This is a genomic window from Bacillus sp. FSL L8-0199 (genome assembly GCF_038005705.1).
In the GTDB taxonomy this organism is placed as follows: Bacteria; Bacillota; Bacilli; order Bacillales; family Bacillaceae_G; genus Bacillus_A; species Bacillus_A cereus.
On sequence record NZ_JBBOTS010000001.1, the window covers coordinates 3888428 to 4003770 of the forward strand.

Below are 115343 nucleotides of genomic sequence, written 5' to 3' on the forward strand. Positions count from 1 at the left end.
TACGAAACCGTGGCTTAGTACGCCTTTATATGGAGCTTTACCTGTTACAGCAACTGCTGTTGATAATGAAGAGTTAAACCAACCACGATACTGGTCAGATCCTTCTAAATATAAATCAGCTGGACGCTGTAAATCTTCGCGCTCTTCTAATACCGCTTGGTGAGAAGAACCTGAATCGAACCATACATCCATGATGTCTGTTTCTTTACGGAATTCGCCATTTGGGCTACCTGGATGTGTAAATCCTTCTGGTAATAGATCTTTCGCTTCACGCTCGAACCATACGTTAGAACCGTGTTCACGGAATAAATCTGCTACATGGTTAATTGTTTCATCCGTAATAATTGGATCACCATTCTCAGCATAGAATACCGGAATTGGCACACCCCATGCACGCTGACGAGAAATACACCAGTCACCACGGTCACGAACCATATTATGAAGACGAGTTTCTCCCCATGCTGGTACCCATTTTGTTTCTGCTACAGCTTCTATTAATTCTTTACGGAATGCTTCAATAGATGCAAACCACTGTGCTGTCGCACGGAAAATAATTGGTTTTTTCGTTCTCCAATCATGTGGGTATGAATGTGTAATGAATGTTAGTTTCAGTAACGCGCCTACTTCTTCTAATTTTTCTGTAATTGGTTTGTTAGCTTTATCATAGAATAAGCCTTCAAATCCAGGTGCCTCATTTGTTAATACACCTTTATCATCGACTGGGCAAAGTACTTCTAATCCATACTTTTTACCAACAACGAAGTCATCTTCCCCGTGTCCTGGTGCTGTATGAACACAACCTGTACCTGCATCTGTTGTTACGTGATCTCCTAGCATAACTAATGAATCACGATTGTAGAATGGATGTTTTGCAACTGTATACTCAAGTTCGCTACCTTTTACTGTTTTCACAACTTCAGCATTTTCCCACTCTAACGTTTTTGCAACTGTCTCAAACAGCTCAGAAGCAATGATATATTTCTCATCATTTACTTTTACAATGCTATATTCAAGCTCTGGATGAACAGAAATACCTAAGTTTGCAGGTAATGTCCAAGGTGTTGTTGTCCAAATGATGTACTTTTCATCACCTTCTAATACGTTCTTTCCATCTTTTACAGGGAATGCTACGTAAATAGATGCTGATTTTTTATCTTGATATTCAATTTCAGCTTCCGCTAAAGCAGATTCACTCGTTGGAGACCAGTAAACTGGTTTTTGACCTTTATAGATATAACCTTTTTTCGCCATGTCACCAAACACTTTAATTTGTTGTGCTTCATAAGCTGGCTCTAAAGTAATATATGGATTATCCCAATCTGCACGTACACCTAGACGCTTAAATTGTTCACGTTGACGTTCTACTTGTTCATATGCATACTCTGCACATAACTTACGGAACTCAGCAACTGTCATTTCTTTACGTTTTACACCTTTATTTGTTAAAGCTTGTTCAATTGGTAAACCGTGCGTATCCCATCCTGGAACATATGGCGCACTAAAACCACTCATTGATTTATAACGAACAATAAAGTCTTTTAATACTTTATTTAATGCATGTCCCATATGAATGTCACCATTCGCATATGGAGGTCCATCATGCAATACAAATAAAGGACGACCTTTTGTATGTTCTTGTACTTTTTCGTAAATATTCATTTCAGCCCATTTTTCTTGCATTGCAGGCTCACGTTTTGGTAAATTCCCACGCATTGGGAACTCAGTTTTTGGCATCAGTAATGTATTTTTGTACTCCATGCTCAATTCCTCCTTACATGTATAAAAGAAATACTTAAAAAACGGAATAAAAAAGAGACCTTCTCATCCCAAAAAGGGACGAGAAAGTCTCCCGCGGTACCACCCTAGTAGATCATATACATATGTATAGAATCCTCTTTATATTCTTAACGCGAATACACGCCTACGCTTACTCTATTTGTTCAGCGCGGAACTCCAGGGTGATATTCCCACTATCTCCTTATCCTGAGCTTACACCATCCTCAGTTCGCTATATAAGGTTTGAAAAGGTACTTATCCCTATCTTCGTTTTTCTTAATAAATATGTTGTTTAAAATTATATGTAATAATGAGAAAAACGTCAAGCTTACACTGTTTCTTCTTTTTTCAACAGTTCATCTACTTCGTCTTCTAATTCAATTAGTTTATCCCAATCATCGTTGTTTAACATCTCAAGCTGTGTTTCTAATAACATACGGAAACGAGTTCGGAATACTTTCGCTTGTTTCTTTAGCTCTTCAATATCAAAAGCAACTTTTCTTGATTTTACTAATGCTTCGTTAATAATACGATCAGCATTCTTTTCAGCTTCACGCACAATTAATTTCGCTTCTTTTTGCGCATTACGTTTTACTTCTTCCGCTGCTTCTTGTGCAACAACGATAGATTTGTTTAACGTATCTTCAATATTAGAGAAATGATCTAACTTCCCTTCTAACTGCGCAACTTTTTCTTCTAAAGCTTTTTTCTCACGAATGACCAATTCATAATCTTTGATAATTTGATCAAGAAACTCATTTACTTGATCTTCATCATAGCCACGGAATCCGCGACCAAATTCTTTGTTATGAATATCTAATGGTGTTAACGGCACAACGCCACCTCCAAGTAGTTATCTAAATTTCCTCTTTCAATTATATCTTTTCTTCGACAAAATAGGAGGATTTCCTTCTAAAAAACCAATCATTTTAGTATACCATACAAAATTCTCCATTTGTCGCGTTTTGTTCTACCTTCTACAGAAAATAATTTACTTCGGCCATATCCTCTAACAGAAAAAACATCTCCTGGATAACATTCATAAGAAGTTTGCTCCACTGTTTTCCAATTGACTTTTACTAAACCATTTTTTATGAAAGGTTGTACTTTCTGTCTAGATAAATGTAACATTTCAGCTAACATAACATCTAAACGAAGTGAAGAAACCGTTCCAGATTTCTCTCCCCACGTTTCATGTATCTGTAGAATTTGTTCTCCATGCACTGACGCTAAAGAGACTTTTACTTTCCCTATTGATTGTAAGTTCATCTCAATATACGATACAATTTCTTTCGCAACTACAATTTGGGCACGATTTTCTTGCAGCAAAATATCACCACATTTTTCTCTTGTTAAACCAAGAGACATAAATGTACCTAATATTTGCCTATGTTCTAGCGTATAAAACTTGGAAGGATAGTCAATTTCTAATACTTCTACTTGAAATTCTTCTTCATTTAATTCTAGATAGTCTGGATAAATAAGTGCTCTTTTACGCTCTGCATTAGGCGTTGCACCACCAAATTGCACAGCAACATCACCTTGTCCTATTACCATAGAAACAATTTGTTGTTGCCTAGGATCGAGAAAATCCGTTAACTTCACTTGATGGTACTCCGCCGCTCGCTTCCACTCTAGCACTTTATCCACAAAGACCTCCTCATCAGGCCTAAAATGTTCGTAGATGCTCATGTATTTACCTTCTTACTATAAGAAATAGCTTAATAAACTGAACAAACCAGTTTTAGCAAGTTTCAACGCAAAGATCGCAACGATTGGAGAAATATCAATCATTCCAAGCGGCGGAATAAAGCGGCGGAACGGTTCTAAATACGGTTCACAAATACGTGCCAGGAACTCTCCAAAAGATGATTCCTTCGCACCAGGAAACCATGATAGGAGAATGTAAATAATAAGTGCCCACGAGTAAATCTCGATAGCATAACTTAACACTATAAAAACTGTTGTCATGGCGTATTACCACCTCTTTATATTTGTTTCTTCTTCTTCACCGAATAACTCTGAAATCGCACCAACAATATCTACATTTTCAGGTGTACACATAAATGTTTTCGGCCCTATTTTTTGAATGTCCCCGCCTATAGCGTATACAGTACCACTTAAAAAGTCAACGATACGTACCGCTTGATCAGTAGACATTCTCTGCAAATTAATTACAACAGCTCGTCTACCTTTTAAGTGGTCCGCAATCCCTTGTGCTTCCGAATATGTGCGTGGTTCTAATAAAACAACTTTTGAAGATTGTTTTGCTGTTTCAATACTCACAACATTTTGCTTCGGTTGCGCTTTCGGAAACGTAACGTCTTGTTGTTCTGGTGGATCTTGCTGCTTTTTCATGTCTGTTTGCTCCTTTTCATAACCATATTGAGCTGCTTCTTTTTCTTCCGGTGTATCAAAAAAGAAGTATTTTACTTTTGACCAACTCATAATAAGATTCTCCTTCCTTTTACGCTTTTCCTACTAAAATCGTTCCCAAACGAATATATGTAGCCCCTTCTTCAATTGCAATCTTGTAATCGTTGGACATTCCCATTGATAATTCTTTACATGGCGCATGTAATAACTCTAGCTCCTGCACCTCTGTTTGCAGCATACGTAATTCCTTAAAACAGCGTCTGATTTCTTCCTCTTCTTCTGTAAATGGAGCCATCGTCATTAGTCCAACCACTTCAATTTTATCGAATTCTTGCAAACTTTGAATAAAAGAAACAACCTCTTCTATTGCCAATCCTTGCTTCGATTCTTCAGATGAGGTTTTCACTTGAATAAAGCATTTCACTTTCTTATCAGCACGTTTCTGAATTTCTTTCGCCAGTGAAAGACGATCTAACGAATGTAAATAATCAATTTCATTAATGATTTCTTTTACTTTTCTCGTTTGTAATGAGCCAATAAAGTGCCAATTAACTTTTGAACCGAAATGCTCGTATTTCTGTAAGAAACCTTCATTTCTATTTTCACCTAAATCGATAACTCCAGCTTCAATTACTTCGTTTGTTTTTTCAATCCCTACAGTTTTTGTAACTGCAACAAGTTTAATATCTTGCAACGAACGTCCAGCTCGAGCGCAAGATTCTTTAATAGCTTCGTTTACAATTACTAAATTTTCTTGTACTGTCACTTGCTTTCTTCCTCCTTAAAACCTATGAAACTCAACATTCTTCCTGTCTTACCTTGATCACGACGATGAGAGAAAAATAGTTGCTCTTCACAGCTTGTACAAAGAGATGACATTACAATATGCTCTTCTTTTATGCCTGCTTGTACACATAATATACGATTAATTTCTTTTAAATTAATTGCGTACTGCCCGTCAGAAATTTTTTGATGAGGAACAGCACCCCTAACTACTTCCTGTGCTGCTGTTAATACACGATCATCCACAACATAACAACAAGATCCGATCGACGGCCCAATTGCAACATGAATTTCATCACTTGAAATACCTTCTGCATTCCACTTTTGAATCATTTCCTTTGCAATCTCTTGTACAGTACCTTTCCATCCAGCATGCGCAAGTCCTATCATACCATGTGATGGTGCATAAAAATAGAGCGGAACACAATCCGCGTAACAAGACGTTAACAGAACATCTTCATTGCTCGTATAAATGCCATCTGTTTTTGAAATGCCGTCCTCATATGAATAGACACCACTTCCCTTTTCCTGTTGCCCTACTTTTTCAACATGATGAGCATGAACTTGTTCAGAGCAAATCCAGTTTTCTAATGGTTTTTGTAACTTATTTGCTAAAATGCGTCTGTTTTCATGAACGTTCTCCACGATATCATTCACATGTAATCCTAAATTCATCGCATGAAAGGAGCCCGTACTTATCCCACCATCTTTTGTCGTAAATCCAGCAGTAATGTTTCCAAGTTCTTTCCACGCTTGTAAATACAGTATACCGTCCACATATTTAAATGGTTCTCTCATAATAAAGCGGCTCCTTTTAATTAAAATAACAGAAAAAAGCATGGTACTTCCTGTCTATTTTACCATACTTTTATTTTTTCATAATCCTAACAGAAAAAAAAGAGGAATTTGTAATATTCTTTATGAAATTGTCGGTGTTTGTATTGATTCTGTTACAGAATTAACAGGATTTACTCTTACAAGTATGACATCTTCCCCAATTTTCACAATTTCCTTCCAAGGAATTACAATCTCAACATCTTTTCCAAAAATACCTAGCATACGTGTCTGTTTGGAAATAATAACAGAACAAATTTTCCCTGTGTTCATATCAATTTCAATATCTCCAATATTCCCAATCCTTTTTCCATCTGAAATATTTATAACATCCTTCATCTGTAACTCTGAAATTCGTATCACCATTTTCATCCTCTCCCTTATATGACAAATTGGAAACTGTTTCTCATATTTACAGGAAGCCACCTATACGAAATTATATGAACACTAATCCCCTACTATGAGCACAAACCATATTACATATAAAAAGGTCTCACCATAATTGGTGAGACCTTATCCTTGAATCGTTTTATTCATTTGTTTAATGGCTGACTTCTCTAAACGTGATACTTGCGCTTGGGAAATCCCAATTTCTTCTGCAACTTCCATCTGTGTCTTTCCTTGGAAGAAACGTTTTCTAATAATCATTTTCTCTCTATCATTTAAACGCTTCATTCCTTCTTTCAATGCTAATTCTTCAACCCACTGCTCGTCCTTTTGTTTTTCATCACTTAACTGATCCATAACAAAGATAGGATCTCCCCCATCATTATAAATCGGTTCAAATAATGAGACTGGATCTTGAATTGCATCTAAAGCAAATACTATCTCTTCATGAGTTACTTCTAGCACTTTTGCAATATCCATTGCTGTTGGTTCTTTTGAATTTTCTGCAATCAACTTTTCTCTTACTTGCAAAGCTTTATACGCAATATCTCGCAATGAGCGCGATACGCGAATCGGATTATTATCACGCAAATATCTGCGTATTTCCCCAATAATCATCGGCACAGCATACGTTGAAAATTTTACATTTTGGCCTAAATCAAAATTATCAATTGATTTCATAAGTCCGATGCAACCAACTTGAAATAAATCGTCAACATATTCTCCTCTGTTATTAAATCTTTGGATGACGCTCAGTACAAGACGTAAGTTTCCATTCACTAATTTTTCTCTTGCGCTTATCTCTCCACTTTGCATTTCACGAAATAATTTACGCATCTCTTCATTTTTTAATACTGGAAGTTTAGCTGTATCAACACCGCAAATTTCTACTTTGTTTCTCGTCAAAGTGTTCCCTCCTATCGGGAGTTGCTGTACAGTGTAAAGTATTTCCTTTGAAGGGGATTTTATGCATGTGGTTTTTTCACGATTTGTTATTTAAATTATCTTTCCTAATACAACTAAATAGAATAAGACCAGCCTACATAACGGCTGGTCTTATTCTTTACACCATTTTATTAAATTCTTTTCGTAATCTTTTTATAATTCTTTTTTCTAAACGCGAAATGTATGACTGTGAAATCCCAAGCATATCAGCCACATCTTTTTGCGTCTTTTCCTCTCCTCCAGCAAGCCCAAACCGAAGTTCCATAATTTGTTTTTCACGATCATTTAATTGGTGTAATGCTTTCATTAAAAGGTGACGATCTACAGTAGCTTCTAAATCTTTTGTAATAATATCATCATCTGTACCTAACACGTCAGACAATAACAGTTCATTCCCATCCCAATCAATGTTTAGTGGTTCATCAAAAGAAACTTCCGAACGATTTTTGTTATTTCGACGTAAATGCATTAAAATTTCATTTTCTATACAACGCGATGCATATGTTGCTAATTTTATTTTCTTTTCTGGATTAAATGTATTTACCGCTTTAATAAGGCCGATTGTTCCGATACTAATCAAATCTTCAATATTTATCCCTGTATTTTCAAACTTTCTTGCTATATATACAACGAGCCTTAAGTTACGTTCAATAAGTAATGACCTTGCTGCCTGATCTCCTTTTGGCAATTTATTCAAAAGAACTTCCTCTTCTTCTTTTGTTAACGGTGGTGGCAACGCTTCACTTCCACCAATATAATAAATTTCATCGGTCTTAATTCCTAATTTCAGCAATACTTTATACCAAAGGTATACTAAATAAAATTTTAATTTCATCATATTATCCCGCCTCTCATTATTAAGCGATTACCATTTTTTGCGAAATTAATATTTTTGGATGCACAATACATTGATACTCCCCATTAGTAGACAGCTGTTGTGTATTTAATCCAATTAATACTTTGTTTACAACAATAGAACTACCTTCATGGTCAACTTGCACACTGTCAGGCTTAATTGCCCACAAAAATTGACTCTCTACTCCTACTGCACGGAAAGGAATTAAGCGTAATTTTGTCGCCCAACCAGAATCATTTTCTGGTATTTGAGGAATTTCTGTTTTGGAATAAATTTGTTCTGTTAACCAAGATGGTAAGCAATGTTCTAATGATGAAACATGCATAATCATAACGGGTGTTTTTGTTAATGGGTCATAAAGTTGGTTCCCACTGTCAATAAGACCTGCCAGTTCTAGTTCTTCTTCTGCTAATTGAATTTTTACTTTCACAATTTGATCATAGTGTATTTTCGTGACCTCTACGCTTTCAATACGCTTTTTAGAAAAATAATAAATTACTGGAAAACCAAAAATAACAAATAACCAACTAATTGGATCACCGTAAGAAATTGACTGAGATTGAACCAATCCATTTACCATTTCATTCGTTTGCAAAAAGAAATGAGTTCCAATTAATCCTCCGCCAACCATAAAGGTTACAAAGTAAAAAGTAAAAACAGTTTGTGCATAATTTCTAAATGTTGTAAACCCAAATGCTGTATACACAATAAGTAATGAGTACAGTAGTTTCATAATTGGATGTGTCATCATAGAAGCAAAAGGAGTAAAGGCAAAAATAACAATAGTTGAACCTATAAATGCCCCTAACACAAGCCTCCATTTTTTGATTTTCTTTTTTAACACGGTAGCTGTTAATAAAAGCAAAAGAAAATCAATGCAGGCGTTTAACAACCAAACAACGTCGGCGTAAACAACCAAACAATTCACCTCTTTTTTCAAGTTGAGACTAGTATAATGCATATCCAATAGGAAAGTGTGTCAATTTGCGGAGGTGTTTTTTTGTTATTTTGTGATTTCTAGACATAATCTGTCGGTAAAAAATAAAAGTACAAATTCATAGAATGATATACTCTTATTTTCACCAACAAAATATACCAAATAAAAAAAAGACCTGCTTAGCAGGTCTTTTCCATTTAAAAAACAAAAAAGGAGCATGAAAGCTCCTTTTTTTATCGTCTACGACGGTTACGTAAAAATGCTGGAATATCGATATCATCTGAATCTGAATGACGCTCATGTACAACTGGCTCTTCACGCTTCATTTCACGTTTTACTTCACGTTGTTTTGAAGGTTGAGCTACTGGTTGTTGCTGTTGTTGCGTGTGGTTCGCATTCGGACGAATAATTGGTTTTGGTGGTTGAGTTGCAATGCTATCATCAAAACCAGTTGCAATTACAGTTACAACGATATCATCTTTTAATCCTTCGTTAATAACAGAACCGAAGATCATATTTACTTCTGGATCTGAAGCTGAAGCTACAATATCTGCCGCTTCTTGTACTTCATATAAGCTTAAGTTAGCGCCACCCGTAATGTTCATGATAACACCTTGAGCTCCATCAATAGATGTTTCTAGTAATGGACTAGAAATCGCTTTTTTCGCAGCTTCTGCAGCACGATTTTCCCCGTTACCAGAACCAATACCCATTAAAGCAGAACCTCTATTAGACATAATTGTCTTTACGTCTGCAAAGTCTAAGTTAATTAAACCTGGCGTTGCAATTAAATCCGAAATACCTTGAACACCTTGACGTAATACGTTATCAGCTTCACGGAATGCTTCTAACATTGGCGTATTTTTATCAACAATCTCTAATAAGCGATCGTTTGGAATTACAATAAGAGTATCTACATTTTCTTTAAATGCTGCAATACCAGATGCTGCTTGCGTCGCACGCTTACGTCCTTCAAAAGTAAATGGACGTGTTACAACACCAACTGTTAAAGCACCTAATTCTTTTGCAACTTGAGCAACAACTGGAGCTGCACCAGTTCCAGTTCCACCGCCCATACCGGCAGTTACGAAGACCATATCCGCACCACGAAGTGCTTCTTGGATCTGTTCTTTACTTTCTTCTGCAGCTTTTTTCCCTACTTCAGGGTTTGCGCCTGCACCAAGTCCACGCGTTAATTTTCCACCAATTTGCATTTTTGTTTCAGCTTTTGATAGATTTAATGCTTGTGCATCAGTGTTCACAGCGATAAAGTCTACACCTTGTACACCGTGTTCAATCATACGGTTTACAGCATTGTTTCCGCCACCGCCGACACCGATAACTTTTATATTCGCTAATTGATCTTGAGTAGTATCAAACTCTAACATGTCGAAATCCCCCTAGAACCTCATTTTTCGTGTCCAATTTTAATCCCATAAATAACGGAATACACGTTTTACTTTTGACATCATGCGGTCATCATTTTGATTATTATTGTTTTGATTACGAGTTTTTTGTTTCGCGGGTTGCTGTTGTACCGGCGTTGGTGCTGGTGCTGGTACTGGTTCAAAATGCTCTTGCTTTTCCTGCACATTTTTCCCACGTAATTTAGCTTTTTGATAAGAATGTTTAATTAATCCAACTCCACTTGTATATTGAGGCTCACGCACACCAATATAATCAGGAGTTGCTACACGAACATTTTCATGTAAAATATCATATGCAAGATCAAGAACACCTGGCATAGAAGCAATTCCGCCAGTTAGTACATAACCAGAAGCCACTTGCTTTACTCCTAACTTACGCACTTCATCTTGAACAAACATTAAAATTTCCTCTACACGAGCCTCTATTATATCCGATAATTCCAACTGAGAATATTGTTCTGTTTGATCACTTCCCATAATAGGAACCGTAAACATCTCTTCTTCAGATGCTGTATCATAAAAAGCATGTCCATATTTCAACTTAATTTGATCTGCATTTTCTGTTGAAGTTTTCAACCCAATCGCAATATCTTTCGTTATATGGTCTCCACCTAATGGTAATACGCTCGTCGCTTGTAACTCTCCATCTTTAAAAATAGATAAAGTTGTAGATCCTCCCCCCATATCAACAAGGGCTACTCCTCTATTTTTTTCATCTGAAGATATAGCAACTGTTGCAGCCGCTAAAGGTTGAAGACAAATATCAACAATTTCAAGACCTGCTTTTTCTACACAACGAAGTAGGTTATGTAGTAAAGTTCTCGAGCCTGTAATAAGTGTACCTTCCATTTCTAATCTTACACCGATCATCCCGCGTGGATCGTTAATCTCGTCAAGACCGTCTACGATGAACTGTCGAGGTACCACATCAATAAACTCACGTTCTGGAGCAATTGACACAACTTGTGCTGCATCTAGAACGCGTAAGACATCTTCATTCCCGATTTCACGATCTTCATTTGAAACAGCGACTACTCCGTGACAAGGAAGTAGCTGTACCTGGTTTGCATTGACACCTACTACAACTTGCTCAATGTGGATTCCCACCATGCGCTCAGCTTGTTCAATTGCTTTTTTAATTGATCGAACAGTCTCGTCTATATCAACTATCGATCCCTTCTTTAAACCATTTGATTTTACATTTCCAACACCAATAATGTTTAAGCTGTCATTAACCATTTCACCAATGATGACTTTAACATTGGATGTACCGATGTCAAGACTAACATATATTTCATTGCTGTTCATTCTTTGGCACCTCCTTCTTTATTTATACCATACAACTCAATATATGGAACAACAATCGCAACTTTACTATTTATAAGAAAAATATTCAACGTCTTTATACGTTTCCCTTTTTTAACCCTATATTTTTCTTATTTTTATTTAGCATTCAATTAAGAATATCGCAGTAAACTATGAATAACTGCTTATCTTGAAATAATTCTATTTCGAGTGTAAAGTTTACCGCCAAGTATAAGTCTACACTAAGATGTACTCATAGAAAAGTGAAACTTGTACCAATACTAGTATGAATCTAAGAATTTTTACATATTTTTCATCAAATGAACCATTCTTCTAAATTCGTATACATATAATAGAACATTCGTTTCGTTTTTTCTGCTATAAGCAACGAAAACTACCATTCTATTCTTTTTTTTCTTCCGCACCTAATTCTTTCGTATATGCACCTACTTCTAAGTCAATTAATACCTTCTTACCTGGCTCAATTGTTTTTAAAATAAGTGGATAGGCTTCCATACGTTTTGCGAAATTTTGAATCGTAGTGCTCACTTCATAACCTTCATTCATATATAAAGTAAGATGATCTTCATTCGCATTCGTTGGTGAATAGCGAATCTCCGAAATAGATTTTAAAATAGCTGGTGTTAATTTTTCTAGTTCAGCGATTAACTCCTTCATTTTCTCTTCTTTAAAAGGTTCAAAAATCGGTGCTGCAACAGGAAGTTTTCCATTAGGTAGTACATCAAGCGTTTTTCCATTTTCTAATAACGGTTGTAATTTTCCCTCTTTATTTATATAACCAATCGTTAAATATTCTTCGATATGAATATCAATCTTGTTTGGAAAACGTTTTTTTACATTTACTGCTTTAATTTCTTTTCGCTTCGTTAAGTTTTCTTCAGCTTTATGTGCTGTCACTCGGAAATAACTTGTATCATATGTCACGCCTGAATCCTTCATTACTTGCTCATCCGTCATATAGTGATTTCCAAACACACTAATCTTTTTTATATTACTAAGCGGAGACCGAAAATAAATTAAAAAGAGCACTAATAAAAATAAAATTGATATGTATAAAATCAATCGATGATTAACATTTTTTTTGTTTTTTTTCTTTTGATTTTTCAATTTTGGTACACGATCTTGTAGTTTAATCACTTTACTATTATTCATGTACGATCCCCCTATGTAACATAAAGAACGGCATGTTCCTCATGCCGTTCTTATCTTCTTATTATAACATAAATGATAATGAGCGGAACGAATAACCGTTATCTTCCAATGATTTCTACTTCTGTGTGCATATCTACATCAAATTTATCCTTAATTGTATGTTTTATTAATTCAATTAAAGACAATACATCTTGCGCTGAAGCTCCCCCGGTATTAACAATAAAATTGCCATGCATTTCAGAAATTTGAGCTCCACCAATCCTATAACCACGAAGCCCTGCTTTTTCTACTAAATCTCCTGCAAAATGTGGGATTGGATTCCGAAATACACTTCCTGCACACGGGTGATTCCATGGTTGCGTTTCACGGCGGTAATCTTTATTATTTTGCATACTACGTACAATTTCTTCACGTTTTCCCGCCTGTAATTGAAACACCGCCTCTAAAACAATACCAGGACGTTTCGTTTGCAATACAGATGCCCGATAAGAAAACTCCAGTTCTTTATTCGTTAACCAGTCAATTGTACCGTCTTCAAACAGAATGAGAGCCTTCGATAATACACTCGATATATCCGATTTATGTGCACCTGCATTCATGTATACTGCACCACCGACACTTCCTGGAATACCGCTCGCAAACTCCAATCCAGCTAACCCTTGACGACTAAGTAAAGTTGACAATTTAATAAGAGGATATCCACTACCAACTCTTACCTTATGTTTTTCGACCTCTAAGTGATCTAATCCTTCTCCTAAACGAATAACAACACCTTCTATGCCTTGATCAGATACAAGAAGGTTTGAACCGCGACCAATTACAGTCCACTTCGTTTTGTATTGCTTTACTAACTGTAATGTTTTTTCAATACCGGCTACATGCTTTGGCACAATTAAAATATCCGCTGGTCCACCTATTTTCATAGTTGTATAACGTGCTAACGGCTCGTTAACTAAAACACGACCAACGTCTGCTTCTATAAGCTCATTTACTAATTGTTCCATAGACAATCTCCCCCATATTAAGTCTCCTTATGACAATAATATGCAGGGCGTTCACCTAACGTTATCCCTCTATTTACGGGCAGTACAGCTCCTAAATCAAAATTCGGCGATAACAAAGAAATTAGGCGGAATCAGGATGTCAGTAAACATCCTATTAGTGAAAGATAATAATCAAAGAGAGAGAATCACTCTCCACTGATTAAAGCCTCACTTTATTTTTTTACAAGCTTATTCATCACTTCATACAGCTTATTTGCTGCATCTGGAATACCTAGTTGCTTAGCCGCTAGCTTCATATTTTGTAATGTTTGTGCATTCAATAAAATCTCATCAATATCACGAATAAGCGTTTCAGCTGTTAAATCTTTTTCAAGTAACATTTTTGCCGCTCCTTTATCAACAACTGAACGTGCATTCTTTTCCTGATGATTATTTGTTACATACGGACTCGGTATTAACACACTTGGTTTTCCTAACGCTGTTAATTCTGCAAGTGTTGTTGCCCCAGCCCTTGAAACAACAAGGTCTACACCAGTTAGTACTTCTGGCATATTATGAATGAACGGCTTAATAATAACATTGCTTGGGTTCCCTTTTTGCTTCACGGCTTCCATCACTTTATCATAATGTACTTCACCCGTTACATATAGTATTTCGTAGCTTTTGTTCCCAAACTGTTCAATTGCTTCAACGAAGGCATCGTTAATCGGTCTAGCCCCACGACTTCCACCAAATATAAGTACAGACTTTTTAGGAAGAGAAAGCCCAACTGAACGTTTCCCCTTCATTCCATTTTGATCCATTACCTCTGATGCTCGTGGATTACCTGTCATTACCACTTTTGACTCTGGAAAATGCTCTATAGCTGCTTCAAAACAAACAGCAACTTTATCAACATAACGGCTTAAAAACTTGTTCGTTACACCTGGTACACTATTTTGTTCATGTACAATAGTTGGAATACCTAGTTTGGCTGCAGCGTATACAACTGGTCCACATACATATCCACCCGTTCCAATTACGATATCCGGATTAAAACGACGAATGTATCGTTTACTATCCTGTACACCTTTTAGAAAACGCATTACTGTTTTCACATTATCTAATGATATTTTTCGTTTAAATCCACTTATAACAATAGATTGAAATGGTATACCTGCTTTTGGAACGATTGTACTCTCTAGTCCATTTTCCGTACCAATATATAAAAATCTCGCTTCTGGATTTAACTTTTTTATTTCTCTAATTAAAGCAAGAGCTGGATAAATATGACCACCAGTACCCCCACCACTCACTAATACACGCACTACTAACTCCTCCGCTTCTCTTTTCTTATTTCCATTATACTTATTTCTATATACATATTGCATTTTTACACACATACGAAAAACCCTGTCTTATAAACAGGGTTTAGTAGCGAGAATGGCGACTTATATTTAATAATACACCTACTGCCATTAACATTAATGTCAAACTTGATCCACCATAACTTAAAAACGGCAAGGTAATACCCGTAACAGGCATCAGTCCTGTTACAACACCAACATTAATCATTACTTGAATCGCAATCATCGCCACAATACCTACTGCTAAAAACGTACCATATAAATCTGGCGCTCCTAATGCGATACGAATCCCGCGCCATAATAATAGACTAAATAATAATAACACAAATGAACCACCAATAAAACCTAATTCCTCGGATAAGATCGCAAATATAAAGTCAGTTTGCGGTTCAGGTAAATAAAGAAATTTTTGTCTACTTTGTCCAAGTCCAAGCCCAAATAATCCACCAGGTCCAATTGCAAGTAATGATTGGATAATTTGAAATCCACTCCCGAGCGGATCTGACCACGGATCTAAATATGATGTAATGCGTTTCATTCGATACGGTGCTGATGCAATTAACCCTACAAATCCTGCTACACCAATCAAACCAAACATTGCAAAGTGAAAGACTCTCGCTCCCGAAATGAATATCATAATGATACATGTCCCAACCATTACCGTTCCTGTTCCAAGGTCTGGCTGTAACATAATCATCCCAAAAGCAAGAAAAACAAAACTAAGAGCCGGTAATAAACCACGTTTAAAAGATGTAATCAATTTTTGCCGTTCTGCTAAAAACTTTGCCAAGAAAATAATCATCGCAAACTTCATAAATTCTGACGGTTGAATCGAAAATGCTCCGATTCCAATCCAACTTCGTGCTCCTCCTCGAACAAGACCTACTCCAGGAATAAGAACGAGAATAAGAAGAATGAAGCAAACTAGCAAAATCACTTTTGAATACGTACGCCACACCCAATAATCAATTTTCATAATAAAAAACATAGCTACTACACCAAGACCCGCAAACAGTAATTGTCTTTTTGCAAAAAAGAATGAGTCCCCCATTTTATAAGAGGCCCAAACTGCACTCGCACTATAAACCATAATCATTCCGATTGTCAACAATGAAAGTGTTACGATGATGAGAATAAAATCAGGCGTTTTCTTCATTACCCACAAACACCACCTCTTTAGGCAGAACCTTTTGCCCTATGTAACAAAACATCAGTAGGTGTTAGCCTACTGATGTTTTGATTTACTTTATATAAGTTTATGCACAGCTTGTATAAAAATGTCTCCTCTTTCTTCAAATGTTTTAAATTGATCCCAGCTTGCACACGCTGGAGAAAGAAGAACAACATCGCCATCTTTAGAATGAGCATAAGCCTTCACCACTGCTTCATCCAAAGTATCGACACTTTCAATTATATCTAATCCCGCTTTTTCTGCCGCTCTTACTAGTTTAGGAGCTGTTTGTCCAAATGTTACAATCGCTTTTACATTTTTGAAATACGGAATTAAATCATCGAATTCATTTCCGCGATCAAGCCCACCTGCTAGTAACACAATCGGTTGTGTAAACGCAGATAGTGCTTTCTCAGTCGCTAACATATTCGTTGCTTTTGAATCATTATAAAACTTACGGTTGTTAATCGTTGTTACATATTCTAAACGATGTTTTACACCCGTAAAACGTTTTAACACGACCGTAATTGCTTCATTAGAAGTACCTAATAATTTCGCAATACTCATCGCAACTAAAATATTTTCTAAATTATGTTGACCAGGTAAAACGATATCGCTTACTTCAACAACTTTTTCACCTTTGAAATAAAGAGCGTTATCTTTTATACACGCGCCATCTTCAATTTCTTTCGTTGTCGAAAACAGGATTTTTTGACCTTTAGAATACGCAGACAAAGCCATCACATCTGCATCATCCGCATTTATTACACTATAATCATTTTCTGTTTGGTTTTTAAAAATATTTGCTTTCGCTAAACCATATTCTTTCTTCGTCCCATGATAATCTAAGTGGGCCTCAAATAAATTTAAAAACGCAGCAATTTTAGGTTGGAACAATTCTACTCCCATCAATTGAAACGATGAAAGTTCTGTAACTACAACTTCATTTTCTTTTGCACCCTGTGCTACTTCACACGCTACAGTTCCAATGTTCCCTGCAATTACAGGATGCTTTTGTCCTTCTTTTAGCATTTCAAATGTCAGCATTGTCGTCGTCGTTTTACCGTTAGACCCCGTAATCCCAACAAATGGTGCTTCTGAAATACGATATGCTAATTCAACTTCCGTAACAATTGGAATTTGCTTTTCTTTCGCAGCAACTAATATTGGATTAGAATACGGGATTCCTGGATTTTTTACTACAAGAGAAATATTTCTCTCTAATAATTCTAAAGGATGACCACCGCATACAACGTCCATTCCTTTTGCTTGTAATTCTGCAGCAAGTACATTCTCTGCTAAAGGCTTTCCGTCATTTACAATAACATTTGCCCCTAACTTTTGTAACAATGTAGCTGCTGCATAACCACTTTTTGCAATGCCTAATACAAGAATATTCTTATTTTGAAATTCAGTTACAGTTTTCAATTACATCCACACCCCGATATAAATTCCTAACACAGCTAATAAAAATCCTGCAGACCAAAACGTCACAACAACACGCCACTCTGACCAACCACATAATTCATAATGATGGTGTAATGGACTCATTTTAAAGACACGTTTTCCTGTTGTTTTAAATGAAATGACCTGAATGATAACCGATAAAGTTTCCATTACGAATACTCCGCCAATAATTACAAGTAGCAATTCTTGTTTTAATAAAATCGCTACAGCTGCAATGGCTCCACCTAAAGCTAATGAACCTGTATCTCCCATAAACACTTTTGCTGGATTCGCATTGAATACTAAAAATCCAAGTACAGCTCCTACAACTGCCATACAAAATATCGCTACTCCAAATTGCTCTTGTGCCACAGCAATAATACTAAATGCTCCAAATGCAATAGCAGCTGTTCCTGATAATAAACCATCTAAACCGTCAGTTAAGTTAACTGCATTTGATCCACCAATAAGCATAAATAGTACAAGTACAAAATACGCCCAACCTAATTCAAACTTAACATCCGTTCCCGGAATCATGATGTATGTGTGGAACGCTTGCCCTTTTCCAATTAAAAAGAATGCAATAGCAATAACAAGCTGACCTACTAATTTTTGTTTTGATGTTAAACCAAGATTTCTCTTCTTAACTACCTTTATGTAGTCATCTAAAAATCCAATCAATCCGTAACCAAACGTCACTAATAGTAATAACGAAACCTCTGCACCTAAATAATTAAACTTAATCGCCATAATAAGTGAAGTTACCATCATAGATACGTATATGACGATACCACCCATTGTTGGTGTCCCTGATTTTTTTTGATGTGACTTTGGTCCTTCATCACGAATACTCTGTCCGAACTTTAATTTTCTTAAAAATGGAATAAACAATGGCGAAAGGGCAACAGAAATTAAGAATGCTACCCCAGCCGTTACTAATAAACCTTGCTCAAGCACATGTAGTCCTCCTCTCACGTTGTTACTCTTCGTTGCTTAAACGCCCTTTAATTGCTTCTTTAGCAACTTCACGATCATCAAAATGATGAACTTCTTTACCAATAATTTGATACGTTTCATGACCCTTACCAGCAATAATAATGATATCATCTGCTTTCGCTTTAGTGATTGCATGGTGTATCGCTTCTTTTCTATCAATAATCACTTCATAATTTTTCCCACTTGCACCATGTACCATATCATCTAAAATAGCCGCTGGATCTTCACTTCTTGGATTATCTGATGTGTAAATTGCATGAGTTGCATATTTTGTTGCAACACTTGCCATTATCGGTCTCTTCGTTCGGTCCCTATCGCCGCCACAACCAACGATACAATACACATCACCTTTTGCAAATTGTTTTGCAGTTTTTAATACATTTTCTAAACTATCCGGCGTATGTGCGTAATCAACAATAACTGTATAATTTTGTCCTCCATCAACAACTTCAAAACGCCCTGGAACCCCAGCTAGTTCTTTTATAACAGCAATGATTGTTTCTAATTTCACACCCGAAACAAGTCCTGCTGCTGTTGCTGCAAGTACGTTATATACATTAAATTTACCTATTAATTTCATCGTAACATTTACACTTTCATATGGTGTGACAAGCGTAAATGTAGTCCCGCCACTCGTCATAACGATATTTTTTGCCATAATGTCACTTGTTGTATCAATACCATATGTTACAACTGTTGCTGCAGTACTTCTCATATACTCTTCTGTTACATTATCATCGCTATTCAGCACAGCGTACTTTTCGCCATTATGATTATAACTATTGCCAAGCTGTGCAAATAGTAACCCTTTTGCATGTTTATATTCTTCCATCGTTTGATGATAGTCTAAATGATCTTGTGTTAAATTCGTAAATACCGCTACATCGTAATCACATCCGTGTACACGACCAAGATCTAACGCATGTGACGAAACTTCCATTACCGTGCTGTCCACACCTTGTTCAACCATTTTTGAAAACGTCTGTTGAAGTGTTAGTGCATCTGGTGTTGTATTTTTCACCTCAAATGTTTCATCACCGATTTTCATATTAATCGTTCCAATTAGCCCTGTTTTATGACCATGTGCTCGCATAATCTCATCCATAATATGCGATGTTGTTGTCTTTCCATTTGTACCTGTAATTCCGATTAAATGTAACTTGTGTGTCGGTTGACCATAAAAATAATCAGCTAAAACCGCTAACGAACGAAAAGTATTTTTCACAAGTACAACTGGAACGTCAACATCAATTGGTCTTTCCGCAACAATAGCAGCCGCTCCTTGTGCCGCTGCTTGCTTAGCAAAATCATGGCTATCAACCGTATATCCTTTCATACATACAAATAAGCTTCCCTCTTTCACTTTACGTGAATCAGCTTCTATAGATGTGATTTCTGGATTTTCTTTTGGAACAACTGGAAAATCATGCAAACATGATACAAGTGTATGCAACTTCATTTCACTAAACCCTCTCTACATTGTTTATTTATCTTTTTTTAGTAAGCAACACATTACCTCCTATATAAGGAGGTAAGTGCTACTGACCTATTTATGAATGAGACACTTACTGTCTCAAATTAAGTAACTGTTCTATAAAGAACTCACTTCCACCAATTGTACCATAAAACGTACTATGTTACCTTTAATTCCCGAAGTAAATTCTAATTTTTGAGCCTTCTTTTACTTTAGCTCCCGCTTCTGGTGATTGTTTAATTACTTTCTCTCCATCTCCACTTATATCAAGCTTCAAATCGACGAGTTGTGTTTGTAAGTCTTTCTTTTTCATTCCAATTAAATTCGGAACTTCCACAGTTGGTGTATCGCCCCATTTATATTCTTTCTCAACTTGTTCTTTTCTCGGTTTCACTCCCATAACAGGAAGCGCATCTCGAAGAATATTCCCGACAATTGGAGCTGCTACCACTCCACCAAACTGTGTAACCCCTTTTGGATTATCAACAGCAACATACACAACAATCTCTGGATCATCCGCTGGAGCAAATCCGATAAAAGATACTATATAATTATTCTCTAAATATTTACCATCTTTCACCTTTTGAGCAGTACCCGTTTTTCCACCTACACGATATCCATCAATATAAGCACCTTTACCAGAACCTTTCGCTACAACATTCTCTAATGCATAACGAACTTTTTCTGAAGTTTCCTTGGAAATAACTTTTCTTTTCTCAACAGGTGTCTTTTTACTAACAACTTGATTATTTTTCGGATCAATAAACTCCTTAGCTATATACGGCTGATACAATGTTCCACCATTTACAGCCGCCGCTACAGCTGCTACTTGTTGAATCGGTGTAACAGAAACCCCTTGGCCGAATGAAGTTGTTGCTTGCTCTACTGGACCAACTTTATCTAAATTAAATAAAATCCCACTGCCTTCACCTTGCAAGTCAATTCCAGTCTTCTGCCCAAAACCAAAATTACGAATGTATTTAAATAATCGGTCTTTACCAAGGCGATCACCAAGTTCAATAAATCCCGGGTTACATGAGTTTTGAACGACTTCTAAAAACGTTTGACTGCCATGACCTCCTGCTTTCCAGCATTTCAATCTAGCTCCACCTACTTCAGCTGCTCCATCATCATAAAACGTATCCTTCTCTAAGTCTACTAAATTTTCATTCAATGCTGCAGCTAATGTAATGATCTTAAATGTTGAACCAGGCTCATACGTACTCCATACAGGTAGATTTCTGTTATACACTTCTGGAGAGACACTTTGAAAATCCGCTGGGTCAAAACTCGGTCGACTAGACATCCCTAAAACTTCACCATTTTTAGGGTTCATCGCAATCGCAATCATACCGTCAGGATTATAAGTTGACTCCGCAATATTCATTTCTCTTTCCATAATCCTTGTAATACGCGCATCGATTGTTAATCCTAAATTTAAACCGGCTTCTGGCTTTTTGAAATCATCACCAACATTAGGCATCCTTTGTCCTTTCGCATCTGCAAAAAAACGCACATGACCTTTGTCCCCATTTAGCTCTTTATCATAATATTTTTCTAGTCCCATAAGACCTTGGTTATCGCTACCTGCAAAACCTAATACATGTGATAAAAAGTTTCCAAATGGATAGTACCGGATAGAATCCTCTGCGATATACACGCCCTTCAGACTTAATCCTCGTACTTCTTTCGCTTTGTCATGTGATATTTTCCTTCCGCCTTTATCTAACCTTACAATCGATTCTTTTTTTGTAATCCTTTTATAAATCTCATCTTTTTCCACACCTAATACTGCAGCTAACTTCTCTGCAGTCTCTGCTGGTTTTTCAATTTGCCTCGGTACAACAAAGACAGTTGGAGCACTTTTATTCGTGGCAAGTTCCACACCATTTCGGTCTAAAATTTTCCCACGTTCGGGTTCAAAAGTAATATTACGACTCCATGAATCTTTCGCACGATCCGTTAACATATTCCCAAGAAAAAATTGCACATATCCAAGACGAATATCGATAATCGTGAAAATAAGTATACCTGATATAAGTATAAAAATAAGTCGTTTTCTAACTGTTACATTTGATACACGCATATCGGAACAAGCCTCCCTTACGCCTAGCTTGTTCCAATATATGCTTGTACTTATTTAATTAGAACTTATTCTCTATTTACCATTACGGCTTTTCTGCTTCTTGCTGTGGTTCGAGTGGCGGTACGAGTGTGACACCTAATTCTGTACCAGGTTGTAATAATGTTCCTTCCGCCACACTTTGTTCTGTTACGTATCCTGTACCAGAAGGTTTCAAGTTAAGCTGTAATGTCTTCGCTAAATTCATAACATCACGCAGTGCCCATCCTTGTATATTTGGCATTGTAGGCTTATCTCCTACCAAGAAGACTCGGTCGCCTTTTAATGTTTGTTCAGTCGCTTTTGGTACTTGTTGCTGTACTTTCCCTTCACCTAGTACGATTGGACGAAGTTTTGCTTTATCAATCGCTTTCCCCGCTTCAGCCATCGTTTTACCATTTACATCCGGAACAGTAGTTTGTTGTTCTTTCAGATGTTTTTTCGGATCTTTCACTTCATTTGGCTTAATCTTTAAATACTCTAAACTATTTTTTGTTACATATTTAAAAATATCAGCTAACGGTTGTGCACCGTTCTCATCATCTTTTAATTTCGGCTGTTTAACAGCTACATACACAACAAGTTGTGGATCGTCCATTGGTGCCATACCTAAGAATGAGAATATATAATTCTGTCTCCCTGTCATATAGCCGCCTTTTCCATCCGGAATTTGCGCTGTACCTGTTTTACCACCAACTGAATATCCATCAATTTTATAAGCTGTCCCTGTACCTTTCGGAGATGTAACAACACGTTCTAATAATTGTCTTACTTGCGCTGCTGTTTCCTTTGTAACAGGTTTTCCTACTTCTTCTGGCTTATGTTCTAATTTTACTTTGTCTGTTATCGGATCTACAATTTTATCAATTGCATAAGGTTTCATCATTTTCCCATCATTTGCAATGGCCGTTGCAGCTTGTACAAGCTGAATTGGTGTTACAGTGGAACCTTGTCCAAAAGCTGTTGTCACTTGTTGTATTTGCTGATCAAATAAAATTGTATTCGATCCTTCACCTGATAAATCAATGTTCGTTTTTTCATCTAATCCAAAACTATGAATATATTTTCGGAAACGTTCTGGACCAAGTTTTTGATCTCCTAAAATTGCAAACGCTACGTTTGAAGAACGCTCTACCCCTTCATCAAACGTGATAGAGCCCCAACCAGCACCACCGTTATGATCTTTTATTTTCCTATTTCCGACTTGATATGTCCCGGACTGATAATAATCTTGCCCTTTGTACACACCTTCATTAATGGCTGCCGCTAACGTGAAAATTTTCATTGTTGATCCAGGTTCAAATGCATTGGCAATTGCATCATTGAAGAAATATTTAATTTGACGATCATTAGGGTCATAACTAGGTTTAGTAGACATCGCTAATATTTTCCCAGTTTTCGGATCTGCAACAATCCCTATTAAACTTTCTGGCTCATATTGCTTACTTGCTGCTTTCATCGCGTCTTCTAAATAACTTTGGACACGTTGATCAATTGTTAAATACGCGTTATCTCCATTTTTAGGTGCCTTTACATTAACTTTTCCACCATCAAGGGACACACCTTTACGATCACCTGTATACGCTACTTCTCCGTTCGAAGCACTTAAGTATTTATCCAAGCTTTTCTCTATGCCAAATTGACCTACCGAGGTTCCATTCTCATTTGGTTTTGCATGACCTATAACGTAAGATGCAAAATCACCGTTTGGATACACCCTTGCATTTTCTGTAATAAAAGATATTCCCGGCAACTTCAACGCTTCTATTTGTTCCTTCTTTTCTTTCGTCAAATCCTTGCCTAACGTTCCAAATTCGACTTGACTTCTACCTTCCTTATTTAAAGAAGCTAAAATATCCTCTTCGCCTTTTCCAAGTACTCCTGCAATTTTCTTTGCAGTATCTTCTTTATTCTCAACTGAGTTAGCACCTTTTAGTGCAGCTACCATTTTGTAAGAGTTTGCATCTTGCGCTAACACATGACCGTTTTGATCATAAATGGTTCCTCGGTTCGCTTCAAGAACTCCTTTTTTACTATGCTTTTGTTTAGCAAGTGCATCTAAATCCTGATTATGAACTGTTCCTGTTGATTGTATGTAAAAAAATCGGGCTAATAACAGCAAAAAGAGCAGGAGGAAAAATATCATAAAATAACCTGCTCCCTTATTGGTATGAAATTTAGTCATATTCTTCTTCATCGTTCCTTCACACCTATTGCCTTATTTGAGGCCTTTCACATTATTCGCATTAATTTCTAGCCCGTGTTTTTTTGCAACTTCAGCGATTCGTTCATAGCGACTTAACTTCTCTACTTCAGCTTGTAATTCTTGATTTTCTTTTTGCTGCTGTACAATTTTTTCTTCTATCGTCGCTGCTTCTACATTAACTTGATAAAGGCCTGCTTTATTTCCAATAAACGCGACACAGGCATACAATAAAAAGCCAATAAACGCTACATACAACAGTTTTTCGATTCTTGTAATTTTTGCTTTAACCTTCGGCTTAGCCATCTGCTGTGGGGGCGTTTGAATTTGCACCTCTTCTTGCGCTTGTTGTTTGTACTTTACAGCTAAATTAGTCATACCTCTCTCTCCCTTTTATCGTTTTTCAGCGATTCTCAACTTCGCAGAACGCGCACGATTATTTTCTTCTAGCTCTATATCAGAAGGTAAAATCGGTTTTCTTGTAATAAGCTTTAATTTCGGCTTAAATTCATCAGGAATAATCGGTAATCCTGGCGGCAATTGTGGCGTTGTACTATTTCGCTTAAACGTTGTTTTACAAATACGATCTTCTAATGAATGGAATGTTATAACACTAACCCTTCCACCTGGCTTAACCATCTCAATAGCAGATTCCAATGCTTCTTCAAATACTTTTAATTCATCATTTACAGCTATACGAATTGCCTGAAACACTCGCTTAGCAGGATGCCCACCCGTTCTACGAGCTGGAGCCGGAATACCTTCTTTAATTAGCTCTACTAATTCTCCTGTCGTTTCAATAGCTTTATTCTCACGATAAGCTTCAATTTTTCTTGCAATTTGTTTTGAAAATTTCTCTTCACCGTATTGGAAGAAAATCCTTACAAGTTGTTCATATGACCAGCTATTTACAACATCATACGCTGTTAATGGGGCATCTTGATCCATCCGCATATCTAGCGGTGCATCATGATGATAACTAAAGCCTCGTTCTGGTGTATCTAATTGTGGGGATGAAACACCTAAATCAAATAAAATGCCATCTACTTCTGTTATACCTATTTCCTGCAGTTTTTCAGCTAAATAACGGAAGTTACTCTTTACTGTTATAAACTGTTCACCGTATGAAGAGAACTTTTCTTTCGCGTTTTGAATCGCTATCTCATCTTGATCAAACGCTATTAATTTTCCACCTTCAGTTAATTGGGATAATAAATAAGAACTATGTCCTCCTCCCCCCAGTGTACAATCTACATATGTACCATCTGGCTTTATATCTAAGCCGTCTACTGTTTCCTTTAAAAGCACTGTTACGTGTTTAAACATTGTTGCACCTACTCTTTTTCCAATTAATTATGTTGAATGTATCCCTTCCTCTAAACACATATTTCACGCTTAGAGAATGAAATAATACGAAAGAACGACTCATTTAACTTACCAACAAAGGCAACATACTATACAAATCGCTATTTTCTTTTATTATATACTAAATTTTATCATCTTTTGCGGGAATTTAAATAAAAAACTGTCGAAAAAGCGAATAATACGTTTACATTTTGTGCTATTTTGTCATATATTTAAGTATCCAACACAATTTCCATATCTAACATTTTTTGATTGATAATTCAGAAAAAAAAACACTTCACAGTAAATTCAACGGAATAAAAATAAAATCCTGCTCCAAAGAGCAAGATTTTATAGTTTTATAACATGATGTTTTCCGTCCCAAGAAAAAGGGTTTTCCATTACACGATCAACGAAATCCAAACCAAACTGATTTAAATAATAACATACATTCCACACACGTTCTTGCGGTGCACCTAATGGACGAAGTGCGAATTGTATACGGCGAAATTTATTTAGCTGAACCTCATACTTTTTCTCAACATTTCTTTTCAACATTCTTTCCAACAGTTCAATTTGTTCATTAATTTTCAATTCGTTTTTCCCTGCAAACGCACCTAACCCTGGCTCTATTTTCTTTACAAATTGCTGTAAAGATGTATGAATATCGGCAATTTCTTTTTTCGCCTTTTCAAAATGATCATCAATCGGTTCCTCTATTTGATTAGACAACCAGTTTTCACGCAGTTTATCGACATCATTTAAAAACGGATCAATTTCTCTCAATTGCAGATCGAATAAATCTGTCGCTATATCTCTCTCCACATAAGTAATTGTAAGACGAGGAACGACAGGTGGCATTTGAAAACCGACAGTATGGAATACTTGTTGTAATTCACTCCAATAAGCTAATTCCCCTGGACCTCCAATAAATGCGAGCGTAGGAAATACATACTCTTGCATAAGAGGACGTGTTACAACATTATTACTAAAACGTGCCGGATTTCTCTCCATCTCTTCAATCAACTCTTCGTATGAAAAGGAATGCGCCCCATCCTTTCCAACAAACTTCCCTTGATGCTCTTCAAGCAATACTCGTTCATTATCTATTTCCATGAATATATGCACTGCATGAGACTTCGTTTCAATAATCGGTTTGTATCCTAGTTCTTTAATTACTTCCTGCTGATTACGAAGGCCCTTTTGTACCTCTTTATACTTACTTATAATTCGCTTAAAAAATGGAATTTCTAACTTTCTTAATTCAGGATGATGTGAATCAACAAGGATTAAACCAGAATTAGCAAAGATTTTCGTAATAAGATGAGCAAAGAAATCTACATACGTATTCGATTTTTTCAAAGCATCATCAACAAATTTTAATACATCTTTTGTAAAATTTGTTTCTGGGTATGTTTTAAAAATCTCTTCAATCCAATTTCTACAATCTTCAACAGAAAGTTCAGACTCAGAAGCACTTGCCTTTTTCGGATTACGGTCATAAAAAATAGTTTTTTTCATCTTTTTATTTTTCGCTACAAAAGTATGATTAATCTCATCCATATCATGGTCTTCACCCGCAATCCAGAAGACAGGGACAACTTTAACTCCTAAACTTTCTTCCTTTTCCTTTGCAAGCTGTAAAATTGAAATAACTTTATGAATTGTATAAAGCGGTCCAGTTAATAACCCCGCTTGTTGTCCAGCTATAACAACATATGTATTTTCATCTCCAAGCGCTTTTACATTTTGAAGTGTAGATTCTCCCGCTTGTAATTTTGTATTATATTCTAATAAATGCGCTACTAAATCTTGGCGGAAAAACTCCCTTTCACGCAAATCATGTAAACGTTGTTTAAAAGCATCTTCTGTTAACATATAATCAAAACATGACTGTATCTCTTTTTTACCGTTCATATAGTCCGCTACAATACCTTGTTGCGGAACAGAGATTTCTTTTATCTCCATATAATTCTTCCTTTCGTATCCAGTTCTCTCACCAATCCACATTGTAGTCAATGTTTCACGTAAAAGCAAAGAATAACACTTATACTCTTGTTTCTAAACCTTTTATTGCATCGAACAAAAATTGAAGTGTCGGAACTGGTCGTTGCTGTTTCTTAGCTTCTTCTAATACATATCCAACAATCGCATTAATTTCCGTCTGTCTACTCGCTCTTACATCCGCTAGCATAGAAGATGTATTACGAGACGTTCCTTCACACACATTTCGTACCATTTGCCATACCATTTCTTTTTCTCCTCTAATAAGAAATGCTGCCTCCTGAAACACTTGCTCCATCATTTGATAAAAAAAACGATTCGTGATTAATTCACCATTCTTAACTCCCAATAGTGCTGTCAACGGATTGATACATACATTTACTACTAATTTTTTATGCATAATCTCTTCCCAATCCGTTTCTATTTGAACTGGAAAATAAGCAACAGGAAAATAATTGAATATTTTTTTAAAATGTATAGATTGACCACAAACCACTCCAAATTTTGTTACCCCTATCCCAGTATGATGAACGATATGCCCTCCCTCTTTTTTCGCACCATGTTCTACAATACCAACAGCTATATTTTTACTCCCTATGTTCAGCATCTTTTGAAGATGCGACATTCCGTTTTGCAAAAAGATTAATGATGATGCCCCTTCCACAAACGGTAGTACGTCATCTATATGATATTGCTTCACAGCAATAAATATATAATCTAAATTTTGCGCTACCATACTTTCTATCGGTAAAACAGATGGATATACTGTTTCACATCTTCCATCTCTAATACAAGTTACACCTATTTCATTTAATTCTTCAGCTTGCTTAGCTGTTCTTGTAAACAACGTAACATCTTGGTTATTTTTTTGTAAATAAAATGTATACAATAGACCAATAGCACCTGGTCCGACAATTCCAATTTTCATTTTCACACAAGGAATTCACACTAAGTGCCCTTGCCTTCCCCCCTTTATATCTTTTTAAAGCACCTGAGCACGCCCTATAATTCCGCTGTCCTCTGCCCAACAAATATACTCTCATTTTTCACTATGTATGTACCACCTATTAATACGCTTCTACTCTTAGTTTAGCAAATCCTCAAAAAAAATAAAAAAAGAAATATACTATCTTCTTCATAAAAATAAAAAAATGAGTTATACTATTATTATAAATATTTTTACTTTTCTGCATTCAACGAGACAAGAAAAGGATGTGATGTAATGGGATTCCCAAAAGTTGAGCGCTTGCTCATCAATTATAAAACGTTAGATGAATTCAAAAAATTTAAAGGGTGCGGAGCCCAGGAACTATCTATGCTGGAAGAATTGCAAGCAAACATTATTGAAAACGACAGTGAATCTCCATTTTACGGTATTTATTATGGCGGATCACTAATCGCACGTATGAGTCTATATATGAAAAGAAACGGCGGAGAACCATTCGAAATTACAGGTCCCTACCTAGAACTTTATAAACTTGAAGTATTACCAACTTTTCAAAAACAAGGATTCGGGCAAATGCTTGTAAATCATGCGAAACAAATGCAATTTCCTATTAAAACGATAGCACGTATTCATTCAGCTGGTTTTTGGGATAAATTAAATTTCAACCCCGTATCAGTAACTGATGGAGATTTTTATATTTGGCAGCCAGAAGCAAATTTGAATGCGGTTACAAACGAAGAATCGGCTTAAGAAATAAAAAAACAGCTGTATAACAGCTGTTTTTTATTTCTTAAGCTTCTCTAACTTCTCATTCGAGCGAGCATTGTTTCTTTCCGCTACCATTACACTTCTTTTTTGATCGATATAATCAAGTAGTGTTCTATACTCTTCTTCATATACTGATAATCGCTCCAGAAGACGCTCTCTTTCTGTTTGTAATGATTCAACTTGTTGTTGCAACACTGTTAAAGAGTTTTCATCTTTATAATTTTGCAAGAAATCAATAACATCATTCAACGTAATTGACGTAGGTTCTAACACCTTTGTCTCTTTCACTTCATAATTTTCTACTTTACGAAGTTGCTTTGCTTCCTCAATACGTTCTTTATATTGCTTTCTTACGTAAGAATTCCATCTAAACCCACATGCTGCTGGTGTACGAGATAAATTTTTCCCCACTTCCTTAAAGGCAGAAAGTTGTGTTCCACCTTCTCGAATATGCCGGAGTACTACTTCTGCCAGAAGCAAATCTTCATCATCAGTCCAAGCATCTTGTCTTGTTGTCGCCATCTCTCTAGTCCTCCCTATGCATTTTTTATTAAGCATATGCAGTTACTAGAAAAGATAGAATACAACAACTAAAGATTAAGACAAAAAAAATAAACGCAGAAGATATCTTCTGCGTTTATTTTCCCGCAATTACTTGCTGATTACTTCTTTACCTTTGTAAGTACCGCATGCTTTACATACACGGTGAGCTAATTTCGCTTCACCACAGCTTGGGCACTCTACCATACCAGGTACTGATAATTTGAAATGCGTACGACGCTTTCTTTTTACTGTTTTAGAAGTTCTTCTAAAAGGTACAGCCATTCTTCCCACCTCCTTAAAAGAAATAGTTATTTTCATATGAAGGCCTGAACCAGTCTTCCGATTATTTGTCAAAAAACTTTGCAAGTCCTGCCAATCTTGGATCAACAGTCTTTTCTTTGTCTTCTTCCGAAATCACTTGCCAGTCTTGACCTTGCGTCGGTGCTCCACCAGAAACATCATCACTGAAAATTTGCATTGGAATCTCCAAAAGTATATTTTCCTTGATTACGGGCAGTAAGTCAAGTACTTCTCCTTCTAAAGAATGAATTTCAGCTTCAGTTTCAAATTCTTCTTGTGAAGTTTGGAACACCTCAGTTGTTTTAATGTCAAATGGTAATGTCACATCTACTAAAGAGCGAGAACATGGTAAAACCATGCTTCCAGTTATATGTAGATGAAACGTAAACTTACCGGAGCCAAAATCAACTCTTCCCGTTACATGAACAGGATTAATTTCACGAATATCTTTCTCGACCTCTTTTAGCTCACTTACATCTACCATCTCATCCAATGTCAATCCTTTATTTCTCAATTTATTCAATTGATGGATGGACCATTTCATATCATATCACCTCAAGGCAACAAACAAAATTATAGCTAGCCATTTTATATTTGTCAATGTTTTTTCTTTACACTATAATGAAGTCATCATAGTAAATAATATATAGAGTATCACGTTTTTCAAAAAGATGCTACATCGAAAGGAGAGATTACCATAAAAGCTGGTGGTATTGTTGTTGAATATAACCCTTTTCATAACGGTCATCTTTATCATGTGCAACAGACAAAAAAGTTAACACAATCTGATATAATAATTGCCGTTATGAGTGGTCCTTTTTTACAGCGTGGTGAGCCCGCACTCATTTCCAAATGGTATCGCACTAAAATGGCCTTAGCAAACGGCGTAGACCTTGTTGTAGAGCTTCCATACGTCTTTGCAACACAAAAGGCTGAAACCTTCGCAAATGGTGCTATTTCCATTTTAAATGCCCTACGTGTTTCTGAAATTTGTTTCGGTAGTGAGGATGGACAAATCGAAAATTTTTATAATACCATCTCCGTACAAAAAAACGAAGAAGAGACTTTTAACTACCTTGTAAAACAATTCATGGACGCTGGTAATAGTTATGCAAAAGCAACATCGGATGCTTTCTCACACATTTTAACATCTGAAAAAAACATAGATATGTCACAACCAAATAATATTTTAGGCTTCCAATATATGAAAGCAATTCTGTCACAAAATAGCTCTATACAAACTCAAACTATAAAAAGATTTGCCTCTCATTATCATGATGAAACATTTAATGACCAACATATTGCAAGCGCAACAAGCATCCGAAAACAACTCTTTAGCGAAGAAGGATCATTTACAACAATTAAACCTTTTCTCCCACAGGCAACCACTTCGCTTTTAGCAAATTACAAACAAAACTACGGGATATTACATAATTGGGAACAATACTTTTCATTTTTTAAATATAGACTCATGACGATGTCTCCAGGGGACTTACGACATATATATGAAATAGAAGAAGGTTTAGAGCATCGTATTTTATCAAAAATACAAAACAGTTCCTCCTTCTATTCATTCATGGAAGCATTAAAAACAAAACGTTATACATGGACTAGATTACAAAGAGCTTGTACACACATTTTAACAAACACAACAAAAGAGGAAATACGTAGCGCAAATATAGAACAACACGCACCATATATTCGCCTGCTAGGCATGTCACAAAAAGGACAAACTTACCTTTCAAAAAACAAGAAAAAAATCGAACTTCCAATCCTTACTCATACAAAAACATTCGACCATGCCGCTTTAGATATAGAGAAAAAAGCAAACTCTGTATATTTCTCCATCATGCACGAACCGTTACGCACACAACTATTAAAACAGGATATAACACACCATCCTATTCGCTATGATGAAACAACTACAAAATTCCTATAAAAAACCTCTCTATTTCAGAGAGGTTTTTTCCTTATCCATCTTTTCTAAATATGTTAACGCATCATCCAGAGTATCTACTGGTACAATTTTCATTTTTGTTTTAATATCCTTTGCAGTCTCAAGTGCATCTTTATAGTTCGATTTCTCCGCACCTTTTTCATTTGGCGCAAAGAACACTTCAGCCCCGGCATCGCTAGCAGCCACCACTTTTTGATTTATACCACCAATCGGGCCCACTTCTCCTTTTTCATTAATTGTACCTGTTCCAGCTATTTCATGTCCTTTCGTTAAGTCTTCTTCCACAAGTTGATTATATATTTCTAATGTGAACATTAAACCTGCGGATGGTCCACCAATTTCATGAGAATTAATTTTCACTTTCGGATCGACCACTAATTCTCTTTCCGTAACGATAGAAACACCTATACCGACACGTCCATTCCCATTAGGAATCGTCTTTACATTTAAATTCTCTTTCAATTGTTTTCCATTTCTCATGTACTCAATACTTACAGCATCGTTTTCTTTTTTCCCTGTCATATATTCAATAAATTGCTCCGTCTTTTCAAATGTTTTTCCGTCAACAGCTATAATAACATCACCAAGCTTAAGCTTTCCTTCTGACGGCATTCCTTTTGCCACACCAGCAACTAATACACCTTTATTTTCAAAAGATACTGAGCGATTTGCACGTTTATATGCATTATAAATTGCTGCATTTTGCGAATCTTTCATCGCATAATTTTGGCGAAATTGATATTCTTCATCACTCTCACCTTTTTGCAATATTTCTTCCGCTTTCGAAATATGTGTATATTTATTAAACTGTGCCGCTATTAAATTCACCACATTTGCTGGTCCCATTGAAACCGTAACAAGCATAAAATCACCAGATTCTTTCGTTCCACCCTCAACTTGAACATAAGGCTCTAATTTGGCAGCCATTCCTGGTTTTGTTACATAATACGGTAAACGTACGTAAACAAGTAACATCGCCAATATAACCCCTATTAAGATTGCATATATAAACCGAAAACGCTTAAACATTATGTTTCTCCTTCCACTGCTCAATTAATAAATAAATATTTGAAACATGTTTTTCTGCTTCTACTTCTCCAACTCGAATAATGTCTTCAATGTTTGTAAAAGCACGTGAACTAAATTGCTCTACAGCTGGTCGCATCATTAAATCCGATGCAATTTGCCGATTCATTACAAGCTCATGCTGCATAATTTCAATACTTTGCATAATTACGTCATAAATGGACGTAACATCGCCATTCACCTTAATTGGAGATACATCAACAGCGATAACAATATCGGCCCCTAACTCTTTCACAACCGATACTGGGATGCGATCAATGACTCCACCATCCACTAATAATCTTCCATCTATTTTTTCTGGTACAAACACTCCAGGAACAGATATGCTAGCCCTCACCGCATCTGCAACTGGCCCACTTGTAAAAACCACTTTTTCCCCCTTCAATATGTCAGTAGCCACAACAGCCGTCGGGATATCTAACTCTTCTAAATTTTTATTATATGTAAACATTTTAATCATATCTTTGACACGTTTTCCAGCAATAAATCCCATTTTCGGTACCGTGAAATCTAAATAATACTTCCGCTTAAAAACAGATGCCAATTTATACAATCTTTCAACGTTACTACTTGCCGCATAAAACGTACCTATTAGCGCCCCCATACTACTTCCTGCAATCATGTGAATAGGGATACCCGCTTCCCTTAAAACCTTTATTACACCAATATGAGCAAACCCTTTCGCTCCTCCAGACCCAAGTGCTAAACCAATCTTTGGTTCTTTCATTTTTCTCACCCTTTAATTTTTTTCATTCCTTTTTCATACTTATGGTCTAAATTCACTACGTATCCACGTATACTGAAATGAACGTTTTTTGGGACAAAGGGGGATTTACTTACATGTATGAAAAATGGAAAACCGCTTTCCTTACCATATCAACGCTATTTTTAACCTTTTCTCTTGTACTCCACCCCCAAGCCGCTTTGCAAGCTTCTATTCGCGGGTTAAATATATGGTGGGAAGTTGTATTCCCTTCACTACTACCGTTTTTCATCATTGCGGAACTTCTAATTAGTATCGGTGTTGTAAAATTTATTGGCGTTATATTAGAACCACTCATGCGCCCACTTTTTCGCGTTCCAGGGATAGGCGGATTTGTTTGGGCGATGGGAATGGCTTCTGGTTTCCCTGCAGGCGCCAAATTAAGCGCTAGACTACGAAAAAGCAATCTTTTAACTCAGATTGAAGCGGAGCGCCTCGTTTCTTTCACAAATTCTTCCAATCCACTTTTTATTTTCGGTGCTGTGTCTATCGGTTTTTTTAATAATCCGAAATTAGGAATTATATTAGCCGCTGCCCATTATTTCAGTAACTTTGCTGTCGGATTAATTATGCGTTTTTACGGCGATAATACCGCTTACAAAAATAATACACACACTACAAAAAAACGTCGCTTTCAAAACCCTTTTTTAATTCTTCACGAGACACGCTTACAAGAAAAAAGACCAATTGGTAAATTACTTGGGGATGCCATTGTTTCTTCTATTCAAACATTACTTATGATTGGCGGATTTATTATTTTATTCTCTGTGTTAAATAAAATGATTACTGTATTCCACATTACAGCAGCTCTTTCTTTTATTATGCAACATATTTTATCATTCTTCCAACTAAGTACAGATTTTAGTATACCTATATTATCAGGTATTTTCGAAATGACACTCGGAAGCCAAATGATTAGTCAAATAAATGAAACACCACTCTTACAACAAGCTATGGTAACAAGCTTCATTTTAGCATTTAGCGGTCTTTCTATTCAGGCACAAGTTGCTAGCATATTAGCTGAAACAGATATCCGATTTAAACCCTATTTTTTCGCACGAATTATTCAAAGTATTCTTGCCCCTATTTTTACATTTGTATTTTGGACACCATTTTATGAGAAAGTGAGTTCTTTCTCATCTATGCCAAAAGATATTCCTGTATTTTTATCCGAGCATCCTTCTATACTACATGAACTTTGGACATCTTTTATACATTATGGACCAATTTTTACATTATTTTGTCTATACTTATATGTTATTTTATTATTTTTGCGCACATATAAAGAAAAACCCCGTTCACTTTAACGGGGTTTGAAACTTTTCTTTTAAAGCACGCTCTACAATAGGAGGTACAAGATCTACTACACTTCCTCCATACCTCGCAACTTCTTTTACAATACTCGAGCTTAAAAATGAATATTGGTTGTTTGTCATAATAAAAAATGTTTCAATATTTTCATCTAATTTTCGATTCATAGAAGTAATTTGCATCTCATATTCAAAATCAGAAACTGCTCGTAAACCACGTAATATTGCATTTGCATTACGCATTTTTGCATACTCTACTAATAGCCCACTATGCGAATCTACCTTTACATTCGGGATATCCTTTGTCGCTTCTCGAATTAGTTCTAATCGCTCTTCAACTGAAAAGAATGGTTTTTTTGATGAATTGTTTAAAACGACTACGTACACCTCATCAAATACTTTTGCTCCCCTTTTAATAATATCCAGATGCCCAAGGGTAATTGGATCAAAACTTCCTGAAGAAATAGCTATACTTGTCATTCTGTCCCCTCACCTTCATACTTATAAATCGATATTGCAGTAATCCCATAATTCTCAGCTCGTACTTTTACAAGCCTTCCTATTGAATTAGGTAAAACTACATCATTACCATGCTCTGCCATAATTAATCCATCACTATGTAGCAATCCATGTTGATCCATTACACTAATTAAAGATACAATTTTTTGCTCTTTATATGGAGGATCTATTAATATAAGATCGAATGACATTTCACGTTTTATTAACGCCTTTACTGCACGTTCAGCATCATTTCGATATACTTCAGCTTGTTCCTGTACTCTACAACTTTCTAAATTTTGATGAATTACTTTTATTGCTTTACTATCCCGATCAACAAAAATTACTTTATCGATCCCTCTGCTCAAAGCCTCAATTCCAAGACCACCACTACCACCAAATAAATCAAGGGCGATACCACCATCAAAATAAGGACCTATCATATTAAAAATAGATTCTTTTACTTTATCTGTCGTTGGACGTGTTGTATTACCAGGAACCGCTTTAAGTGGGTGTCCTTTACATTTTCCTGAAACTACTCTCATCTGTTGTCACTACCTTTATTTCAATCTATCGAGCGATTATAGAAAGCCATTCCCACTTCGGTAACAGTTAACAAACCACATTCACCTAACTATAGAAAAACTCGGCCTCAAATAACCTCTCGTTATTTTTATGTATTCATCTCATCATTCACTAATATGAACCCAATATGTATATTAGTTCCACTTTATCTTTTTTATCCTATCACAAAATAAAAAAAAGAAAAATAAAAAGCCCAACATAAAATTTAATTTCATTATGTATATCTTCATTTAGATTGGACATAAATAATTATAACAACATCACCTTCGATGTTGTTGCCAACCGCGGAGAAGACTTACGTTTCCCCATAAGTTCTTCCTCCGGTTTCTCCTCTCCCTTTGCCTTCTTACTAGTACATGCTAGTATAAGAAGGGCCCTGCTATGCAGGGTTTTTTTTCTTTGTGTGCTTTTCATTTAAAAAGTGAAATGGTACAGTAAAAGAAAGAGGAGGAAAAGATATGATTCAACGCTTTATAGAACTTGGAGAAGGCTACTCTGATTTATATGAATTACTTGAAATTGCCAAAACAAATCAAGAACGTATAGCACATATGTTACAATTTGAAACGATAAAAAACGATAAAAAAGTGTGTTCGCTTGTTGTAATATTAAAACCAACTACTACTGGTGATTTCCAACCATTATACATATGTCGTGAAGGCATTCCTGTATTTGAAAATAAAAAAAGTAAACGTGTCATTTTATTTGAAGAAACGGCAGAACAACTCGGAAAAAAAGTGGCTACCTTTACTGTAAAACCATCTACAACTTTCCCAGAAAAAGAACTATTTTTTAATCATTTAATTGGTATTTTACGAATGAACAATTTCATTCCTCCGATGAAATAACGTGTTATTTCAAGTGAAAAATCCCCGGCTAAATTTAGCAGGGGATTTTTTCTATTAGCTATAATCGTATTCTTTTGCTCGATCAGGACGGGAATTTTCAAATTCCGTTTTTAAATACGGGCGATACGACTGTTCTATCTTTTTCACAAAAGGAAGTTTGTTCAACTTATGCATCATATGCTCAATTTGTTCCATATCACAATATACTACAGCATATTTTAATCGTTTTGATATGTAATGTATGTTACCATATTTCCTTAAAATCTTGGCATGTTTCAATGAATGTAAATAAACAATCATACTTTGTCGTTGCCCGAACATAATCTTCTCCATCTTCTCCTTTTAAAAACATATATTTTATATTCTATGAAAACCAATCAGAAATTTATAACATTACAGGACAAACTCTGTATACGTTTTCTTCCAACTTCTAAAAAACGGGGTACATCACCCCGTTTTTTTACAACCACAACCTCCGCCAGTACCACAACCTCCACCACAGCCACCAGCATCAAAGAATGGATTTCCTGTTGGCACTTTAATGGAAGAAGACACTTCCGAACCGATTGCTACACTAACTTCGTCTAATAACTTCTGCAAAGCAGTTTCTGCTCTTTTAAAAGCTGCAACCTTATCATGTAAGTCCACAGAACGCTTTAATTCTCTCATTTTCATCGACACGGTAGTATAGTCAGGATGGTATTTTCCAAAACGCTGTACTTCCTCATACCGTTCTTTCATCGCTGTAAATTGCTGAATTAGCGTCTGAAGTTCCATATCTTCATGTAATTCTCTATAATACTTACGATAATCTTCTGCTATATCTGAACAGATAATCGCTTTTGCAAGCTGCTCTGCCTTATCTAATATTAATACGCTTTCTAGCGTCGCTACAATCATGAGAGACACCTCCGAGTATCCATCATACCACATTTAGATTAGAACTACTAATTGAAGTGACTTACTCAAAAGAAAGATATAACGTAACTATTTTTACACTATATCCGTACACACTTATACATTAATATGTTCCGCTATATTATATTTAAGAACATCCCATTTTCCACTATTTTGTTTCACATAACTAATACACGCATTTTTTAATGGTGTCTTAAATGTAATTTCATCTGGTTCAATGGCATGTAAAATCGCTTTTATCGCGTGTGAGTGAGCAACAATAATAATACGTTTGCCAAAATGAGTTGTCGCAACATCTTCTAAAGCAGCAAAGCAACGAGCTACAATCTCTTCATCTCGCTCCATACCTTCTACTTTACCCTCAGCAATCAACTCTCTAACAGCCGCAACCGGCTTCCCTGAAGCTTCTCCAAAATTCCGTTCAACAAATCGCTCATCTAATAAAATCGATTGTAATCCAACTGCCGTTGCGATTTCATTAGCCGTTTCTTGCGCTCTAATTAACGGGCTACTTATAATGATATCCCACGTTTCTTCTTGTAAAGCAGCTGCACTTTGACTCGCTTGCTTCTTACCAACTTCATTAAGCGGAATATCTTCTCGCCCCTGAATAATTTCTTGAAAATTCCAATCAGTTTGTCCATGTCGTACTAAACAAATTTCCGTCATGCTGCAACTCCTTTTTAAATAATCAACTTCTATTGTAACAAAAGTTCTGCATGACGGACATATTTTTCACTTCCAATTAGGTTGCATTTTGTTGCTTCATATACTGAAACATATCAATCATGATCGAAGCAACGGCCAATTGATTTTGAAACTTTTCCACTTTATCTGGTATCGTTTTTTTGAAATGTTGCATCGCCGCTAACTCAAAAGCCTCTTTTTCTTCAGGATTTCGTGTTAATTTTCTATACCAGTACGGTTGCTCTCTAATATAGCGAGATAAATCCTCATCAGCCTTTATAAACTCCATAATTTCTGCTCTCATCATCTTTCCCCCTAATCCTTTTGAAAGAAAAACGGGTTATTTTCTGAAGTACTTTGCTCTTGCTGCGTACGGTTACCTTGAAATTGCTGAATAACTTGTTGCACGCTCCCAATTGCACTCGTCACATTGGCTAAATGGTTCTGCATTTGTTCCACGTCCAACTTTTTAAAAAAAGAAAGCATTTGCCCCATCACATCAGCAGTTTTTTCCTCTTCAGTTCGATTATCTTTTTCTTTTTTATTTTCTTTTACCGAAGAAAACGCAGGCGCTCCATCCGGTCTATAAGTTGCCCATATTGGATCTTCTTCACCAAGTAAGTACCATTCTTCATAAAATTGTTGCCATGTTTTATGACCACTTCTAACCTCATGAACCATTTTAGGGTGATGGTTTACAAATTCTTTAAACTGTTGAATCGATGGATGTAACGGTCCTTTTGTTGTTGGCATAATCCTCACCTCTCCATGTATATCTACTATATAGTAAGAAAAAAAAGGCGCATGGTTCGCCTATTTTTAGACGATTCATGCACCTTTTTTTCTGCTATTTGCATACGGTCAGATTCCCACCTACAATTCAGTGAATACGAAGTAACTAATTTGGTAATGTGACACCCCACCGCTTACAGTTTCGCTTTATTTTCGAATAAAGTTTTGTGTATAAAATTTATCGTATACACCAACACCTAATCCTGTAAATTGTTCATTTAATAAATTCTTTCTATGCCCCTCACTATTTAACCAACCTTGCACTGCCGCAATTCCATCACTATGTTGCGCCGCTATGTTCTCACCAGCAAGTTGAAATCCTACTTTCCCGCGCTGCAAACGATCTCCTAGTGTACCTAATGTAGGTGAGTCATGAGAAAAATAATTATTGTCTTTCATATCTTTACTGTGACCAACAGCAACATCTGCTGTTTCCTGATCCCATGTTAATAACGGTAATTTATGACGACTTCGAATGATATTTGTTAAATCAAAAATTTGTTGCATATTCCCATTTTCTACTTGTTTTATTTTTTCTGGAGTCAATGGTTGTTCTGCTATTAATTCACCTGAATAAACGAGCTGATACGGTCTTTGGCGTAATAAAGTTTCATCATCCATATAACGAACACCAACAAGCTCATGTGTAAATTGATCAAAATACAATTGCGCCCATCCATCTTCTACAGGTATTAACGGTTGTTCCATGACTTCGGTATCAGATAGCTCAAATTGATAACTATTTTTCCCTCTTTTTAATGAAATTTCATGCGAAAGCGGACTTTTTTTATATACTTCTTCATATTTTTCATTTATATAATAAGGTGGAACCTTAACTTGTTCACCAGCTGCGTATGCCGTTACAACTTTACGTTCAGAAACTCCAAATTGAACATACTGAGTTAAATCCTGGTTGTATACCCACCATTCATATCCGTATGCAGATGGCTCTATTCGAGAGGGTTCTCCCCACTTCGCTAATAAGTTTTCAGAGTCTTCACCAATCATATTTAAAACAGTGTCTGAGGAGTCTTCCTTAATTTGCTTTTTCTTTTTCACAATTTTATTTTCTTGCTTTGATTGAGATGGGGTTAATATATATTGTGAAACGAGTAATTTCCCGTATAAATCAACAGCTAAAATTAAAAATGTAATCATTACGATACGCAATAATTTCTTCAAACGATATACCTCCTGAACAAAACATAAAATTGAGATATACACAAATCCTTTTCTTTCTTTTTGTGTGTACCGTACTCTTTTCACTATATCATATTTTTGTGAAAAAAGTCTGGATTATCCCTTTTCTCTCAATATGAATTGCACTTTCTTATTATTCATACTATTATAAAAATAATGGTGTAACATTAAAAAAGGAGGTATTATATGCAATTTACAAATACGAAATTTAATGGAGCCGTCGTTGAATTAACTCTTTTAACTGAAATCATGGAAAACAACCACTTCGTACTTGCCGGACAGTGGGATTATGAACGAGTTACATACGATTATAAATTTGAAATATTAAAGGATGTTTATTATTTACGAGTGCAAGGAGTTGCTGTTGAAGGTGACATCGGCAGTAGACACGCTGAAGTAAAACTACTTCCCCCCTTATTAGGAAAACATTATTATCCTCACGGCGTTGAATATGGTGATGATGAGACTTTCCCAACGAATGTACTTCAAAAAAGCGAACAACTCCTACAAAATGTCGAAAAAGAGTTAAAAGAATTTCAAATTATTGATTAACAAAAACAAGCGCATCAATATGATGCGCTTGTTTTATTTCCCTTCCCTAAGAATGAATCGTTTTTTTTACTGGATATCCATAAATAGATCCATCTTTTACTTTAATCTCATCTTCCCAAGGAACCTTATATTTACCTTCAGCTAAATCTTTTACAAACGTATATGGATTTTCTTTCACCCCACCAGGAGTTGCTACATATCCTCTTGAACCTAGATTATATATATTATTTTCCAATCCCCATCCTAATCTAGCCTGATCTGCTAGTTCTGGATATACTTCAGCAGTAACAATCTCCCACGGATTTCGATGACCCTGTACTAAAGTAGTCCCATCAAAGTTACATACTTGTCCTTCACCAAAGTAATAAAATACACCATCATAACCCGCTAAGTTTACCGACAATGTATACATTAAATTTTGCCATGCATTTGAGCGATTGGTTAGCATCCATTGTTCACTAACTTGTGTACTATATCCAGAAATACGAATTAAGACATTTGCACCTTTATAGGCCGCTTCACGAGCTACTTCAGGGAACATGCCATCATGACAAATACAAACAGCTAATTTACTTCCTCCAGGTCCATCACAAACAGGTAAGCCTAAATCTCCAGCTTTCCAAGGCTCGACTGGCACCCAAGGATTTAGCTTACGATACTTCAAAATCATTTCACCTTGTGGATCAATAATAACTGCTGTATTATATGGCTCTCCACCATCCGGATTTTTCTCCATTATTGAAAAAACACCATATACTTTAGATTCTTTACATGCCTCAGCAAATAAGTCTGTTTCTGGCCCAGGCACTGTGCATAAAAATTCTTCTGTAGTCCATTTTTTTGTATTGAGCCCTTGTGTACTATATTCAGGAAATACTATCAATTCTAAACCAGGGTAACCTGATTTGGTCGAATGAATTGTTTTTATGATTTGTTGAATTTGTTTATCAATGTCTGCACGCGATTCTACTACTGGTACTGGATATTGAATTAGTGCTGTCAAAAAACCACTAATCGGCTTTACCATACTTCCACTACTACCCATTTAAACTCCCCCTTAAAATAGTTCGTGTTTATTAAAGATAACAATATATATTTGTAACTCTCTAAAAAACTTGCACTACATATGGAATTATTACGCATGAAAGCTAGTAGTAAATTTTATCTCCACTTTTAGTACACGCCTACACTAACTTAACATAAAAAGTTAGAAAATTCAATCTTTTTAAAGGTAGCTAAAACTAAAAAAGAAAAAGCGCATGGAATCCCATACACTTTTTTACTTAGTCTGTAAATACGGCGGCAATTGTTGCAACTGCTCCTTATCCTTTTCACGTTCTCTACGTGCCCATCTAAAGAATACATAGCCTATAATTGTACCGTATACTATTTCCTGGACAATTTTCATTATAATACCACCAGTTTGCTGGTCTTGTACGACTGGCATCCAGTGCAAAAATTCTGGTCCCGTTATATTCAAATCTGATAAAGTGTCCGCTGGTACACATAGTTCCATCGCTTTCATCCAAGCAGCTGGATCCGTATACGTTGCAAATAACGGCGCTGTCGCAAAAATGATTAACGCACAGGCAGGCGTTAATAATATGCCGTTAGCAAACATATAACCAAGTTTCTTTATATCACTTAACGTTTGATATTCTGGTAATGGATTTAACATCGGCCACCACATCATGATTGCTGTAAAAAACAATATAGCGAGACAAATAGGATGAGCTATTTGACTTTGTTTTACTGTATCAAAAACAACTGGTAAATGATAAAAAGAAAACAGGCCGTTAAATACAAACAACGCAATAAGTGGTTTAGCAAATGCCTTTAATATAATTTGAACGAACTTAAAAGAAGTAATGTAACGATATAACCAAATTGGTATACCAAGCAACAGTAACGGTGGAACTGCAATATACATGACTGCCATTTCAAACATATGAGCACTAAATATAATATGGCCAATTAAATCAATAGGTCCTCCCTTTACAAAATACAAAAGAACAATACCAGTCGTAAAATAAAAAATTTGCTTCTTACTTACCTTCGTCGCATTTTCAAATCGCATTCTATATGGCCCAATAATTAAGAAGTACCCAATAAGAATTGAAAGCATAAATAATAAAAAGATTGGACTCCATAAAGCCTGAAAACCAAATATCCACAAGTTACTCATTTTCACACCTACCTTCGTAAGGTTATCTCATAATATGAAGAGGGAGCTGTGACAACACAAGCTCCCTTATTTTTCACTTTTCAAATCCACACGATTGTCATAAAAGCTAAAATTGTAATTAATCCTATTAGCAGACCAGAGTAAAGAAAGAAACTTGCTGCTTCATGTCCTTTATGACTCATATGCATAAAATAATACAATTGAAAAATTACTTGTACCACTGCTAATAGTAAAATAAACGGTACAGAGAAAATCGGACTAAAAGTTTTTGGATACGCCACTGCTACAAATGCAACTAATGTTAAAAAAATCATTAATGCAAACGTAATAACTTGATGCCTCATTTCCTCCGCACTTTTTCTCTTCCGATAAACAAGATCAACTTTAGGATTATTCGTTTGCTTTATCGCCATTGTTTATCCCACCATTCCCATTAAATATACTACAGTGAAAATAAACACCCAAACTACGTCAATAAAGTGCCAATAAATCGATGCAACATAAAACTTCGGTGCATTGTATAAATTTAGACCTCTCTTCGCATTTCTAAAGATTAATGTTAAAATCCAACATAACCCAAACAATACGTGGAGTCCATGTGTACCAACAAGAGCATAAAACGCAGAGCCAAACGCACTACTTCTCATAGTATGCTTAAATTCATGTGTATAATGATAAAACTCATATATCTCAAATCCTAAAAACCCTAAACCTAGCAATACTGTTACTAGTAACCAAAGCTGCATTTTCTTAAAGTTAAAGTTTTTCATGTGATACATCGCATATACACTCGTTAAGCTACTCGTTAATAAAAGCATCGTCATAATAAAAACGAGTGGCATTTGGAACATCTCTTGAGATGTTGGTCCACCATTTGTAGAATTCTTTAACGCTAAATATGTGCCGAATAAGGAAGCGAACAGCACTGTTTCGCCTCCAAGAAATAACCAAAAACCGACAAACTTATTTTTCCCTTCAAGGGTTGCTTTTTCAGGCTCTGCTGGAAATGTTTCATTCGTTAATTTTTCATCTACATGCATTATGCCTTGCCCCCCTTATCCTCTAAATCTTCTTTATGAATATGATACCCATGATCATCAATTACTGAACGTAGGAACATTGCGCCAAATGTAATGATTAAACCAATAATTGCTACTAATAACCAGAACTTATCTTTTCCGCCCTGCATATACATCGCACCGAATGCCGCTATAAACAATCCGAAAGAAATGACAAATGGTGAAAACGAAGGATTTGGCATATGAATATCACCAACTGGTTCCGCTGCTGTCATCTCTTTATTACCTTCACGTTTTTCAATCCAAAACGGATCTAATCCGCGAACAAATGGTAATTGTTTAAAGTTATATTCTGGTGTCGGTGCTGGCATTGTCCATTCTAATGTACGTGCATCCCACGGATCACGACCAGCTTTTTCTTTTGATACTGTCGTTTTAATTACATTGAATAGAAGAACAATCGTTCCAAGAGCCATAAACACCGCTCCGATAGAACTAATCATATTCCCCATTTCCAACCCTTGCCCTTCAAGATATGTGTAGTAACGGCGTGGCATACCAATCAAGCCAAGGAAATGCTGAATAAAGAACGTTAAATGGAAACCGATAAAGAATAGCCAAAACGTTATCTTTCCTAATGTTTCATTTAATACTTTATTGAACATCAGTGGCCAATAATAATGGGCTCCTGCAAGTAAACCAAATACAACACCGCCAACGATTACATAATGAAAATGCGCTACTACGAAATAGTTATCATGAAATTGATAATCAGCTGGTGCAGATGCTAGCATAACCCCTGTAACTCCACCCATTACGAATGATGGAATGAAAGCTACTGCCCACATCATTGGTGTCGTAAAACGAATACTTCCACCCCACATTGTAAAGAGCCAGTTGAATATTTTGATACCAGTCGGAACCGCAATCGCCATTGTTGCAACTGAGAAAATAGCATTAGCAACTGGACCAAGTCCAACAGTAAACATATGGTGCGCCCATACCATAAATCCTAAAAATCCAATTAATACCGTCGCAAACACCATCGATGAATAGCCAAACAATCGTTTTTTCGAAAATGTCGCGAAGATTTCCGAGAATATTCCGAAAGCTGGGAGTATAAGAATGTATACTTCTGGATGACCGAAAATCCAGAATAAATGCTCCCATATAATTGTATTCCCGCCCAATGCCGGATCAAAGAAACTTGTTCCAAATAAACGATCTAACATTAAAAGTCCTAATCCTACAGTTAACGGCGGAAAAGCGAATAATATAAGCGAAGATGTTACAAATGTTGTCCATGTAAACATCGGCATACGCATATACGTCATTCCTGGCGCGCGCATATTAATAATGGTTACAAGGAAGTTAATTCCTCCAATTAATGTACCAATACCTGAGATTTGCAAGCCGAGTACATAGAAATCAACACCATGACCTTTAGAGGCTAAAGCTAAAGATGCATAAGATGTCCATCCTGCATCAGGTGCTCCACCTAAAAACCAACTTAAATTTAAAAATACTCCACCAAAGAAAAATAACCAAAATCCGAGTGAATTCAAAAACGGGAACGCTACATCACGTGCACCAATTTGAAGTGGTACAGCGGCGTTCATAAATGCAAACACGAGTGGCATAGCTGCGAGGAAAATCATTGTTGTACCGTGCATCGTTAATACTTGATTATAAGCATCCCCAACAAGAAAAGCGTTGTTAGGAATTGCTAATTGAAGGCGAATAAATAGAGCTTCTATTCCGCCTATTACAAAAAACAATCCACCTGCAATTAAATAGAGAATGGCAATCTTTTTATGGTCTACTGTCGTTAAATAATCCCATATGACAGCACCCATCCCCTGTTTTTTTGCTACAGAACTCACGTTTTCAACCTCCCCTTCGCGAATAATCCCTCTTTACTTTTCAACTTTTAACGTTTGTAAGTATGCATTTAATGCATCAATTTGATCATCCGTTAAGTTGCCATATTTGCCAGTCATTTTGTTTCCTGGCTTCATATTTTCAGGATCCTTCAGCCATTTTTTTAAGTTTTCTTCATTGTTTTCGGCAATACCGGCAACCATATCGCGATCCGCAAAGTTTGCTAAGTTTGGTGCGATACGAGCGGAAGGTGGTCTACTATCATTAGATCCAACTGCGTGACAACCAATACAGCTTTTATTAAATATTTCTTGGCCCTCTTGCGCCTTTGTTGAAGCTACTTCTTTTTTTCCATCAATCTTCTTCATATCAGCAAGCCATTTTTTGTACTCGCTTTCATCTAAAGCTTTCACTTTAAATTGCATTAAAGAATGTGATGGACCGCAAAATTCTGTACAAAAACCATTATAAGTGCCCGATTTATCTGCCTTTAACCACATTTTGTTCACATTGTCTGTATTTGTATCCATTTTCCCTGCTAAAGATGGAACCCAAAATGAGTGTTTAATATCGGCACCCTTCAAATTTAAATACACTTTCTTACCTGTGGGGATGACCAAATCTTGCGAAATTACTATCTTTTCTGATTTATAAGAAAATTCCCACCAATAAAGATTCGCTGTTACATCAACAACGATAGTATCTTTATCAATATTCTTTTTCTCCATCGCACTTACATCAGCAAGTTTGAATGTATATGTAACCGTTGGAACAGCTAAGATTAGTAAAAGAATAATCGGAATAACTGTCCATATAATTTCTAGCTTGTGATTCCCTTCAACTTGCTCTGGAATATAATCTTCCTGACCTTTCTTTTGTCGGAAACGCACAATTACATACAAGAAAATAATAGTAACTACTAGTACTACTCCTACCATGATTGCACTAGCCAGTAGAAGTAAATCATATTGCATTTTTGCTACTTCTCCTTGCGGAATTAAAGTAGATTGAAAGGCTTTACCGCATCCCCCTAACAGTAAAGCCAGCAGTGAAACGAACGAAAGCAGTCGCCACTGTTTCTTCATACAAACAACCCCCACTTTCCTTGTGAATTAGATTGTACTTTATAGTTAAGTAAAGTAAATCTCAACGTAAAGAAATCCAATTATGTCGTTGTCTTAGAAGAATGTAACTACAATCATTGATACAAATAAGATTGTTAAATAATTTAGGGAATAAACAAACATTTGCACGGACCATTTGATGTCATCTTTCTTACGGAAGCCATAAAATCCTAAAACGATCCATCCGATGTTAAGCAGTGTTGCAATTACCATAAATGTTATCCCTAGTCCACTCATATAAAATGGGAGTGGTAATAAACATACTGTCCAAATCATAATTTGGCGTTTCGTAATTTCAAATCCATGAACTACAGGAAGCATTGGAACTCCTGCATTTCGATATTCATCAACACGTTTCATCGCTAATGCAAGGAAATGTGGGATTTGCCAAATAAACATAATTAAAAATAACATCCAAGCAATTGGATGACCTAAAGATGGATCGATTGCTGCCCATCCAATTAAAGGTGGAACTGCTCCAGATATACTACCTACAACAGTATTTAGTGTATACTTTCTCTTTGTCCATAAAGTATATAGGACAACATATGTGAAAGCACCAATAAATCCCATTAAAACTGCCATTGGTGTTGTTAATAATAAGAATACAAATCCAAGAAGTAATATAACTAGTCCAAATGTAAGTGCAAATCCTGGTTTATACTTTCCAGTAACCGTTGGACGAGTCTTTGTTCTTTCCATTAACGGATCGATGTCTCTATCGATGTAGTTATTTAAACAACATACCCCCGCCATAATTAATCCTGAACCAACGATTGTAAAAAATAGCTTATCCAGATTGTCCATCACACTTAATCCATTAAAGTGTAACGCCAACCAAAATCCTGTAAATACAGTAAGTGTATTTGAGTTTACAATCCCCATTTTAACGAGTGCTGATAAATCTTGTAACCGAGTTGTTTCCGGTACACTTGTAACAGCGGACTCATCATGCAGCTCACTTGTTGCATGGTTCATCACTCTAACCCCCTCTTAAAACTTTCATCTTTCTTTTTGCGCTTATTTCAAATGAAATAATTCGCTTCTATATAGCAATATTATTACAGTAGAAACATTGTTAACCCATTCTACTACTAATCTACGCCCATACTCCAATATATTAAATCATATTTCCCGAACATTTTGTGAAGAAAACATGAACTTTTTGTGTCGGATATAAAAAACTTCATTCTGACTTGTCCTTATCATAACATGATGTTACCTTCTATAATAAACTATTTTGTCCTATTTAACACGTATTCTCCCCATTTCTTTTCAAAACAGCCTATTTTTCACCTAATTTTTTCCTTTCAAACCCTGTTTTTACACCTATTTTCTCTCCCTTTCCTTCCCCCTCCATTTCTTTGCTATTTTATTATTTTTTATATATCATAGGAACTAGCGCGTTTTATTCTATACATAATGGAATGAAAATATTTCGCAATAACTTCATAGCAGAAAGATGGTGAAAGAGATTGCAACGCTTTATTAAATGGTTAGCAGTCATTACAAGCATTGATTTATTAATAGTTTTATTAGGAGGCGCTTTAGTTACAAAAACAGGTTCTGGTCAAGGTTGTGGTAAATCATGGCCACTTTGTAACGGTGAATTTGTTCCATCTAATTTATCAATGGAAACTATTATTGAACTTAGCCACCGATTAACATCAGGATCAGCTGGAATTCTTGTCACTCTCCTTTGTATTTTGTCCTGGAAATATTATAAACATGTGCGTGAAACAAAAACGTTAGCAATTTTATCCTTCGTATTTTTAGTTGCACAAGCATTAATGGGAGCAGCAGCAGTTGTTTGGGGACAAATGCCAGCTGTACTTGCTATCCATTTCGGTATTTCCTTAATTTCATTTGCTTCTGTCATTTTATTAACGTGTCTTATCTTTGAAATTGACCAAAAATTTGATGCACGTTCACTTATTATGGACAAAAAAATGAAATTTCATATTTATGGTGTAACAATTTACAGTTATATTGTCGTCTACACAGGTGCTTTAGTACGTCACGAACGAGCTAGCTTAGCCTGTCCAGACTTTCCTTTATGTAGCAAAAACAGACCTATGCCAACTCAACTACATGAATGGGTTCAAATGGGCCATAGAGTTGCAGCGATGTTAATTTTCGCTTGGATACTATACGCCATGATTCTCGCTATTCGCCATTACAAGCAGCAACCTGTAGTATATTGGGGATGGATCATTTCATTTATCCTCGTTACACTTCAAGCTGTAGTAGGAGTTTTAGTTGTATTTACAAACGCTAGTTTAGCGATGGCATTGTTACATTCTCTATTCATTTCTTGCTTGTTTGCCGTACTATGCTATTTAGTTATGTTAGGAACAAGAAGTAAAGTGAATGCCAAAGAAGCCGAATCAACTTCTAAACAAACAAAATAATTTAAAACTAAAATCCCTTGCCAATTCGGCAAGGGATTTTTTGCAATAAAAAAGAGCTGTATTTACACAGCTCTTTTCTTATTTTAGTGATCTAATTCAATAAGTAAATCACCCGTTTGAATTGCATCACCATCGTTAACATATACTTTCTTCACTTTACCATTGAACGGCGCTTGAACTGTCGTTTCCATTTTCATCGCTTCTGTAATTGCCATAGAATCGCCTTTTTTCACTTCTTCGCCTTCTTTTACAACTACTTTAATTACCGTTCCTGGCATCGTTGCACTAATATGATTTGGATTCTCACGGTTTCCTTTCACACGTTGTGCAACTGTTGCTTTTACACTCTCGTCTTTCACGATAATTTCACGTGGTTGACCGTTAAATTCCAAGTAAAGAACACGATTTCCATCCGGCTGAGGTTCTCCAATTGATACTAGTTTAACCATCAATGTTTTACCCTGTTCAATTTCTACATCAATTTCTTCACCTAGTCTCATACCATAGAAGAACGTCGGTGTATCAAGTACAGATACATTTCCATAAAGCTCAGCAACTTTTTCATAATCCATAAATACTTTTGGATATAAAGCATATGCTACTACATCAAAAATCGTTACTTCGCGTCCAAGTTTATGGAATAATTCTTCTTTTAACGCTTCGAAATCTACTGGCTCTAGTAATTCACCTGGTCTTACTGTTAATGGCTCTTTCCCTTTTAAAATAATCTTTTGTAATTCTTTCGGGAAACCACCGTACGGTTGACCTAAATCACCAGAGAACATTTCAACAACAGACCCTGGGAAGTCCATCGCATGTCCACGCTCTAAAACATCTTGTTCTGTCAGATGGTTTTGAACCATAAATAATGCCATATCACCAACAACTTTTGATGATGGTGTTACTTTTACAATATCTCCAAACATGTCATTCACACGGCGGTACATTACTTTCACTTCATCGAAGCGATCTCCTAAACCAACCGCCTTCGCTTGTTGCTGAAGATTACTATACTGCCCACCCGGCATTTCATGCATATATACCTCTGTATGAGGCGCATTCATACCACTTTCAAATGGTGCATAGTATTTGCGTACATCTTCCCAATAGTGAGATAGTTTTTCTAAAGAATCTATATTAACATCTGGTTGTCTTTCGTTTCCGCCTAACGCATAGTATAGCGTGTTCGCACTTGGTTGTGACGTTTGACCAGCCATAGAACTCACTGCTACATCGACGATATCAACACCTGCTTCAATTGCCTTCGTATACGTTAATATACCATTTCCACTCGTATCGTGCGTGTGCAGATGAATTGGAATCGACACTGTCTCTTTTAATGCAGAAACTAAATCATATGCTGCATTTGGTTTTAGTAAGCCCGCCATATCTTTAATACCTAAAATGTGAGCTCCTGATGCTTCTAACTCTTTTGCTAAATTTTTATAATAATTTAAATCATATTTACTACGCAGTGGATCATGAATATCCCCTGTGTAGCACATTGTTGCTTCTGCAATTTTACCAGTGTCTCGTACAGCGTCAATTGCAACTCTCATGCCTTCCACCCAGTTTAAACTATCAAAAATACGGAATACATCAATGCCTGCTTGAGCAGAACATTCCACAAATTTTTGAATTAAATTATCTGGATAGTTTTTGTATCCAACTGCGTTTGAAGAACGAAGTAACATTTGGAATAACACATTCGGCATTTTTTCACGAAGATCTAGTAATCGTTCCCATGGATCTTCTTTTAAGAAACGATACGCAACATCAAACGTTGCACCGCCCCACATTTCTGCTGAGAATAGGTTCGGTAACATTCTCGCTGTTGGCTCCGCAATTTGATGTAAATCTTTTGTACGAATACGAGTTGCAAGTAATGACTGGTGTGCATCACGGAATGTTGTATCCGTTAAAAGTACACGTTTTTGATCCTGTACCCATTTTACTAATCCGTCCGCTCCACGCTCGTCCAAAATTTGTTTCGTTCCATTTTGGATTGGCTCTGAATGTTTTAAACATGGAATACGAGCATCTGGGAATATTGGTTTTTCTTTTTTCCCTACTCCTGGGAAACCATTTACTATTACTGTACCAATGTAATTTAACATTTTCGTTCCACGGTCTTTACGTTTCGGGAACAAGAACAATTCAGGTGACGCATCGATAAATGAAGTATCATATTCTCCTGATAAGAAGTTTTTATGCTTTACTACATTCTCTAGGAATGGAATATTTGTTTTAATACCACGAATACGGAATTCTTTTAAGTTACGTTCCATTTTTGCAGCAGCTTGCTCAAAAGTAAGTGCCCAAGTTGTAACTTTTACAAGTAAAGAATCGTAGTACGGTGTAATAACTGCACCTTGGAAGCTATTTCCTGTATCAAGACGCACACCAAAACCACCACCTGATCGATACGCCATAATTTTTCCTGTATCCGGCATAAAATTATTTAGCGGATCTTCAGTTGTTACACGAGATTGAATTGCAAATCCATGTACAACTACTTCCTCTTGCTTCGGAACACCTACCATTTTGCTATGTAATGAATGTCCATCCGCTATTAAAATTTGTGATTGAACAATATCTACTCCCGTAATCATTTCTGTAATCGTATGTTCTACTTGAACACGTGGATTTACTTCAATAAAGTAAAACTCATCATCTTTTACAAGGAATTCTACTGTTCCTGCATTTAAATAGTTTACATTTTTCGTTAACTTCACAGCAGCATCACAAATACGCTGACGCAGATCATCTGAAAGTGATACACTCGGTGCAATTTCTACAACTTTTTGATGACGACGTTGTACAGAACAGTCACGCTCGTATAAATGAACAACATTGCCTTCTTCATCTGCTAAAATTTGTACTTCTATATGTTTAGGTTTTTCAACAAATTTTTCGACGTAAACTTCATCATTACCAAAAGCTGCTTTCGCTTCTGATTTCGCTCGATTATATGATTCTCCTAATTCCTCACTAGTACGCACAATACGCATACCACGACCGCCACCCCCAAGGGATGCTTTAATAATAATCGGGTAATCATACTTTTCAGCAAATTTTTCGACTTCTTCTAATGAATTTACTGGACCATCACTACCAGGTATAACTGGAATTTGTGCTAGCTGCGCTTGTGTTCTTGCTTTCACTTTATCTCCAAACATATCTAAATGCTTACTTTTCGGACCGATAAAGATAATTCCTTCTTCTTCACAACGTTTAGCGAATTGAATATTTTCTGACAAGAAACCATATCCAGGGTGGATTGCATCTACATGATTACTTTTTGCAATCTCAATAATGCCTTCAATATCTAGATAAGCATCAATTGGTTTTTTTCCTTCCCCAACTAAATAGGACTCATCGGCTTTATAGCGATGATAAGAACCACTATCCTCTTTAGAATAGATTGCAACTGTTTTTAATCCAAGTTCCGAACAAGCTCGAAACACACGAATTGCAATCTCTCCACGGTTAGCTACCAATACTTTTTGAATACGTTGCAGCTTTGTCATGATTTTCCCCCTCTACTTTCCTACCACTCTAGAGATAAAATATATACACACCTTAAAAAGCGTGAAGTTCTTCACTTTCCACATTATATTATACTTAGAAAGCTTCACTTTATTTTTATCCATCATACCTTATTTTCTAACAAATGATAAGTTTTCTGTGCAATTTGTTTCACAAAAATAGTATAGCATACCTCTTCCTTTTCTAACAACTTAATTGTATATCACATTTAACTTAATGTGATATATCTTTTAACTGAAAAAGAAATTAGTACATCATATTTGGAACTACTTAAAAATAAAAAACACATCATGCTCTAAAGCACAATGTGTTTTTATTTTACAACTACAAGATGTGGTCCATTTTGTTCTCTTTCTTTCATTACACCATTCTGTTGTTTCTCTTGTCGTTTCACGTGACTAGCAATATTGAGTAGTATTCCCATTGCAAGTAGATTAGCTATTAAGGAACTTCCACCATAACTAATAAACGGTAAAGGCACTCCCGTAAGCGGTATTAATCCAGACATACCACCAACATTAACAAAAGTTTGTACTCCTATTAAACTTGCAATTCCGATTGCAATTAAACTTCCAAAAGGATCGTTACATTTTTGAGCAATCCTGAATGAACGAATAATAATAAGTAGCAAGCAAATTAAAATAATAGCTACACCAATAAAACCTAATTCTTCAGATATAATAGCCATAATAAAATCGGTTTGCGGTTCTGGTAAATACCCATATTTTTGCACACTATTTCCTAATCCTCGACCATTTAGCCCTCCTGAAGCAATTCCAATAAAAGAATTTACTAATTGGAATCCATCATTCTGAGGATCATTGAATGGATCAAGAAAAACTGAAAAACGTGCCTTTTGATATCCACTTAATTTATAATTAGCCAAAAAATATAGAGCTGGAATCCATACTATAGAAGTTAAAACAATTCGTTTAATCCATAAATTAATCCTTACTCCTGAACAAAGAAACATAATCCCTACTGTTCCTGCAATTAACAAATCGGTACCTAAATCATTTTGCTTTAAAATTAAAAACATTGCCATTCCAACAAAACCAAGTGTAAGTCCCGACCCTTTAAAAACAGGTGTATTTGTTTCTTGTCTCCTTGCAAAAAAGCGAGCTAATATAATAATAATCGATAATTTAACAAATTCAGCGGGCTGTATACCTAATATCCAACCTTTTGCACCATTTATTTCCTTACCAAAAATCAAGGCTGCTGCTAGTAAAGCAATACTCCCTAGCCCCATCGCCGATAAAATTATTCGTTTTCTCCAAAACTTATAAGGTAACGAAGCTACAATTACTAACAATACCGTTCCAATAGCTAAAGTTATTAATTGTTTTTTAAAAAAGTAATTTGCCGGCCAGTTATGCCTCGAAATCGCAACAATGGAACTAGAACTATATACCATTATTACTCCCAGCACACATAAGATAACAAGAGGAAGTAATAATGAATAATCCATTGATTTCCATACTTTTTTCATTTCATTTCCTCTTTCTGTTTCAATTTAATTATTGTTGTATTCCATATGTACATTGATTCTTCCTGCTTTATTATACAAATAAAAAGCTCAAACTAATTTAGTTTGAGCCCCCTTATTTGAACCCGTTATTGTTGTTTGTTTGTAAATGCTTCATGAAGTGCAGATAACTCACGTTCGAGCTCACCTAACATTGCTTTCCCTTGTTCTTCTGCAATAAGACCAAGGCGAACTGCAAAATCGACCTCGCGGGATAGTCCAAACATTTGTGTGTCTAACACTTCTTCATATAATGGACATTGCGGCATTGTAAGATGGTCCATTTGCACCTTAATAAGTCTTAAAATCTTCTCTGCATCCGCTTGTAGAAGGGCTAGTGCCTTTTCCTGATGATTTGCTACTGTCTCAGACGCCAAATTGATTCCCTCCGTTTCCGTCCTACTCTCCTCTATCCTATCTATTAATATTAGCGATAGTTTTAATAAATTGCAATAGAAACATTTTTTGTGACAACAGTGTCTAATACTATTATACTGAAAAGTGGGAGTATAACACAAATGGGGGAACAACAATGAGCGAAATTTTATTTATTAACGGAAAAGTACGTTTTCCAATCACTATTGATCCAACTGTTTGGATCTTTGATGATCGAAAAGTAGATTTGACAACTTACTTTGATGAAACTAGAGAAAACACGTCTGAACTAGAAACTTATTTAAAAAACACTTCAGAACATTGGGATCGCGAAATCCGTGATGGTGCCGCTTTTCCTCCAATACAACAAAGTGTGAAGAAATATAAAAAAGAACAGCTGATTACTGGAACATTTGGTATACCATTTCATCCATTTCTTGCTAACGCTGAAATTTTAGAGGACGCTACGCAAGTTGAAATTGAAACGGTAGATCATACAATGACACTTCCATTAGAAACTGTCAAAAATGCTATACTAGGCTTTTCAAAAGAAGGAAAACCATTAAAAGAAGACGGACCTGTTCATCTCTATTTCAATGATGGATCTAATCAACAAAATCCAATCCGTAACATCCGTAAATTTACAATTATTTAAAGAAAAGGAGTGAGCTTAAGCTCACTCCTTTTTACAATAAATCTGCTGCTAGTTGAGCTAAATTAGATCGCTCCCCTTTAACAAACTTCACATGACCACTAATACGCTGTTCTTTAAACTTCTCTACAACATATGTTAAGCCATTATTATATTCATCTAAATATGGGTGATCAATTTGCTGAGGATCTCCCATCAATACAATCTTACTCTTTTCCCCTACCCTAGTTAATATCGTCTTCACTTCATGCTTTGTTAAATTTTGTGCTTCGTCAATGATAATGAACTGATCTGGAATACTTCTCCCGCGTATATAAGTAAGGGCTTCTACTTCAATCGAACCCATTCCAGCTAAAATAGCATCTAACTCTCCTGGCTTTTTCGTATTAAATAAATACTCTAGGTTATCAAAAATTGGCTGCATCCATGGTCTTAACTTTTCTTCTTTTTCTCCTGGTAAATAACCGATATCTTTTCCGACTGGAACAATTGGTCTTGCCACAAGTAATTTTTTATATAACCCTAAGTCTTCTGTTTGCATAAGTCCCGAAGCTAACGCAAGTAACGTTTTTCCTGTGCCGGCTTTCCCCGTTAAGGTTACAAGCGGAATATCTTCACGAAGCAACAATTCTAATCCCATAATTTGCTGCACGTTTCGTGGTCGTATCCCCCACACTTGTTCATTGTGAAAAATAAGTTTCTTTACCTTCTTACCTAAGTGATCCACAATGCCAAGAGCAGAACTAGAGCCCCCTAATGCATCTTTCATCACTACAAATTGATTTGGGTAAAAAGGATGATTCGCAATTTCAGATAGAGGCAATTCACCTTTCTCATAAAAATAATCCAATTGTTCTTTTGATATATATCCTTCTAAAAAACCAGAATATATATTTTCTACTTCAATTACGCGATCACTTAAATAATCTTCAGCCTTCAAACCAATTGCATCAGCTTTTACTCTTACGAGTACATCTTTACTTACTAAAATAACAGACTTCCCGTCCTCTTTTTCCTGTTCTTCTAAAGATAGATTTTTTGCTACAGCTAAAATTCGATTATCATTTGTTTTTTCTACAAAAATATCTTGTAGTTGCACAAATGAACGATGGTTCAATTCAATACGAAATGTTCCGCCGTTTTCTAGCGGGATACTTTCATGCAGCTTTCCTATTTCACGAAATTTATCTATTAACTTAGATACATAACGAGCGTTTCGTCCTACTTCATCCATATAACGTTTTTTCGAATCAACCTCTTCTAATACAACTGCTGGAATCACTACTTCATTGGTTTCAAATGAAAAAATAGATAAAGGATCCTGCAAAAGTACATTCGTATCTAACACATAAATTTTATCCAACCTGTTACCCCCTGACTCCACTTTTAAATTTGTAGAACAAGGGTTTCATCCATAAAATATGGACGAACCATTGTTATAATTATATGTACCGTGTAAACGAGGTAGAATCGAAAATCATAGTCATTAAACCTTTTATTTATTCTTTATTCATTTCTATTCAATATATTACTTTTTATTATAATTATTAACGTTAAATCACAATAACCGATTACAAAAGTGAATAAACAAATTTCCTATTTAGCATCTTTATAATTCTCTTATCCCTACTAACACTTCATTATCCAGCTTTTTCGCTGCCCGAAGATCATATGTTTTTTCATATGTTGGTTCAATTGCAAGTTTCGCTCCATAAAACATAACATCACGCACTTCTTGCACATTTACTTCTATTACAGTTAATTTTAGAGAAATACCTTCCATTCTATCTGTCAAAATTTCACCTGCACCACTTATAGAAAATACGGATTCATTCGCCATTATAGTCAATACCACACCTGTATTATGCTGTATATTTTCCACAATACGTGAACGTTGATCTACTGCAAATCGAATACTAGTTTTACTCACTGCATACACCCAAGAAATAGCACTTACGTTAGGAACTTGTTTTTCGAAATCTGTCGTTGCTATCATAACGATACATTCTTTACGCAACGTTTGTACTAAATCCTCTGTTAAGGTAGGCTCTACTACATTCGCCATATTTTCACCTCCAAACATACTTGGTATATCCTTATCATAACTTATTTTTTGAATTGCGAAAATATTATTTTTTCCCGCTATTATTCAAAAACATTATACTTCCATGATATACTTATACTGATAGAATTCGTATTGAGGTGACGAAATGAGAGTCAAATGTATGATTTGTGATAAAAAAGATATGTTAGATGATGAAAATCCTATGGCAAAAAAACTGCGTAATCGCCCTATTCATACATATATGTGCATGGAATGTTCGGAACGAATTGCAGAGCGTACAATGGAACGTCATGCAAGTGGTAATTTCCGATTATATCGTGATAAAAAAATCGAAGATGATTGGTAAAATGTAAATAAGTCCTTACTCATATAGATAAGGACTTATTTATATTTTTCTGGTTCACGATTCATCTGATCCAAAAAACAATCAATGGCTTCTAACGGAAACCTTGCAGATTTCCGTTCTCCATTCATTTCATATGTAATTGAATACATTTCCTCGTTCTTTTCGACTTCCACATTTCTTAATTTATGTTCTTCATATATCATATTTTGAAATAACAAATATGTTTCTTTTGCAGCACTATCATCTGGACGTGCTTCCGCAACTGTTTTAATTGTTAACCAATTATATAGTGCATCTTGTACTGAACGCATGAAAACTCCCCTTCCTTATCCTGCTTTTTGTTGTTTCGCTTGACGCAAACGCAATCTATAAATTCCAAGTACAATTGCCGCTACAACAAGTCCTTCTCCAACAGGTAAAAACACAGCAAAAAAGGTTAATACTGTGCATCCAATTGCTAATGATATGTATATCACAATATTTTTTAGTACAGACAACTTTCTAGCAAATCCTAAATTATAAACGAGAGCACTTAATATAATAATCGTCCCATAAAGTAACCACATTCCTAACTCTGGATTTTCATCTACCTTACACAATTTTGCAAAAAAAGACATCCTTTCTAACACACTCTTCCCCCCTAGCAGTAAAATGCAATTTTCTTTATACACTTAATACAAGAGTAACTCGCAAAAAAAATACTGTCCACAAAAATGAGTAAATATTCTAAAAAATAAACAAAATAAAAAAACAACGCCCTTTATAAAGGGCGTTGTTTTTTTATTTTTACGCTTCAACAGATTTCTTTTTCTTAGCAGCTCTTTCGCGCTCACTCTTATCAAGAATCTTTTTACGTAGACGAATTGATTCTGGAGTTACTTCACAGAACTCGTCATCGTTTAAGTACTCTAATGATTCTTCTAAAGTCATTAGGCGTGGTTTCTTCATTGTTGAAGTTTGATCTTTCGTCGCAGAACGAATGTTAGTTTGTTGTTTCATTTTCACAACGTTAACTGTTAAGTCGTTCTCACGAGTGTGTTCTCCTACAATCATACCAGCATATACTTCTGTACCTGGTTCAACGAAGATTACACCACGGTCTTCAACTTGCATAATACCGTATTGTGATGCTTTTCCTGTTTCAAGTGAAACTAGAACACCTTGACGACGTCCACCAACTTGTCCAGCGTGTACTGGTTGGTAGCAATCGAATGTATGGTTTAAAATACCGTAACCACGAGTTAATGTTAAGAATTCTGTTGTGTAACCAATTAAACCACGTGCTGGAACCATGAAAGTAAGGCGAACTTGACCGTTTCCGTTATTCACCATATCTAACATTTCACCTTTACGTGCACCCATAGATTCCATAATAGAACCAGTGTATTCTTCAGGTACATCGATTTGTACACGCTCTACAGGCTCACATCTTACGCCATCAACTTCTTTAATGATTACTTCTGGCTTAGATACTTGTAATTCATAACCTTCACGACGCATGTTTTCAATTAAGATAGATAAATGTAGTTCCCCACGTCCAGATACGATCCACGCATCAGGAGAATCTGTATTATCTACACGTAAACTTACATCTGTTTCTAATTGTGAACGAAGACGCTCTTCAATTTTACGAGATGTAATGTATTTACCTTCACGACCTGCAAATGGGCTGTTATTTACAAGGAACGTCATTTGTAGTGTTGGCTCATCAATACGTAATAATGGTAACGCATCTTCATGCTCAACTGGACATACTGTTTCACCAACGTTGATGTCTTCCATACCAGAAACAGCTACTAAGTCACCAGCTTTTGCTTCTTCAATTTCTTGACGTTTTAATCCAATGTAACCAAATAATTTTGTTACACGGAATTGTTTTACACTTCCATCAACTTTCATTAAAGCAACTTGTTGTCCTACTTTCATTGTACCGCGGAATACACGACCAACTCCAATACGTCCAACGTAGTCGTTGTAATCAAGAAGTGCTACTTGGAATTGAAGTGGCTCTTCGCTGTTATCAATTGGTGCTGGAATATGTTCGATAATTGTATCGAATAATGATTTCATATTCTCTTCTTGATTTGCTGGGTTTGAATCTAAGCTTGCTGTTCCGTTCATTGCTGATGCAAATACAACTGGGAACTCTAATTGATCTTCGTTTGCACCAAGCTCAATGAATAAGTCGATTACTTCATCAACTACTTCATCTGGACGAGCGAAGTCACGGTCAATTTTGTTTACAACTACGATTGGAGTTAAGTTTTGCTCAAGAGCTTTCTTTAAAACAAATCGTGTTTGTGGCATACAACCTTCATATGCATCAACAACAAGTAAAACACCATCAACCATTTTCATGATACGTTCTACTTCTCCACCGAAGTCAGCGTGACCAGGTGTATCTAAAATGTTAATTCTTTTATCTTCATAGTGAATCGCTGTATTTTTCGCTAAAATTGTAATACCGCGTTCTCTTTCTAGATCATTTGAATCCATTGCGCGTTCTTCAACGTGTTCGTTCGCACGGAAAGTCCCCGCTTGACGTAATAACTGGTCAACAAGTGTTGTTTTACCATGGTCAACGTGGGCAATAATTGCTATATTACGTAAATCTTGTCGTTTTTTCAACATGTCCAACTCCTAATGTCTTTTTAATCCTTCTCTATTATAAGAGCGAAGGGGATACAATAGCAATTAAAATAAAAGCAAGAATGAAAATATAGTTGTATTCTTACTTTTGTGAAAGTAAAATGAGATTGGAGGGTGAAGAAATGGAACACATTCAATATCGCTTTTTATTAACTGCAATTATCGGTGTTATTTTCTTAATCGGTATCGGCATTATGATTGCTGAAAATAGTCCAATCGGTATTATTATTTGCATTATCGGCACATTTGTTACAGTTGGATACGGTTTTGTAACAAAAAGAAAAATGCGCAAATCACAATAACGCTAAAAAGTAAGAAGCTTATACACAGCCTCTTACTTTTTTTGTTGCTCTCATATAAACGATAACACTTCTTCATACACTCCTGGTTTTGCAACTAACACACTGCTCTTCTCTATGATAGAAAGTGGCGCTCCAGAGAATGTCGTCACCTTACCTCCAACTTCTTCTACAATTATCTGTCCTCCGCCAAAATCCCATGGTGATAATCTCGGCGTTACATATGCATCTATTCTTCCTGTTGCAACGTATACCATCTCTAACGCTGCACAGCCATATGATCTTGTGCCCCTTGCTTTCTTAACAAGTGCCATCATACTTTCCATATTAAGCAATGGATTATCTGTAAGCCATATCGCATTTAAAGCTACAATACCTTGCTCTACAGTTCCTTTTTTCAATGGAGGAATTGATATATCATTACAAAAAGCTCCAGATCCCTTGACTGCATGATATAGTTCATCATGCACTGGATCATATATAAGTCCAATCTTTCCGATACCGTTCTCATAAATCCCAATTGAAATCGCAAAATTTCTTTTTTGATGAACAAAGTTCATCGTGCCGTCAATTGGATCAATTAACCAAACAACCCCGTCAGAAGACGTTATCTCGTCTCCATAACCCTCTTCTCCTAAAATATTATGATTCGGGAATGTTTCTTTAATTTTCCCAATTAAAAACTGTTCTATCTCTCGGTCCATATTTGTAACTAAGTCAGCTGCATTTGATTTTGTTTCTATAATAAGTGCTTTTTTCATTGATGCCATTAAATGCTCTCCTGCATCCCGAATCCACCGTTTGGCGTGTGCATCAATGTCTTTCCATACTTCTTGCATGTTTAAACACTCCGATCTATACTGTTCACAGAAAAAACGAACCCTTTATAAGGTTCGCACCAACTAATTTTTTATACATATACTATTATTACGCTTCTAAACGAATCATTTCAAGTCTTAACACTTCTAACTTTTGTACACACTCTTCTTTTTTCTGTTTATCATCTTCCATCATCGCATCATATAAAGTTGCTAATTCATAATCTAGCTCCAAACGTAGCACCGGTATTCTCTTTTCAGCATCTGTTCTCTTTAACGCATTAATCACCTGTCTCATATTATTTGCCTCCTCCCAATATTCGTCTGCCCTCGGACTAGAATTAATTCAATTTTCTGATTTTTTGTTTTATACTATACTATGTTGGATAAATCATCTATGCAACAAAATTATATTTTTTTATTTAAATTTTTTTGTGCTGTTTTTTTTATGAATAGTACAAGCTATGCTAAAATAAAAGCAAAATAGGAGTTGGAGGAACAATCATGACAATACAAACATTCAAGTCAACTGATTTTGATGTCTTTACAGTTGATGGTCTCGAAGAACGAATGAGTGCAATTAAAACGAACATTCATCCTAAGCTAGAAGCTTTAGGGGAACACTTTGCAGAATACTTATCCAAACAAACTGATGAGAACTTTTTTTATCATGTTGCAAAACACGCACGCCGCAAAGTCAATCCACCAAACGATACTTGGGTTGCTTTTTCAACAAATAAACGAGGATATAAAATGCTACCGCATTTCCAAATCGGCTTATGGGGTACTCATGCCTTCATATACTTTGGTTTAATCTATGAGTGTCCACAAAAAGTTGAGACGGCTCATGCCTTCTTAGAACATTTAAATGATTTAAAAACAAATATTCCAAATGACTTCGTTTGGTCCATTGACCATACTAAACCAAGTGTGAAATTACATAAAACACTTGAAACCGAAGACTTACAAAAGATGATTGAACGATTAGCTACTGTAAAAAAGGCAGAATTATTAGTTGGTATTCATATATCACCAGAGGAGTTTTCAGCAATGACCAACGAACAATTCCTTGCTAAGATTGAATCTACGATGCAATCACTCCTTCCTTTATATGCACTTTGTAATCGATAGTAGAAAACGGACAATTTATATTGTCCGTTTTTAGTTGTTATCACATTATATCACTTCAGTTTTTATTTTTCAAAATATTTTTTACATTTTTACAAGCTTTTGTTCTTCGACTTCTTTTGCCCTTTGAATAGCACGATATATAGAGTATCCACTTACTTCTTCAAATTCTTTATCAATTTTCTTTTCTTCTGCTTTCGATGGAACAATCTCTTTAAAACGACGATATAAACCCATTAATTCTTCTCTTATAATCCCTTTTTCATAAGCTTTCTCAATCGCTTCATAAAACTTAACAATTTTAACCATTTCCTCATTTGACCAATCATAATCTAACGGATATTGATATTCCATTTCGCACCTCATTTATCATTTCTTCTTGTTTCATTATGCTATCTTAAAGAGAATATTTTATTCTTCATTATAGCCACTCTGCATTATACACTATTTATTCATTTTAATGGAATTGTCTTCCTCTATTCATTAGTTGAGGCTAACTATTAAACATACTCACCTTAAAAACATTTTTTTCTATACATCTATAATTATTGGTGATATAATGCTTTTGTTTTATAGAAAATAAAGTGAAGCTACCATCTCAAAAACGATTTTTTGAATGGCAGAAAAACAAGCCTTATTCTAAAAAAGACTAAACTTTTTTAGAGCAGGATTATATAAAACAAATTACACTAAATATTATGAAGAAGAAGGGGTGTATAGATTGTCCCAATACGAAACACCATTGTTTACCGCTTTAGTTGAGCACAGTAAGCGAAATCCAATTCAATTCCATATTCCTGGTCATAAAAAAGGACAGGGCATGGATCCTACATTTCGCGAATTTATTGGGCATAATGCATTAGCAATTGATTTAATTAATATTGCGCCACTCGATGATTTACATCATCCCAAAGGTATGATTAAAGAAGCACAGGATTTAGCAGCCGCTGCATTCGGTGCAGATCATACTTTCTTTTCTATTCAAGGTACAAGTGGTGCTATTATGACAATGGTGATGAGCGTTTGCGGTCCTGGTGACAAAATCCTAGTACCACGAAACGTGCATAAGTCAGTAATGTCAGCTATTATTTTCTCAGGCGCAAAACCGATTTTCATGCATCCTGAAATCGATCCGAAGCTCGGTATTTCTCATGGAATCACAATTCGATCTGTCAAAAAAGCACTTGAAGAGCACTCAGATGCAAAGGGCTTACTTGTTATTAACCCAACGTACTTTGGGTTTGCTGCAGACTTAGAACAGATTGTACAATTAGCACATTCTTATGACATCCCTGTACTAGTCGACGAGGCTCATGGTGTTCATATTCATTTTCACGATGAATTACCCATGTCAGCGATGCAAGCTGGTGCAGATATGGCAGCAACAAGTGTTCACAAATTAGGAGGCTCTTTAACTCAAAGTTCTATTCTTAATGTGAAAGAAGGCTTAGTGAATGTAAAGCATGTCCAATCTATTATTAGCATGCTTACGACTACATCAACTTCTTACATCTTGTTAGCATCCCTTGATGTTGCGAGAAAACGTCTTGCTACAGAAGGAACAGCACTCATAGAACAAACAATACAATTAGCTGAACATGTTCGTGATGCTATAAATTCTATTGAGCATCTTTACTGTCCTGGAAAAGAAATGTTAGGTACAGATGCTACCTTTAACTATGATCCTACAAAGATAATTGTATCTGTAAAAGATTTAGGTATTACCGGCCACCAAGCTGAAGTATGGCTTAGAGAGCAATATAACATTGAAGTAGAACTCTCAGATCTATACAACATACTATGTCTTATCACTTTGGGAGATACAGAAAGTGATACAAATACACTTATTGCAGCTTTACACGATTTAGCAGCAACATTTAGAAATAGGGCAGATAAAGGTGTTCAAGTACAAGTAGAGATTCCAGAAATTCCAGTGCTAGCACTTTCTCCTCGAGATGCTTTTTATTCGGAAACAGAAGTCATTCCATTTGAAAATGCAGCGGGTCGTATTATAGCTGATTTTGTTATGGTTTATCCGCCAGGGATTCCAATCTTTACTCCGGGGGAAATTATTACACAAGAAAACTTAGAGTATATTCGTAAAAACTTAGAAGCAGGTTTACCTGTACAAGGTCCTGAAGATATGACATTACAAACATTACGTGTTATTAAAGAGTACAAGCCTATCAGTTGATAGGCTTTTTTTTTCACCTTTTTTCCTTTTCTTCATACGATACTTAAGAATGTAACGTATAGGTGGGGATACTATTATGATTGTAATAGGCCGTTCTATTGTACATCCTTATATTACAAATGAATATGAGCCATTTGCAGCAGAGAAACAACAAATTTTATCAATAATGGCAGGAAATCAAGAAGTTTATTCCTTCCGAACAGCTGATGAACTCAGCTTTGATCTCAATTTACGAGTTAATATTATTATCTCTGCACTAGAGCTTTTTCAAAGTGGATTTCAGTTTCGTACATTTCAACAATCCTTTTGCAACCCCCAGTATTGGAAAAGAACGTCTCTTGGAGGATTCGAGCTTCTTCCAAACATACCACCTTCTATTGCCATACAGGATATTTTCAAAAACGGAAAACTATATGGAACTGAATGCGCAACCGCTATGATCATTATTTTTTATAAAGCTTTACTATCATTGTATGAGGAAGAAACTTTCAATCGTCTATTTGCAAACCTTTTACTTTATACATGGGACTACGATCAAGATCTAAGGCTCATAACAAAAAACGGTGGCGATCTTGTTCCAGGTGACCTCGTTTACTTTAAAAACCCACAAGTGAATCCAGCTACGATTGAGTGGCAAGGAGAAAACACAATCTATTTAGGAAATTTCTTTTTTTACGGACATGGCGTGGGTGTAAAAACAAAAGAAGAAATTATTTATTCATTAAATGAACGAAGAGTCCCTTACGCTTTTATTTCAGCTTTCTTGACTGATACTATTACCCGTATCGATAGCCGTATAATGAGCCAATACGCTTCTTCTAGTACACCACAGACATCCATAAGTTTTATTCCAATTAGAGATGATGCAATCGTTGCAACAGTTGGTCATACAACTACAATTTATTAAAAAAGCGCCTACACATGTAGGCGCTTTTTCTTATTATTAAGCTTTTGTATGTTCTTTATGGTCACATTCGCAATGAGATCCACATTTCCCGTATAGTACTGTTGATTTTTCATCTTCAAAATGTCCAATTGTTCCTTCACATACTTGGCATACGATTGTTCCCATTTTCATTTCCCCCTGAGTTTTAATAGTAATCTATTTATTTATCATTAAGCTTTCGCATTATCTTTTCTAGCACAGTCACAATTTGTTCCACATTTTCCGTAAAGTACCATCGTTTTCTCATCTTCAAAATGTCCGATTGTTCCTTCACATACTTGGCATACGATTGTTCCCATTTTTCATTTCCCCCTAAGTTTATGGTCCTAAAAACTTTTAGCTGTCCATTTCCTATCAATTATTGGGCTTTTGTATGCTCTGTGTGATCACATCCGCAAGATCCACATTTCCCGTAAAGTACCGTTACTTTCTCATCTTCGAAGTGTGCAATTGTACCTTCACAATCTTGACATACGATTGTTCCCATTTTTCATTTCCCCCTAAGTTTATAATCCCAAAAACTTTTTGTAACCGCTTAACTTTCTGTCTTCATTTTAATATGTTATACTTTTTACGTCAATAGGTTTTCAGTATAACACATTAAATATTTTTAATTTAAATTAGTATGCGATATTCAAATAAAAAACAGCCATATTTATAAGTACGACTGTTTCAAAATAATTATTCTTCATATTCCGCATGTAAAGAAGTTGACGGAACTAGAAATTTGAAAAACTGAGCTAACTCCTTTGCTTCCTCTTCTGATCCTAATTTAAAAATCTCCTGTATATATTGAATATTCTCTACATCATCTCGTCCGAGTAAAGTAGACCTTCCTGTTTGCATACAAACAATGAGCGGCTTTCCAAAAAACATATTTGTATAAATAACACCAAAATCATAACGTGTATCATGTGTCATAAACCCTAAAAATCGTACCTTCACACTTTCATGCTCATCATACAATTTTTCAAACATTGGTTTCCACCTTTCTACATCACGTTTCATTAATAGTATATTAAACAAAACATGTCATACTCCTTTTAATTGTCAAAAAATTCAGTAGGATGTAGAATGATAGTATTCTACTAAGTTAGGGGGAACTTATATGCAACACGCCTTTATTACGCTTGTACCGAAATCCAACCAACAATCAGTTTCAATAGATGATATAAAACAACTTTTTCATTATTATAAAACAGTTACTTCTAAAACTGGTGCCCAAATTAATTACACGTATACAAATACCGCTTTTCCTTATGAAATTTTAGATACATCTACAACAACATTAAAACTTCAATCCACTCACGACCGGTATGACTCAATTTATATTGGTGTTGGTATAGAAAATGAACAATCTTTCATCCAAGTTTCTTTACCACCTAATGCAACATTTGGTGACAAAGGGAAAGCAAATGAATTTTGCCGTTTTTTAGCGAAGAAATTAGAAGGAGAGTTACAATTATTTAATGGAAGAACAATGTATTTTTATAAACGCTAATTTAAAAAATAGATAATATGATTAAAAATAATATACAATTCGAACATGTAAGAAATAAAGCTTGCTTTCTTACGTGCAATACAAAATATGCTATTACATAGGCTAAATATAGAAATACGAAAAAAAGAATAACTTTATAATGAAACTTATCACCATTCGATAATGTTAATACAGTGGAAAAGCCACTCCATAGTAGTAAATGATAAAATATAACATGTAATATTTTCATGGAACCTTCTCCTTTGACATGCTCTATTTTATTAATATATGGGGTTAAGTTTGAATCAATTACATATTATAGGATGATATATATTACCTTTGAAGTAAGTTAAGCCGGAATCATTTGTTAAAGTATTATATATTCATTCGACAAGTACGTTTAAAGACCTTGCAAGTCATTTGATGAAAATAAAAATAGCCCCTCTCTTACAATAAGAGAAGGGCTATTTACATTACTTAAATTATTTTACAATGTGAATTGGCATTCCAAGAGCAACTTCAGCTGCTTCCATTGTGATTTCACCTAATGTTGGGTGAGCATGGATTGTTTGAGCGATATCTTCAGCTGTCATTCCAGCTTCGATAGCTAAACCAATCTCAGAAATAATATCAGAAGCACCTGCACCTGCAACTTGAGCACCTACAAGAAGACCATCTTCTTTACGTGTTACAAGTTGTAGGAAACCGTCAGTGCTGTTTAATGATAATGCACGACCGTTAGCAGCGAATGGGAACTTAGATACAGTTACAGTCATTCCAGCTTCTTCAGCTTGTTTTTTAGTGTAACCAACAGATGCTAGTTCTGGATCAGTGAAGCATACTGCAGGAATTCCGATGTAATCGATAGCTGATGCATGGCCACTAATTGCTTCTACAGCTACTTTACCTTCGTAAGAAGCTTTGTGAGCTAATGGTGGTCCAGGAACGATATCACCGATTGCATAGATGTTTGGTACATTTGTACGACATTGCTCATCGATTTCGATGATGCCGCGGTCAGTCATTTTAACTCCAACTTGCTCAAGACCGATCTCTTGAGTGTTTGGACGACGACCTACAGTTACTAATACGTAATCTGCTTCTACAGTTTGGATTTCACCTTTAACTTCAAAGCTAACTTTTACGCCAGTTTCTGTTTCTTCAACGCCTTTAGCCATAGCTTTTGTATGGATATTTACGTTACCTTTTTTCTGTAGAGCACGTTTAACAACAGAGCTCATAGCTTTTTCGAAACCAGCTAAGATTTCGTCGCCAGCTTCTACTACAGTAACTTCTGTACCGAAGTTAGCATATGCAGTACCTAATTCCATACCGATGTAACCGCCGCCGATTACAACAAGTTTTTTAGGAATTTCAGGTAAGCTTAAAGCACCTGTAGAGTTGATAACACGTTTAGAGTATTTGAATCCTGGAATTTCGATTGGTGTAGAACCAGTTGCAAGAACAGCATTTTTAAACGTATAAGTTTGAGCTGCATCTTCAGTCATAACGCGTAATGTATTAGCATCTACGAAGTAAGCTTCACCGCGAATGATTTCAACTTTGTTACCTTTAAGAAGGCCTTCAACACCGCCAGTTAATTTCTTAACTACGCCGTTTTTCCATTCTTGAACTTTTGTAAAGTCAACTTTTACGTTTTCTGCAGTAATACCCATGTCATCAGAATGCATTGCATTCTCATAACGATGACCTGCATTGATTAACGCTTTTGAAGGAATACATCCAACGTTTAAGCATACGCCACCAAGGTTAGCTTTTTCAATGATTGCTACCTTTTGACCTAATTGTGCTGCACGAATTGCCGCAACGTATCCACCAGGACCTGCACCAACAACGACTGTATCTAATTCAATTGGGAAATCTCCTACTACCATTGTTATTACGCCTCCATTACTAATAATTGTGGGTCATTCAATAGACGTTTAATTTGGTTTAACGCTTTTTGAGCAGTTGCACCGTCAATTAAACGATGGTCAAAGCTTAGAGATAATGCTAATACTGGAGCTGCAACGATCTCACCGTTTTTCACAACTGGTTTTTCAGCGATACGGCCGATACCAAGGATTGCTACTTCTGGGTGGTTGATAACTGGAGTGAACCATTGTCCACCTGCAGAACCAATGTTTGTAATTGTGCAAGAAGCACCTTTCATTTCGGCTGGAGCTAGACGACCTTCACGTGCTTTACCAGCAAGATCATTGATCTCGTTAGAGATTGTGAAGATAGACTTACGATCTGTATCTTTAACAACTGGTACTAATAGACCTTTGTCTGTATCAGCTGCGATACCGATGTTGAAGTAATGTTTATGAACTACTTCTTGAGATGCATCGTCTAAAGAAGTGTTTAACATTGGGTATTCACGTAATGCAGATGTTAAAGCTTTAACAACGTACGGAAGGTAAGTTAATTTAATACCTTTGTCAGCTGCTACTGCTTTGAACTTCTTACGGTGAGCAACAAGTTCTGTTACATCTACTTCGTCCATTAATGTTACGTGAGGAGCTGTGTGTTTAGAGTTAACCATTGCTTTCGCAATCGCTTTACGGATACCACTCATTTTCTCACGAGTTTCTGGATATTCACCAGCTGGGATTGGTTGTGCTTTTGGTGCTTCTTCTTTCGCTGCTGCTGGAGTAGCTTCTACTGCTGCTGGAGCCTCAGTTGCTGCTACAGTTTGTCCACCATTTGCAAATGCATCGATGTCAGCTTTTACGATACGGCCATTCTTACCAGTACCAGCTACTTTATGAATGTCTACACCCTTTTCACGAGCGTATTTACGAACAGATGGCATAGCGATTACGCGCTCATTTACTACTTCTGCAGTTGCTGCTGGAGTAGCTTCCGCTGCTGGAGCTTCTACTGCTGCTTCTTCAGCTTTTGGAGCTTCATCATGATCGTCACCTTTAAATTTAAGGTTTTCGTATCCAGGAGCATCAAATTTAATTAATGTATCTCCTACGATTGCAACTGTTCCTTCTTCTACAAGTACTTCAAGTACTTTACCTTTAACAGGAGAAGGGATTTCTACTACTGCTTTATCATTTTGTACTTCAAGAAGTACATCGTCTTCGTTTACTTCATCGCCTGGTTTAATAAACCATTTTACGATTTCACCTTCGTGGATACCTTCACCGATATCTGGTAGTTTAAATTCAAATGCCACGGAATTCAGCCCCCTGATTCATTTCATTATTATGGAATATGTACAAAAGAAACCAGCATGTGCTGATTTCTTTTGCACATGAAAAGCTAAAAATTAGAAGTTCATTACTTTGTTTACAGCTTCAACAATATCTTTGTGGTTTGGTAACCATACGCTCTCTGCTTGAGAGAATGGGAATACTGTATCAGCAGCTGCAACACGTACAACTGGAGCTTCTAAGTTTAAGATTGCACGGTCGTTAATTTCCGCTACAACGTTAGCTGCAATACCAGCTTGTTTTTGAGCTTCTTGAACTACAACTACGCGACCTGTTTTTTCAACAGAAGCGATGATTGTTTCGATATCTAATGGTTGAACTGTACGTAAGTCAACAACCTCTAAAGAGATACCTTCTTTTTCAAGTTCTTCAGCAGCTTTTAATGCAGCGTGAACCATAGCACCGTAAGCGATAACTGATACATCTGTACCTTCACGTTTGATATCAGCTTTACCTAAATCAATTGTGTAATCACCTTCTGGTACCTCTTGACGGAATGAACGGTACAATTTCATATGCTCTAAGTAGATAACTGGATCGTTGTCACGAATCGCAGAGATTAAAAGACCTTTAGCATCGTATGGAGTAGATGGAATAACAACTTTTAGACCAGGTTGTTGAGCCACTAATCCTTCTAAGCTATCAGCATGTAGTTCAGGAGTATGAACACCACCACCGAATGGAGAACGAACTGTTACTGGAGCAGTCCAACGTCCACCAGAACGGTAACGCATACGAGCTAATTGACCAGAAATTGAATCCATTACTTCATAAACGAAACCGAAGAATTGGATTTCTGGAACTGGACGGAATCCTTCAAGTGCAAGACCAACTGCAAGTCCACCAATACCAGACTCTGCAAGTGGAGTATCCATTACACGATCTTCACCAAATTCAGCTTGTAAACCTTCAGTAGCACGGAATACACCGCCGTTTACACCAACGTCTTCACCAAATACAAGTACGTTAGGGTCATTTTTCATTTCAACGCGTAAAGCATCAGTGATTGCTTGAATCATTGTCATTTGAGCCATGGCTTACTTCGACTCCTTTTCTTTGTAGATTTCATATTGTTCAGCTAAGTTGTAAGGCATTTTTTCGTACATGATTTCCATTAAATCAGTTACTTTTTGTTTTGGAGCTTGGTCAGCCTTAGCAATTGCTTGTTTGATATCTTCTTTTGCTTCTTCGATTACTGTCTCTTCAACTTCTTGAGACCATAGTCCTTTAGCTTCTAAGAACTTACGGAAGCGTACGATTGGGTCTTTTTGTTCCCATTCGTTTTCGATATCTTTTGTACGGTAACGAGTTGGGTCATCACCAGCCATTGTATGTGGACCGTAACGGAATGTTAAAGTCTCGATTAAAGTAGGGCCTTCGCCATTTACTGCGCGCTCACGAGCGAAAGCAGTTGCTGCGTATACAGCTAATGGATCCATACCGTCTACTTGAATTCCGTAAATACCTGCTGCTACTGCTTTTTGTGCTACAGTTTTAGCTGCAGATTGCTTTTCTACTGGAGTAGAGATTGCATAACGGTTGTTTTGAACAACGAAGATTGCTGGAGCTTTGAATGCACCTGCAAAGTTCATACCTTCGTAGAAGTCACCTTGTGAAGCACCACCGTCACCAGTGTAAGTAATTGCAACAGATTTTTTACCACGTAGTTTCATACCTAACGCAACACCAGCAGTTTGGATGATTTGCGCACCGATAATGATCTGTGGAGCTAATGCATTTACATTCTCAGGCATTTGGTTACCCATGAAGTGTCCACGAGAGAATAAGAATGCTTGGTATAATGGTAATCCGTGCCATACTAATTGTGGTACATCACGGTATCCTGGTAAGATGAAGTCTTCTGCTTCAAGTGCGAAATGACTTGCTAATTGAGAAGCTTCTTGTCCAGCTGTAGGTGCGTAGAAACCTAAACGTCCTTGACGGTTTAAAGAAATAGAACGTTGATCTAATACGCGAGTATACACCATACGACGCATTAATTCTTTTAATTGGTCATCAGATAATTCAGGCATAGCTGCTTCATTCACAACTTCACCGTTTTCATTTAAAATTTGTAATGTTTCAAATTGAGCTGCGATAGCTTTCATTTGCTCATCAACATTAAATAGGGTCTTTTTTGTTTTAGTACCCATTCCGTTCACCTCTTCCTCTCTTGAACCATATTCTGAAACGCTTTCACTGGCTATTTTCCAGTTTAAAAAGCGCAACGATGTAAACCAACATGTTTGTATGTCGGTTGAGAATAATTTTGTGTACCTAACAATCTGTACTAATGTTTTTTCAGAAACATATTAATACAATCTTGATCACGTTTTTTAGTTTACAACTATTCTAATTACGATGTCAATTACTTTGAATACGTTTTTTTATAAATAATATGCAGGTTTCTACTACACAAACGTGTTTTTATTTTTTACATCTGTATTAGTAAGCATTGACCTACTGTTATATTATTCCCTTTTTCACTTATTTTTTCTCTTAGAATAATATGTAAACGATTTAATTCTCTTTAGTTTTTCTCTCTTCGTAACAAAAATATACAAACTACTCTTCCTTTTTTAGGTAAATACCTATACATTTCTCCCCTCTCTTCCATACATTATAGTAACCGCAGTATTAGCGGGAAATAATAAAGGAGGTCATCTCATGTACGGATACTCATATTGCTATCCAACTTGTTCATATCCTTCCTACGGTTATGGCGGTTCTTGTGGCGGGTCTGGACGCGGCTTCGCCTTAATCGTTGTGTTGTTTATTCTTTTAATTATCGTTGGTGCTGCTTGCATTCGCTAATGTAAAACGAAACAACTATGGAAAGAAAAAGACGGCTTTGCCGTCTTTTTCTGTTTATCACATACATAACCTACTCTATAATAGAACGATTTCCAAAATGCCTTCCCTTTCTTGCCGATGACTTTTTCCATCTCCTTTGGTAGACTAAAGAGGAAAGGAGAGATTACATATGCTTACAATGAAAGATGTTATTCGCGAAGGAGATCCTATTTTGCGCAACGTTGCAGAAGAGGTGTCATTACCGGCAAGCGAAGAAGATACAACTACCTTAAAAGAAATGATTGAATTCGTAATAAATAGCCAAGATCCTGAAATGGCTGAAAAATATAGTTTACGCCCTGGAATCGGATTAGCGGCTCCGCAAATCGGTGTTTCAAAAAAAATGATTGCAGTTCATGTAACCGATGCGGATGGTACATTATATAGCCATGCATTATTCAATCCAAAAATCATTAGCCATTCTGTTGAACGTACATATTTACAGGGTGGTGAAGGCTGTCTATCTGTAGACCGCGAAGTACCTGGTTATGTTCCTCGTTATACAAGAATTACAGTAAAAGCAACTTCTATTAACGGAGAAGAAGTAAAATTACGTTTAAAAGGTTTACCAGCAATCGTATTCCAGCACGAGATTGACCATTTAAATGGCGTTATGTTCTATGACCATATCAATAAAGAAAATCCTTTTGCCGCTCCTGATGATTCCAAACCTCTAGAGCGATAATAATAAAGAGGCGGAAGTTAATCTTCCGCCTCTTTATTATGAAATGGGTTCCATATTCACTTATAACAATCCAGCCCACTTTAGTCCATGATATATACCGTCTTCATTAACATCCTTTGTCACATGATTTGCAAGTTTTTTCAAGTCTTCATGGCCATTTCCCATCACAATACCTGTGCCAACGGCTTCGATCATTTCTAAATCATTTAAGCCATCTCCAAATGCATACACTTGGTCACGATTAAAACCTAACTTTTCAATGTATTTCTCAATTCCTTTTGCCTTAGAACCACCATTCGGAATGATATCCATTGAATATGCATGCCAACGAATAAAATGAAAATCTGGATAATGATTAATAAACTTTTCCTCTTCATTTACTTCACAAAAAAGTAGTGTTTGATAAATATTACGTTCCTCATAAAAATTAGGCTCATATGTTGGATGCTCAAAGTTTAAGCTTCCAAAGCCTTCTTTCACATAATCATGATATTCCACTGATGCTCTCATATCTTGATGGTCAAGATATACAAGTGGATATCCTTCTTGTTTTGCAAACTGAGTAAACCTATGTAAAGCATCTGGATTTAACGGATTATTAAATATTACCTCATCTTCAAAGACAACATATTGCCCATTAAAACTAACATAATTATGTATATCAAGTTCCTTACGAATATCTTCGAACATAAATGGCGCGCGGCCTGTCGCAATTGCTACATGTACACCTTTTTCTTGTAACTGTTTTACTGCATCTCGTGTAGATTGCGGAATTTTTTTATCATGATCTAATAATGTTCCATCAATATCAAAAAAGACAATTTTATCATTCATTTGTCAAAATCCTTTCTGGCACTCTATATTCCTATTTTGAATATCACTTTTCAAATTCTAAAAAAAAGTATAACATATTAAACATCTGTGAAGAAAGCGTTCCCTTTCTGACCTTATTTATAAACTTTGCATATATATATTAGTAAAACATGTGGATACTTGTTCGGATGAATTTTCTTTTCCATTCTTCCTCATACTATACCTATAACTAACGGCTACTAATCGTTACTATAGAATAACTTTCACTGTATGGGAAAGGACAAGATTCACCCTTCACTTTTGTCCTATCTCTTATATCAGAGATAGAGTTTTCACTAGTAATAGGCATGTTTAAAATAAGGAAAGGAAGGAGTAATCATGCTGAAGAAGCTGAAGAAAAAGCTCAAGCGTTATTTAAACGGTCTAGTCCGTAAAAAGACAATCGCTTAAATTGTGCCCATTTCGGGCTTTTTCTTCATTCTCATTCGAAAAAACATGAAAATCGTGACTGTTTGCTTTATAATAAGTAACAGATAATGCAAAACATAGACAAGGAGAGGTTTTCCAAATGATTTTTAAAGTATTTTATCAAGAAAAATTAACTGAGGTTCCAGTACGTGAAAATACAAAAGTTTTATATTTAGAGGCTACGTCTGAAAAGGATGTTCGTACAAAATTAAATAAGTTCGCATATAATATCGAGTTTGTTCAGTCTGTTACTGGCGCTCATCTTGAATATGAAAAAGAAAACGCTGATTTAACATTAGCGGAAATCGTATAGCGATATGAAATTTCTAAAAAACGACCAAGTTGCTGTATTTGCTCTCGGTGGGCTTGGTGAAATCGGTAAAAATACATACGCTGTTCAATTTCAAGATGAAATTATTATAATTGATGCTGGAATTAAGTTTCCAGAGGACGAACTTCTCGGAATCGATTATGTAATACCAGACTACACTTATTTTGTGCGAAACGAAGATAAAATTAAAGGGTTATTCATTACACATGGTCACGAAGATCATATCGGCGGAATCCCTTACCTATTACGTCAAGTGAACATTCCGATTTACGGCGGAAAATTAGCAATTGCACTCATCAAAAACAAATTAGAAGAACACGGCTTACTTCGTAAAGCAAAACTTTACGAGATTCAAGAAGATGACGTTATTAAATTCAAAAAAACGTCTGTATCCTTCTTCCGTACAACTCACAGTATTCCAGATTCGTACGGCGTTGTTGTGAAAACACCTCAAGGTCAAGTTGTTCATACAGGTGACTTCAAATTTGACTTCACACCAGTTGGTGAACCAGCTGATTTAACAAAAATGGCTGAAATCGGTAAAGATGGCGTACTATGTCTATTATCTGATAGTACGAACAGTGAAGTTCCAAACTTTACTATGTCTGAGCGTCGCGTTGGTGATAGCATTCAAGACATTTTCCGTAAAGTAGAAGGACGGATTATATTCGCAACCTTTGCATCAAATATCCACCGCTTACAACAAGTTGTTGAAGCTGCTGTTGAAAACAACCGTAAAGTAGCTGTGTTTGGTCGAAGTATGGAAGCAGCGATTGAAATCGGACAAAACCTTGGTTATATTCGTTGCCCGAAAGATACGTTCATAGATGCATCTCAACTAAACCGATTACCAGCTAATAAAGTTGTTATTTTATGTACAGGTAGTCAAGGTGAACCGATGGCAGCACTTTCACGTATTGCAAACGGTACACACCGCCAAATTCAAATTATTCCTGGAGATACAGTTGTTTTCTCTTCTTCACCAATTCCAGGAAATACAATTAGCGTAAGTCGTACAATTAACATGTTGTACCGCGCTGGCGCTGATGTAATTCACGGGAAACTTTCAAATATCCATACAAGTGGACACGGTGGACAAGAAGAACAAAAGTTAATGTTACGTCTAATTAAACCGAAGTACTTCATGCCAATTCATGGTGAATATCGTATGCAGCGTATGCACATGAACATAGCAAATGATTGTGGCATCCCTGAAGAAAATTGCTTCATTATGGATAATGGCGATGTTCTTGCTTTACGTTCGGATGAAGCTAGCATAGCTGGAAAAATCCCATCTGGTTCGGTCTACATTGATGGAAACGGTATTGGAGATATTGGCAATATCGTATTACGCGATCGTCGTATCCTTTCTGAAGAAGGACTTGTAATTGTAGTTGTAAGCATTGATATGAAAGAATTTAAAGTTGCAGCAGGACCTGATATCATCTCACGCGGTTTCGTTTACATGCGTGAAAGCAGCGATTTAATCAATGATGCACAAACATTAATTACAACTCATTTAGAAAAAGTAATGGAGCGTAAAACAACACAATGGTCTGAAATTAAAAATGAAATTACAGACACATTAGCCCCATTCCTATATGAAAAAACGAAACGTCGTCCAATGATTTTACCAATCATTATGGAAATATAAGAAAAAGGACAATGCCATGAAGGCATTGTCCTTTTCTCTTATCTTAAAAAGTGTTTAAATCGATCCACTTCATCGTCATGACCAATGACAATTAATATATCTCCTGCTTGAATATTCTCCGTAGCTCGAGGGGATACGATAACTTCTTTGCCTCGTTTAATTGCTACAATATTCAATCCAAACTTCGCACGAATATCTAATTCAATTAAAGAGTGCCCATCAATTTTTTTATTCGCAATAATCTCTACAATACTATGCTCATCTGAAAGCTCAAGGTAGTCTAGCACATTGCTTGATGCAATATTATTAGCAATCCTTTTTCCCATATCACGTTCTGGATGCACAATATGATCTGCACCTATTTTACTTAACACTTTTTCATGATAATCATTTTGAGCTTTTACAGTAATATTTTTTACACCCAACTCTTTCAAAATCAAAGTCGTTAAAATACTTGAATTTAAATTATCTCCAATAGCAACGACTACGTGATCAAAATTTCGAATACCAAGGCTTTTTAATACCATCTCATCTGTTGAATCTGCAATTACAGCATGCGAAGCTATATTTGCAAATTCATTAATTTTATCCTCATCTGAATCGATTGCCATTACTTCCATACCTAATTGAGCTAGTTCTCGGCAAATACTTCCACCAAAGCGACCAAGTCCAATGACAGCAAATTCTTTTTCTTTCTCACCCACAAGAATTCCTCCAATAACTTCAAGTACTATTTATTTTCAGTGTAACACACTTTATATGCGTCACAAAAACTGTAATTAGCTCTTATTTTTGTTTTTGTATATAAAAATATTGTTGCAAGTAAAAAGCGATACCAACAAGTAGCATAGCAAATACAAATATATTTCCAAAAGAACTAAATGTTTCAAAAACGAATAATAATGTTTCTTGACCAAAAAAGGCAAATAGAAGCTGTGTGAATGCAAATAACAACGCCCATATGTAATGATGTTGATGGAATAAATAATGCGTTGCACCTAAAAAAGCAATAAACGAAAAGATAAAGATCCACCAATTTTCTAAAAATAGTTGCCAATTAGAAAATTGATATCCATTTACTAATATCGCAATAAGCGCGATAACTGCCATCGTCGGCACACTCCAAAATAATGCCCGTCCTCTAAAGAAACGAGTACCTTTAACATCTCCTTTTTCATGTGCAATATATGTTAGTACTACTGTGCTTATATACAAAACAGAAAGAATTGTTAAAACGATAATAAGCCAAAAATGTAATTGATAATATTCATGCTCTATATTTGTCACGATTGCAGCTAACATGCACGGAATTAACATTCCCGTCCAACCATCTACTTTTCTTTCATTCCAAAAGACCGTATTACCAATCCTTATTCCTAACAACATAAAAATAATGATACCCAATACAAATAACGTAGTTTTATTCCCTACTAAACTCGTTGAGAAAGCAATTAATCCAATAAATAAAAAGAGCACAAACCCATTCATAATTTCTAGTACAGGTGATAAATATCTCTTCACCCATTTGTATGTTTCGTCATATTCATTATTATCTACTAGACGATAGGCATAAAAACTTATCCCAAAATAAACCGCCGCAATAATAACATACGCATATAAGACGAAACATAAAATCGCACTGCTAATTTGCACGTAATTCCCCACCCTTTTTTCTATGTTTCACATTGATTTTACACACTTTTCATACTAAAAGTAAATATATATAAGTTAGTCAAATAATTAATAATGAGCAGTGGCTAAACCCCCTGCTCATTATTAAAACAGTACAATTAACTTTAATTCTTCCATTTTTGTATGTAAATGTCTAAAATCAATCTATACGAGCGTTACTTACACCTCAGAACAAAAAGTTTTTTGGAACCTTCAAGAAAGCGGAAGTTTTATTTTCTATTCCCTTTCCACTTTACATATTGGCTTAAAAATGTAATTGCCTTTTCAATCACTTCTTCGTCTGGTTTTAATTTTGCATGATGTAAACCATATTCTGAATTTACTCCAAGCCAAAACATAAATCCAGGGATTTCTCGAAGCATATAACCAAAATCTTCACCTGTCATTGCCTCAGTACATGTAATAACATTCATATCAGTTTGTTTATGTACAAATTGCATAAACTCTCTCGTTAACTCTTCATGGTTATATACTTGATGATACATTGCTCCGTAATCTATAATCGACTCACACTGGAAAGAAGCTTCGATACCTGCAACAATTGCCTCAATTCTGCTTTTCACACGCTTCATTGATTCCACTGATAATGTTCGAATCGTTCCTTCTAAACGAGATTTTTCTGCAATAATATTTTGAACCGTACCACCTGTAATTTTCCCGATTGTAATTACTGCACTATCAAGAGGATTTACATTGCGACTAATAACGGATTGAAGCTGTGTAACAAGGTGACTCGCTGCAACAATCATGTCATTTGCAGTATGCGGATAGGCAGCATGGCCACCTTTCCCTTTTAAATCAATATATAATTCTGAAGTATTGGCAAATAACAGTCCTTCTTTCGTTGCAATTGTACCTACAGCGTATTCTGGTGCAATATGAAGACCAAGAATTATATTTGGTTTCCATTCTTTTAACTCTTCACTTTCTAACATAGGAAGAGCACCGCCTGGTCCTTCTTCTGCTGGCTGGAATAGAAATACAAGGTCATCATCTATTCTTTCGCTCACAACTTTCGTTAGAAGGCCTAAACCGATTGTTGTATGTACATCATGGCCACATGCATGCATCATCCCCTCATGAATAGAAGCAAACTCGTATCCAGTTTCCTCTGTAATTGGTAAACCGTCTATATCTGCACGATAACCTATTATTTTTTCGGGATTTTTTCCATTTACTTTAACGATTACACCCGTTTTCCATGTCTTCACTTCCACAAATTCATGAGAAAGTGTTCCTATATAATCTAAAATATACTGTTGTGTTTTCCATTCCTTAAATCCGATTTCTGGAATTCTATGTAGATCTCTACGAATTTGGACAAATTTGCTTACTGTCATTTTTGCACCTCTATCTATAAAAAGCGTAAGAGCCCTTTTACGCTCTTACGCTTTTTTTACTTTTTATTTCTCTGGGTTTAATTGACGAAGCTCTTGTTTAATTTCTGTTTTTGCTTTTGTCTTCTCATCAATTTCTTTAATTACACGTGCTGGAGTACCTGCAACAACTGTGTATGGAGGCACATCTTCTGTTACAACAGCTCCCGCTGCTACAACTGCACCTTTACCTACTGTAACACCCTCTAAAACAACTACGTTTGCACCGATTACTACATCATCTTCAACGATAACTGGTTTTGCAGAAGGTGGCTCAATAACACCTGCAAGTACAGCACCTGCACCTACGTGACAGTTTTTACCGACTGTTGCACGTCCACCAAGTACTGCATTCATGTCGATCATAGAACCTTCACCAATTACAGCACCAATGTTAATTGTTGCATTCATCATAATTACAGCGTTGTCACCAATTTCAACATGGTCACGAATAATAGCACCTGGCTCGATGCGAGCTTTAATACCTTTTAAATCAAGCATTGGGATTGCAGAATTACGACGATCGTTTTCTACAACGTAATCAACGATGTGCTTATTATTCTCATCAAGAATTGTCTTAATTTCAGACCATTCTCCGAATAATACACCTGATTTTTTATTCACAAATGCTTGTACTGTTTCAGGGAATGTTACTTCTTTTAAATCCCCTTTTATGTATACCTTTACAGGAGTTTTCTTTTCACTTTTTTGAATAAACGAAATAATTTCGTTAGCATCCATCATTTTCATTCTTGTTGCCTCCTAAATCCATTTATAATGTTACTCTACCAAACGAAAGAGCGAGTAGCAAGATAATAATCTTATTTTTCCCTTTGAATTTCTTCTATAATTTCTAAAAATGCTTGCACTTGCTTCAACTGCCTTGCCGAGTCACTTGTTAACAACCATGTTTCTCTCGTCAGTTGAACAGGTGTTTTATACATATTTTCCTGTACTTCCTTTAAAACAGTAGAAGGTAAAAGGGCATAACCTATACCATTTAAAACAAGTTGTTTACATGTTTCAATTTGGTCAACTACAATTGTTCGCTTAGGCGGATTAGAAAATAAACCATACCACCAATTTTGTATTTGTCCATAATAAGTAGAGTCACTTTTAAATTGAATGAACGGCCTATTTGTTTCTTTTAACATCGAAATATCTTTTATTTCTTTATCAACTAAATACAGTTCATCTTCAAATAATTGTTGTTTCTGACCTTTATATTCTTGTGTGCCCCTCAGTATAGCAACATGAACGTCTCCTTCATAAAACTGCTTTTGCACTTCACTACTCCATCCAGTAAACAGCGATATCTTTACAGAAGGATATTTATGCACAAACTTTTTCAAAACAGGAGGGAGCCAATATTGACCAATAACTGACGCAACAGCTATTTTTAACGTTCCATGAGTTTCCGTTCTAAAAACAGCTAGCTCACTTTTTATATCTTCTTCCCTTTGCAACATTTCTTTAGCATAATTTGCTACTTTTTCCCCTTCAGGTGTAATTGTCAATCCTTTTTGTGAGCGAATAAAAAACTTCATTCCCCATTGTTTCTCCATAGATTGTAATCGTTGACTCAGCGCAGGTTGGGAAACAAATAAACGTTCCGCCGCTTTTCTCATATTTGATTCCTGAGCTAACACAACCATCATTTGAAAATCATCAATTTGCAACTTTCTCCCTCTTTCCTTAGCTTCCATACACCTTATTTTAATAAGCTTTTCATTCTTAATTTAGCCGAATACTTTCATTCAGAAAATACAATTGTCCAGCGCAAACTTTCCTTATGTTTTATGTCTTTTTAAATATAATACATACACAAGTGATATGCACGAAAAAAAGTGACTTCTTCGTTTCTATGAAGTCACTTTTCTCACGTTATCGATTATATTGCCTTACTTTCTTATTCAACAATTTTAAAATAGCCCGACGTGTTAAAATCCCCTCAAAATAGCCTTCTTCATTAACAGCGCAAATAAAAGGATGATCAATTGTCATTTCTAAAGCTTTTGCAAATGAATCGTCTAATTTAAGAACAGGTATATCTTCCTTCATCACCTGCTCTACTTTCATATCATCGAGTCTTTCAAACTCAATACGCTCTAATCCTAACATACCATCTAATATCATGGCAGTACTAATCAAACCATGTAGTTTATACATTGGATCTAAAACAGGTATCGCCGAATATCCAGATTTCACAAGAACGAGTAAAGCATGTTCTAAACTATTTCCAATTTGGACATGAGCTACTTTTTCCGATGAAATCATTAAATCCTTCACAAGAATTTGTTGAAATTCGTCTTTCGGAATACTAATCATATTACATCCCCCATTTTCCTTTTTTCCTGCTTATGTTCACAACTCTATTCACATTTTATGACAGCGTTTTCATATTATTATTTTGTCCTAAATTTATTTCAATAAAAATACAATCACACAGCTATTTTAGCATACAGCACAAAAAAAAGACTACCATTCCGGTAGCGCTTAATACCCTTTATTTTTTAATCTGTAAAATAACCTTGTAATTTTTTTATATTGCATCACATCTGTCTGTTTCAAACCATTCTCAATATCTGTAAGTTCCACAGCTAAAATTTCACTTGCATAATTTTGCTGAAATAAAATATCTAGTAATAAACTTTCTTCTTCCTTTGTTAAAACAACTTCCCTTTGCATATACCCCTCTCCTTACACTCGCATCGTTACTCTTATTATATAAAAAATTCAACCTATTTAATAGATGTAATATTCAGTTTTTATTAAAAGATATGTAGCAATCGTACACATACAAAAAAATCATTTCGTATATCGATTTGCATAGCTAAACGCCGCATAAGCATCCGGCTTAATTTTTGCAGTTAATCCCATTGCTCGAATTTTTTCTGTCATATCTAAAATAAATTCTTTTGTTAAACCATCATTCCCAATGTCTAAATGAATTTCCATTATGAATCCAGCCCCATCTTGAGCATAAGGATGCAATAACTCCCATATTGTTTGTATATGAGTAGGCGTAAATAGACATGCGATTTCTTGACTAAACTGCGTTTCTAAATATATTTTCTCACGTAAGGTTGCCGGCTTATCTTTTACTGATCTATGGTGTAAACAGCCCCAGGCACCTTTTCCAACACGATGAATATGGATTGCTGTAATAAACCTCGTATCCTTTTGATGCGCTTGTGAGTCTGTCCCAATGGATAATCGATATAAATTTCGCGGATCCTTTTCAATGAAACTACAAATACGGTTAAAGACCATATCAAAATTTAAATGTCTCTCTGAAACATTGTAAAATTTATGTGCACCGTCCACAGAGTCACGTCCTTTCAATTAGACAGACTTTTCGTATTCTCATTGTATGGGACAAAAACTAAAATTATAACTTCCTATCCTTTATTCGTTTCAATATTTCGAATTACAAAGTGACAAACTTGGCACGTATAAATTACATTTTGATTAGATTGAGCCGTTAATACATGAATAATCTCAGCAGAACTTTGACAATTAGGACAAATCACAACTGGTAAACGTTCCATACGATAACCTCCTAGTTATATTTCTCCCGCTATTTGCAGAACCCAGCGATTGTGAGAAGTTTAGCTTCACATATTCACCCGGTTGACGGGACTCATTTTCCACATGGATAAGCAAACTTGCACGGATTAAAATTTCATTTTAATACCATTGTAGGAAAAATAAAAAACTTCTATACATTCCGCTAGAAAGTAATAGAACTAAAAAAGGTACTGCCACATGGCAGTACCTTTTTTATATGTATCAAGAAATGATATCGTAAATCTCAATTGCAACCATGTCGATATTATCGAATTGATACACTTGAGGTTTTTCACCTTGTTGATACACTTCTAACTCATACATTTCACTTTTATCGAAAAATTTCACGCTACATTTGCGCTCACCGTTCACTTCAAAATAGCGTTGTGCTACTTCACCGCTTTCAGCTTGTTCTTGTAGACTAACAAGTCGAGTTAAAATTCCTTGGAGTAGAGACATGAAATCTCTCCTTTCTCTAATTTTCCTACCAATAGGTTTTACAGCTATACTCATTCTATCCGTCATAACAGAAAAAATGTTCCACACTCTAGGATAAAGGTTATTGGCCAGAAACTCAACTAAAAATTTGTCGAAATGCGAAGGAAAAAACAGAAAGAACATATTTCCCCTTCTTTATTGCGGTTTTTATACTGGAAGAATATAATAAAAAACAGAAAAAAGGAGGAATAACAATGAAAAAAATTGAGGTTTATACACAACCCGATTGTCCGCCATGTGTTATTGTGAAAGAATTTTTGAAGCATAATAACGTTGCATATGAAGAATTTGACGTAAAAAAAGACGCTACTGCTCGCAATCGTCTTTTATACGACTATGATTCTTATTCAACTCCAACAGTCGTAATTGATGGCGAAGTAGTTGCAGGGTTTCAAATTGAAAAGTTACAACAACTACTCAATATAGAATAGGAATAGGTAAATACCTATTCCTATTCTTATCCCGCTATTTGTAGGTAGTAAAACTCCCACCCAAAATTTAGCTACAGCAAAGAAGTTAGATGGAAGAGTAATCCCTCTCACTGATTAAAAATTTCACTTTATAATTGTTGCAACCTTTTTATTTCAGTTAAAAGTTCCTGACTTTCATGATATCCTGCTAATTTCCATTTATCTTGATCCCTTTTCAATGTTACAATTTGATACTGTCCACTTTTTGTCCGCTCATATACATATAAATTTTTATGTTCTTCATCATACGACATTTTCGTTTCTGAATTAAAAGAAAACGGTGCTTCTTTTGCCGGAAGTAAATATTCACCACTTTGTTTATCACTTCTGCTATTTTCATCTGTAAATACTTGAAGGAAATTATCTGTAAAATACGGTGATAACGTCTCTATCATCTTATTCATCGGCAAATGCTTCCCACGAATTGAAAACTGTGTTTCATAGCCTTTTTGTATCGTTGTAAATACTTCTTTCCGATCGACTTCCACTTCTTCTTTTCCTAAAACAGTCGTAACACTATAACCAACTAGAAAGGCAACACATACAAATAGAACAAGCCATATTCCATATTTCCTCATTTTTTCACCTTCCTTTTAAAAGAACTTGTCTTTGTAGTATTCATTGTAACAATGATTATGCAAAGAAAGGACAGATTTCGTTCGTAAAATCTTTACAACGATAGACAGCATTTTCATCACCATTTTCACTATTACCAATTTATGATAAAAACAAACAAAAAATGCACGAATTCCTTCGTGCATTAAAATAAAACATCTTCTTCATATAAATATTCATAAGATAAATCTATAAATAAAAAGTTGTCATCATCAATCGGGAAAGAAAATGTTCGTACCATTTCTCCCGTTTCAATATCTGCATATAAATCTGAAAGCCTCGCCTTATTCTCAAAACGCATTTTCATGATATTCTCGAGAAAATACGGGCGCCAACTCCAGTTCTTCATATAATAATCCGGCATCACAATCCATTCTCCATCTTTTTTCATAACATTTCCTGATTGTTGGAAACCATCTTCATTACAAATAAATATACGAAAACTACACTGTGATACACTTTGACTAAATTGTAATAACCAATCATTTATATCTTCATTCTTTTTTTGTTTTGATAAAACATCGCCAATGCGATCGCGTAACATCTCTGTTAAATTATAAATTTTTTGTAACTTCTTCTTTTCATGCTGAATAAACTGATGACATTCATTACCCAGTCGCTCTTTCAAAACATTCGTTTCAATAAAATCAGGTAAACATTCTTTCAAATAATTACCTTGATAATATCTTCCACCGTTCTTCCAAGCATATTGCAGTTGATAAAAAGCATCTATTTCTTCATATAACAAAGTTGCACCAATTCTTCTAGCAAGTAATGATAAAGAATATAAAATATCTTGATAAGATTGTAAAAGTGCTGTTTGCCTTAAGTTCGTTAAATCTACTTTTAAAATATCAGGTGCTAACACGCTAATACGCTCTAAATTACTTGTGCCCGTTCCGACTTTATTAATCGAAATTTGAATACCATATGTACGATAATACATAAGCAAATGATTAAATTGCTCTATATCTTCTTTACATTCATGCTCTGTAATCTCTAAAACAATTTGTTTTAAATTTAAACCTTGTTCTTCATACCTCAATAAAAGTTGAAGCAAGCTTTCATCATTATCATTCATTAATACATTAGCATTCCGATGTATAAATAATAATAATTTTTGATCGCTTTCTAAATAACGATTTAAAGCTTTTTCTACTATAATATTATCCGCTTCCAGTTGAAATTCACTTGGAATCGAATCATCGTGAAAGAAAGAAGCTAAACTTTGTATGCCCTCTTCTGTTTGAATACGTCCTACTACTTCGTATCCAATTACAGTATGCTCATCAGCACTAAAAATAGCTTGATAATAAGGAAGGACTTTATCCAAGTTACTCATTACATCTAATGCATCTATCAACGTGCTTCCCTCCCTTTACTTTTCAAAAATTATAACATGATATTTACGGAAAAATAATAAAAAATCCCTTCAGTTTTCCTGAAGGGATTAGAGGGGTAAAATGCTAAGGGGAATTAGCAATTCTACTATGAAGAAAAAAGAGGTCTTAAATATAACGTATATATGACCTCTTGTAAACACTTTTCTTTCATATGTCACAATTCCGTCACATTTAACCGTAGAAAAATGAATCAAACATTCATTTTTTTATCCCTTTTAAAATGGATATTGATGTAAATGTTGTCCTCCATCCATTGTCATGCAAGTTCCATTTATGTACGCAGCTTCATCTGAACATAAATAATAAGCTAGGCCAGCGATTTCTTCTGGCGTACCCAACCTTCCAAGCGGAACACTTTGTATCGTACGTTTAGCCATTTCTTCTGAAATCCATAATTTATCAGCACCGCCCGTACGTTCAATTGGTCCTGGCGCGATAGCGTTAACTCGTATTCCATATTTACGTCCCCACTCAACAGCGAGCGTCTTCGTCATTGCTAATACTCCTGCCTTCGCTGCAGCCGAATGAATCACTCCTGGACCTGCATCCCATGCATATGTTGCTACCATGTTAATGATATTCCCTTTTATACCTTTTTCAATCCAATATTTTCCGACAGCATGACTACAGTAAAACGTACCGTTTAATACAATATTAATGACTGAATTCCAGCCATTCACAGATAAATCTTCTGCTGGACAAATAAAGTTTCCAGCTGCATTATTTATTAAAACATCAATTCTACCAAACTTCTCATCAATCTGTTCAATCATTTTCTGAATGTCATCCGTATTTCTTACATCCATTTGTACAGGTAATACTTGCCCTGGAAATTGTTCAATTTCCAACTTTGTTTCCTCTAGTTTTTCCTTTGTACGTCCTGTAATAACAACTCGTGCCCCTTCTTTTGCAAAACGAGTCGCCATTCCTTTTCCCATTCCACTCGATCCACCTGTTATAATAACTACCTTTTCTTTCACATACATCCCCTCCAAAAAATGAATACACATTCATTTTATCACTTTATTTAATAGAAATCTTTATATTTTTAAACTTTTCTGATATTTTAGCGTAAAGAACTTTCTTTTTATTCATTTTTTTTCGTAATCTATACTACTTTTTATTATGTAAAGTATATTTTAAATAAACTGAAAGGAGATTTGAGTAGCCTATAAATGGAATGAAAACATTGAGGTATACTCATATTTTTATGAAGCACATTACAAGAAGAAATTTTTTAAAAATTGGTATGCGTACTTGTCTCTATTCATTTATAACCAGTAGCATCGGATACTACTATGCTAAATATATAGAGCCCCATTTCATTTCTTTTACACAGCACACATTAAAATCACAACTCATCCCAAAAAGTTTTCATGGTATGAAAATTCTTCAATTCAGCGATTTACATCTCGGATACTATTTCTCGCTTCAACATTTATCTAAAGTTGTTTCTAAAATTAATGCTGTAAATCCAGATATTGTCCTTTTTACCGGAGATCTCATTGATAATTATCAAACGTATACTGACACTCCTTTCGTTGCATCCATTTTAAAAAATATACAAGCCCCCTTTGGTAAATTCGCTATTTATGGTAACCATGATCACGGTGGATATGGAACTGAATACTATGAGCACATCATGCGTGAATCAGGATTTGAGCTATTGCTCAATAGTGAAAAAAGAATTCGTCTAATGGATAATAGCGAAATTTCTATTTTTGGTCTCGATGATATACTACTAGGCAAACCAAAAATAGAGAAAACATTAGAGCATGCACGGCAAAGTACTTATAACATTGTTCTTGTTCACGAACCAGATATCGCGCCCAAAGTTTCTAGATATCCAATCAACTTGCAACTTTCTGGTCATAGTCACGGCGGACAAGTACAAATTCCTTTTTTAGGAGCTATTATTACACCTTCACTCGCCAAAGACTATATTGAAGGCTTCTATACAATTCAGGATTTAACTCTCTATGTCAATCGAGGCCTGGGAAGAACACGTGTCCCATTTCGTTTTATGTCAAAACCTGAAATCACAATTTTCACACTCCAACATTCGTAATAATTCGCCTATTTTCTTACATATCCTTTCTTGTACGCGCTCATCCACGTTTTGTTTACCATATGATAAAAGTGAGTCCAATAAAGGAGGTATGTTCATGTATCCATATTATCAACCAATTCCAGTCCGTTCAGCACCTATTGGTCCAGTAGGCGACTCACGCTTCTTCCCGTTTTTTGGCGTTCCCTTTCTAGCTGGAATTGCTGGTGGATTGCTCGGCGGAGCATTAGCTTTCGGCCCTCGACCATTTTATCCACCTTATCCAACACCTTTCCCGCCGCCAGCACCTTATCCTTGTTACGGTGGACCATGTCAGCAACCATACTATTACTAAGTTAAAATAACGATTCTTTCAAATATTATTCTCTCAACGAGCCATCTCATTACACGCTTATAATAAAACTATTGTTTCTACTCATCCTTCCATTTTTGGAGCATATGAGTAGAAAAAAGTAAAAACCTCTTATTGACATAAGAGGTTTTTACTTTTTTCATTATTCAGCGTCTGTATTTTGATATGCCATCTTAAACAACTTCACTTGGCTATCAATTTCTTCTGTACTACTATTAATAACATAATAGTAATCACCATCTTTATTTTGTTCACGTGTTTTCACATTATCAGCTAATGTAAGCTGTAAAATCGCCTTAATTCGTGCCTTCATTTCAATATCTAATATCGGGAAAGATATTTCCACTCGCTTCTCCATATTTCGCGTCATCAAATCAGCTGAAGATAAATATATTTTCTCCTCCCCATTATGATGGAAATAATAAATACGGCTATGTTCTAAATATCTTCCAACAACACTAACTACACGAATATTTTCACTTACATTTGGAATACCAGGTCGTAGGCAACATGTCCCTCGAACAATGAGCTCTACCTTTACTCCAGCTTGTGATGCTTCGTACATTTTTTTTATTAATGGTTTATCTGTTAATGAATTCATCTTAGCGATAATATATCCATTTCCATATTGCCTATGATAACGGATTTCTTCATCTATTAAATCTATAAATTGCTCTCTTATATCAAATGGAGCAACCGATAAATGATGAAAATGTGGCTTTGTTGTATAACCACTTAAATAATTAAAGAAATTGGTTGCATCAACCCCAAAGTCTTTTCTTGATGTAATATATCCAAAATCAGTATATAACTTCGCTGTTGCATCATTATAGTTTCCAGTTCCGAGATGTACGAACCTTTCGATTTTTCCGTTTTTTCTTCTTACAACTAACGTAATTTTACTATGTGTTTTCAAGTGACTTACACCGTAAATAACATGACAGCCTGCCTGTTCCAATTCTTTAGCCCAATGAACATTGTTTTCTTCATCAAATCTTGCCTTTAATTCAACTAATACTGTCACTTGTTTTCCCTTTTCAGCCGCTATCTTTAACGCCTGAATAATCGGTGAATCACCACTTACACGATATAACGTTTGTTTAATCGCAAGTACATTCGGATCGTCCGCCGCATCACGGACAAAATCAACTACCGGCTGAAATGATTCAAAAGGATGATGTAATAAAATATCATGCTCAATTGCTTTTTCAAATACATCTTCTTCATCACCTAAATCTTGAGGTGGTTGCGGAATAAGAGCCGGATATACAAGATGTTCATATAAAGGAGCTAGTTTTTTATATAAAGAAAACAAACATGTTAAATCTAATGGACCATCCATTATATATACATCTTCATCTTTTACTTCCAGAACCTCATATAATAACGCTAATACTCTTTCATCAATGTGTTCTTTCCCAACTTCTAAACGAACAGCAGCCCCCCACTTACGCTTTTTTAATTCTTTTTCAATTACCTTTAATAAATCTCTCGCACCTTCTTCATGAATCGTTAAATCTGCATTGCGTGTAATACGGAAACGAGTAACAGATGATACTGTATATCCCGTAAATAATTTATGAGTAAAGCTACTAATTACGTCTTCTAATAAAATAAATTTATGCTTTTGCCCTTCGCTCGGTAAAATTATGAAGCGCTCAAGTAATGAAGGAACTTGCACAATTCCTAACTTCGTCCTGTTTTCTTCTTCCGCTTGCTTCTCATCATATAAAAGAGTAGCCAAATTCAAACTTTTGTTTAATAACATTGGAAATGGGCGATATGCATCAATAGCTACAGGAGTTAACACCGGAAAAATTTGCTCATCAAAATACTCTTCTATAAATTCTCGCTGCTCTTTCGTCAAATCATTGAATGTTAAACGTTCAATTCCCTCTAACTCAAGTGCTGGTAATACATAATTTTTAAATGTATCATATTGTACTGTCATTAGTGCATGGGCTTTTATCGCAATTTTATTTAATTGCTTTTTTGGTGTTAAGCCAGCTTTATTTTCTGGCTGATTAAATCCAGCACTCACTTGATCCTTTAATCCCGCTACACGTACCATAAAAAATTCATCTAAATTCGAACTAAAAATACTAATAAATTTCAATCTTTCCAAAAGTGGATTATTTGCATCTTGCGCTTCTTGTAAGACACGTTCATTAAATGCTAACCAACTTAACTCTCGATTATTGTAATAAGCTGTATCATTTAAATTTACTGCATTCCCCTTCAATAATTCCATTCTCTTCACACTTCCCCTTGAAACTTTTTTACTATAATTTACTTACTTTTATTTTAGCAAATTACAATATTATAAAGTGTAATTTTTTTGTAAAGACATCCGTACAACCTAATATTTTAGTTCAAATGACAAGTTAATATTCGTTTTTAATACTCTTTCTAACTGTTTTTTTTGTTTTTCAGCTTGCACTTTTTCCGCTAATGCCGATTGTTCACATAAAGCTTTAAACGTTAATCCTTCTTCGCTTTCTGTTATAGATATGGTATCAATAAGCGATCGTTGCCTTGCATTTAAAGTAGCTGAAAATTGTAAAACAGCTCCTAACAGGCGGATTTTTTTTTGTTCGCTTTTATCAAACCAACCTTCAAATGGAGATAAATGTTGTTTAAATAACATTTTTGATTTATACGATGCAATAAGCGCTAGCCTTACTCGATCTTTATGCATCATGCCATCAATTGTCTTATTCGCTAATAAATAAAACGTATGTAAACGGCTCGCTTCTTCGTCTATATATTTGCCTATATTAAACACTTTCGCTGCTTGATGGAACACTTCCCAGTCTTTTACTGACATAGAAATAAGCCCTATTTCCTCAAGTTGTTTGCAAATTAGTCTTCCATGTTTAATAAGTTGAATAACAAATTCCATGTCCATTTCGTATTCATGTGATAGTAAATGCAGACTTTCTTCAACTACGTTCGGATAATATGAAATCCCCAAATCTTTTGTCAACTCTTCATAGAAAACACCTTCTCTTAACCCTTTTCTACTTAATACAAATGCCGGTGCCTCTATAACATTAACAAGTGTATGAAATACTTCAACCGCTGGAATAATCGTATCTGCTCGATCTTTTGCCAATCCTTCCAATTTCTGAAGTTCTATGAACGACAATCTTTCCAATTCATCTTTTACACTTTCAATATCTTCTTCTTTCATCTTGTATAAATGTAATCCTGCTATAGGATAACATATTAAATTTTGATGGATTTTTACTAAGTTCCTAGCACTACCACCAATTGCAATAAGAGGCAATTTCTTATTGATTAACCATGGTAACGTTCGAAGTTGAAACTCTAAATACTGTTGCATTCCCTCTAACTCATCTTTAGTAGGAATATCACCTTTAATAAATTGTTGCTTTAAAGAAAGTGCCCCAAAAGGAAAACTATGGTACTCTAAAATCTCTCTATTTCTAAAGTATGTAACTTCCGTACTTCCCCCACCAATATCTACCGTTATTCCTTCTGAAAACGATGTAGAATTCATAACCGCCAAGTATCCGTAACGCGCTTCCTCATACTCTGATAATACTCTAAGCGTAAAGTCCGTTTGTCCTTCAACAAGCTTTTTAATTTCCTCTTGATTCTCCGACTGTCTAATTGTTGCTGTTGCAACACAAAGTACATGATGCAACTGATGGAATCTTGTACTTTCTTGAAATTGAAATAATGTCTGTAATAATACTTCTATTCCCTCTTCATTCAACACACCATCAATTAAGTAATTCCTTAACCTAGCAACAACTTTCGTATTTTCAATCTCTTTATAAAAACCTCCATTTTGCTTTTCATAAATAACTAAACGCATTGTATTAGATCCAATATCTATAATGGCATACTGTTGTTTTAATATTTCTTTCAAACTTCTCACTCTTTCATTATCAAATTTCAAAAACATATTCTATTACTATTATACAAAATAGTTGTTTTTTGTAACAATATTGCTTTAATATTGAAAATATATACAATCACTTTTTGCGTATAATAAATACCTATTTTATTTATGGTATAATAATGAAAAATTGAAAGGAGATTCAATATGAAACCTTCACAACCACAATCTCAATTACAAAACCAACATTCTATTAATCGACTAGCTCAATCTATTTTCGTTGTGAATCGTCATGCTAAAGCAGCTACTAATCCTAAATATTTATACTGGTTAAAAAAGACAGCTTTAGAACGTTTGATTGCTGAAAAAAAAGCAATTAAAGAAGGATTACATTTTTCTAGAAACCCACGTTTTAGCCAACAACAATCTGATGTCCTTATACGTTTAGGCGATTATTTTTTCCACATCCCTCCTACGAAAGAAGATTTTCGAATTCTACCGCATCTTGGTCATCTTGAATCCTCCTATCGAAATCCGAAAACAACCTTATCTTTAACAGTGGCAAAAAAAACAATTCAAGATTATATTGGTCCTGAAGCATTAAAACAAGAAAAAAAATTAAGTGAACCTGTTCCATGGTATAGTCGTACTTATACAAAAAAATAAAACAGTTTGGCCAAGTGTAGGCCAAACTGTTTTATTTTTTCTCTTCTTTAATTTTAATATTTGCTTGTTTATAAAAAGCTACTTTTTCTGTATTATAAGACTTTGTGAATTCATTAAATTTATCTTTTTCTGACTCAATATCCTTATAAGATTGATTTACTACTTTTACTTTTTCACTAATATCTTTTAATTTAGTACCTTTATCTTGTAACATTGTATATAACTCTTTTTCTTGTTTTAAAGATTTGTCATAGCTGTCATACATTTTATTAAATGAATCGTGTCGTTTCTCATACGTGCTTTTCACTTTATCAGCTTGATCTTTCAATTTCTTATCTTCAATTTTCTTCACATACTTATCAGCTGACTTCACTTCTTCTTGCGCTTTATTTAAAACTTCTTTTTCTTTTGCAAGCACTTTTTCTCGTTCAGTTGTATTTTTCACTGCTTGATTCAGTTTTTCTTTAACAGTTTGATTATTATCTTTTCCTTCTTGAACAATCTGGTTATATAATTCTTGTCCTTCTTTCTCTAAAGTCTCAAGTTTTTTTGCATCTTCAAACATTGTTTTTTCTTGTTTAGCAGCGTTTTCAAACGCTACATATAATTCTTCTTCTGGTTTCGGACCGAAACAACCGGCTAATAAAATCATTGATAATGCAGTTACAATTGCTAATTTACTATATTTCAACATCTCTTCCTCCTACTTATAAACGACCATCGTGTAATATAAAAAAGTTATAAAATATGTAATTGTTCTATACACTCGCATCTTTTTTACGAAGATCATTAATATTGTTTGTACAAATTATTACTTGATATTACATTATTCTTTTTGAATTATTTAGCAATTCCATATCCATCTTTAAGTATACTACTTCGTGTTTTTTAAGGCCTGTTCACACTATGTATTACTTTAATGTCCACGGAATTTCACCTCAGTCTTAATAAGACTATAATAGTTCACCTGATAAAAGGTGATCGCTCCGCTCTCACGTCTATCATTCCCTTTCCAGCTTTCTATCAATTAATCTCTTTGTTCATTTTACACAGTACAATCGATATCTCGCAACAACTTACAAATATTCTTTTCATTTCCTAAAAAGGAAAAGTGTAGAGCTTGCTTTCCTCTACACTTTTAAAATAAAACACACTGTGCAAATTGCATTGACACTACCATCATAATTATATGCTTATTTCATATATTTTTAAAGACTTTTATTACAAACGTGGCGTTTTTTTGTAATAAAAGTCAAAAAAATGTTACAAATAAAACATCTTCCTATCATATATCTTCAAATCAAAGCTTCACTCATTTTCTTGCAAATTTCTATACTGGTACAATTGATTTTGCGACTTTCTCAACAGTTCTTCAAACGTTTTTCCTTCTACTGGATAGCTAGCTGCTCCAAATAAAAGAGTGACACTGAGTAAATCACCTTCTATTTCACTTTCAATATTTTTCATTAATCGTTTTGTTATTGTTGATGTTTCATGACCATTATCAATTGCTACAATAACGTACTTATTTTCATCCCACTTTGTAACAACATCGCCCTTCCGAATTGTCTTTACAATTGTACTCTCTAATTTTTGTACTAACACTCCCAACTTTTTTTCTTGCAACGTGTCTTTTAATCCTTCCCATTCTTTTACAGAAAGAATGTACACTGTAATATTACGAGAATCTCTTTCAGATAAAGCAGCTACTTTCCCAAAAAAATCAACAACAAAATCATTGCTTGCCATTCCTCCTACTTCCATACCCATACGCTCATTCGCTCTTTTATCGTACCAATGTCCAAAATAATAACTTAGTATCATTTGCAATATATAAATAATAAAGACGGTATAAAATGATCGTGAATCCAGTTTTGCAATTACATCCTGAAGTGCAATCCATTCTGTAACTGCCACAGTATTGCCAAGCAATAATCCACTAATTTTCCCTTTATGTTTCATACTTTTCCCCCTTTTATACCAATATATGTTTCTATATCAATAATGTTTTTCTACAAAATAAAAAATGTACATATGCAATGTACATTTCTGCTTAAGCTTGTATACCTTTTCTACTCTATTTCATATATATAATATATAACTTTTATAGAAAGGAGTAATCTATATGCTACAAAAAGAGAATCTATCAGATGCTATGCGTTTACTAGCTGGTTTTCTATTATCATTAAAATTATTATTTACCTCTTTCGGCATACACTTTATTACAAACGATCAAATCGACGCTATTGTTAATGTTGTTTCATTTTTATTTATTCTATACTTTGGCTACAAAAATAACTATGTAGGAAAAAAAGGAATGGAGCAAAAAAAAATACTCAAAAAACACAACCTTCACTAAAAAAGGAACCTTTTGTACAGGTTCCTTTTTATCATTGACGCACAACAACTTCATTTGTTTGCAGTGGGCCATATGATATCTCTTTATCTTGAAATGTATATGTAGCCTGAAAGAATGTTTGTTTAAGAGCTTTATCTTTATTAGCTTTTATTTTACAACGTAGTTCCACCTTCTCATTCGGTAACAATTCATCAATTCGCCATCTAACAAGCTGGAATAAAAACTCACTTATCCCCCTATCAACTTTTAAAGAATTAGGAATATAAGCAAAGTAATCTCGAATCATATGACTTACAACGACTCTCGAAATCATTTCTACCCCTTTATTTTCCACTTCAATTCGCATAATAAGTATGTCGTTTACATCGTAGGTCAATTCATACGAAAATTGTTCTGTATACATACTACCAATTTGTAATGTAACGGCTACTTGAGGAAATTCGTTTTCCTTTTTAGATCCGTCAATCCACAATACTGGTTGTAGCGGTATTGAATACTTTCCTGTATCCGAAATTCGTCCCCATATTTTCATAATATATATTCACCTCATTTCAGATGTAACATACACACAATGAATTCCCCAAATTACTAAAGCTTGCTACAAGCAACCTTTAATATTTCTCTTCCTTTTATCCTATTCGACAATATGAAGAAAAAACCATTTTTCATCTATTAACAGAAGGTGTTCTTTATGAAATTTTTTTACAATTTACTTCATTTCCTTTATAGCAATATTCAGTATGGCTCACTCGTTCTCTACTCATACGAAAGAATATTTTGACGGAAGAAAAAGTTTGCCTTATAGTCAAATTTGACTATAATATTCTTTATGGCATATCAGTGCACTTATGGAAAAGAAATTAAAATCAACTATACATTAAAATTTTTTATCCACTGCACTCAAAACTTAATATAGTTTACTTATTTCTAAAGGAGGGTTATATTTGGAAACTCAACCATTAAAAAAAGACGCCAACAAGACAAAATTTGTTGTTGCTGGTTTACTGCTTGGTATATTAATGGCCGCAATGGATAATACAATCGTTGCAACCGCAATGGCAACAATCGTTGGAGACCTAGGAGGATTTGATAAGTTTGTTTGGGTCACATCAGCTTATATGGTAGCAACAATGGCAGGGATGCCTATCTTCGGGAAACTTTCTGATATGTACGGGCGGAAACGTTTTTATATTGGGGGCCTCATTCTTTTCTTATTCGGTTCTGCGCTCTGCGGAACAGCTTCAAGTATTGAGCAATTAAGTATTTATAGAGCTATTCAAGGTATCGGTGGTGGTGCCCTTATGCCTATCGCCTTCACAATTATGTATGATATCTTCCCACCAGAAAAACGCGGGAAGATGACAGGGCTATTTGGTGCTGTTTTCGGGACATCTAGTGTATTCGGTCCTTTATTAGGTGCTTATATTACTGACTACATAAGTTGGCATTGGGTCTTCTATATTAATATTCCATTAGGACTTATCTCCTTTTTCTTCATTACTAAATACTACAGTGAGTCTCTAGAATTTAGAAAACAAAAAATTGATTGGGCTGGTGCTATTACACTTGTCATAAGTATCGTTTGCTTAATGTTCGCATTAGAACTTGGTGGTAAAGAATATGCCTGGAATTCCACTGTAATTATTGGCTTATTTACAACAGTATTTATTACACTTATTATTTTCTTCTTTGTAGAACGAAAAGCAACCGAGCCTATTATTTCGTTCCATCTATTTAAAAAACCTTTATTCGCAGCTAGCCAAGGAGTTGCCTTTTTCTATGGTGCCGCTTTTATTATCTGTACAGTTTATATTCCAATCTTCATTCAAGGCGTTCTTGGAGGTTCCGCCTCTAATGCTGGATTAATTTTAACACCAATGATGGTTGGTTCTGTAATTGGAAGTCAAACAGGAGGACAATTAGCTTCTCGAACAAGCTATCGTAACATTATGATGGTATCTGGTGTCTTCTTCGTTCTTGGTATTTATTTATTAAGTACTTTAACAATGGACACACCTCGTTTACTCGTAACACTATTTATGATTCTCGCTGGGCTTGGTGTTGGCTTCTCATTCTCAGTATTAAGTATGTCCTCTATTCACAAGTTGGAAATGCGGGACCGTGGTTCGGCGACATCAACAAACTCATTCTTCCGATCACTCGGTATGACTCTTGGTGTAACGATTTTCGGTACAATTCAAAATCATATTTTTACAGATAAACTAAACTCTGTATTCCCACCTGAACTAGCAAAGTTAGCTCCAAAAGGCGGAGACACAAGTTTCTTATTATCACCAGGCGCTACCGCAAAAATTCCTGCTGAAGTATTAGCGGGTATTAAAGAAGCTCTCGCTACATCTATTGCGAATACATTCTTCTGGGCACTCATCCCGGCTGTACTAAGTATTATTTGTATTTTACTTATGGGAAATGAACGCCTCTTTACAGGCCCTAAAAAGAAAGAAAAACAAAAGCAAGTTAGTTAATATAAAAAAGAAGCGGCATATTCCTTTATGAAAAAGGATATGCCGTTTATAATATGTATAAAGTGAAACTTTAATCAGTGGGGGGTGTTCATCCCCCACTGATTATTAGCCCTCACCAATCGGGCTTTTACGGGCAGTTAATCCCCACCTAACTTCTTTGCTTCCGCTGAATTTTTGGGTGGGGATCTTACTGGATAAAGTTTTTATATACAGGAGTTGAGACAGCATGAGCATGAAATTAGTCATTCTCGGCTTGCTACTCGAAGGAGATAAACATCCATATGAAGTGCAGCATATTATGAAAGAACGACAAATGGATTGTTACATTAAATATGCTAAAGGATCACTTTATTACGCCTTCGAGCAATTAGAAAAGCAAGGCGCAATTCATATTACAAATGTAATTAGAGACACAAATCGACCTGACAAAACGATTTTTCATATAACAGAAGAAGGCAAAAAACTATTCCACACTTTACTATTAAAACAATTCGAAGCCAAAAACCAAATATATAAACCTATTTATTCAGCCTTATCTTTCGCTCACTTTAGCAATGATCACGAATTAGTTCCTATTTTAGAAAAAAAGAAAAACGATACTCTTCAATATTTACATACTATGCAAACGATATATGATTGTAATAAAGGAAAGGTTCCACGTGCACAACTATATATTTTGCAAAGTGTAATTGAGCATATTACAGTTGAATTACAATGGCTAAACACTCTCCTTAAAGATGCTATAGCAGGCCGACTTTCAGAAGTTGCTATAGATGAAAATTGAGCTATGAAAGAAGACATCCCTACTTCTTTCATAGCTCAATTTCTCTTTTTATACTGTACTATTATTAATTACTTCAGAATAAAAATTCAGAATAATAAGAAATAAAAAACTTTAGAATTTTCTTATTTCAAAACAGTAGACAAAATTCCAAAAATTGTGTTAGAATTTGTTTCAATATCATATCGCTTGTTAAATTCCTTTCAAAAGGAAAATAGGTACACGAAAGTTTCGTTTCGTGTTTAAAAGGGAAGCTTGGTGAAACTCCAACACGGTCCCGCCACTGTAAATGCTGAGATTTCTTTTTAGTACCACTGTGAAAACGGGAAGGTGAAAGAAATTATATGAAGCATAAGTCAGGAGACCTGCCTGTTTTAACAACACTGATAGATTCACGGATGATGATGAGGTGTTAAAACAAAAAGGAAGGCTTATTTTCTATGTCTTTGTACTTTTTGTTATAGGTATTTCCTAGTAAACGGAAATGCTTACTTTCAATTAGGGAGGAATTTAAAATGGCAATTCAAACAAGTAACTTAGGTTATCCACGTATCGGACTACAACGAGAGTGGAAAAAAACATTGGAAGCATTTTGGTCCAATAAAATCGATGAAGAACAATTTTTAACAACAATGAAAGAAATTCGCCTTCAACACGTAAAAGTACAGCAAGAAAAAGGGATTGAACTCATTCCAATTGGCGACTTTACATATTATGATCACGTTTTGGATACTGCCTATATGCTAGGATTTATTCCATCACGCTTTTCTGAGTTTACATCTTACCTTGATGTATATTTCGCAATGGCGCGTGGCTCTAAAGATCACGTAGCTTCCGAAATGACAAAATGGTTTAACACAAACTATCACTATATCGTTCCTGAATATGAAGAGGGATTACAAATCTCTTTAAAAGATAATCGTCCACTTCGCTTATACGAAGAGGCAAAACAAGAATTAGGAGTAGATGGAAAGCCTGTTATTTTAGGACCATATACTTTCTTAAAATTAGCTAAAGGCTATACACAACAACAATTTCCCACCATTTTAAAACAGTTAGTTGCACCTTACGTACAACTGCTTTCAGAACTACATGCAGCTGGGGCACAAGCCATTCAAGTTGATGAACCGATTTTCGCTTCTTTAACGAAAGAAGAAGTTCAACAAGCAAAAGAAATTTATGAAGCTATTCGTAAAGAAGTTCCAAATGCGACTCTTCTTTTACAAACATATTTTGATAGCGTAGAAGAAAACTATGAAGAAATTATTACATTCCCGGTATCCGGTATTGGATTAGATTTCATTCATGGTAAAGAAGGTAATTTAAATGCTATTTCAAAATATGGATTCCCAGCTGATAAAACTTTAGCTGTCGGTTGTATAGACGGCCGTAACATTTGGAGAGCTGACCTTGATGAAGTACTTGCGTTATTTACAACGTTACAAAAACAAGTCCAAACGAAAGATATCATCGTTCAACCTTCTTGTAGCTTATTGCATACACCAATCGATAAAACAGAAGAAACTCACTTATCGACTGAGCTGTTTGATGCGTTAGCATTTGCAAATCAAAAATTAGAAGAGCTAGTTCTTATTCATTCCGCTCTCACTCAAGGTACAGAAAGCATTAATAATGAGCTGGAAACATATCGAAACGTACATCATACAATTCGGTCATCTGCTGCTCGTAACCGAGAAGATGTCAAAGCAGCACGAACAGCACTAAAAGAAGAAGATTTTTCACGCCCTCTTCCATTTGAAAAACGATACGAATTACAACAAGTTGCCCTGGAGTTACCGCTATTACCAACAACGACCATTGGTAGCTTCCCGCAAACAACTGAAGTTCGTCAAACGCGAAAAGAATGGCGTAACGGTGTTATCTCAAATGAACAATACGAACAATTTATTGAAAAAGAGACAGAAAAGTGGATTCGTTACCAAGAAGAAATTGGGCTTGATGTACTTGTACATGGTGAATTTGAAAGAACTGACATGGTCGAATATTTTGGTGAGCGCCTTGCTGGTTTCTCATTCACTAAAAACGGTTGGGTACAATCTTACGGTTCCCGCTGCGTAAAACCACCTGTTATTTATGGTGATGTAGCCTTTATTAACGGCATGACTATTAAGGAAACAGTTTATGCACAAAGCTTAACAGAGAAAGTTGTAAAAGGAATGTTAACCGGACCTGTTACAATTTTAAATTGGTCCTTCGTTCGAAATGATATTCCAAGAAAAGAAGTTTCGTATCAAATTGCACTAGCTCTTCGTCACGAAATTGAACTACTTGAATCTTCCGGAATTAGAGTAATCCAAGTCGATGAGCCCGCACTTCGTGAAGGAATGCCACTAAAAGAAAAAGATTGGGATGCTTATATTACATGGGCAGTACAATCCTTCCTTTTAGCAACTTCTTCTGTAGCAAATGAAACACAAATTCATACTCATATGTGTTACAGTAACTTCGAAGATATTGTTGACGCGATTCGCGCATTAGATGCAGATGTAATTTCTATCGAAACATCAAGAAGTCACGGAGAATTTATTGATACTTTAAAACATACAACATATGAAAAAGGCATCGGCCTAGGTGTATATGATATTCATAGCCCACGTGTACCGAGTAAAGATGAAATGTATAAAATCGTAGAACAATCTTTAGAAGTATGTGATCCTAAATATTTCTGGATTAATCCTGATTGTGGTTTAAAAACGAGAAGAACAGAAGAAGTTATTCCAGCTTTAGAACATATGGTGCAAGCAGCGAAAGATGCTCGTTCCCTTTTAAAAACAAACGCATAACAAAAATGGGTTATCCTTTTCTCAGGATAACCCATTTTTTATTCTTTACTTTCAAAAAAGAATTCGTATTGTATTTTATATAATTCATCATCCGTTGGCTCTTCAAGAGGAATTGCTTGTAAGACAACTGTATACTCACCATTTGGAATAGGTATTTGAAATTTATTAGAAAGAATACTCGTTATAACGATACTTTCATTTTCAACTGTAAAAGGAACCGTAATCGTTCTAACTACTTCTTCTTTTTCAATATGTTTCCCTGGGGTCACTTTCACTTCACAAGTATAATCTGAAAGTGCTTCAAAAATAACAGTTCCATCTGCCTTAGCATAACCTCTTTCAAAATCTTCATCAGTCCAGTCTACATAAGGCTGCTCACCGTCATAGTTCATCAACATTAATTGCGAATAAGAAATCGTTAACTCCATAGTTCCCCTTCTCCTTCATTATGAAATGTACAACTACTACTTCACTTCAAATTTTACTCGCGTACCATCTGGATATTTATCTAACTTATTCCCTACCCAAGAGCCTGCTCCGCGGTTATCCGCCGGACTTATATATTCAATATGTGCTCCTTTTCCGCCTTCCTTGCACATCGCCATTGGCCATTCATCACGATCATACCCTTTTTTTGATGGATATGGTGCTAACGACAATTTCCTTCTATCTGCAGCACCACCACGATCGATTGTACAAACTTCTGAATGCCCTTCTTTTATAGCATCCGTAATATGTTTTCCGGTCTCTGGATAACGTTCTTTCGGAAATTCTAACACTTGATCATACGTATTTGTTTTCTTTACACTTGTTTCCTCTGGCACAAGTACTTCATAAACTGCCACTAAAATAGACAGAATTGCGATAATTGAAATGATAATACCTTTTAATTGCTTCATGTATACCTCCATGTTTCTACCAGTTTCTTTTCCTCCGTTATTATAACAAACTTCTCCTGTATATGTTTTCAGACATTATTTTAGTTATTCCTTGCCATTCCGCCAAAAATTTTCATTTTTTCACTAATGCTGTAGAAAACTAATAGCCTTCCGACATTCTTTTTCAAAGGAAGTCCTCATAAAAGATTGAAATGATATATACGATACTTTTTGGGGAGGAAATATGATGGAAGCTACCTATAAAACGAAAGATGTCACGAATAAAACAGGCATCCCAAAACATATAGTTCGCAAATATAGTCAGCTGTTAGAGGAACATGGTTATATGATTTCCAAAACAGCTGATGCTCGTATTTATAAACTTGATGATTTAAAACTATTGAAATCTATACACGAAAGAGCTGCTACATTACAAGAAGATATTTCAGAAACGATACCGATTATTTTAAAAGAAAAAGAGGCCCCGCCTGTACCAGTTATACAAGATAAGCAAGAGATACAAACGAAAGAAAAAGAAGATGGGCGTAACTTTGAAGAGTTCATGTTAAAACTTGAAATGCTAGCTCAATTAAATGAAGCAATTATTCATCAAAATTCTACTCTAATTACACAAAATCGTTTAAAGGATGAGAAACTAGACGAATTGATGCAACAAGTTTATGTAAAAGAAGGCTCTCAAGAAAAAATGCTTCAAGAGTTAGTCGATCACGCCGCTCAAACCGATGCACTGCAAAAAGAAAAGATGGACTTATTAATGAATCATATGTATAAACGAGAATCCAAACAGGAAGAAAAAATGAATAAACTTGTTAGTCAAATTTATAACAAGGACAGTAACCGTGATGCACAGCTTATGCAAGTTATTCGAGAAATTCAAGAAACAAAAAGAATGGTTGCTGCCTCAAAAGAGCAAAGCTTCTTTCAATCATTTAAAAGTTTATTTAGCCGAGCAAAACAAGAAAAAACAAATGAATAAACAATATAAAATAAAAAGTTACCTTCCATCGGTAACTTTTATTCCTTATTTTGTACAGCTGGTAATATAATAATTGCTTCAGTGCCTTTTCCACTTTCACTCTTATATTCCAATGTACCATTATGCGCTTGTAAAATACTAAATGTTACCATAAGCCCTAATCCTGTCCCTTTTTCTTTTAAAGAATAATATGGTTGCCCAAGCCTTGCTAACTGTTCTTTCGTCATACCAACACCACTATCTTTAACTCTTATTATGATTGTTTCGTCTTTTTGAATAGCTGTTACTTTTAAATATCCTTTATTTCCTTGAATTGCTTCAATACCATTTTTAACAACATTCATAATAGCTTGCTTCAATTTTGTCTTATCACCAATCGTATAAAGACTTTCTGAAATTTCAACTTGTAAATACACACCTTGCATCGCTGCAAATGACGACATGAGAGTGGTCATTTCTATTAATTGGGCTGATAAACAAATGTGTTCTTTTTTCTCAATTTGCGGCCTTGCTAAATTTAAGTAATCTGAAATAATTTGTTCCGCCCGATCCAATTCAGCTAATACGAGACTCATATAATCCTTATTCTTCACATCTTCCGTACTTTCTAGTAATTGGATAAACCCACGAACAACAGTTAGTGGATTTCGAACTTCATGTGCCACACTTGCTGCTAACTCACTTACAATATTAAGCTTTTCTGATTTTTGCATCTCTGTACGTAGCAATGCATTTTCATTTAAATATTCAGTTAAATACACCTGAAATACCATTGTCATGACCATGATAAGCGAGGCAAATATAAATCCGCTATATATTTGCGAAATATACGGTGTAAATCCTGTTTCCAAAAGAACATTAATCATGCCTAATACTAAAGAAACAAGCACATAAAATGATGAAATCATAAATGCTAAAATTAATTTCTTATCCCTTGAAAAAAGAGACCATTTCTTTGATAAAAATAGCGGAACTATCAATAGAAATATTACTTCTACAACCGGAAGAAAGCTCATTCCCTTTAGTAACCATTCATATGCAACAAAAATAACCGCTGGGATTAAACCAACAATCCCACCATATAAAAACCCACTGACTATTGGAATTGGGTGAAAGTTATACCCGCACACATTGCCAAAACAAATAGAATATGTCATGGAGAGAACGAGCGTAACGCTAGATAAAAACATAATAAAGTAACGATTTGGCTTCGGAGGCATTTCTTGATAGCGATTTAAACGAATCGCTTCATATAAAAATAGTGGCAAAATTATGATGGCAATTTGAATCAACAAATCACGGATAAGCTCCATAACCTCTCATCCCCTATATGTATTTTGATATGATTATATCATTTTATAGGTGTATTTGTTTTAAAATTTTGATTTTTCTTAACATATTTGTTAATTCTTTGTTAACAACTCATAATAATTGTTACAGATTTTCGAAATGATTGTAAACCCTGTACCAAATTTCCCTCGTGCAGTATACAATGAATACGGATTACAAAGAAAATATAAAAATACTTTTTTAGACGGACAACTATAGCAAAATACAGCATATAATCCATACTATCTATGTTTACAAATAAGTGATCATTACTTTAGTAGGAGGAAGATAAATATGGCGGGTACTACGCTTGTTTTAAAAGAAGAAAATTTGGTTGTTCTAGAAAATGTTGAAAAATCAGTATATGAAGAGTTACAGCATAAAGCAGGAGATGAAGATTGTACATGTGCTGTGAACGAATCAGTTGTTCACCTTGGCAAGGTATCCTCTGTACTCTGGAATGAAGATGAAATAGATTGGGAATACGGATATTAAAAAGTCGCTTATAGCGACTTTTTTTCTCTTTTCTCTCTCTTTCTAAATTACATATACAAAGCGCAATCATAGAAAATATGATAAAATGAACTTAATTTTCAAACGGAAGAAAGGGAGATACAATGGAACAATTCATTAACCCTAGAGTGAAGGATATCCAAATTTCTGGAATCCGTCAATTCTCTAACATGATTCAAAACTATGATAATTTGATTTCTTTAACAATCGGACAACCCGATTTCCCTACACCTTCTCTCGTAAAAGAAGCGGCAAAACGGGCTATTACAGAAAACTATACAAGCTATACACATAACGCTGGTTTACTAGAATTACGTAAGGCAGCTTGTAACTTCGTAAAAGATAACTACGATTTACATTACTCACCTGAAAACGAAACCATCGTTACAATTGGTGCTAGCGAAGCAATTGATGTTGCATTCCGAACGATTTTAGAGCCAGGAACAGAAGTAATTTTACCTGCTCCTATTTATCCAGGTTACGAACCTATTATTCGATTATGCGGTGCAACGCCCATTTTTGTAGATGTTCGTGAAACTGGATTCCGTTTAACAGCTGACGCTCTAAAAAATGCTATTACAGAAAAAACAAGATGTATCGTACTACCATATCCTTCTAACCCAACTGGTGTAACTTTATCCACAGAAGAATTAAAAGATATTGTAGATGTTTTAAAAGATAAAAATATTTTCGTCCTTTCAGATGAAATTTATAGCGAGCTTGTGTATGAACAAAAGCATACATCTATCGCTCATTTCCCAGAAATGCGTGAAAAGACAATTGTCATTAACGGTTTATCTAAATCACATTCTATGACTGGCTGGCGTGTTGGACTTTTATTTGCACCAAGCTATTTAGCAGGACACATATTAAAAGTTCATCAATACAATGTAACGTGTGCTACTTCAATCGCTCAATACGCTGCAATTGAAGCATTAACAGCGGCTAAAGACGCACCCAAAATGATGCGCCACCAATATAAAAAACGCCGTGATTACGTATATAATAGACTCACTCAAATGGGATTAACAGTTGAAAAGCCAACAGGTGCATTTTACTTATTCCCATATGTTGGTCATTTGACATCTTCATCATTTGAGTTTGCACTTGATCTTGTCAAAGAAGCTGGACTAGCTGTAGTTCCTGGAACAGCATTCTCTGAATACGGTGAAGGCTACCTCCGCTTGTCCTATGCATATAGTATTGAAACTTTAAAAGAAGGCTGCGACCGATTAGAAGCCTTTCTAATAAAAAAAGCTAAGAGTTAAACTCTTAGCTTTTTTTATGCATAATGATCACAAGTTTGACGTTTTAGTAATTTATGAGGAATAATGATACACTTTGCAGTGGATTCTGCATTCTCTACTTTATCAACTAAAGCTTTTGCTGCCTCATATCCTAGCTGATAAATATTCACATCAACTGTCGAAAGTGGCGGGCTCGCAATTTCTGATAATAAAGCATTATTAAAGCTTACAATAGAAACATCTTTCGGTACAATGAATCCTTTTTTAGAAAGAGCACTTAACACACCAAGTCCAATTAAGTCATCCGTTGCCATAATTGCCGTCGGCGGTTGCTGCAGTCCCATTAATTCCTCAACAGCTTGTTGACCACTTTCCCTCGAAAAATCAAAATGTAAAATATATTCTTTTGGTAATACAATGTCTGCTAATTTCAAGGCATCACTCATACCAGCTAAACGATCTCTCGTTACAAGTAAATCTGATCCACCACCAATGAACGCGATTTGCTTATGCCCTAATGAAATTAAATATTCTGCCACTTCTCTTGCAGCTGTATAATTGTCATTATCTACATATGTAATTTCATCTTTTCGATCATATGGTTTTCCTATTAAAACAAACGGGAAATTTTGTTCATGTAAATATTGAATAATCCGATCATTCTCCCTTGAATATAAAAGAATAATGCCACCAATTTGGCGTCCCTGTACCATCTTTACGACACCATTAAAAATTTCTTCTTCCGTTTCACCTGTCGACATGTAAAGCGCATAACCTTCTACGTGTGCAAATGAACTAATCCCTCTTATAACTTCTGGGAAAAATGGATTTTGAAAAGCTTTACTTGCAGAACTTGGCATAACAAGACCAAGTGTTTTCGTCGTTTGGTTCGCAAGATTTCTCGCATTTAAATTGGGATGATACCCTAATTCACTCATCACTTTCCTAACACGGCGCTTTGTCTTTTCACTTATACTTGGATTATCAGCAATTACACGAGAAACTGTTGATGGTGCAACATTCGCTTGCTTCGCCACATCTTTAATTGTAACTGTCATAAAAATCCCCCTCCTCTCATTTCTCTGCCATTTTTCATATATTTTATCTCGCACTCATTGCAAGTCATAAACTTTCATTTCTTATATCTTGCAAAACTAATCCTATTCTCCCTCTTCATGTATTGTAAGGGATATAGCTATTTTTTCCTATACTATAATATACTATTTATTTCACTTCTTTTCACATGTGATGTCAAATCTCTTTTCATCTCCCTATAAACTTATTTATAGGGAGATGAAAAGAAAAATGGGACGTAATGTCCCATTTTTCATCCTTTTGTACCTCCAGCTGTTAAACCAGAAATAAAGTATTTTTGTAGTGATAGGAATAAAATTGAAATTGGGATCGCAATTAACACAGAACCCGCTGCAAACGTTGTAAATTCATTACCGAATTTCTTCGCAACCATTTCATATAATCCAACTGCTAAAGTATAATTTTCTGGTGTTCGCAAAATAATACTCGCTAAAATGAAATCTGTAAATGGACCAATGAAAGTAAATAGCGCTACAACCGCTACGATTGGCTTTGCAAGTGGCATAATGATTTGCCAAAAAATACGAAAATGTCCTGCTCCATCCATACGAGCTGATTCATCCAGTTCTTTCGGAATCGTATCAAAATACCCTTTCATAAGCCATGTATTCATCGGAATGGCCCCGCCTACATAAATTAAAATTAATGCAAGGTGTGTATCAATTAATCCTGTTAATTGAGCTAATACGTATAGAGCAATTAACGCTGCAAAGTTTGGAATCATTTGCAGAATTAAAAATGTTAATAAACCATTTTTTCTTCCAACAAAACGATATCTCGAAAATGCATAAGCGGTAAAACTAATTGCTAACACTGAGAAAATCATCGTTAAAACACTTACTTTTAATGTGTTTTTATACCATAGTAAGTAATTACTATTCTCTAGATCTAATAACTTACGATAATGATCTAACGTTGCATTTTGTGGAATAATACTTGATCCAGATAAACTATCACCCGGATTAAACGATGAGCCAATAATCCATAATAACGGATAGAAAATGATGGCACACATTACGAAAATAACTAAATAACTTAATGAGAGACGTAACATCTTCTGTCTTTTAATATTCATTTACATCATATCCTCTTCTTGGAATGATTTTGTTCTCTTAAATTGCCATAACGCAACTGTAATAACGATTAACGATAATATCATTGTAAGAGCTGCTGCTTTTCCGTACTGCGCTGAAGTCATCGTTAACTTATAAATCCATGAAATTAAAATATCCGTTCCACCTGCGTCTTGTCCAGCTACAGCAGGACCTCCACCGTTGAATAGATAGATGATACTAAAGTTATTAAAGTTAAACGTATATTGCGTAATTAATATTGGCGCTGTTGCGTATAACACTAGTGGCAATGTAATTTTACGAAACTGTTGCCAAGCTGTCGCTCCATCTACTGTAGCCGCTTCATATAATTCTCCCGGAATCGATTGCAGTATACCTGTTGTCATCGCAAAGATAAACGGGAACCCAAGCCACGTTTGAATCATAATTAAAGCAATCTTCGCCCAAAATGGATCTGTCATCCAAGCAATCTTTTCAATTCCGAATAAAGCTAATACTTGATTGTTAATCGCTCCGAATGTTTCATTAAACATACCAGAGAAAACAAGAATAGATACGAATGCTGGAACCGCCCACGGTAAAATGAAGATTGTTCGAATAATCGCCTTTCCTTTAATACCGGGCTGATTTACGATAATCGCTAAGAAAATACCAAGTGCAACTTGTAATGTTGTTGCAACGAATGTCCAAATGACAGTCCAAGAGAATACACTTACAAATGTCTCTCTCCACATCGGTAAAGTGAAAATATCAATAAAGTTTTTAAAGCCCACCCAATCTACTAATTTAGCTGGAGGAGAATGATATAAATCATAGTTTGTAAATCCAATTAAAATTACGAAGATGATTGGAAATACGACCACAAAGATAAGTAGTAGAAAACCTGGTGAAACCATTAAATAAGGAAAACCTTGATCTAACAAATTACGGTATTGCTCTTTTACAGAATTTAACGGTGTTCCGCTATCACGTTTCTTTCCATTTTGGTATGCATCATATAAGTTAAATGCATATATGCCGAGCCCAAAAGCGATAACGATAAGGGCCAAGATTCCTTCTACTAATAGAAAGACAGAATGGTCACGTGGAACTTCTGTACCAAGCGTTACAATACCCCATAATCCCATATTTAATAAATCAGCAAAGGCTACAATAAATGAACCTGTTAATACTAGAAAAATAAGACCTTTTACAAATTGTTTATTATACATTTGGCCCACGCCTGGAATGATTGATAACATGGTTGCCATTTTCCTATGCTTTGAATGGTTTAACCCATTTGCTGGTTCCATAGATGTTTGCATGTTCCTTCCCCCTCTTTTCTTCCTACATGGAAGGGAGAGAATTCGTGCCTCTCATATTAGAGGCACGAATTTCACCTTATTTTTTCTTGTTATGATTTGCCTCAATATTACCTTTAATTTGTTTCACTGCACTATCAAGCGCCGCTTTTGGTGCCTCTTTATCTGTAACAACTAATTGAAGCGCATCTCCAGCTGGTTTCCAAACTTCTTGCATTTCTGGAATGTTTGGCATTGGAATTCCATTTTCAGATTGCGTTGCAACTGCTTTTGCAGCTTCGTTATCTTTAATAATTGGATCTTCCATTACTGATTTTACTGGAGGAATTTCTTTTGTTTTCTCAAATCGAATTTTTGCGTTTTCTTCATTTGTTACCCACTCAGTGAATTTTGTAGCTAAATCATTTTGTTTAGAGAAACTTGTTACATGCCATCCTTTAACCCCAACAAACGTTTTCATTGGTTGACCATTTGGTAATTTCGGCATTGGAGCAACGCCATAATCAATCCCGTTCTTTTCCATTGCTTGGAACGCCCATGGGCCATTCATGATAGAAGCTGCTTTTCCTTCATTGAATAGTCCATCAGCAGCAGGCCCACCTGATTCACCGATAATACCTTTTGGGAATAATTTTTCCTTGTACCATTTTTGAAGATATTCAGCACCTTGTACTGCTCCGCTATTATTTAATCCAACATCACTTGCATTTGGCTTTCCATCTTTTTCACCAAATACATAACCGCCCATACCTGCCATGAATGCATTAGCAAAGTAGAAGTTATCTCCTAATGCTAAAAATCCGTACTTGCCATCTTTCGTAAATTCTTTTGAGAAGTTAAACAGCTCGTCCATCGTTTCTGGCGCTTTTGGCATTAGTTTTTTATTGTAAATAAAGACTGGTGTCTCAATTGCTTTTGGTAAACCATATAATTTTCCGTTATATGTCTGTGCTTCTATTGATGAATTAGTAAATTTACTCTTTACAGCATCATCTGCTTTCACTTCAGAAAGTAAACCTTCTGTTACTGCATTTCCGATTTGATCGTGTGGCAATGTTACAACATCTGGTCCAGTCCCCGCTGGCCCATCAAGGCGTAACTTCTTCACTTGATCTGTCATTTGCATTTCAACAACTTTTACTTTTACTTTATATTTTTCCTCAAAGCTTTTCACTGCTGGTTCTAAACCAACACCTTTTTTATCATCTTCCCAAACAAGAAGATCATAGTCTTTTTTCGCTTTACTTTCCTCTTTTTTCCCTGAATCTTTCGGTCCACATGCAGATAACATACCAATAGATAATGCTGAAACCGTTAATAATGATAATGCTTTCTTCATCCCAAAAACCTCCCTAAATTGTCTATGTACCTCAGTAACTGAAAACGTTTGCATTTAATAGTTTAATTGAAGCGCAAACAATATCTCAATCTACGAAAACGTTTGCGCTATTTGTCTATCATTATACATTCTTTTATTCATTTTGCAAATATTAATTTAAAAATTATGTCATTATACTCTTTATACATTGACTTTATATAAAATGAATACTACTCTTATAAGCAATATTAAAGCTACGAGAAAGGCAATCGTTTGCAATACAGGCTTTATTATTACACTTAAGGGAATACTATGTATAGAGATATTGAAGGGGGATTTTCTATATGTTTAAAGAAGCCATTTATCATAGGCCGAAAGATAATTATGCATACGCTTATGATGAACAAACAATTCACATCCGAGTACGTACTAAGAGAGATGATATTCAAAGCACCGATCTTATTTACGGTGATCCTTACGAATGGAAAGACGGGAAATGGATATCAGCAAGTACACCCATGAAAAAAACGGGTTCTACTGCATTATTTGATTATTGGTCCATTGCAATCGAACCAAAATTTAAGCGCTTACGTTATGGGTTTGAATTAAAATCTGAAACAGACACTCTTATTTATGCAGAGCGAGGATTCTTTTCTAGCATTCCAAATGATGATGTTGGTAACTTTTTCTGTTTTCCATTTATTCATGCAGATGATGTATTCAAAGCACCACCTTGGATTAAAGACACCATTTGGTATCAGATTTTCCCTGAGCGATTCGCTAATGGCGATAGTACGCTGAATCCAGAAAACACCCTTCCTTGGGGAAGTGCGAATCCAACTCCAACTAATTTTTTCGGCGGAGATTTTTCTGGTGTTATTCAAAACCTTGATTACCTTGTTAAGCTTGGCATTTCCGGAATATATTTCACACCTATTTTCAAAGCTCATTCAAACCATAAATATGACACAATTGACTATATGGAAATTGACCCACAATTTGGGACGAAAGAAACTTTTAAAGAGCTCGTTGAAGAATGTCATAAGCACGGTATAAAAGTAATGCTCGATGCTGTGTTTAATCATAGTGGATACTTTTTCGAGAAATTTCAAGACGTACTAGAGAATGGTGAGAAGTCCGCATATAAAGAGTGGTTCCACATTCATGAATTTCCGATTATAACCGAACCACTTCCAAATTATGATACTTTCGCCTTTACACCGTATATGCCTAAATTAAATACAGCTCATCCAGATGTAAAAGAATACTTACTTGAAGTAGGACGTTATTGGGTACGAGAATTCAATATAGATGGCTGGCGCCTTGATGTCGCCAATGAAGTCGATCACAACTTTTGGAGAGAATTCCGAACTGAAATAAAGACACTAAATCCTGAAGTATATATTTTGGGAGAAATTTGGCACGATGCCCTTCCGTGGCTACAAGGCGATCAATTTGATGCTGTCATGAGCTATCCTGTTACAAATGCTCTACTTTCTTACTTTGCTAACGATTCCATTAAAGCAAGTGAATTCATGAAGCAAATTACAGAATCTCTACATTCCTACTCTATGAATGTAAATGAAGCAGCATTTCATTTATTAGACAGCCATGATACTCCAAGAATTTTAACAACATGCAACGGAGATAAAAATAAGTTGAAATTGCTCTATGTATTCCATCTTTCTTTCATCGGCTCTCCTTGTATTTATTACGGGGATGAAATTGGTATGGATGGCGGCATGGACCCTGATTGCCGTAAATGTATGATTTGGGATACTAAGGAACAAGATCATGCATTATTTACCCATATACAAACATTGATTTTATTACGTAAACAACATAAAGCATTTGGAGGACATGGTACTTTTCAATTCATCGAAGCAAATGATGAACATAATTATATTTCTTATACGAAAACATATGAGGATGAAACTATCTTTTTCGTTTTAAACCCTACTAATAGTGAAGTTACAGTTTCACTCCCTCTTCATGTTACTGGTAAGAAAATAATTAACATTTATACAAACGAAGAATTTTCAGCGGAAGCAAGTGTATTACAAGTTACACTTCCTCCATATGGATTCTCCATATTAAAATGGTAATCCAAAAAAGCCTTATGCCAAGTTTGAAATGGCATAAGGCTTTTTCTTATTTCAATTTGAACACTATCGCTTCATACGGACGTAATGGAATGTTATCTATTGATCCGATTTCTACATCGTAATTGTGTATAAATAAC

General features: G+C 35.4%; 122 protein-coding genes, 1 riboswitch and 1 other annotated feature (2 of these 124 running past the window's edge). Of the genes, 29 read left to right on the forward strand and 93 right to left on the reverse strand.

The genetic code is table 11. The features are described 5' to 3' along the window. From ileS2 to panE, 26 genes are all read right to left on the reverse strand, one after another. Positions 1-1758, reverse strand: partial view of an isoleucine--tRNA ligase gene (ileS2, locus tag NST86_RS19790; RefSeq protein WP_000455920.1) — the 5' portion only. It extends 1008 nt beyond the left edge of the window; the window shows 1758 of its 2766 coding nt (coding positions 1-1758); the start codon lies at positions 1756-1758; the stop codon falls past the left edge of the window. A gap of 71 nt (positions 1759-1829) precedes the next feature. Next, positions 1830-2053 (reverse strand) — a binding site (T-box leader). A 51-nt stretch (positions 2054-2104) separates the two neighbouring features. Next, positions 2105-2611, reverse strand: coding sequence for a septum site-determining protein DivIVA (gene divIVA / locus NST86_RS19795; RefSeq protein ID WP_001131611.1), 507 nt, complete (start codon positions 2609-2611; stop codon positions 2105-2107). A gap of 89 nt (positions 2612-2700) precedes the next feature. Further along, the gene (locus NST86_RS19800) at positions 2701-3468 is read right to left on the reverse strand and encodes a YlmH family RNA-binding protein (protein WP_016118557.1); all 768 of its coding nucleotides are present in this window, start codon (positions 3466-3468) and stop codon (positions 2701-2703) included. A 15-nt stretch (positions 3469-3483) separates the two neighbouring features. Then, positions 3484-3747: a YggT family protein gene (locus NST86_RS19805; RefSeq protein WP_000214233.1), complete on the reverse strand. Its 264-nt coding sequence runs from the start codon at positions 3745-3747 to the stop codon at positions 3484-3486. 6 nt (positions 3748-3753) lie between these two features. Further along, on the reverse strand, positions 3754-4224 hold the full coding sequence (locus NST86_RS19810; protein WP_000119129.1) for a cell division protein SepF: 471 nt from the start codon (positions 4222-4224) through the stop codon (positions 3754-3756). A gap of 19 nt (positions 4225-4243) precedes the next feature. Continuing rightward, on the reverse strand, positions 4244-4918 hold the full coding sequence (locus NST86_RS19815) for a YggS family pyridoxal phosphate-dependent enzyme (protein WP_000218007.1): 675 nt from the start codon (positions 4916-4918) through the stop codon (positions 4244-4246). Continuing rightward, a complete protein-coding gene (gene pgeF / locus NST86_RS19820; protein ID WP_001209006.1) occupies positions 4915-5733 on the reverse strand; it encodes a peptidoglycan editing factor PgeF in 819 nt (272 codons plus the stop codon). Before pgeF ends, NST86_RS19815 begins: the two co-directional genes overlap by 4 nt. 120 nt (positions 5734-5853) lie before the next feature. Beyond that, positions 5854-6135, reverse strand: a complete 282-nt coding sequence (locus tag NST86_RS19825) for a YlmC/YmxH family sporulation protein (RefSeq protein ID WP_000236745.1) — start codon at positions 6133-6135, stop codon at positions 5854-5856. A gap of 147 nt (positions 6136-6282) precedes the next feature. Further along, positions 6283-7062 carry an RNA polymerase sporulation sigma factor SigG gene (gene sigG, locus NST86_RS19830; protein WP_000197755.1) on the reverse strand — a complete coding sequence of 260 codons (780 nt, stop codon included), beginning with the start codon at positions 7060-7062 and terminating at the stop codon, positions 6283-6285. A gap of 157 nt (positions 7063-7219) precedes the next feature. Next, complete coding sequence (gene sigE, locus NST86_RS19835) at positions 7220-7939, reverse strand: RNA polymerase sporulation sigma factor SigE (protein WP_000976948.1); 720 nt, start codon at positions 7937-7939, stop codon at positions 7220-7222. A gap of 19 nt (positions 7940-7958) precedes the next feature. Continuing rightward, on the reverse strand, positions 7959-8876 hold the full coding sequence (gene spoIIGA, locus NST86_RS19840) for a sigma-E processing peptidase SpoIIGA (RefSeq protein ID WP_061663492.1): 918 nt from the start codon (positions 8874-8876) through the stop codon (positions 7959-7961). Between the two features lie 251 nt (positions 8877-9127). After that, positions 9128-10282 (reverse strand): cell division protein FtsZ, encoded by a 1155-nt coding sequence (ftsZ, locus tag NST86_RS19845; RefSeq protein WP_000888984.1) that lies wholly within the window; start codon positions 10280-10282, stop codon positions 9128-9130. Between the two features lie 39 nt (positions 10283-10321). Further along, positions 10322-11629 carry a cell division protein FtsA gene (gene ftsA, locus NST86_RS19850; protein WP_001087557.1) on the reverse strand — a complete coding sequence of 436 codons (1308 nt, stop codon included), beginning with the start codon at positions 11627-11629 and terminating at the stop codon, positions 10322-10324. Between the two features lie 399 nt (positions 11630-12028). Then, a complete protein-coding gene (gene divIB, locus NST86_RS19855) occupies positions 12029-12799 on the reverse strand; it encodes a cell division protein DivIB (RefSeq protein WP_001065789.1) in 771 nt (256 codons plus the stop codon). A gap of 98 nt (positions 12800-12897) precedes the next feature. After that, positions 12898-13803, reverse strand: a complete 906-nt coding sequence (murB, locus tag NST86_RS19860) for a UDP-N-acetylmuramate dehydrogenase (protein ID WP_000437024.1) — start codon at positions 13801-13803, stop codon at positions 12898-12900. A 212-nt stretch (positions 13804-14015) separates the two neighbouring features. Further along, positions 14016-15110 carry an undecaprenyldiphospho-muramoylpentapeptide beta-N-acetylglucosaminyltransferase gene (gene murG / locus NST86_RS19865; RefSeq protein ID WP_021728036.1) on the reverse strand — a complete coding sequence of 365 codons (1095 nt, stop codon included), beginning with the start codon at positions 15108-15110 and terminating at the stop codon, positions 14016-14018. Positions 15111-15213: 103 nt separating this feature from the next. Next, complete coding sequence (gene spoVE, locus NST86_RS19870; RefSeq protein ID WP_000753520.1) at positions 15214-16305, reverse strand: stage V sporulation protein E; 1092 nt, start codon at positions 16303-16305, stop codon at positions 15214-15216. Positions 16306-16395: 90 nt separating this feature from the next. Then, positions 16396-17748: a UDP-N-acetylmuramoyl-L-alanine--D-glutamate ligase gene (murD, locus tag NST86_RS19875; protein ID WP_086424049.1), complete on the reverse strand. Its 1353-nt coding sequence runs from the start codon at positions 17746-17748 to the stop codon at positions 16396-16398. Continuing rightward, positions 17749-18723 (reverse strand): phospho-N-acetylmuramoyl-pentapeptide-transferase, encoded by a 975-nt coding sequence (gene mraY / locus NST86_RS19880; RefSeq protein ID WP_000893060.1) that lies wholly within the window; start codon positions 18721-18723, stop codon positions 17749-17751. Between the two features lie 22 nt (positions 18724-18745). Next, complete coding sequence (gene murE / locus NST86_RS19885) at positions 18746-20221, reverse strand: UDP-N-acetylmuramoyl-L-alanyl-D-glutamate--2,6-diaminopimelate ligase (protein ID WP_000766319.1); 1476 nt, start codon at positions 20219-20221, stop codon at positions 18746-18748. Between the two features lie 184 nt (positions 20222-20405). Further along, positions 20406-22322 (reverse strand): stage V sporulation protein D, encoded by a 1917-nt coding sequence (locus NST86_RS19890; protein ID WP_001266237.1) that lies wholly within the window; start codon positions 22320-22322, stop codon positions 20406-20408. An 82-nt stretch (positions 22323-22404) separates the two neighbouring features. Next, positions 22405-24555, reverse strand: coding sequence for a penicillin-binding protein (locus NST86_RS19895; RefSeq protein WP_000739958.1), 2151 nt, complete (start codon positions 24553-24555; stop codon positions 22405-22407). 21 nt (positions 24556-24576) lie between these two features. Beyond that, a complete protein-coding gene (gene ftsL / locus NST86_RS19900; protein WP_000182804.1) occupies positions 24577-24939 on the reverse strand; it encodes a cell division protein FtsL in 363 nt (120 codons plus the stop codon). Positions 24940-24954: 15 nt separating this feature from the next. Further along, entirely contained in the window at positions 24955-25887 is a 933-nt protein-coding gene (rsmH, locus tag NST86_RS19905; protein WP_000472508.1) for a 16S rRNA (cytosine(1402)-N(4))-methyltransferase RsmH, read from the reverse strand. 369 nt (positions 25888-26256) lie between these two features. Then, positions 26257-27873 (reverse strand): bacillithiol biosynthesis cysteine-adding enzyme BshC, encoded by a 1617-nt coding sequence (bshC, locus tag NST86_RS19910; RefSeq protein WP_000403029.1) that lies wholly within the window; start codon positions 27871-27873, stop codon positions 26257-26259. 79 nt (positions 27874-27952) lie between these two features. After that, entirely contained in the window at positions 27953-28837 is an 885-nt protein-coding gene (gene panE / locus NST86_RS19915) for a 2-dehydropantoate 2-reductase (RefSeq protein WP_016118560.1), read from the reverse strand. A gap of 294 nt (positions 28838-29131) precedes the next feature. Between panE and NST86_RS19920 the strand changes: the two genes are divergently transcribed. Then, positions 29132-29605, forward strand: coding sequence for an N-acetyltransferase (locus NST86_RS19920; RefSeq protein ID WP_000506695.1), 474 nt, complete (start codon positions 29132-29134; stop codon positions 29603-29605). A gap of 33 nt (positions 29606-29638) precedes the next feature. On the opposite strand, the gene NST86_RS19925 is transcribed toward NST86_RS19920, so the two are convergent. The 3 genes from NST86_RS19925 to NST86_RS19935 all read right to left on the reverse strand — a co-directional run bounded on the left by NST86_RS19925 (position 29639) and on the right by NST86_RS19935 (position 31010). Beyond that, positions 29639-30145 (reverse strand): RsfA family transcriptional regulator, encoded by a 507-nt coding sequence (locus NST86_RS19925; protein ID WP_000246468.1) that lies wholly within the window; start codon positions 30143-30145, stop codon positions 29639-29641. 129 nt (positions 30146-30274) lie between these two features. After that, positions 30275-30448, reverse strand: coding sequence for a 50S ribosomal protein L32 (gene rpmF, locus NST86_RS19930; protein ID WP_001984764.1), 174 nt, complete (start codon positions 30446-30448; stop codon positions 30275-30277). 61 nt (positions 30449-30509) lie between these two features. Then, positions 30510-31010: a YceD family protein gene (locus tag NST86_RS19935; protein WP_000872149.1), complete on the reverse strand. Its 501-nt coding sequence runs from the start codon at positions 31008-31010 to the stop codon at positions 30510-30512. Between the two features lie 213 nt (positions 31011-31223). On the opposite strand from NST86_RS19935, the gene NST86_RS19940 reads away from it, so the two are divergent. Beyond that, positions 31224-32405 (forward strand): nucleotidyltransferase, encoded by a 1182-nt coding sequence (locus tag NST86_RS19940; protein ID WP_016118561.1) that lies wholly within the window; start codon positions 31224-31226, stop codon positions 32403-32405. 9 nt (positions 32406-32414) lie between these two features. Here NST86_RS19940 and NST86_RS19945 read toward each other — a convergent pair whose 3' ends face one another. Together NST86_RS19945 and NST86_RS19950 are read right to left on the reverse strand one after the other, a co-directional pair. Next, positions 32415-33452: a SepM family pheromone-processing serine protease gene (locus tag NST86_RS19945; RefSeq protein WP_016118562.1), complete on the reverse strand. Its 1038-nt coding sequence runs from the start codon at positions 33450-33452 to the stop codon at positions 32415-32417. Further along, positions 33445-34236: a patatin-like phospholipase family protein gene (locus NST86_RS19950; RefSeq protein ID WP_000662590.1), complete on the reverse strand. Its 792-nt coding sequence runs from the start codon at positions 34234-34236 to the stop codon at positions 33445-33447. Before NST86_RS19950 ends, NST86_RS19945 begins: the two co-directional genes overlap by 8 nt. A gap of 113 nt (positions 34237-34349) precedes the next feature. On the opposite strand from NST86_RS19950, the gene ylbJ reads away from it, so the two are divergent. Next, positions 34350-35579: a sporulation integral membrane protein YlbJ gene (ylbJ, locus tag NST86_RS19955; RefSeq protein WP_016118563.1), complete on the forward strand. Its 1230-nt coding sequence runs from the start codon at positions 34350-34352 to the stop codon at positions 35577-35579. Here the strand turns inward: ylbJ and coaD are convergent. Both coaD and rsmD read right to left on the reverse strand, forming a co-directional pair. After that, complete coding sequence (gene coaD, locus NST86_RS19960; RefSeq protein ID WP_000200601.1) at positions 35571-36062, reverse strand: pantetheine-phosphate adenylyltransferase; 492 nt, start codon at positions 36060-36062, stop codon at positions 35571-35573. The two genes, ylbJ and coaD, sit on opposite strands and share 9 nt — an antisense overlap. Beyond that, complete coding sequence (rsmD, locus tag NST86_RS19965; RefSeq protein ID WP_001266981.1) at positions 36059-36625, reverse strand: 16S rRNA (guanine(966)-N(2))-methyltransferase RsmD; 567 nt, start codon at positions 36623-36625, stop codon at positions 36059-36061. Before rsmD ends, coaD begins: the two co-directional genes overlap by 4 nt. Positions 36626-37123: 498 nt before the next feature. On the opposite strand from rsmD, the gene NST86_RS19970 reads away from it, so the two are divergent. Further along, entirely contained in the window at positions 37124-37513 is a 390-nt protein-coding gene (locus NST86_RS19970; RefSeq protein WP_000616017.1) for a DUF7147 family protein, read from the forward strand. Positions 37514-37567: 54 nt separating this feature from the next. On the opposite strand, the gene NST86_RS19975 is transcribed toward NST86_RS19970, so the two are convergent. The 6 genes from NST86_RS19975 to NST86_RS20000 all read right to left on the reverse strand — a co-directional run bounded on the left by NST86_RS19975 (position 37568) and on the right by NST86_RS20000 (position 41092). Then, positions 37568-37834 (reverse strand): YlbG family protein, encoded by a 267-nt coding sequence (locus tag NST86_RS19975; RefSeq protein ID WP_002082261.1) that lies wholly within the window; start codon positions 37832-37834, stop codon positions 37568-37570. Positions 37835-37960: 126 nt separating this feature from the next. Beyond that, complete coding sequence (locus NST86_RS19980) at positions 37961-38413, reverse strand: YlbF family regulator (protein WP_000634366.1); 453 nt, start codon at positions 38411-38413, stop codon at positions 37961-37963. Between the two features lie 114 nt (positions 38414-38527). Then, positions 38528-39100 (reverse strand): histidine phosphatase family protein, encoded by a 573-nt coding sequence (locus NST86_RS19985; RefSeq protein WP_000134947.1) that lies wholly within the window; start codon positions 39098-39100, stop codon positions 38528-38530. Positions 39101-39176: 76 nt separating this feature from the next. Then, positions 39177-39422, reverse strand: a complete 246-nt coding sequence (locus tag NST86_RS19990; protein WP_001200990.1) for a YlbE-like family protein — start codon at positions 39420-39422, stop codon at positions 39177-39179. 11 nt (positions 39423-39433) lie between these two features. Next, positions 39434-39871, reverse strand: a complete 438-nt coding sequence (locus tag NST86_RS19995) for a YlbD family protein (RefSeq protein ID WP_001143324.1) — start codon at positions 39869-39871, stop codon at positions 39434-39436. Between the two features lie 186 nt (positions 39872-40057). Then, positions 40058-41092, reverse strand: coding sequence for a CAP domain-containing protein (locus tag NST86_RS20000; RefSeq protein ID WP_000735378.1), 1035 nt, complete (start codon positions 41090-41092; stop codon positions 40058-40060). A 204-nt stretch (positions 41093-41296) separates the two neighbouring features. Between NST86_RS20000 and NST86_RS20005 the strand changes: the two genes are divergently transcribed. Beyond that, positions 41297-41662: a YugN family protein gene (locus NST86_RS20005; RefSeq protein WP_001160947.1), complete on the forward strand. Its 366-nt coding sequence runs from the start codon at positions 41297-41299 to the stop codon at positions 41660-41662. A 46-nt stretch (positions 41663-41708) separates the two neighbouring features. Here NST86_RS20005 and NST86_RS20010 read toward each other — a convergent pair whose 3' ends face one another. The 7 genes from NST86_RS20010 to ctaB form a co-directional block, all read right to left on the reverse strand. Further along, on the reverse strand, positions 41709-42707 hold the full coding sequence (locus NST86_RS20010; RefSeq protein ID WP_000535802.1) for a formamidase: 999 nt from the start codon (positions 42705-42707) through the stop codon (positions 41709-41711). Between the two features lie 234 nt (positions 42708-42941). After that, positions 42942-43847: a cytochrome c oxidase assembly factor CtaG gene (gene ctaG, locus NST86_RS20015; protein ID WP_000069021.1), complete on the reverse strand. Its 906-nt coding sequence runs from the start codon at positions 43845-43847 to the stop codon at positions 42942-42944. 80 nt (positions 43848-43927) lie between these two features. Then, the gene (gene ctaF, locus NST86_RS20020; RefSeq protein WP_000985706.1) at positions 43928-44260 is read right to left on the reverse strand and encodes a cytochrome c oxidase subunit IVB; all 333 of its coding nucleotides are present in this window, start codon (positions 44258-44260) and stop codon (positions 43928-43930) included. Between the two features lie 3 nt (positions 44261-44263). After that, complete coding sequence (gene ctaE / locus NST86_RS20025; RefSeq protein ID WP_000557861.1) at positions 44264-44887, reverse strand: cytochrome c oxidase subunit III; 624 nt, start codon at positions 44885-44887, stop codon at positions 44264-44266. Beyond that, positions 44887-46722: a cytochrome c oxidase subunit I gene (ctaD, locus tag NST86_RS20030; protein WP_340934858.1), complete on the reverse strand. Its 1836-nt coding sequence runs from the start codon at positions 46720-46722 to the stop codon at positions 44887-44889. Before ctaD ends, ctaE begins: the two co-directional genes overlap by 1 nt. A 60-nt stretch (positions 46723-46782) precedes the next feature. Further along, positions 46783-47832: a cytochrome c oxidase subunit II gene (gene coxB / locus NST86_RS20035; protein WP_227593083.1), complete on the reverse strand. Its 1050-nt coding sequence runs from the start codon at positions 47830-47832 to the stop codon at positions 46783-46785. Between the two features lie 93 nt (positions 47833-47925). After that, a complete protein-coding gene (gene ctaB / locus NST86_RS20040; RefSeq protein ID WP_001015064.1) occupies positions 47926-48849 on the reverse strand; it encodes a protoheme IX farnesyltransferase in 924 nt (307 codons plus the stop codon). A gap of 497 nt (positions 48850-49346) precedes the next feature. Here ctaB and ctaA point away from each other — a divergent pair, with 497 nt between their 5' ends. After that, a complete protein-coding gene (ctaA, locus tag NST86_RS20045; RefSeq protein ID WP_016118565.1) occupies positions 49347-50282 on the forward strand; it encodes a heme A synthase in 936 nt (311 codons plus the stop codon). 83 nt (positions 50283-50365) lie between these two features. Here the strand turns inward: ctaA and pyc are convergent, their stop codons facing one another. The 3 genes from pyc to NST86_RS20060 form a co-directional block, all read right to left on the reverse strand. Beyond that, positions 50366-53812, reverse strand: coding sequence for a pyruvate carboxylase (pyc, locus tag NST86_RS20050; RefSeq protein ID WP_340934231.1), 3447 nt, complete (start codon positions 53810-53812; stop codon positions 50366-50368). A 332-nt stretch (positions 53813-54144) separates the two neighbouring features. Beyond that, positions 54145-55323 (reverse strand): FtsW/RodA/SpoVE family cell cycle protein, encoded by a 1179-nt coding sequence (locus NST86_RS20055; RefSeq protein ID WP_000758413.1) that lies wholly within the window; start codon positions 55321-55323, stop codon positions 54145-54147. 125 nt (positions 55324-55448) lie between these two features. Further along, positions 55449-55736, reverse strand: coding sequence for a YlaN family protein (locus NST86_RS20060; RefSeq protein ID WP_000135694.1), 288 nt, complete (start codon positions 55734-55736; stop codon positions 55449-55451). A gap of 155 nt (positions 55737-55891) precedes the next feature. On the opposite strand from NST86_RS20060, the gene NST86_RS20065 reads away from it, so the two are divergent. Continuing rightward, entirely contained in the window at positions 55892-56389 is a 498-nt protein-coding gene (locus tag NST86_RS20065) for a hypothetical protein (protein WP_001289809.1), read from the forward strand. Between the two features lie 31 nt (positions 56390-56420). Here the strand turns inward: NST86_RS20065 and NST86_RS20070 are convergent, their stop codons facing one another. Beyond that, on the reverse strand, positions 56421-57749 hold the full coding sequence (locus NST86_RS20070) for a PhoH family protein (RefSeq protein WP_000358083.1): 1329 nt from the start codon (positions 57747-57749) through the stop codon (positions 56421-56423). Positions 57750-57995: 246 nt separating this feature from the next. Further along, positions 57996-58451 carry a pyridoxamine 5'-phosphate oxidase family protein gene (locus NST86_RS20075; RefSeq protein ID WP_000024595.1) on the reverse strand — a complete coding sequence of 152 codons (456 nt, stop codon included), beginning with the start codon at positions 58449-58451 and terminating at the stop codon, positions 57996-57998. A 145-nt stretch (positions 58452-58596) separates the two neighbouring features. Between NST86_RS20075 and NST86_RS20080 the strand changes: the two genes are divergently transcribed. Beyond that, positions 58597-58797, forward strand: coding sequence for a YlaI family protein (locus NST86_RS20080; protein ID WP_002082250.1), 201 nt, complete (start codon positions 58597-58599; stop codon positions 58795-58797). A gap of 35 nt (positions 58798-58832) precedes the next feature. Here the strand turns inward: NST86_RS20080 and NST86_RS20085 are convergent, their stop codons facing one another. The 3 genes from NST86_RS20085 to typA all read right to left on the reverse strand — a co-directional run bounded on the left by NST86_RS20085 (position 58833) and on the right by typA (position 61428). Next, positions 58833-59108, reverse strand: a complete 276-nt coding sequence (locus NST86_RS20085) for a hypothetical protein (RefSeq protein ID WP_086424050.1) — start codon at positions 59106-59108, stop codon at positions 58833-58835. Between the two features lie 15 nt (positions 59109-59123). Further along, entirely contained in the window at positions 59124-59426 is a 303-nt protein-coding gene (locus NST86_RS20090) for a YlaH-like family protein (protein ID WP_000893662.1), read from the reverse strand. Between the two features lie 157 nt (positions 59427-59583). Next, positions 59584-61428, reverse strand: a complete 1845-nt coding sequence (gene typA, locus NST86_RS20095) for a translational GTPase TypA (RefSeq protein WP_000914759.1) — start codon at positions 61426-61428, stop codon at positions 59584-59586. Positions 61429-61568: 140 nt separating this feature from the next. On the opposite strand from typA, the gene NST86_RS20100 reads away from it, so the two are divergent. Continuing rightward, entirely contained in the window at positions 61569-61748 is a 180-nt protein-coding gene (locus NST86_RS20100) for a DUF5325 family protein (protein ID WP_000400127.1), read from the forward strand. A gap of 50 nt (positions 61749-61798) precedes the next feature. On the opposite strand, the gene NST86_RS20105 is transcribed toward NST86_RS20100, so the two are convergent. Together NST86_RS20105 and NST86_RS20110 are read right to left on the reverse strand one after the other, a co-directional pair. Then, positions 61799-62584 carry an inositol monophosphatase family protein gene (locus NST86_RS20105; protein WP_001158703.1) on the reverse strand — a complete coding sequence of 262 codons (786 nt, stop codon included), beginning with the start codon at positions 62582-62584 and terminating at the stop codon, positions 61799-61801. An 88-nt stretch (positions 62585-62672) separates the two neighbouring features. After that, on the reverse strand, positions 62673-62861 hold the full coding sequence (locus NST86_RS20110) for a hypothetical protein (protein WP_001250164.1): 189 nt from the start codon (positions 62859-62861) through the stop codon (positions 62673-62675). A gap of 206 nt (positions 62862-63067) precedes the next feature. Between NST86_RS20110 and NST86_RS20115 the strand changes: the two genes are divergently transcribed. Next, a complete protein-coding gene (locus NST86_RS20115; RefSeq protein WP_086424051.1) occupies positions 63068-63694 on the forward strand; it encodes a YktB family protein in 627 nt (208 codons plus the stop codon). A gap of 81 nt (positions 63695-63775) precedes the next feature. On the opposite strand, the gene NST86_RS20120 is transcribed toward NST86_RS20115, so the two are convergent. After that, positions 63776-64045, reverse strand: coding sequence for a UPF0223 family protein (locus tag NST86_RS20120; protein ID WP_000456547.1), 270 nt, complete (start codon positions 64043-64045; stop codon positions 63776-63778). 367 nt (positions 64046-64412) lie between these two features. Between NST86_RS20120 and speA the strand changes: the two genes are divergently transcribed. Together speA and NST86_RS20130 are read left to right on the forward strand one after the other, a co-directional pair. After that, positions 64413-65885 carry an arginine decarboxylase gene (gene speA / locus NST86_RS20125; RefSeq protein WP_140159101.1) on the forward strand — a complete coding sequence of 491 codons (1473 nt, stop codon included), beginning with the start codon at positions 64413-64415 and terminating at the stop codon, positions 65883-65885. 76 nt (positions 65886-65961) lie between these two features. Then, positions 65962-66792, forward strand: coding sequence for a protein-glutamine gamma-glutamyltransferase (locus NST86_RS20130; RefSeq protein WP_000635337.1), 831 nt, complete (start codon positions 65962-65964; stop codon positions 66790-66792). A gap of 36 nt (positions 66793-66828) precedes the next feature. Here NST86_RS20130 and NST86_RS20135 read toward each other — a convergent pair whose 3' ends face one another. The 4 genes from NST86_RS20135 to NST86_RS20150 all read right to left on the reverse strand — a co-directional run bounded on the left by NST86_RS20135 (position 66829) and on the right by NST86_RS20150 (position 67809). After that, positions 66829-66957 carry a GapA-binding peptide SR1P gene (locus NST86_RS20135; RefSeq protein ID WP_000536796.1) on the reverse strand — a complete coding sequence of 43 codons (129 nt, stop codon included), beginning with the start codon at positions 66955-66957 and terminating at the stop codon, positions 66829-66831. Positions 66958-67001: 44 nt separating this feature from the next. Further along, positions 67002-67130, reverse strand: a complete 129-nt coding sequence (locus NST86_RS20140) for a GapA-binding peptide SR1P (RefSeq protein ID WP_340934234.1) — start codon at positions 67128-67130, stop codon at positions 67002-67004. 59 nt (positions 67131-67189) lie between these two features. Continuing rightward, a complete protein-coding gene (locus NST86_RS20145) occupies positions 67190-67318 on the reverse strand; it encodes a GapA-binding peptide SR1P (RefSeq protein ID WP_000536778.1) in 129 nt (42 codons plus the stop codon). Between the two features lie 194 nt (positions 67319-67512). Then, the gene (locus tag NST86_RS20150) at positions 67513-67809 is read right to left on the reverse strand and encodes a DUF3055 domain-containing protein (protein ID WP_033683945.1); all 297 of its coding nucleotides are present in this window, start codon (positions 67807-67809) and stop codon (positions 67513-67515) included. 130 nt (positions 67810-67939) lie between these two features. On the opposite strand from NST86_RS20150, the gene NST86_RS20155 reads away from it, so the two are divergent. Further along, positions 67940-68332 (forward strand): DUF1885 family protein, encoded by a 393-nt coding sequence (locus tag NST86_RS20155; protein ID WP_001163302.1) that lies wholly within the window; start codon positions 67940-67942, stop codon positions 68330-68332. A gap of 1 nt (position 68333) precedes the next feature. Here NST86_RS20155 and NST86_RS20160 read toward each other — a convergent pair whose 3' ends face one another. The 5 genes from NST86_RS20160 to pdhA form a co-directional block, all read right to left on the reverse strand. Next, positions 68334-68561: a hypothetical protein gene (locus tag NST86_RS20160; protein WP_000697469.1), complete on the reverse strand. Its 228-nt coding sequence runs from the start codon at positions 68559-68561 to the stop codon at positions 68334-68336. A 232-nt stretch (positions 68562-68793) separates the two neighbouring features. Then, complete coding sequence (gene lpdA, locus NST86_RS20165; RefSeq protein WP_000260104.1) at positions 68794-70206, reverse strand: dihydrolipoyl dehydrogenase; 1413 nt, start codon at positions 70204-70206, stop codon at positions 68794-68796. 5 nt (positions 70207-70211) lie between these two features. After that, positions 70212-71501, reverse strand: coding sequence for a pyruvate dehydrogenase complex dihydrolipoyllysine-residue acetyltransferase (gene pdhC, locus NST86_RS20170; RefSeq protein WP_000863419.1), 1290 nt, complete (start codon positions 71499-71501; stop codon positions 70212-70214). A 93-nt stretch (positions 71502-71594) separates the two neighbouring features. Continuing rightward, positions 71595-72572, reverse strand: coding sequence for a pyruvate dehydrogenase complex E1 component subunit beta (pdhB, locus tag NST86_RS20175; protein ID WP_000068168.1), 978 nt, complete (start codon positions 72570-72572; stop codon positions 71595-71597). A gap of 3 nt (positions 72573-72575) precedes the next feature. Then, the gene (gene pdhA / locus NST86_RS20180) at positions 72576-73691 is read right to left on the reverse strand and encodes a pyruvate dehydrogenase E1 component subunit alpha (RefSeq protein WP_000536895.1); all 1116 of its coding nucleotides are present in this window, start codon (positions 73689-73691) and stop codon (positions 72576-72578) included. Positions 73692-74205: 514 nt separating this feature from the next. Here pdhA and NST86_RS20185 point away from each other — a divergent pair. Continuing rightward, positions 74206-74352 carry a YjcZ family sporulation protein gene (locus NST86_RS20185; RefSeq protein ID WP_000274562.1) on the forward strand — a complete coding sequence of 49 codons (147 nt, stop codon included), beginning with the start codon at positions 74206-74208 and terminating at the stop codon, positions 74350-74352. A gap of 169 nt (positions 74353-74521) precedes the next feature. After that, the gene (def, locus tag NST86_RS20190; RefSeq protein ID WP_000957048.1) at positions 74522-75076 is read left to right on the forward strand and encodes a peptide deformylase; all 555 of its coding nucleotides are present in this window, start codon (positions 74522-74524) and stop codon (positions 75074-75076) included. A 60-nt stretch (positions 75077-75136) separates the two neighbouring features. Here the strand turns inward: def and NST86_RS20195 are convergent, their stop codons facing one another. Next, a complete protein-coding gene (locus NST86_RS20195) occupies positions 75137-75910 on the reverse strand; it encodes a Cof-type HAD-IIB family hydrolase (RefSeq protein ID WP_000998272.1) in 774 nt (257 codons plus the stop codon). Between the two features lie 547 nt (positions 75911-76457). Here NST86_RS20195 and NST86_RS20200 point away from each other — a divergent pair. Continuing rightward, the gene (locus NST86_RS20200; RefSeq protein ID WP_000576435.1) at positions 76458-76670 is read left to right on the forward strand and encodes a DNA-dependent RNA polymerase subunit epsilon; all 213 of its coding nucleotides are present in this window, start codon (positions 76458-76460) and stop codon (positions 76668-76670) included. 4 nt (positions 76671-76674) lie between these two features. Next, a complete protein-coding gene (gene rnjA, locus NST86_RS20205) occupies positions 76675-78342 on the forward strand; it encodes a ribonuclease J1 (protein WP_227593082.1) in 1668 nt (555 codons plus the stop codon). Positions 78343-78380: 38 nt separating this feature from the next. Here rnjA and NST86_RS20210 read toward each other — a convergent pair whose 3' ends face one another. From NST86_RS20210 to NST86_RS20255, 10 genes are all read right to left on the reverse strand, one after another. After that, complete coding sequence (locus tag NST86_RS20210) at positions 78381-79046, reverse strand: potassium channel family protein (RefSeq protein ID WP_000504032.1); 666 nt, start codon at positions 79044-79046, stop codon at positions 78381-78383. Between the two features lie 82 nt (positions 79047-79128). After that, a complete protein-coding gene (locus NST86_RS20215) occupies positions 79129-79995 on the reverse strand; it encodes a cytochrome c oxidase assembly protein (RefSeq protein ID WP_001167321.1) in 867 nt (288 codons plus the stop codon). Positions 79996-80243: 248 nt separating this feature from the next. Next, the gene (locus tag NST86_RS20220) at positions 80244-81374 is read right to left on the reverse strand and encodes an N-acetyldiaminopimelate deacetylase (protein ID WP_000218675.1); all 1131 of its coding nucleotides are present in this window, start codon (positions 81372-81374) and stop codon (positions 80244-80246) included. Between the two features lie 63 nt (positions 81375-81437). After that, a complete protein-coding gene (gene dapD / locus NST86_RS20225; protein ID WP_000783241.1) occupies positions 81438-82160 on the reverse strand; it encodes a 2,3,4,5-tetrahydropyridine-2,6-dicarboxylate N-acetyltransferase in 723 nt (240 codons plus the stop codon). 71 nt (positions 82161-82231) lie between these two features. Continuing rightward, a complete protein-coding gene (locus NST86_RS20230; protein ID WP_001987174.1) occupies positions 82232-83116 on the reverse strand; it encodes a LysR family transcriptional regulator in 885 nt (294 codons plus the stop codon). 178 nt (positions 83117-83294) lie between these two features. Then, entirely contained in the window at positions 83295-83738 is a 444-nt protein-coding gene (gene cbpB, locus NST86_RS20235; protein ID WP_000623580.1) for a cyclic-di-AMP-binding protein CbpB, read from the reverse strand. A gap of 168 nt (positions 83739-83906) precedes the next feature. Next, positions 83907-84098, reverse strand: a complete 192-nt coding sequence (gene abbA / locus NST86_RS20240; RefSeq protein WP_001188692.1) for an antirepressor AbbA — start codon at positions 84096-84098, stop codon at positions 83907-83909. 120 nt (positions 84099-84218) lie between these two features. Further along, on the reverse strand, positions 84219-84737 hold the full coding sequence (locus NST86_RS20245) for a ribonuclease H-like YkuK family protein (RefSeq protein ID WP_000348489.1): 519 nt from the start codon (positions 84735-84737) through the stop codon (positions 84219-84221). A 74-nt stretch (positions 84738-84811) separates the two neighbouring features. Beyond that, complete coding sequence (locus NST86_RS20250; RefSeq protein ID WP_000440540.1) at positions 84812-84961, reverse strand: hypothetical protein; 150 nt, start codon at positions 84959-84961, stop codon at positions 84812-84814. Between the two features lie 241 nt (positions 84962-85202). After that, positions 85203-85439 carry a YkuJ family protein gene (locus tag NST86_RS20255; protein WP_000055151.1) on the reverse strand — a complete coding sequence of 79 codons (237 nt, stop codon included), beginning with the start codon at positions 85437-85439 and terminating at the stop codon, positions 85203-85205. A gap of 233 nt (positions 85440-85672) precedes the next feature. Here NST86_RS20255 and NST86_RS20260 point away from each other — a divergent pair, with 233 nt between their 5' ends. After that, a complete protein-coding gene (locus NST86_RS20260) occupies positions 85673-85909 on the forward strand; it encodes a glutaredoxin family protein (RefSeq protein ID WP_016125834.1) in 237 nt (78 codons plus the stop codon). Positions 85910-86037: 128 nt separating this feature from the next. Here NST86_RS20260 and NST86_RS20265 read toward each other — a convergent pair whose 3' ends face one another. The 3 genes from NST86_RS20265 to fadH form a co-directional block, all read right to left on the reverse strand. Then, positions 86038-86526, reverse strand: a complete 489-nt coding sequence (locus NST86_RS20265; protein WP_001233804.1) for a DUF3993 domain-containing protein — start codon at positions 86524-86526, stop codon at positions 86038-86040. Between the two features lie 182 nt (positions 86527-86708). Next, positions 86709-87926, reverse strand: a complete 1218-nt coding sequence (locus NST86_RS20270) for an EAL domain-containing protein (protein WP_000564310.1) — start codon at positions 87924-87926, stop codon at positions 86709-86711. A 255-nt stretch (positions 87927-88181) separates the two neighbouring features. Then, a complete protein-coding gene (gene fadH, locus NST86_RS20275) occupies positions 88182-88946 on the reverse strand; it encodes a 2,4-dienoyl-CoA reductase (RefSeq protein ID WP_000660913.1) in 765 nt (254 codons plus the stop codon). Between the two features lie 230 nt (positions 88947-89176). On the opposite strand from fadH, the gene NST86_RS20280 reads away from it, so the two are divergent. Both NST86_RS20280 and NST86_RS20285 read left to right on the forward strand, forming a co-directional pair. Beyond that, complete coding sequence (locus tag NST86_RS20280) at positions 89177-90034, forward strand: metallophosphoesterase (RefSeq protein ID WP_030027732.1); 858 nt, start codon at positions 89177-89179, stop codon at positions 90032-90034. Between the two features lie 97 nt (positions 90035-90131). Beyond that, positions 90132-90368 (forward strand): hypothetical protein, encoded by a 237-nt coding sequence (locus NST86_RS20285; protein WP_000283741.1) that lies wholly within the window; start codon positions 90132-90134, stop codon positions 90366-90368. Between the two features lie 160 nt (positions 90369-90528). On the opposite strand, the gene NST86_RS20290 is transcribed toward NST86_RS20285, so the two are convergent. After that, a complete protein-coding gene (locus NST86_RS20290; RefSeq protein WP_000421677.1) occupies positions 90529-92637 on the reverse strand; it encodes a polyphosphate kinase in 2109 nt (702 codons plus the stop codon). Positions 92638-92745: 108 nt separating this feature from the next. Beyond that, the gene (locus NST86_RS20295; RefSeq protein ID WP_002000750.1) at positions 92746-94320 is read right to left on the reverse strand and encodes a Ppx/GppA family phosphatase; all 1575 of its coding nucleotides are present in this window, start codon (positions 94318-94320) and stop codon (positions 92746-92748) included. Between the two features lie 141 nt (positions 94321-94461). Here NST86_RS20295 and NST86_RS20300 point away from each other — a divergent pair, with 141 nt between their 5' ends. Next, entirely contained in the window at positions 94462-94920 is a 459-nt protein-coding gene (locus tag NST86_RS20300) for a YkyB family protein (protein ID WP_000804862.1), read from the forward strand. 31 nt (positions 94921-94951) lie between these two features. Here NST86_RS20300 and NST86_RS20305 read toward each other — a convergent pair whose 3' ends face one another. Both NST86_RS20305 and NST86_RS20310 read right to left on the reverse strand, forming a co-directional pair. Beyond that, on the reverse strand, positions 94952-95614 hold the full coding sequence (locus tag NST86_RS20305; RefSeq protein ID WP_000922482.1) for a YkyA family protein: 663 nt from the start codon (positions 95612-95614) through the stop codon (positions 94952-94954). A gap of 614 nt (positions 95615-96228) precedes the next feature. Next, entirely contained in the window at positions 96229-96882 is a 654-nt protein-coding gene (locus tag NST86_RS20310) for a diguanylate cyclase domain-containing protein (RefSeq protein ID WP_000680811.1), read from the reverse strand. A gap of 163 nt (positions 96883-97045) precedes the next feature. On the opposite strand from NST86_RS20310, the gene NST86_RS20315 reads away from it, so the two are divergent. Next, the gene (locus tag NST86_RS20315) at positions 97046-97279 is read left to right on the forward strand and encodes an SPP1 phage holin family protein (protein ID WP_000939448.1); all 234 of its coding nucleotides are present in this window, start codon (positions 97046-97048) and stop codon (positions 97277-97279) included. Positions 97280-97310: 31 nt separating this feature from the next. Here the strand turns inward: NST86_RS20315 and NST86_RS20320 are convergent, their stop codons facing one another. Beyond that, positions 97311-97811 (reverse strand): hypothetical protein, encoded by a 501-nt coding sequence (locus NST86_RS20320; protein WP_000708122.1) that lies wholly within the window; start codon positions 97809-97811, stop codon positions 97311-97313. A gap of 412 nt (positions 97812-98223) precedes the next feature. Here NST86_RS20320 and NST86_RS20325 point away from each other — a divergent pair, with 412 nt between their 5' ends. From NST86_RS20325 to metE, 3 genes are all read left to right on the forward strand, one after another. After that, on the forward strand, positions 98224-99765 hold the full coding sequence (locus tag NST86_RS20325) for an MDR family MFS transporter (RefSeq protein WP_000449899.1): 1542 nt from the start codon (positions 98224-98226) through the stop codon (positions 99763-99765). A gap of 226 nt (positions 99766-99991) precedes the next feature. After that, positions 99992-100549, forward strand: coding sequence for a PadR family transcriptional regulator (locus NST86_RS20330; protein WP_000062063.1), 558 nt, complete (start codon positions 99992-99994; stop codon positions 100547-100549). Positions 100550-100745: 196 nt separating this feature from the next. After that, a riboswitch (cobalamin riboswitch) is annotated at positions 100746-100933 on the forward strand. 128 nt (positions 100934-101061) lie between these two features. Next, positions 101062-103350: a 5-methyltetrahydropteroyltriglutamate--homocysteine S-methyltransferase gene (gene metE, locus NST86_RS20335; protein ID WP_001007614.1), complete on the forward strand. Its 2289-nt coding sequence runs from the start codon at positions 101062-101064 to the stop codon at positions 103348-103350. 38 nt (positions 103351-103388) lie between these two features. Here the strand turns inward: metE and comJ are convergent, their stop codons facing one another. Together comJ and nucA are read right to left on the reverse strand one after the other, a co-directional pair. Continuing rightward, the gene (gene comJ, locus NST86_RS20340; protein WP_000424030.1) at positions 103389-103778 is read right to left on the reverse strand and encodes a competence protein ComJ; all 390 of its coding nucleotides are present in this window, start codon (positions 103776-103778) and stop codon (positions 103389-103391) included. A gap of 36 nt (positions 103779-103814) precedes the next feature. Next, positions 103815-104249 (reverse strand): DNA-entry nuclease, encoded by a 435-nt coding sequence (gene nucA, locus NST86_RS20345; RefSeq protein ID WP_000811494.1) that lies wholly within the window; start codon positions 104247-104249, stop codon positions 103815-103817. Positions 104250-104475: 226 nt separating this feature from the next. Here nucA and NST86_RS20350 point away from each other — a divergent pair, with 226 nt between their 5' ends. Continuing rightward, positions 104476-105225, forward strand: a complete 750-nt coding sequence (locus tag NST86_RS20350; protein WP_000388471.1) for a DUF3967 domain-containing protein — start codon at positions 104476-104478, stop codon at positions 105223-105225. Between the two features lie 38 nt (positions 105226-105263). Here the strand turns inward: NST86_RS20350 and kinB are convergent, their stop codons facing one another. Continuing rightward, complete coding sequence (kinB, locus tag NST86_RS20355; protein WP_016118571.1) at positions 105264-106538, reverse strand: sporulation sensor histidine kinase KinB; 1275 nt, start codon at positions 106536-106538, stop codon at positions 105264-105266. 310 nt (positions 106539-106848) lie between these two features. On the opposite strand from kinB, the gene NST86_RS20360 reads away from it, so the two are divergent. Together NST86_RS20360 and NST86_RS20365 are read left to right on the forward strand one after the other, a co-directional pair. Further along, the gene (locus NST86_RS20360; RefSeq protein ID WP_000929276.1) at positions 106849-107049 is read left to right on the forward strand and encodes a hypothetical protein; all 201 of its coding nucleotides are present in this window, start codon (positions 106849-106851) and stop codon (positions 107047-107049) included. Positions 107050-107171: 122 nt separating this feature from the next. Further along, positions 107172-108335, forward strand: a complete 1164-nt coding sequence (locus tag NST86_RS20365; protein WP_016118572.1) for an aminotransferase A — start codon at positions 107172-107174, stop codon at positions 108333-108335. Between the two features lie 14 nt (positions 108336-108349). On the opposite strand, the gene malR is transcribed toward NST86_RS20365, so the two are convergent. The 4 genes from malR to NST86_RS20385 all read right to left on the reverse strand — a co-directional run bounded on the left by malR (position 108350) and on the right by NST86_RS20385 (position 113122). Continuing rightward, the gene (malR, locus tag NST86_RS20370; protein ID WP_000219051.1) at positions 108350-109372 is read right to left on the reverse strand and encodes a maltose operon transcriptional repressor MalR; all 1023 of its coding nucleotides are present in this window, start codon (positions 109370-109372) and stop codon (positions 108350-108352) included. A 269-nt stretch (positions 109373-109641) separates the two neighbouring features. Continuing rightward, the gene (gene malD, locus NST86_RS20375; protein WP_001022608.1) at positions 109642-110484 is read right to left on the reverse strand and encodes a maltosaccharide ABC transporter permease MalD; all 843 of its coding nucleotides are present in this window, start codon (positions 110482-110484) and stop codon (positions 109642-109644) included. Continuing rightward, positions 110485-111786, reverse strand: coding sequence for a maltosaccharide ABC transporter permease MalC (malC, locus tag NST86_RS20380; protein ID WP_001194996.1), 1302 nt, complete (start codon positions 111784-111786; stop codon positions 110485-110487). Positions 111787-111862: 76 nt separating this feature from the next. Next, a complete protein-coding gene (locus NST86_RS20385) occupies positions 111863-113122 on the reverse strand; it encodes an extracellular solute-binding protein (protein ID WP_000709923.1) in 1260 nt (419 codons plus the stop codon). 323 nt (positions 113123-113445) lie between these two features. Here NST86_RS20385 and NST86_RS20390 point away from each other — a divergent pair, with 323 nt between their 5' ends. Beyond that, positions 113446-115206: an alpha-glycosidase gene (locus NST86_RS20390; RefSeq protein ID WP_000471788.1), complete on the forward strand. Its 1761-nt coding sequence runs from the start codon at positions 113446-113448 to the stop codon at positions 115204-115206. Positions 115207-115252: 46 nt separating this feature from the next. On the opposite strand, the gene malL is transcribed toward NST86_RS20390, so the two are convergent. Beyond that, on the reverse strand, positions 115253-115343 hold the final stretch of the coding sequence (malL, locus tag NST86_RS20395; protein WP_000415178.1) for an oligo-1,6-glucosidase. Its footprint extends 1586 nt past the window's final position; only the last 91 of its 1677 coding nucleotides appear in the window; its start codon lies off the right edge, out of view — the gene reads right to left on this strand; its stop codon occupies positions 115253-115255.

What these genes read in the sequence shown, in the direction of transcription:
- NST86_RS19800 (WP_016118557.1), bottom strand. Translation starts at nt 3,468, where the DNA reads ATGAGCATCTACGAACATTTTAGGCCTGATGAGGAGGTCTTTGTGGAT.
- NST86_RS19805 (WP_000214233.1), bottom strand. Translation starts at nt 3,747, where the DNA reads ATGACAACAGTTTTTATAGTGTTAAGTTATGCTATCGAGATTTACTCG.
- NST86_RS19810 (WP_000119129.1), bottom strand. Translation starts at nt 4,224, where the DNA reads ATGAGTTGGTCAAAAGTAAAATACTTCTTTTTTGATACACCGGAAGAA.
- pgeF (WP_001209006.1), bottom strand. Translation starts at nt 5,733, where the DNA reads ATGAGAGAACCATTTAAATATGTGGACGGTATACTGTATTTACAAGCG.
- NST86_RS19825 (WP_000236745.1), bottom strand. Translation starts at nt 6,135, where the DNA reads ATGGTGATACGAATTTCAGAGTTACAGATGAAGGATGTTATAAATATT.
- sigE (WP_000976948.1), bottom strand. Translation starts at nt 7,939, where the DNA reads ATGATGAAATTAAAATTTTATTTAGTATACCTTTGGTATAAAGTATTG.
- ftsZ (WP_000888984.1), bottom strand. Translation starts at nt 10,282, where the DNA reads ATGTTAGAGTTTGATACTACTCAAGATCAATTAGCGAATATAAAAGTT.
- ftsA (WP_001087557.1), bottom strand. Translation starts at nt 11,629, where the DNA reads ATGAACAGCAATGAAATATATGTTAGTCTTGACATCGGTACATCCAAT.
- divIB (WP_001065789.1), bottom strand. Translation starts at nt 12,799, where the DNA reads ATGAATAATAGTAAAGTGATTAAACTACAAGATCGTGTACCAAAATTG.
- murB (WP_000437024.1), bottom strand. Translation starts at nt 13,803, where the DNA reads ATGGAACAATTAGTAAATGAGCTTATAGAAGCAGACGTTGGTCGTGTT.
- spoVE (WP_000753520.1), bottom strand. Translation starts at nt 16,305, where the DNA reads ATGAAGAAAACGCCTGATTTTATTCTCATCATCGTAACACTTTCATTG.
- murE (WP_000766319.1), bottom strand. Translation starts at nt 20,221, where the DNA reads ATGAAGTTGCATACACTTGTATCATGTTTGCATGATTTTCCAGTTGTT.
- NST86_RS19890 (WP_001266237.1), bottom strand. Translation starts at nt 22,322, where the DNA reads ATGCGTGTATCAAATGTAACAGTTAGAAAACGACTTATTTTTATACTT.
- NST86_RS19895 (WP_000739958.1), bottom strand. Translation starts at nt 24,555, where the DNA reads ATGAAGAAGAATATGACTAAATTTCATACCAATAAGGGAGCAGGTTAT.
- ftsL (WP_000182804.1), bottom strand. Translation starts at nt 24,939, where the DNA reads ATGACTAATTTAGCTGTAAAGTACAAACAACAAGCGCAAGAAGAGGTG.
- rsmH (WP_000472508.1), bottom strand. Translation starts at nt 25,887, where the DNA reads ATGTTTAAACACGTAACAGTGCTTTTAAAGGAAACAGTAGACGGCTTA.
- bshC (WP_000403029.1), bottom strand. Translation starts at nt 27,873, where the DNA reads ATGGAGATAAAAGAAATCTCTGTTCCGCAACAAGGTATTGTAGCGGAC.
- panE (WP_016118560.1), bottom strand. Translation starts at nt 28,837, where the DNA reads ATGAAAATTGGAATTGTCGGACCAGGTGCTATTGGTCTATTGTATACA.
- NST86_RS19920 (WP_000506695.1), top strand. Translation starts at nt 29,132, where the DNA reads ATGGGATTCCCAAAAGTTGAGCGCTTGCTCATCAATTATAAAACGTTA.
- NST86_RS19925 (WP_000246468.1), bottom strand. Translation starts at nt 30,145, where the DNA reads ATGGCGACAACAAGACAAGATGCTTGGACTGATGATGAAGATTTGCTT.
- rpmF (WP_001984764.1), bottom strand. Translation starts at nt 30,448, where the DNA reads ATGGCTGTACCTTTTAGAAGAACTTCTAAAACAGTAAAAAGAAAGCGT.
- NST86_RS19935 (WP_000872149.1), bottom strand. Translation starts at nt 31,010, where the DNA reads ATGAAATGGTCCATCCATCAATTGAATAAATTGAGAAATAAAGGATTG.
- NST86_RS19945 (WP_016118562.1), bottom strand. Translation starts at nt 33,452, where the DNA reads ATGTTTAAGCGTTTTCGGTTTATATATGCAATCTTAATAGGGGTTATA.
- NST86_RS19950 (WP_000662590.1), bottom strand. Translation starts at nt 34,236, where the DNA reads ATGAAAGAACCAAAGATTGGTTTAGCACTTGGGTCTGGAGGAGCGAAA.
- ylbJ (WP_016118563.1), top strand. Translation starts at nt 34,350, where the DNA reads ATGTATGAAAAATGGAAAACCGCTTTCCTTACCATATCAACGCTATTT.
- coaD (WP_000200601.1), bottom strand. Translation starts at nt 36,062, where the DNA reads ATGACAAGTATAGCTATTTCTTCAGGAAGTTTTGATCCAATTACCCTT.
- rsmD (WP_001266981.1), bottom strand. Translation starts at nt 36,625, where the DNA reads ATGAGAGTAGTTTCAGGAAAATGTAAAGGACACCCACTTAAAGCGGTT.
- NST86_RS19970 (WP_000616017.1), top strand. Translation starts at nt 37,124, where the DNA reads ATGATTCAACGCTTTATAGAACTTGGAGAAGGCTACTCTGATTTATAT.
- NST86_RS19975 (WP_002082261.1), bottom strand. Translation starts at nt 37,834, where the DNA reads ATGTTCGGGCAACGACAAAGTATGATTGTTTATTTACATTCATTGAAA.
- NST86_RS19980 (WP_000634366.1), bottom strand. Translation starts at nt 38,413, where the DNA reads ATGATTGTAGCGACGCTAGAAAGCGTATTAATATTAGATAAGGCAGAG.
- NST86_RS19985 (WP_000134947.1), bottom strand. Translation starts at nt 39,100, where the DNA reads ATGACGGAAATTTGTTTAGTACGACATGGACAAACTGATTGGAATTTT.
- NST86_RS19990 (WP_001200990.1), bottom strand. Translation starts at nt 39,422, where the DNA reads ATGAGAGCAGAAATTATGGAGTTTATAAAGGCTGATGAGGATTTATCT.
- NST86_RS19995 (WP_001143324.1), bottom strand. Translation starts at nt 39,871, where the DNA reads ATGCCAACAACAAAAGGACCGTTACATCCATCGATTCAACAGTTTAAA.
- NST86_RS20005 (WP_001160947.1), top strand. Translation starts at nt 41,297, where the DNA reads ATGCAATTTACAAATACGAAATTTAATGGAGCCGTCGTTGAATTAACT.
- NST86_RS20010 (WP_000535802.1), bottom strand. Translation starts at nt 42,707, where the DNA reads ATGGGTAGTAGTGGAAGTATGGTAAAGCCGATTAGTGGTTTTTTGACA.
- ctaG (WP_000069021.1), bottom strand. Translation starts at nt 43,847, where the DNA reads ATGAGTAACTTGTGGATATTTGGTTTTCAGGCTTTATGGAGTCCAATC.
- ctaF (WP_000985706.1), bottom strand. Translation starts at nt 44,260, where the DNA reads ATGGCGATAAAGCAAACGAATAATCCTAAAGTTGATCTTGTTTATCGG.
- ctaE (WP_000557861.1), bottom strand. Translation starts at nt 44,887, where the DNA reads ATGCATGTAGATGAAAAATTAACGAATGAAACATTTCCAGCAGAGCCT.
- ctaD (WP_340934858.1), bottom strand. Translation starts at nt 46,722, where the DNA reads ATGGGTGCTGTCATATGGGATTATTTAACGACAGTAGACCATAAAAAG.
- coxB (WP_227593083.1), bottom strand. Translation starts at nt 47,832, where the DNA reads ATGAAGAAACAGTGGCGACTGCTTTCGTTCGTTTCACTGCTGGCTTTA.
- ctaB (WP_001015064.1), bottom strand. Translation starts at nt 48,849, where the DNA reads ATGAACCATGCAACAAGTGAGCTGCATGATGAGTCCGCTGTTACAAGT.
- pyc (WP_340934231.1), bottom strand. Translation starts at nt 53,812, where the DNA reads ATGACAAAGCTGCAACGTATTCAAAAAGTATTGGTAGCTAACCGTGGA.
- NST86_RS20055 (WP_000758413.1), bottom strand. Translation starts at nt 55,323, where the DNA reads ATGAAAAAAGTATGGAAATCAATGGATTATTCATTATTACTTCCTCTT.
- NST86_RS20065 (WP_001289809.1), top strand. Translation starts at nt 55,892, where the DNA reads ATGAGCGAAATTTTATTTATTAACGGAAAAGTACGTTTTCCAATCACT.
- NST86_RS20075 (WP_000024595.1), bottom strand. Translation starts at nt 58,451, where the DNA reads ATGGCGAATGTAGTAGAGCCTACCTTAACAGAGGATTTAGTACAAACG.
- NST86_RS20080 (WP_002082250.1), top strand. Translation starts at nt 58,597, where the DNA reads ATGAGAGTCAAATGTATGATTTGTGATAAAAAAGATATGTTAGATGAT.
- NST86_RS20085 (WP_086424050.1), bottom strand. Translation starts at nt 59,108, where the DNA reads ATGCGTTCAGTACAAGATGCACTATATAATTGGTTAACAATTAAAACA.
- typA (WP_000914759.1), bottom strand. Translation starts at nt 61,428, where the DNA reads ATGTTGAAAAAACGACAAGATTTACGTAATATAGCAATTATTGCCCAC.
- NST86_RS20100 (WP_000400127.1), top strand. Translation starts at nt 61,569, where the DNA reads ATGGAACACATTCAATATCGCTTTTTATTAACTGCAATTATCGGTGTT.
- NST86_RS20105 (WP_001158703.1), bottom strand. Translation starts at nt 62,584, where the DNA reads ATGCAAGAAGTATGGAAAGACATTGATGCACACGCCAAACGGTGGATT.
- NST86_RS20110 (WP_001250164.1), bottom strand. Translation starts at nt 62,861, where the DNA reads ATGAGACAGGTGATTAATGCGTTAAAGAGAACAGATGCTGAAAAGAGA.
- NST86_RS20115 (WP_086424051.1), top strand. Translation starts at nt 63,068, where the DNA reads ATGACAATACAAACATTCAAGTCAACTGATTTTGATGTCTTTACAGTT.
- NST86_RS20120 (WP_000456547.1), bottom strand. Translation starts at nt 64,045, where the DNA reads ATGGAATATCAATATCCGTTAGATTATGATTGGTCAAATGAGGAAATG.
- NST86_RS20130 (WP_000635337.1), top strand. Translation starts at nt 65,962, where the DNA reads ATGATTGTAATAGGCCGTTCTATTGTACATCCTTATATTACAAATGAA.
- NST86_RS20135 (WP_000536796.1), bottom strand. Translation starts at nt 66,957, where the DNA reads ATGGGAACAATCGTATGCCAAGTATGTGAAGGAACAATTGGACATTTT.
- NST86_RS20140 (WP_340934234.1), bottom strand. Translation starts at nt 67,130, where the DNA reads ATGGGAACAATCGTATGCCAAGTATGTGAAGGAACAATCGGACATTTT.
- NST86_RS20145 (WP_000536778.1), bottom strand. Translation starts at nt 67,318, where the DNA reads ATGGGAACAATCGTATGTCAAGATTGTGAAGGTACAATTGCACACTTC.
- NST86_RS20150 (WP_033683945.1), bottom strand. Translation starts at nt 67,809, where the DNA reads ATGTTTGAAAAATTGTATGATGAGCATGAAAGTGTGAAGGTACGATTT.
- NST86_RS20155 (WP_001163302.1), top strand. Translation starts at nt 67,940, where the DNA reads ATGCAACACGCCTTTATTACGCTTGTACCGAAATCCAACCAACAATCA.
- NST86_RS20160 (WP_000697469.1), bottom strand. Translation starts at nt 68,561, where the DNA reads ATGAAAATATTACATGTTATATTTTATCATTTACTACTATGGAGTGGC.
- lpdA (WP_000260104.1), bottom strand. Translation starts at nt 70,206, where the DNA reads ATGGTAGTAGGAGATTTCCCAATTGAATTAGATACAGTCGTTGTTGGT.
- pdhB (WP_000068168.1), bottom strand. Translation starts at nt 72,572, where the DNA reads ATGGCTCAAATGACAATGATTCAAGCAATCACTGATGCTTTACGCGTT.
- pdhA (WP_000536895.1), bottom strand. Translation starts at nt 73,691, where the DNA reads ATGGGTACTAAAACAAAAAAGACCCTATTTAATGTTGATGAGCAAATG.
- NST86_RS20185 (WP_000274562.1), top strand. Translation starts at nt 74,206, where the DNA reads ATGTACGGATACTCATATTGCTATCCAACTTGTTCATATCCTTCCTAC.
- def (WP_000957048.1), top strand. Translation starts at nt 74,522, where the DNA reads ATGCTTACAATGAAAGATGTTATTCGCGAAGGAGATCCTATTTTGCGC.
- NST86_RS20195 (WP_000998272.1), bottom strand. Translation starts at nt 75,910, where the DNA reads ATGAATGATAAAATTGTCTTTTTTGATATTGATGGAACATTATTAGAT.
- NST86_RS20200 (WP_000576435.1), top strand. Translation starts at nt 76,458, where the DNA reads ATGATTTTTAAAGTATTTTATCAAGAAAAATTAACTGAGGTTCCAGTA.
- rnjA (WP_227593082.1), top strand. Translation starts at nt 76,675, where the DNA reads ATGAAATTTCTAAAAAACGACCAAGTTGCTGTATTTGCTCTCGGTGGG.
- NST86_RS20220 (WP_000218675.1), bottom strand. Translation starts at nt 81,374, where the DNA reads ATGACAGTAAGCAAATTTGTCCAAATTCGTAGAGATCTACATAGAATT.
- dapD (WP_000783241.1), bottom strand. Translation starts at nt 82,160, where the DNA reads ATGAAAATGATGGATGCTAACGAAATTATTTCGTTTATTCAAAAAAGT.
- NST86_RS20230 (WP_001987174.1), bottom strand. Translation starts at nt 83,116, where the DNA reads ATGGAAGCTAAGGAAAGAGGGAGAAAGTTGCAAATTGATGATTTTCAA.
- cbpB (WP_000623580.1), bottom strand. Translation starts at nt 83,738, where the DNA reads ATGATTAGTATTCCGAAAGACGAATTTCAACAAATTCTTGTGAAGGAT.
- abbA (WP_001188692.1), bottom strand. Translation starts at nt 84,098, where the DNA reads ATGCAAAGGGAAGTTGTTTTAACAAAGGAAGAAGAAAGTTTATTACTA.
- NST86_RS20250 (WP_000440540.1), bottom strand. Translation starts at nt 84,961, where the DNA reads ATGGAACGTTTACCAGTTGTGATTTGTCCTAATTGTCAAAGTTCTGCT.
- NST86_RS20255 (WP_000055151.1), bottom strand. Translation starts at nt 85,439, where the DNA reads ATGTCTCTACTCCAAGGAATTTTAACTCGACTTGTTAGTCTACAAGAA.
- NST86_RS20260 (WP_016125834.1), top strand. Translation starts at nt 85,673, where the DNA reads ATGAAAAAAATTGAGGTTTATACACAACCCGATTGTCCGCCATGTGTT.
- NST86_RS20265 (WP_001233804.1), bottom strand. Translation starts at nt 86,526, where the DNA reads ATGAGGAAATATGGAATATGGCTTGTTCTATTTGTATGTGTTGCCTTT.
- NST86_RS20280 (WP_030027732.1), top strand. Translation starts at nt 89,177, where the DNA reads ATGAAGCACATTACAAGAAGAAATTTTTTAAAAATTGGTATGCGTACT.
- NST86_RS20285 (WP_000283741.1), top strand. Translation starts at nt 90,132, where the DNA reads ATGTATCCATATTATCAACCAATTCCAGTCCGTTCAGCACCTATTGGT.
- NST86_RS20290 (WP_000421677.1), bottom strand. Translation starts at nt 92,637, where the DNA reads ATGGAATTATTGAAGGGGAATGCAGTAAATTTAAATGATACAGCTTAT.
- NST86_RS20295 (WP_002000750.1), bottom strand. Translation starts at nt 94,320, where the DNA reads ATGTTTTTGAAATTTGATAATGAAAGAGTGAGAAGTTTGAAAGAAATA.
- NST86_RS20300 (WP_000804862.1), top strand. Translation starts at nt 94,462, where the DNA reads ATGAAACCTTCACAACCACAATCTCAATTACAAAACCAACATTCTATT.
- NST86_RS20305 (WP_000922482.1), bottom strand. Translation starts at nt 95,614, where the DNA reads ATGTTGAAATATAGTAAATTAGCAATTGTAACTGCATTATCAATGATT.
- NST86_RS20310 (WP_000680811.1), bottom strand. Translation starts at nt 96,882, where the DNA reads ATGAAACATAAAGGGAAAATTAGTGGATTATTGCTTGGCAATACTGTG.
- NST86_RS20315 (WP_000939448.1), top strand. Translation starts at nt 97,046, where the DNA reads ATGCTACAAAAAGAGAATCTATCAGATGCTATGCGTTTACTAGCTGGT.
- NST86_RS20320 (WP_000708122.1), bottom strand. Translation starts at nt 97,811, where the DNA reads ATGAAAATATGGGGACGAATTTCGGATACAGGAAAGTATTCAATACCG.
- NST86_RS20330 (WP_000062063.1), top strand. Translation starts at nt 99,992, where the DNA reads ATGAGCATGAAATTAGTCATTCTCGGCTTGCTACTCGAAGGAGATAAA.
- metE (WP_001007614.1), top strand. Translation starts at nt 101,062, where the DNA reads ATGGCAATTCAAACAAGTAACTTAGGTTATCCACGTATCGGACTACAA.
- comJ (WP_000424030.1), bottom strand. Translation starts at nt 103,778, where the DNA reads ATGGAGTTAACGATTTCTTATTCGCAATTAATGTTGATGAACTATGAC.
- nucA (WP_000811494.1), bottom strand. Translation starts at nt 104,249, where the DNA reads ATGAAGCAATTAAAAGGTATTATCATTTCAATTATCGCAATTCTGTCT.
- NST86_RS20350 (WP_000388471.1), top strand. Translation starts at nt 104,476, where the DNA reads ATGGAAGCTACCTATAAAACGAAAGATGTCACGAATAAAACAGGCATC.
- kinB (WP_016118571.1), bottom strand. Translation starts at nt 106,538, where the DNA reads ATGGAGCTTATCCGTGATTTGTTGATTCAAATTGCCATCATAATTTTG.
- NST86_RS20360 (WP_000929276.1), top strand. Translation starts at nt 106,849, where the DNA reads ATGGCGGGTACTACGCTTGTTTTAAAAGAAGAAAATTTGGTTGTTCTA.
- NST86_RS20365 (WP_016118572.1), top strand. Translation starts at nt 107,172, where the DNA reads ATGGAACAATTCATTAACCCTAGAGTGAAGGATATCCAAATTTCTGGA.
- malR (WP_000219051.1), bottom strand. Translation starts at nt 109,372, where the DNA reads ATGACAGTTACAATTAAAGATGTGGCGAAGCAAGCGAATGTTGCACCA.
- malD (WP_001022608.1), bottom strand. Translation starts at nt 110,484, where the DNA reads ATGAATATTAAAAGACAGAAGATGTTACGTCTCTCATTAAGTTATTTA.
- malC (WP_001194996.1), bottom strand. Translation starts at nt 111,786, where the DNA reads ATGCAAACATCTATGGAACCAGCAAATGGGTTAAACCATTCAAAGCAT.
- NST86_RS20385 (WP_000709923.1), bottom strand. Translation starts at nt 113,122, where the DNA reads ATGAAGAAAGCATTATCATTATTAACGGTTTCAGCATTATCTATTGGT.
- NST86_RS20390 (WP_000471788.1), top strand. Translation starts at nt 113,446, where the DNA reads ATGTTTAAAGAAGCCATTTATCATAGGCCGAAAGATAATTATGCATAC.